Annotated in this window: 103 protein-coding genes, 1 tRNA gene and 6 pseudogenes; 32 read left to right on the top strand and 78 right to left on the bottom strand. The window is 62.0% G+C overall.

What is annotated here, in order from left to right:
- The first annotated feature begins 220 nt into the window (after positions 1–220).
- A complete protein-coding gene (locus NKH50_RS18100) occupies positions 221–595 on the top strand; it encodes a hypothetical protein (RefSeq protein ID WP_352701522.1) in 375 nt (124 codons plus the stop codon).
- A 357-nt stretch (positions 596–952) separates the two neighbouring features.
- Here NKH50_RS18100 and NKH50_RS18105 read toward each other — a convergent pair whose 3' ends face one another.
- Complete coding sequence (locus tag NKH50_RS18105) at positions 953–1,333, bottom strand: hypothetical protein (protein ID WP_352701523.1); 381 nt, start codon at positions 1,331–1,333, stop codon at positions 953–955.
- Between the two features lie 421 nt (positions 1,334–1,754).
- On the opposite strand from NKH50_RS18105, the gene NKH50_RS18110 reads away from it, so the two are divergent.
- The 4 genes from NKH50_RS18110 (at position 1,755) to NKH50_RS18125 (ending at position 7,561) form a co-directional block, all read left to right on the top strand.
- On the top strand, positions 1,755–2,942 hold the full coding sequence (locus NKH50_RS18110) for a magnesium transporter (protein ID WP_352701524.1): 1,188 nt from the start codon (positions 1,755–1,757) through the stop codon (positions 2,940–2,942).
- A gap of 384 nt (positions 2,943–3,326) precedes the next feature.
- Positions 3,327–4,697, top strand: coding sequence for a tetratricopeptide repeat protein (locus NKH50_RS18115; RefSeq protein ID WP_352880241.1), 1,371 nt, complete (start codon positions 3,327–3,329; stop codon positions 4,695–4,697).
- 11 nt (positions 4,698–4,708) lie between these two features.
- Positions 4,709–5,521, top strand: coding sequence for a FecR family protein (locus tag NKH50_RS18120; RefSeq protein ID WP_352880243.1), 813 nt, complete (start codon positions 4,709–4,711; stop codon positions 5,519–5,521).
- Between the two features lie 90 nt (positions 5,522–5,611).
- Positions 5,612–7,561, top strand: coding sequence for a CHASE2 domain-containing protein (locus NKH50_RS18125; protein ID WP_352880245.1), 1,950 nt, complete (start codon positions 5,612–5,614; stop codon positions 7,559–7,561).
- A 91-nt stretch (positions 7,562–7,652) separates the two neighbouring features.
- On the opposite strand, the gene NKH50_RS18130 is transcribed toward NKH50_RS18125, so the two are convergent.
- The 3 genes from NKH50_RS18130 to NKH50_RS18140 are packed head-to-tail and all read right to left on the bottom strand — an operon-like array spanning position 7,653 to position 10,123.
- Positions 7,653–8,444, bottom strand: a complete 792-nt coding sequence (locus tag NKH50_RS18130) for a sugar isomerase domain-containing protein (protein ID WP_352880247.1) — start codon at positions 8,442–8,444, stop codon at positions 7,653–7,655.
- Positions 8,445–8,480: 36 nt separating this feature from the next.
- A complete protein-coding gene (locus NKH50_RS18135; protein ID WP_254820103.1) occupies positions 8,481–9,251 on the bottom strand; it encodes a GntR family transcriptional regulator in 771 nt (256 codons plus the stop codon).
- Positions 9,248–10,123 carry an ROK family protein gene (locus NKH50_RS18140; protein ID WP_352880249.1) on the bottom strand — a complete coding sequence of 292 codons (876 nt, stop codon included), beginning with the start codon at positions 10,121–10,123 and terminating at the stop codon, positions 9,248–9,250. The genes NKH50_RS18135 and NKH50_RS18140 overlap by 4 nt, the downstream gene beginning before the upstream one ends.
- A gap of 445 nt (positions 10,124–10,568) precedes the next feature.
- Between NKH50_RS18140 and NKH50_RS18145 the strand changes: the two genes are divergently transcribed.
- Genes NKH50_RS18145 through NKH50_RS18155 form a run of 3 tightly spaced genes read left to right on the top strand, consistent with a single transcriptional unit; the run spans position 10,569 to position 13,664 of the window.
- Positions 10,569–11,861, top strand: a complete 1,293-nt coding sequence (locus NKH50_RS18145; protein ID WP_352880251.1) for an ABC transporter substrate-binding protein — start codon at positions 10,569–10,571, stop codon at positions 11,859–11,861.
- A gap of 43 nt (positions 11,862–11,904) precedes the next feature.
- A complete protein-coding gene (locus NKH50_RS18150; RefSeq protein ID WP_352701530.1) occupies positions 11,905–12,795 on the top strand; it encodes a carbohydrate ABC transporter permease in 891 nt (296 codons plus the stop codon).
- Positions 12,792–13,664, top strand: coding sequence for a carbohydrate ABC transporter permease (locus tag NKH50_RS18155; RefSeq protein WP_352701531.1), 873 nt, complete (start codon positions 12,792–12,794; stop codon positions 13,662–13,664). The genes NKH50_RS18150 and NKH50_RS18155 overlap by 4 nt, the downstream gene beginning before the upstream one ends.
- Positions 13,665–14,271: 607 nt before the next feature.
- Here NKH50_RS18155 and NKH50_RS18160 read toward each other — a convergent pair.
- The 9 genes and pseudogenes from NKH50_RS18160 to fdnG all read right to left on the bottom strand — a co-directional run bounded on the left by NKH50_RS18160 (position 14,272) and on the right by fdnG (position 24,766).
- Entirely contained in the window at positions 14,272–14,502 is a 231-nt protein-coding gene (locus NKH50_RS18160) for a hypothetical protein (RefSeq protein WP_352880254.1), read from the bottom strand.
- 239 nt (positions 14,503–14,741) lie between these two features.
- A tRNA-Sec gene (locus NKH50_RS18165) sits at positions 14,742–14,837 on the bottom strand.
- Positions 14,838–14,960: 123 nt separating this feature from the next.
- A pseudogene (gene selB, locus NKH50_RS18170) lies at positions 14,961–16,796 on the bottom strand (selenocysteine-specific translation elongation factor); the annotation flags it as partial.
- The gene (locus NKH50_RS18175; protein WP_352880256.1) at positions 16,793–17,584 is read right to left on the bottom strand and encodes a tetratricopeptide repeat protein; all 792 of its coding nucleotides are present in this window, start codon (positions 17,582–17,584) and stop codon (positions 16,793–16,795) included. The gene NKH50_RS18175 and the pseudogene selB, both read right to left, overlap by 4 nt.
- The gene (selA, locus tag NKH50_RS18180; RefSeq protein ID WP_352701534.1) at positions 17,571–18,992 is read right to left on the bottom strand and encodes an L-seryl-tRNA(Sec) selenium transferase; all 1,422 of its coding nucleotides are present in this window, start codon (positions 18,990–18,992) and stop codon (positions 17,571–17,573) included. The genes NKH50_RS18175 and selA overlap by 14 nt, the downstream gene beginning before the upstream one ends.
- Positions 18,993–18,999: 7 nt before the next feature.
- A complete protein-coding gene (fdhE, locus tag NKH50_RS18185) occupies positions 19,000–19,920 on the bottom strand; it encodes a formate dehydrogenase accessory protein FdhE (RefSeq protein WP_352880258.1) in 921 nt (306 codons plus the stop codon).
- A 111-nt stretch (positions 19,921–20,031) separates the two neighbouring features.
- Positions 20,032–20,730: a formate dehydrogenase subunit gamma gene (locus NKH50_RS18190; protein WP_352507612.1), complete on the bottom strand. Its 699-nt coding sequence runs from the start codon at positions 20,728–20,730 to the stop codon at positions 20,032–20,034.
- The gene (fdxH, locus tag NKH50_RS18195) at positions 20,717–21,667 is read right to left on the bottom strand and encodes a formate dehydrogenase subunit beta (RefSeq protein ID WP_352880261.1); all 951 of its coding nucleotides are present in this window, start codon (positions 21,665–21,667) and stop codon (positions 20,717–20,719) included. The genes NKH50_RS18190 and fdxH overlap by 14 nt, the downstream gene beginning before the upstream one ends.
- Positions 21,668–21,679: 12 nt before the next feature.
- Positions 21,680–24,766 (bottom strand): formate dehydrogenase-N subunit alpha, encoded by a 3,087-nt coding sequence (gene fdnG, locus NKH50_RS18200; RefSeq protein ID WP_352880262.1) that lies wholly within the window; start codon positions 24,764–24,766, stop codon positions 21,680–21,682.
- A gap of 473 nt (positions 24,767–25,239) precedes the next feature.
- Between fdnG and selD the strand changes: the two genes are divergently transcribed.
- From selD to NKH50_RS18215, 3 genes and pseudogenes are all read left to right on the top strand, one after another.
- Positions 25,240–26,316 carry a selenide, water dikinase SelD gene (selD, locus tag NKH50_RS18205; protein WP_352880264.1) on the top strand — a complete coding sequence of 359 codons (1,077 nt, stop codon included), beginning with the start codon at positions 25,240–25,242 and terminating at the stop codon, positions 26,314–26,316.
- A gap of 373 nt (positions 26,317–26,689) precedes the next feature.
- A pseudogene (locus tag NKH50_RS18210) lies at positions 26,690–26,893 on the top strand (adenylate/guanylate cyclase domain-containing protein); the annotation flags it as partial.
- A gap of 46 nt (positions 26,894–26,939) precedes the next feature.
- Positions 26,940–27,211, top strand: a pseudogene (locus NKH50_RS18215) (hypothetical protein); the annotation flags it as partial.
- Positions 27,212–27,250: 39 nt separating this feature from the next.
- Here NKH50_RS18215 and NKH50_RS18220 read toward each other — a convergent pair.
- The 3 genes from NKH50_RS18220 to NKH50_RS18230 all read right to left on the bottom strand — a co-directional run bounded on the left by NKH50_RS18220 (position 27,251) and on the right by NKH50_RS18230 (position 29,447).
- A complete protein-coding gene (locus tag NKH50_RS18220; RefSeq protein ID WP_352880266.1) occupies positions 27,251–28,045 on the bottom strand; it encodes an SDR family NAD(P)-dependent oxidoreductase in 795 nt (264 codons plus the stop codon).
- Between the two features lie 43 nt (positions 28,046–28,088).
- Positions 28,089–28,586: an SRPBCC domain-containing protein gene (locus NKH50_RS18225; protein WP_352646080.1), complete on the bottom strand. Its 498-nt coding sequence runs from the start codon at positions 28,584–28,586 to the stop codon at positions 28,089–28,091.
- Between the two features lie 111 nt (positions 28,587–28,697).
- Entirely contained in the window at positions 28,698–29,447 is a 750-nt protein-coding gene (locus NKH50_RS18230) for an SDR family oxidoreductase (RefSeq protein WP_352880268.1), read from the bottom strand.
- Positions 29,448–29,746: 299 nt separating this feature from the next.
- Between NKH50_RS18230 and NKH50_RS18235 the strand changes: the two are divergent.
- The 3 genes and pseudogenes from NKH50_RS18235 to NKH50_RS18245 all read left to right on the top strand — a co-directional run.
- Positions 29,747–29,953, top strand: a pseudogene (locus NKH50_RS18235) (LysR family transcriptional regulator); the annotation flags it as partial.
- Between the two features lie 169 nt (positions 29,954–30,122).
- Positions 30,123–30,722: an NADPH-dependent F420 reductase gene (locus NKH50_RS18240; RefSeq protein WP_352880270.1), complete on the top strand. Its 600-nt coding sequence runs from the start codon at positions 30,123–30,125 to the stop codon at positions 30,720–30,722.
- Between the two features lie 3 nt (positions 30,723–30,725).
- On the top strand, positions 30,726–31,229 hold the full coding sequence (locus tag NKH50_RS18245) for an SRPBCC domain-containing protein (RefSeq protein ID WP_352880272.1): 504 nt from the start codon (positions 30,726–30,728) through the stop codon (positions 31,227–31,229).
- A 150-nt stretch (positions 31,230–31,379) separates the two neighbouring features.
- Here the strand turns inward: NKH50_RS18245 and NKH50_RS18250 are convergent, their stop codons facing one another.
- The 3 genes from NKH50_RS18250 to NKH50_RS18260 form a co-directional block, all read right to left on the bottom strand.
- The gene (locus NKH50_RS18250; RefSeq protein ID WP_352880274.1) at positions 31,380–32,069 is read right to left on the bottom strand and encodes a DUF899 family protein; all 690 of its coding nucleotides are present in this window, start codon (positions 32,067–32,069) and stop codon (positions 31,380–31,382) included.
- 10 nt (positions 32,070–32,079) lie between these two features.
- A complete protein-coding gene (locus NKH50_RS18255) occupies positions 32,080–32,352 on the bottom strand; it encodes a hypothetical protein (RefSeq protein ID WP_352880276.1) in 273 nt (90 codons plus the stop codon).
- Positions 32,353–32,570: 218 nt separating this feature from the next.
- The gene (locus tag NKH50_RS18260; RefSeq protein WP_352880278.1) at positions 32,571–33,488 is read right to left on the bottom strand and encodes an NADP-dependent oxidoreductase; all 918 of its coding nucleotides are present in this window, start codon (positions 33,486–33,488) and stop codon (positions 32,571–32,573) included.
- A 252-nt stretch (positions 33,489–33,740) separates the two neighbouring features.
- Between NKH50_RS18260 and NKH50_RS18265 the strand changes: the two genes are divergently transcribed.
- Positions 33,741–33,974, top strand: coding sequence for a hypothetical protein (locus NKH50_RS18265; RefSeq protein ID WP_352507602.1), 234 nt, complete (start codon positions 33,741–33,743; stop codon positions 33,972–33,974).
- Between the two features lie 363 nt (positions 33,975–34,337).
- Positions 34,338–34,625 (top strand): hypothetical protein, encoded by a 288-nt coding sequence (locus NKH50_RS18270; protein WP_254818635.1) that lies wholly within the window; start codon positions 34,338–34,340, stop codon positions 34,623–34,625.
- Between the two features lie 178 nt (positions 34,626–34,803).
- On the opposite strand, the gene NKH50_RS18275 is transcribed toward NKH50_RS18270, so the two are convergent.
- The 10 genes from NKH50_RS18275 to NKH50_RS18320 all read right to left on the bottom strand — a co-directional run bounded on the left by NKH50_RS18275 (position 34,804) and on the right by NKH50_RS18320 (position 46,840).
- Complete coding sequence (locus NKH50_RS18275; protein ID WP_352880280.1) at positions 34,804–35,853, bottom strand: L-idonate 5-dehydrogenase; 1,050 nt, start codon at positions 35,851–35,853, stop codon at positions 34,804–34,806.
- Positions 35,850–37,256 carry a TRAP transporter large permease gene (locus tag NKH50_RS18280; RefSeq protein WP_352880282.1) on the bottom strand — a complete coding sequence of 469 codons (1,407 nt, stop codon included), beginning with the start codon at positions 37,254–37,256 and terminating at the stop codon, positions 35,850–35,852. The genes NKH50_RS18275 and NKH50_RS18280 overlap by 4 nt, the downstream gene beginning before the upstream one ends.
- A 3-nt stretch (positions 37,257–37,259) precedes the next feature.
- Positions 37,260–37,832, bottom strand: a complete 573-nt coding sequence (locus NKH50_RS18285) for a TRAP transporter small permease (protein WP_254818543.1) — start codon at positions 37,830–37,832, stop codon at positions 37,260–37,262.
- Positions 37,833–37,974: 142 nt separating this feature from the next.
- Positions 37,975–38,949 carry a sialic acid TRAP transporter substrate-binding protein SiaP gene (locus NKH50_RS18290; RefSeq protein ID WP_502894239.1) on the bottom strand — a complete coding sequence of 325 codons (975 nt, stop codon included), beginning with the start codon at positions 38,947–38,949 and terminating at the stop codon, positions 37,975–37,977.
- A 51-nt stretch (positions 38,950–39,000) separates the two neighbouring features.
- Positions 39,001–39,720: a FadR/GntR family transcriptional regulator gene (locus NKH50_RS18295; RefSeq protein ID WP_352880284.1), complete on the bottom strand. Its 720-nt coding sequence runs from the start codon at positions 39,718–39,720 to the stop codon at positions 39,001–39,003.
- Positions 39,721–39,909: 189 nt separating this feature from the next.
- Positions 39,910–40,815 (bottom strand): DMT family transporter, encoded by a 906-nt coding sequence (locus NKH50_RS18300; RefSeq protein WP_352880286.1) that lies wholly within the window; start codon positions 40,813–40,815, stop codon positions 39,910–39,912.
- An 87-nt stretch (positions 40,816–40,902) separates the two neighbouring features.
- On the bottom strand, positions 40,903–43,503 hold the full coding sequence (locus NKH50_RS18305) for a TRAP transporter permease (protein ID WP_352880288.1): 2,601 nt from the start codon (positions 43,501–43,503) through the stop codon (positions 40,903–40,905).
- A 56-nt stretch (positions 43,504–43,559) separates the two neighbouring features.
- Entirely contained in the window at positions 43,560–44,513 is a 954-nt protein-coding gene (locus NKH50_RS18310; RefSeq protein ID WP_352880528.1) for a TAXI family TRAP transporter solute-binding subunit, read from the bottom strand.
- Between the two features lie 93 nt (positions 44,514–44,606).
- Positions 44,607–45,938: an aspartate aminotransferase family protein gene (locus NKH50_RS18315; protein ID WP_352880290.1), complete on the bottom strand. Its 1,332-nt coding sequence runs from the start codon at positions 45,936–45,938 to the stop codon at positions 44,607–44,609.
- Positions 45,935–46,840 carry a MurR/RpiR family transcriptional regulator gene (locus tag NKH50_RS18320; protein ID WP_352508688.1) on the bottom strand — a complete coding sequence of 302 codons (906 nt, stop codon included), beginning with the start codon at positions 46,838–46,840 and terminating at the stop codon, positions 45,935–45,937. The genes NKH50_RS18315 and NKH50_RS18320 overlap by 4 nt, the downstream gene beginning before the upstream one ends.
- 96 nt (positions 46,841–46,936) lie before the next feature.
- On the opposite strand from NKH50_RS18320, the gene NKH50_RS18325 reads away from it, so the two are divergent.
- Positions 46,937–47,785 carry a beta-keto acid cleavage family enzyme gene (locus NKH50_RS18325; RefSeq protein ID WP_352508687.1) on the top strand — a complete coding sequence of 283 codons (849 nt, stop codon included), beginning with the start codon at positions 46,937–46,939 and terminating at the stop codon, positions 47,783–47,785.
- A gap of 165 nt (positions 47,786–47,950) precedes the next feature.
- On the top strand, positions 47,951–48,343 hold the full coding sequence (locus NKH50_RS18330; RefSeq protein ID WP_352508686.1) for a GFA family protein: 393 nt from the start codon (positions 47,951–47,953) through the stop codon (positions 48,341–48,343).
- Positions 48,344–48,374: 31 nt separating this feature from the next.
- On the opposite strand, the gene NKH50_RS18335 is transcribed toward NKH50_RS18330, so the two are convergent.
- Positions 48,375–49,883, bottom strand: a complete 1,509-nt coding sequence (locus NKH50_RS18335) for a winged helix-turn-helix domain-containing tetratricopeptide repeat protein (protein ID WP_352777431.1) — start codon at positions 49,881–49,883, stop codon at positions 48,375–48,377.
- Positions 49,884–50,038: 155 nt separating this feature from the next.
- Between NKH50_RS18335 and NKH50_RS18340 the strand changes: the two genes are divergently transcribed.
- Entirely contained in the window at positions 50,039–50,281 is a 243-nt protein-coding gene (locus tag NKH50_RS18340) for a DUF1127 domain-containing protein (protein ID WP_352476747.1), read from the top strand.
- Between the two features lie 414 nt (positions 50,282–50,695).
- Here NKH50_RS18340 and NKH50_RS18345 read toward each other — a convergent pair whose 3' ends face one another.
- Positions 50,696–51,058, bottom strand: coding sequence for a VOC family protein (locus NKH50_RS18345; RefSeq protein WP_352508685.1), 363 nt, complete (start codon positions 51,056–51,058; stop codon positions 50,696–50,698).
- Positions 51,059–51,330: 272 nt separating this feature from the next.
- Between NKH50_RS18345 and NKH50_RS18350 the strand changes: the two genes are divergently transcribed.
- On the top strand, positions 51,331–52,101 hold the full coding sequence (locus NKH50_RS18350) for a helix-turn-helix domain-containing protein (RefSeq protein ID WP_352701550.1): 771 nt from the start codon (positions 51,331–51,333) through the stop codon (positions 52,099–52,101).
- Positions 52,102–52,208: 107 nt separating this feature from the next.
- On the opposite strand, the gene NKH50_RS18355 is transcribed toward NKH50_RS18350, so the two are convergent.
- The 5 genes from NKH50_RS18355 to ehuB are packed head-to-tail and all read right to left on the bottom strand — an operon-like array spanning position 52,209 to position 56,019.
- Complete coding sequence (locus tag NKH50_RS18355; protein ID WP_352880295.1) at positions 52,209–52,937, bottom strand: GntR family transcriptional regulator; 729 nt, start codon at positions 52,935–52,937, stop codon at positions 52,209–52,211.
- The gene (ehuA, locus tag NKH50_RS18360; protein ID WP_352880297.1) at positions 52,934–53,713 is read right to left on the bottom strand and encodes an ectoine/hydroxyectoine ABC transporter ATP-binding protein EhuA; all 780 of its coding nucleotides are present in this window, start codon (positions 53,711–53,713) and stop codon (positions 52,934–52,936) included. The genes NKH50_RS18355 and ehuA overlap by 4 nt, the downstream gene beginning before the upstream one ends.
- Positions 53,710–54,369 (bottom strand): ectoine/hydroxyectoine ABC transporter permease subunit EhuD, encoded by a 660-nt coding sequence (gene ehuD, locus NKH50_RS18365; RefSeq protein ID WP_254818530.1) that lies wholly within the window; start codon positions 54,367–54,369, stop codon positions 53,710–53,712. Before ehuD ends, ehuA begins: the two co-directional genes overlap by 4 nt.
- Entirely contained in the window at positions 54,366–55,094 is a 729-nt protein-coding gene (ehuC, locus tag NKH50_RS18370) for an ectoine/hydroxyectoine ABC transporter permease subunit EhuC (protein ID WP_352880299.1), read from the bottom strand. The genes ehuD and ehuC overlap by 4 nt, the downstream gene beginning before the upstream one ends.
- A 55-nt stretch (positions 55,095–55,149) precedes the next feature.
- Positions 55,150–56,019, bottom strand: a complete 870-nt coding sequence (gene ehuB / locus NKH50_RS18375; protein WP_352880301.1) for an ectoine/hydroxyectoine ABC transporter substrate-binding protein EhuB — start codon at positions 56,017–56,019, stop codon at positions 55,150–55,152.
- Positions 56,020–56,215: 196 nt separating this feature from the next.
- Here ehuB and NKH50_RS18380 point away from each other — a divergent pair, with 196 nt between their 5' ends.
- The 6 genes from NKH50_RS18380 to NKH50_RS18405 all read left to right on the top strand — a co-directional run bounded on the left by NKH50_RS18380 (position 56,216) and on the right by NKH50_RS18405 (position 63,699).
- Positions 56,216–57,451, top strand: coding sequence for a M24 family metallopeptidase (locus NKH50_RS18380; protein WP_352880303.1), 1,236 nt, complete (start codon positions 56,216–56,218; stop codon positions 57,449–57,451).
- A 75-nt stretch (positions 57,452–57,526) separates the two neighbouring features.
- The gene (locus tag NKH50_RS18385) at positions 57,527–58,675 is read left to right on the top strand and encodes a M24 family metallopeptidase (RefSeq protein ID WP_352508680.1); all 1,149 of its coding nucleotides are present in this window, start codon (positions 57,527–57,529) and stop codon (positions 58,673–58,675) included.
- Between the two features lie 10 nt (positions 58,676–58,685).
- Positions 58,686–59,942 (top strand): sarcosine oxidase subunit beta family protein, encoded by a 1,257-nt coding sequence (locus NKH50_RS18390; RefSeq protein WP_352646038.1) that lies wholly within the window; start codon positions 58,686–58,688, stop codon positions 59,940–59,942.
- 13 nt (positions 59,943–59,955) lie between these two features.
- Positions 59,956–60,252: a sarcosine oxidase subunit delta gene (locus NKH50_RS18395; RefSeq protein WP_502900920.1), complete on the top strand. Its 297-nt coding sequence runs from the start codon at positions 59,956–59,958 to the stop codon at positions 60,250–60,252.
- Positions 60,249–63,203, top strand: a complete 2,955-nt coding sequence (locus tag NKH50_RS18400) for a sarcosine oxidase subunit alpha family protein (RefSeq protein WP_352880305.1) — start codon at positions 60,249–60,251, stop codon at positions 63,201–63,203. The genes NKH50_RS18395 and NKH50_RS18400 overlap by 4 nt, the downstream gene beginning before the upstream one ends.
- On the top strand, positions 63,196–63,699 hold the full coding sequence (locus NKH50_RS18405) for a sarcosine oxidase subunit gamma family protein (protein ID WP_352880306.1): 504 nt from the start codon (positions 63,196–63,198) through the stop codon (positions 63,697–63,699). The genes NKH50_RS18400 and NKH50_RS18405 overlap by 8 nt, the downstream gene beginning before the upstream one ends.
- Before the next feature lie 65 nt (positions 63,700–63,764).
- On the opposite strand, the gene NKH50_RS18410 is transcribed toward NKH50_RS18405, so the two are convergent.
- From NKH50_RS18410 to NKH50_RS18460, 11 genes and pseudogenes are all read right to left on the bottom strand, one after another.
- Complete coding sequence (locus NKH50_RS18410) at positions 63,765–64,229, bottom strand: cupin domain-containing protein (RefSeq protein ID WP_352880308.1); 465 nt, start codon at positions 64,227–64,229, stop codon at positions 63,765–63,767.
- 214 nt (positions 64,230–64,443) lie between these two features.
- Positions 64,444–65,316 carry an aldose 1-epimerase gene (locus NKH50_RS18415; RefSeq protein WP_352880310.1) on the bottom strand — a complete coding sequence of 291 codons (873 nt, stop codon included), beginning with the start codon at positions 65,314–65,316 and terminating at the stop codon, positions 64,444–64,446.
- A gap of 5 nt (positions 65,317–65,321) precedes the next feature.
- Positions 65,322–66,122 (bottom strand): FadR/GntR family transcriptional regulator, encoded by an 801-nt coding sequence (locus NKH50_RS18420; RefSeq protein WP_245278497.1) that lies wholly within the window; start codon positions 66,120–66,122, stop codon positions 65,322–65,324.
- 2 nt (positions 66,123–66,124) lie between these two features.
- On the bottom strand, positions 66,125–67,063 hold the full coding sequence (locus NKH50_RS18425) for an ABC transporter permease (protein WP_352814200.1): 939 nt from the start codon (positions 67,061–67,063) through the stop codon (positions 66,125–66,127).
- A 59-nt stretch (positions 67,064–67,122) separates the two neighbouring features.
- Positions 67,123–68,643: a sugar ABC transporter ATP-binding protein gene (locus tag NKH50_RS18430; RefSeq protein ID WP_352880312.1), complete on the bottom strand. Its 1,521-nt coding sequence runs from the start codon at positions 68,641–68,643 to the stop codon at positions 67,123–67,125.
- Between the two features lie 97 nt (positions 68,644–68,740).
- A complete protein-coding gene (locus NKH50_RS18435; RefSeq protein WP_352470579.1) occupies positions 68,741–69,724 on the bottom strand; it encodes a substrate-binding domain-containing protein in 984 nt (327 codons plus the stop codon).
- 30 nt (positions 69,725–69,754) lie between these two features.
- Entirely contained in the window at positions 69,755–70,531 is a 777-nt protein-coding gene (locus NKH50_RS18440; RefSeq protein ID WP_352880314.1) for an SDR family oxidoreductase, read from the bottom strand.
- A 5-nt stretch (positions 70,532–70,536) separates the two neighbouring features.
- On the bottom strand, positions 70,537–71,667 hold the full coding sequence (dgoD, locus tag NKH50_RS18445) for a galactonate dehydratase (protein ID WP_352880316.1): 1,131 nt from the start codon (positions 71,665–71,667) through the stop codon (positions 70,537–70,539).
- Positions 71,668–71,890: 223 nt separating this feature from the next.
- A pseudogene (locus tag NKH50_RS18450) lies at positions 71,891–72,952 on the bottom strand (alpha/beta fold hydrolase).
- 337 nt (positions 72,953–73,289) lie between these two features.
- Complete coding sequence (locus NKH50_RS18455; protein ID WP_352701561.1) at positions 73,290–73,619, bottom strand: glutathione binding-like protein; 330 nt, start codon at positions 73,617–73,619, stop codon at positions 73,290–73,292.
- Between the two features lie 27 nt (positions 73,620–73,646).
- A complete protein-coding gene (locus NKH50_RS18460) occupies positions 73,647–73,874 on the bottom strand; it encodes a thioredoxin domain-containing protein (RefSeq protein WP_352701562.1) in 228 nt (75 codons plus the stop codon).
- A 437-nt stretch (positions 73,875–74,311) separates the two neighbouring features.
- On the opposite strand from NKH50_RS18460, the gene petA reads away from it, so the two are divergent.
- The 3 genes from petA to NKH50_RS18475 are packed head-to-tail and all read left to right on the top strand — an operon-like array spanning position 74,312 to position 77,640.
- Entirely contained in the window at positions 74,312–74,788 is a 477-nt protein-coding gene (petA, locus tag NKH50_RS18465; RefSeq protein WP_352701563.1) for a ubiquinol-cytochrome c reductase iron-sulfur subunit, read from the top strand.
- A 15-nt stretch (positions 74,789–74,803) separates the two neighbouring features.
- Positions 74,804–76,099 (top strand): cytochrome b, encoded by a 1,296-nt coding sequence (locus tag NKH50_RS18470; RefSeq protein WP_352880319.1) that lies wholly within the window; start codon positions 74,804–74,806, stop codon positions 76,097–76,099.
- 23 nt (positions 76,100–76,122) lie between these two features.
- A complete protein-coding gene (locus NKH50_RS18475; protein WP_352701565.1) occupies positions 76,123–77,640 on the top strand; it encodes a mechanosensitive ion channel family protein in 1,518 nt (505 codons plus the stop codon).
- Positions 77,641–77,917: 277 nt separating this feature from the next.
- Here NKH50_RS18475 and NKH50_RS18480 read toward each other — a convergent pair whose 3' ends face one another.
- The 23 genes and pseudogenes from NKH50_RS18480 to bglB form a co-directional block, all read right to left on the bottom strand.
- Positions 77,918–78,349 (bottom strand): DUF1810 domain-containing protein, encoded by a 432-nt coding sequence (locus NKH50_RS18480; RefSeq protein WP_352804477.1) that lies wholly within the window; start codon positions 78,347–78,349, stop codon positions 77,918–77,920.
- Positions 78,350–78,391: 42 nt separating this feature from the next.
- Positions 78,392–78,673 (bottom strand): GNAT family N-acetyltransferase, encoded by a 282-nt coding sequence (locus tag NKH50_RS18485; protein ID WP_254818510.1) that lies wholly within the window; start codon positions 78,671–78,673, stop codon positions 78,392–78,394.
- A gap of 54 nt (positions 78,674–78,727) precedes the next feature.
- Complete coding sequence (locus NKH50_RS18490) at positions 78,728–79,462, bottom strand: sensor histidine kinase (protein ID WP_352701568.1); 735 nt, start codon at positions 79,460–79,462, stop codon at positions 78,728–78,730.
- 127 nt (positions 79,463–79,589) lie between these two features.
- Positions 79,590–80,027, bottom strand: a complete 438-nt coding sequence (locus NKH50_RS18495; RefSeq protein ID WP_352455793.1) for a CBS domain-containing protein — start codon at positions 80,025–80,027, stop codon at positions 79,590–79,592.
- A 137-nt stretch (positions 80,028–80,164) separates the two neighbouring features.
- The gene (locus NKH50_RS18500; protein ID WP_254818507.1) at positions 80,165–80,686 is read right to left on the bottom strand and encodes a carboxymuconolactone decarboxylase family protein; all 522 of its coding nucleotides are present in this window, start codon (positions 80,684–80,686) and stop codon (positions 80,165–80,167) included.
- Positions 80,687–80,953: 267 nt separating this feature from the next.
- Positions 80,954–81,400, bottom strand: coding sequence for a hypothetical protein (locus NKH50_RS18505; RefSeq protein ID WP_352880322.1), 447 nt, complete (start codon positions 81,398–81,400; stop codon positions 80,954–80,956).
- A 246-nt stretch (positions 81,401–81,646) separates the two neighbouring features.
- Positions 81,647–82,048: a cupin domain-containing protein gene (locus NKH50_RS18510; RefSeq protein ID WP_352476719.1), complete on the bottom strand. Its 402-nt coding sequence runs from the start codon at positions 82,046–82,048 to the stop codon at positions 81,647–81,649.
- Between the two features lie 42 nt (positions 82,049–82,090).
- Positions 82,091–82,849: an SDR family oxidoreductase gene (locus NKH50_RS18515; protein ID WP_352476718.1), complete on the bottom strand. Its 759-nt coding sequence runs from the start codon at positions 82,847–82,849 to the stop codon at positions 82,091–82,093.
- Between the two features lie 65 nt (positions 82,850–82,914).
- Positions 82,915–83,706 (bottom strand): alpha/beta fold hydrolase, encoded by a 792-nt coding sequence (locus tag NKH50_RS18520; RefSeq protein WP_352505172.1) that lies wholly within the window; start codon positions 83,704–83,706, stop codon positions 82,915–82,917.
- 459 nt (positions 83,707–84,165) lie between these two features.
- Positions 84,166–84,915: a glucose 1-dehydrogenase gene (locus NKH50_RS18525; RefSeq protein ID WP_352505173.1), complete on the bottom strand. Its 750-nt coding sequence runs from the start codon at positions 84,913–84,915 to the stop codon at positions 84,166–84,168.
- 515 nt (positions 84,916–85,430) lie between these two features.
- A pseudogene (locus NKH50_RS18530) lies at positions 85,431–86,412 on the bottom strand (alpha/beta fold hydrolase).
- Positions 86,413–86,982: 570 nt separating this feature from the next.
- Positions 86,983–87,666, bottom strand: coding sequence for a response regulator transcription factor (locus tag NKH50_RS18535; protein ID WP_254818664.1), 684 nt, complete (start codon positions 87,664–87,666; stop codon positions 86,983–86,985).
- Entirely contained in the window at positions 87,656–88,048 is a 393-nt protein-coding gene (locus NKH50_RS18540; RefSeq protein WP_352701574.1) for a response regulator, read from the bottom strand. Before NKH50_RS18540 ends, NKH50_RS18535 begins: the two co-directional genes overlap by 11 nt.
- Before the next feature lie 2 nt (positions 88,049–88,050).
- Entirely contained in the window at positions 88,051–88,692 is a 642-nt protein-coding gene (locus tag NKH50_RS18545) for a response regulator transcription factor (RefSeq protein WP_352505175.1), read from the bottom strand.
- Complete coding sequence (locus NKH50_RS18550; protein WP_502899796.1) at positions 88,689–91,553, bottom strand: sensor histidine kinase; 2,865 nt, start codon at positions 91,551–91,553, stop codon at positions 88,689–88,691. Before NKH50_RS18550 ends, NKH50_RS18545 begins: the two co-directional genes overlap by 4 nt.
- A gap of 366 nt (positions 91,554–91,919) precedes the next feature.
- Positions 91,920–95,048 (bottom strand): PAS domain-containing protein, encoded by a 3,129-nt coding sequence (locus NKH50_RS18555; protein ID WP_352737039.1) that lies wholly within the window; start codon positions 95,046–95,048, stop codon positions 91,920–91,922.
- Between the two features lie 191 nt (positions 95,049–95,239).
- Positions 95,240–96,328, bottom strand: a complete 1,089-nt coding sequence (locus tag NKH50_RS18560) for an ABC transporter ATP-binding protein (protein ID WP_352880328.1) — start codon at positions 96,326–96,328, stop codon at positions 95,240–95,242.
- Positions 96,329–96,335: 7 nt separating this feature from the next.
- A complete protein-coding gene (locus NKH50_RS18565) occupies positions 96,336–97,388 on the bottom strand; it encodes a carbohydrate ABC transporter permease (protein WP_352777248.1) in 1,053 nt (350 codons plus the stop codon).
- Positions 97,385–98,407, bottom strand: a complete 1,023-nt coding sequence (locus NKH50_RS18570; RefSeq protein WP_502896023.1) for a carbohydrate ABC transporter permease — start codon at positions 98,405–98,407, stop codon at positions 97,385–97,387. Before NKH50_RS18570 ends, NKH50_RS18565 begins: the two co-directional genes overlap by 4 nt.
- Positions 98,404–99,672 carry an ABC transporter substrate-binding protein gene (locus NKH50_RS18575; RefSeq protein WP_352476707.1) on the bottom strand — a complete coding sequence of 423 codons (1,269 nt, stop codon included), beginning with the start codon at positions 99,670–99,672 and terminating at the stop codon, positions 98,404–98,406. The genes NKH50_RS18570 and NKH50_RS18575 overlap by 4 nt, the downstream gene beginning before the upstream one ends.
- A gap of 87 nt (positions 99,673–99,759) precedes the next feature.
- Positions 99,760–102,279, bottom strand: coding sequence for a hypothetical protein (locus NKH50_RS18580; RefSeq protein WP_352880330.1), 2,520 nt, complete (start codon positions 102,277–102,279; stop codon positions 99,760–99,762).
- Positions 102,276–103,109 carry a 5-dehydro-4-deoxy-D-glucuronate isomerase gene (gene kduI, locus NKH50_RS18585; RefSeq protein WP_352880332.1) on the bottom strand — a complete coding sequence of 278 codons (834 nt, stop codon included), beginning with the start codon at positions 103,107–103,109 and terminating at the stop codon, positions 102,276–102,278. The genes NKH50_RS18580 and kduI overlap by 4 nt, the downstream gene beginning before the upstream one ends.
- The gene (gene bglB, locus NKH50_RS18590; protein ID WP_352880334.1) at positions 103,106–104,206 is read right to left on the bottom strand and encodes a beta-galactosidase BglB; all 1,101 of its coding nucleotides are present in this window, start codon (positions 104,204–104,206) and stop codon (positions 103,106–103,108) included. The genes kduI and bglB overlap by 4 nt, the downstream gene beginning before the upstream one ends.
- 99 nt (positions 104,207–104,305) lie before the next feature.
- On the opposite strand from bglB, the gene NKH50_RS18595 reads away from it, so the two are divergent.
- On the top strand, positions 104,306–105,385 hold the full coding sequence (locus NKH50_RS18595; protein WP_502906880.1) for a LacI family DNA-binding transcriptional regulator: 1,080 nt from the start codon (positions 104,306–104,308) through the stop codon (positions 105,383–105,385).
- On the opposite strand, the gene NKH50_RS18600 is transcribed toward NKH50_RS18595, so the two are convergent.
- Positions 105,370–105,840, bottom strand: a complete 471-nt coding sequence (locus tag NKH50_RS18600; protein WP_352880336.1) for a flavin reductase family protein — start codon at positions 105,838–105,840, stop codon at positions 105,370–105,372. The two genes, NKH50_RS18595 and NKH50_RS18600, sit on opposite strands and share 16 nt — an antisense overlap.
- A gap of 11 nt (positions 105,841–105,851) precedes the next feature.
- Positions 105,852–107,009, bottom strand: coding sequence for an LLM class flavin-dependent oxidoreductase (locus tag NKH50_RS18605; protein ID WP_352880338.1), 1,158 nt, complete (start codon positions 107,007–107,009; stop codon positions 105,852–105,854).
- A 189-nt stretch (positions 107,010–107,198) separates the two neighbouring features.
- Here NKH50_RS18605 and NKH50_RS18610 point away from each other — a divergent pair, with 189 nt between their 5' ends.
- On the top strand, positions 107,199–107,894 hold the full coding sequence (locus tag NKH50_RS18610; RefSeq protein ID WP_352505186.1) for a GntR family transcriptional regulator: 696 nt from the start codon (positions 107,199–107,201) through the stop codon (positions 107,892–107,894).
- Positions 107,895–107,954: 60 nt separating this feature from the next.
- Complete coding sequence (locus NKH50_RS18615) at positions 107,955–109,028, top strand: Gfo/Idh/MocA family protein (RefSeq protein WP_502906886.1); 1,074 nt, start codon at positions 107,955–107,957, stop codon at positions 109,026–109,028.
- Between the two features lie 29 nt (positions 109,029–109,057).
- On the opposite strand, the gene NKH50_RS18620 is transcribed toward NKH50_RS18615, so the two are convergent.
- The 6 genes from NKH50_RS18620 to NKH50_RS18645 all read right to left on the bottom strand — a co-directional run bounded on the left by NKH50_RS18620 (position 109,058) and on the right by NKH50_RS18645 (position 114,899).
- A complete protein-coding gene (locus NKH50_RS18620) occupies positions 109,058–110,116 on the bottom strand; it encodes an ABC transporter ATP-binding protein (protein WP_352777235.1) in 1,059 nt (352 codons plus the stop codon).
- A 39-nt stretch (positions 110,117–110,155) separates the two neighbouring features.
- Complete coding sequence (locus tag NKH50_RS18625; RefSeq protein ID WP_023674179.1) at positions 110,156–110,977, bottom strand: carbohydrate ABC transporter permease; 822 nt, start codon at positions 110,975–110,977, stop codon at positions 110,156–110,158.
- A complete protein-coding gene (locus NKH50_RS18630) occupies positions 110,978–111,880 on the bottom strand; it encodes a carbohydrate ABC transporter permease (protein ID WP_352476784.1) in 903 nt (300 codons plus the stop codon).
- A 35-nt stretch (positions 111,881–111,915) separates the two neighbouring features.
- A complete protein-coding gene (locus NKH50_RS18635; RefSeq protein WP_352777233.1) occupies positions 111,916–113,253 on the bottom strand; it encodes an extracellular solute-binding protein in 1,338 nt (445 codons plus the stop codon).
- Positions 113,254–113,315: 62 nt separating this feature from the next.
- Positions 113,316–113,975, bottom strand: a complete 660-nt coding sequence (locus NKH50_RS18640) for a GntR family transcriptional regulator (protein ID WP_023674176.1) — start codon at positions 113,973–113,975, stop codon at positions 113,316–113,318.
- Between the two features lie 39 nt (positions 113,976–114,014).
- Entirely contained in the window at positions 114,015–114,899 is an 885-nt protein-coding gene (locus NKH50_RS18645; RefSeq protein WP_352880343.1) for a dihydrodipicolinate synthase family protein, read from the bottom strand.
- Positions 114,900–115,099: the final 200 nt, after the last annotated feature.

Below are 115,099 nucleotides of genomic sequence, written 5' to 3' on the forward strand. Positions count from 1 at the left end.
CACGGCATCAACACCTCCCGGCAAAAACCGAAAAGTGTTACCTATGTGTCCGGTACAAATCGTCACCTATGTCTCGGGCCGCTCAGGGGTCCGATCCGCAGACATCGAGCAAAATGGCGTTTGCGCCCGCTGGCGTCGGTTGGCGAGCTTTTGAGGCTCAGGCTAAGCTATGATAAGGGGTGATTAGTAGGGCGAGTTGACTGCAAGAAGAGGGGAACGTTTGAGCCGCATTTTGGTAACGGTCATCGCAGCAATCTGCTTCACAATATCGACTGCTTCAGCCGGGCAGGGAGAGCAGCAAAACATCAATTACTTGGCACGTATGTCAGGTAGCAAATTGCATCGGGCTGCAGCAATTTCAGGTAACATCTATGGCGTATTGAAAAGGTGCCCGGCGCTGAGACCAAGCGAAAGTGGAAAAGCCATGATGGCTGTCTCCATCCTTTTGTACGACGGGCTAGATAAACACTTGGTGCCTAATCCGGCTAAATTCGAGAGGGCTATCCGCGTGTTTGAAGGCGCTTGCCGTAAGGCTGCTCTGAGTAAGGTTGCTTGCCAGGCCGCGAAGGCCAAGGACCCAGATAGTTACCGGTAAATGTCTGCCTTGGGGCCAAGAAAGGGCCAGGAGCGCCTAACCTACGCTTGGATTTACCGTGTGCAGGCGCGCAGGAAATACGGTGAATTACGTGAATTAGGTGACAGTGCACTCTTACCAAGACCCAGTTCCTCGTCGAGCATTGCCGTGTCACCGACGTCCTGACTTTCGATGCCTCCTGGCTGAAGGCTTCGCCGACAGATCGGCAAAGCCCGTCAAACCACAAATGAGGTAGGCGGCGAAGAACTAATGCGCTGTCACCGTAATTTCCCCGTGCCGTCGGGAGACGCAGAATCAAGCGTGCAGATAAGCAACCAAGGCCGAGTTCGATGAGGCTGGAGTTATATGGTAAAGCCGTCAGCGGTCGGTCCACCAACCGCTGGCGCGGGCGGCATCGAAGCACACTTTCCTAGGCTGGGGGCTTTTGAGCGCGGCTTTCAGAGCGGCAACGCCACGATTGTACTCTTTCGTTTTGTCATACTTCCCATCCTCAACAAGAAAGTCGCCAAAACGTCTGTCGTTATAGATCGATTGAGAGCAAAACAAATAAGCCGCCATCTGATATCCATGATCGAAGGCAACCGAGTTGGCGCGGGCGGCGGTTGGAACGAACGAGTTTGCGCAAATCACCATTGCCGCGACCGGCATCATGCGTACGCAAGACAATTTCATTGTTGTTGCCCTCTCCCAAGACGCAACGAACCTGCCGAAGTTTTTGCCTTGGTGCAAGACCGTCATGAAATCGTCCTCGAAGGAACTCGTGCTCCACATCCTTCTGTGCAAGCAGTCGCAGATCTCAACCGGCCGTGGCGTCAATAGCTGGTGAACCTGGCAAGATGCGCCGGATGAGGCAATCAGGTTCGAACGCCCGCGATCCTGCCTCTGCAGAATTTCCGGGTTTAAGTCTTATTGCTGCGGCGTGATCGCAAAGCCCGGAAGACCGGTGAAGTTCGCAACACGTCAAATTCTCGGCGACACTCTGACGTTACAGCCCGCCTGTATGCACCCCGCAATGGCTCAGATCTGTCTCGGTTCGGTCCACTCGGCGCCCAAAGAGGCGAAGTTTCCGGATCGAGGCGCATGGGCCACTGCGCCAGGACAGAGCGATCCGATCCGTGTCATACCGTCAGAGGCAAGACACTCGCAATTGGGGGAACAGATGAAGGAAGAGAACGACGTTGAGAGGCTGGTACGCACGCTGCGTGCTCGAGCACCTGATGACGCGGCGGTATTGCTGGCCCGAGAGTCTCCCGAGTTCATCCGGGACACACTAAAGTTGTTGCCAGACCGGCACGCCCGCAAGGTGGCGGAGCATTTGCCGCCGCATATGCGGCCCGTCAAGCCTCATGGCGATGGCAAGGACGTCGCGGTCCCCGAGTCGCTCATCGAACTGACGGACCCGATTCCCGCCAGCGTTCCCGTCGGCACGACAGTAGCCGCCGCAGTGCAGGCCGTCAGACGCACCCCGGTGCCGACCGAGCTCACTTATCTCTACATCACCGACCAGGGCGATAAACTGGTTGGCCTCGTGGTCCTGCGCGATCTGATGCTGAGCGAAGCGGACGCCACGGTGGATCAGATCATGCTGCCGAAGCCGTTCGCCCTCCCCGCCGATCTCTCTTTGAGCGACGCATGCAAGGCGGCGGTACGCCGTCACTACCCTGTCTATCCCGTGGTGGACGCGGAGAACCGGCTGCTCGGGCAGGTCCGCGGCTGGCGGCTGTTCGAGCAGCAAATCATCGAGATTTCCGCCCAGTCGGGCCAGATGGTGGGTGTCCAGAAGGAGGAGCGTTCTTTTACGCCCCTGTTTTCAGCCTTCTTGAAGCGGCATCCGTGGCTGCAGCTCAACCTACTGACGGCCTTCATGGCCGCTTTCGTGGTCAGCTCGTTCACAGGCACGATCGAGAAGATCGTCGCCCTGGCGGCATTCCTCCCGGTCTTGGCCGGGCAGAGCGGAAACACCGGCTGCCAGGCACTGGCTATGACGCTGCGTGGCCTTGCCCTTGGCGATGTGGACAAACGATCGAAGCTGCACCTGGTGATGAGGGAGGGCGCGCTCGGGATCGCCAACGGTGTGCTCGTCGGTCTTGTGGCGGCTGCGGCGATGTGGTTCTACGCCTCGCGGCAACCGGAGTCGGCGGCCCAGGCGCCCATGCTGGCACTCGTGATCCTGCTCGCCATGTCCGGATCGTGCCTCATGTCCGGAATCTCCGGCGTGCTGATCCCGCTGGGCCTGCGCCGGGTCGGCGCCGATCCGGCGGTCGCTTCGGCGATCTTTCTCACCACCGTGACCGACATTGTAGGCATGGGCCTGATGCTGGGGCTGGCCACTATGCTCGTGCTGTAGCAAGGCGCGTCCGGTGACGCGTCCCTGGTAGATGGGGTTCCTAGGCTGACCTCGTCGGCGGTCAACGAAATTTCGAAGGCCAGGCGTAATCGCGCAGGCCGTTGCGAGAAGCATCGCCCTGCGGCTTTCCGACCGCTTGCGTAACGCCACGGAAGACCTTTTGGATGAGCTATACGTGTCAGGCGGCGGCCAGATACGCGCAGAATCGTGCAAACAATATTAATCTTGTCGACTGTGCGATCCATCATTGATGATAATTTGAGTTAGTTGCCACCGGTGCCGAATACTTCAATCCTTTACAGCAACGCTTAGAGTATATTTGGTCAGCCGTCGCAGCAGGGGCACGAATGAACCCGATAGTTTGTTGCGCGGCTGCAACAGCTGTTGAAAACTCGGACGATTTCGTCAAAGTTCAGTCGCCTTTTTTCTTGTGGTCGTGCTAAGTCCTTCGCACTGGTCGGGTTTGGGGTGGTTCTCGGCATGCAATCTTCGTTTCGAACAATCGTCGGCTGCGCCGCGGCGCTGCTTTGTGGCGGCGCATTGCCGGCCGGCGCGCAGGGTCTTTTTTCGGCCTATGACGATGCTTTTTCAGCCCGCATCGGCAGTCCGTCGGACAACGGAACGCTCGCCCAATTCGTCACGGTTGCCGTCAACGCGGGACAATATGATCAGGCGATCTCCTCGATCGAGCAGTATCTGATCAAATATCCCCGCGACGCGCGCGCCCGGCTGGCGGCCAGCCGTTTGTACTATCATGTCGGCTCCTATGAATTGGCCCGGCGGCAGGTGCAGTACGGCATCGAGGTCGGGGGGCTGTCCGCGGCTGAGCAGCAGGAAGCTGTTCGCCTGCTCGCCCGCATCGAGCGCGCGTTGCGTGGCGTCACCTGGGAACTCGCCCTGACTGGCGGCGTGTTCAGCGCATTTACCGATTTTGAGCCCGGCGGGGCGCAGGACGACGACAGCTTCGTCTCGCCCTATGGGCGGGCGGAAGGCTTTGTCCGGTGGGACCTCGGCACGCCAAGCGCCGACGCCCTCGTTCTTTCAGGGTCGCTGACGGCGACACAGCGCTTTTTCACGGAAGACTTGTCGGTTCCGGGTAGCAAGGAGACTTTCGTCCACGGCAACGCCGCTATCACCTGGGACAAGGGGCTGCCCAATAGTGGGATCGATTCGCTGCGCCTGTTACTTTCGGCGTTTACCGTTACAGATCGTTTCGACAGCGACATCCAAGAAACCGGCATCGGCCTCAGTGGACGCTTTCTTGTGCGCCCGACCGTCGAGACGACGCTTTTTGCAGGCGGCGGCTACATCGATCTAAGCGCCTCGCAAGGCATTTTCGCCGATAGCAGGGTTTTCTATGAGGCAGGCGGCAGCTACCGCTTCCGCAATGGCCAGGCGCTCGGACTGCGCTTTGTCGGGTCGAATGACTTCGCCTCCGGATCTGGCGAAATCGGACACAGCTACACGGGCGAGATCCGCTATGGCGGCCTGTTGATGACCGTACCGGATCTCTTCGCATGGTCACACCAGGTCGCGTTCTCGGCCGGCCACAGCAACACTCCCGATCTGTCCGTTGGCATCGGCACAAATATCAAGAGCGACTTCTGGCGCATTGCCTCGGAAAGCGATTTTCAGCTGACGGAGGCGCAGAAGATCAGCGTCGATCTCGCCTATCGCGAAACCAACTTCGACATCGCCAACCGCGACCGAAAATCGTTCGAAATGCTCATGAGCTACACGTTGACGCTCAATTGAAAGAGGCCGCGATGAGGACCCCGTACCGTCAGATCGCCATTTTTGTCGCCTGCCTTGCCTTCGCGGCACCATCCGCCGCTGAAACGATCGGGTCGATGACGGCCTACCAGACCAACATCGTCCGCAACAACGGCGGGACGATGAATGTCGGTGCCGGCGTCGAACTAGGGGATCAGCTGCGCAGCGATCCCACTGGTCTTGGAATGCTGGTGTTCCGGGACGAATCGAGCGCCAAGATTGGTCCGAACACCAGCCTGACGATCGATGAATTCGTCTACAATCCGGGCTCCGGATCGGGAAAAATCGACATCGGGATGAGCAGCGGCCTGGCCCGTTTTTATGGCGGCCAGGTTTCGAAAGGCGGCGTCATGCAGGTTGCGACGCCGCATATGGTGCTCGGGGCAAGAGGCGGCATCATCGAAGTGCTGGTGGCAGCCGGCCAGACCGTCGGCATACTGCGCGCCGGCCGCATGACCTGCACGATCAATGGCAAACGGCTGGTCATCACAAACCCGGGCTACGCCTGCACATCGGACGATGGCAAGCTGCTGACCGGCTACGGCGGCATCGACACCTTCCCGATATTGGACAGCATCGACCGGATAGCCGGCACCGGCCTGCCAGGCGCGCCGGGTCCTGGATTGGATGTAAGCGCGATCTGTGCATCGGCACTCGGCGGCTCGCTCAAAGCCTGCGACTCCACCGACGGCGCATTGCCGGGAGTGGTCATGGAGTTCCCCGACAGCCTAACGCCACCCGTGGGCGGCGGGGTGGAGGATGATGGCGAGTGTGAGGGTGAAGGTTGCTGCTACTACTGCAATTAGGCCTGGCCGCACGACATGAGCCTCTTGGTCGGTTGGCGCTGGGCTGATTGGCGGCAAGCTGGAAGGCGCAAAATATCCGGTCTTGCGGTCGTGCTCCTGCTGCTCGCTTGCCATTTGGCTTTCGACGGGCCGCTGTCGCGCCTGCGTGAGCGTACCTACGACTTCTACCAGTTTCTCGCCCCGCGCCAGGCGACCAGCAATCCTGTCGTGATCGTCTCGATAGACGACGCCAGCCTCAAGGCACATGGGCGATGGCCCTGGAACCGTGGCCTCTTGGCCGATCTGGTCGATGGCATCACCGCATCCGGCGCCTCGGTGATCGGGCTTGCGCTGGTGCTGCCCGAGGCCGACACCTCGCCTGAGGGCATCGCCGGAGACAAGCGCCTGGCAGCGGCGCTGGCCAAAAACCAAACGGCGCTTGCCGTCAGCCTGGGCAACGAGGCGACAGTTTCAGAAGCAGAGCCGAAGGCCGGCTGGTCGATCGTCGGGCAAGTACCCGACACACTTCCCGGCTTCACCGGCCTGACCGGTTCGCTTGTCCAATTCTCGAACGCCGCCGCGGGCCTCGGCGTCATTCGCACCTTGCCCGATCCCGACGGCGTACTGCGCCATGTGCCGCTGCTGTGGCTTCGCAATACCGCTCAAGGCGTGCAGCTGTGGCCGTCCTTTGCGCTCGAGCTCCTGCGCCTTTATGCCGGGCAGGACGGCTACATAGCCCGCCTGAATGCCGCCGGGTTTGATGCACTCAGGATGGCCGGCGCCATCGTGCCGCTCGAGCCGGAGGGGAGCATCCGCCTCTGGGAAACCAGCACCGATACGCCGCGTATATCTGCCAGCACTATCCTTTCGGGCGACAGTGATCAGCGGCTGCGGGATGCCATTGTCATTGTCGATCTGTCGGCCGTGGGACTGACGCAGTACCTGCCCACCCCGACACGTCCAGCGCGACCAGGCGCGGACATCCACGCCGATGCAATCGGCCAGTTGCTTGCCGGGCGCTACCTGGCAGAGCCGATGCACGCGCGCACGGTGGAGCGGCTCTGGTTTGTCCTCACTGCCCTCATGTTCATCGGGCTTTCCGGAGTGCTCGCCGAGCGTGTCGTGCTTGGTGCCCTGGCTCTCGCGCTGCTGGCCGTCACGCCCTTCGTGTTCGGCGCTCTCGAATACAGCATGCAGGGTACACTCTATGACCCGCTGCAGCCGGCGCTTGCGACGATCCTGGTAGCCGGCTTCGAAGGCTATGTCCTCTACAGGCGCAGCGAGCAGCGCCGGTCCACCCTGGCACGGCAGTTCTCCCAGTATCTTTCGCCTTCCGTGGTGCAGCGCCTCGCAAGCTCGGACACCGAAGCCATCCTGTCCGGCGAGAAGCGCGAGATCACAATCCTGCTCAGCGACATACGCGGCTTCACGACGATGAGCGAACAACTCGATACCCAGGAAATTGCAAAGGTGGTCAACCACTTCCTCGGCATTGCGACCGATGAGATCCTCAAGCGCGACGGCACCATCGACAAGTTCATGGGAGATGCGGTGCTCGCCTTCTGGAATGCGCCGCTTGATCAACCGGACCATCGCGAGCGCGCGCTCGACGCGGGGCTAGCCCTGATAGAACGGGTAAAGCGTGAAGACGCCGCTTTCACCGCCGGCGGCCACCCCTCTATCGCAATCGGGGTCGCCATCGAGACCGGCATCTGCTCGGTTGGCAATTTCGGCTCCGAACGGCGCTTCGACTACACCGCGATCGGCTCGCCGGTGAACCGCACCGCACGGCTCGAATCGACGACCAAGAAGCTGCGCATCCCCCTGGTGCTTGGCCCCGGCTTTGCGAAGGGAGCATCGATGCCAGTTGTCCAGGCGGGCGCCTTTGAGCTCCAGGGTTTCAAGGGCGAGGTCCCGGTTTTCACCGTTCCGGAGATGCGCAAAGGCATGAGCCGCGAACAAGCGATTCAGAATGGCGAGCAATCTGGCGGCCCAGCCCTGGTGGACGGTTCACCGCTGTCCCCAAAAACAGCTCCTCCTGATCCTGCACCGGGAAACTGATCGGCTCCAGCGGATCGCGGGGTGCCGCCCGCTCATGACCTGACTACCCGCTTCGGGAGGCCTCGCAAATTTGCGTGGCCTCCCCGGTTCGTCATTCGCCGCGCATGGTTGCCTGGAAGGCCGATAGGTGCTTCTTCTGCGCCTCGAGCATTCTCTCGCGATAGACGCCATAAATGACGTCGGTGTCGTGCAGTGTGACGCCGGCAATCGTCGGCGAGGCAAAAACCGGCAGCTCGATGCCGCGCTTCGAAAGCGCCTCGGCGGTGCGGGCGATCAACTCATGCGCCAGGATCATGGCAAGCACGGTCGACGAACCAGAGACCGGCCGGCTCCAGCCCTCGACCGGCACGATGGCATCCTCGATCGGCGAGCAGGTGTCGATGACAAGGTCGGCGGCATCGGCAAGCCGCTTGCCGGAAGAGTGCGTCGCCGGCTTGTCGAGATTGTTCTTGCTGGTCACCGCAACGACAAAGATGCCGCGTTTTTTCGCGTAAAGCGCGGTGTCGATGCCGGACGAATTGCGGCCGCTGTGGCCGAAGATGATGATCGAATCGCCTTTGTTGAGCGGCTGGTGATCTAGGAATTTCTCGGCGTATTTCTCGGTCCGCTCCAGCCACAGAAGTTCGCGCACGCCGCCGGCGCCGAGCACACTATGCCACATGACACGTGGGTCGGTCAGCGGATTGAAGCCGACATAGCTGCCGTAGCGCGGAAACACTTCCTGAACTGGCAACACCGAGTGGCCCGACCCGTAGAGATGAACCAAGCCACCGCTCTCGAGCGTGTCGGCAAAGCGGCTGGCCGCCTCACCAAAGGCTTCGGCATTGGCTTTCGAGGCCTGTTCGATGAGGGCGGCAAGGCGAGGTATGTAAAGATCGGACACGTCGGTACTCCTGTTATGGGTCGGCTTGGGTATGGCTCAGCTTCTTGCGGTTGGCGCGGCGCGACCGGCACGCAGCGTCGAGCGGATTTCGTAGCGGTCGCCACGCATGACCGAGACGGTGAATTCGAATGGGCCGCGCTCGTCGGTGGTGATGCGCTCGACCACGAAAGCGGGACTCCCCGCGGGCAGATCGAGCAACTCGGCATCCGCCGCCCCGACCGCACCGACACGGTAGTTTTCGCGTGCCGCGACCGGCACGATGCCGTAATGGCGCTCCAGCGCTTCGTAGAGCGAGCCCTGCAGCAGGCCGGCATCGAGAAAGCCGGGCACGCGCGCGGCCGAGAGCTGCGCCGTCTGGATACCGATCGGCTCGTTGTTGCCGAGCCTGAGCCGGCGGACGCGCACAACCGGGTCGCCTTCCTCGATCTCCAGCGCTCCGGCCGCGGCGGCATTGGCGGTGGTCAGGCTGCAGTCGAGCAAGCGCGAGCCCGCGACCACGCCCATATTGCCCATTTCCTGGGTGAAGCTCGTCAGTTCGCGGGTGCCGGCGACCAGCGTGGTGGAGCGCACGAAGGTGCCACGGCCATGTTCGCGCCTGAGCAGCCCGTGCTCCTCCAGATTGCGCAGCGCGTGACGGAGCGTGATGCGGCTCACTCCGAACAGGGCGCACAGTCTGTCTTCGGCCGGAATCTGGTCGCCGGTTGCCCATTCGCCGCTCTTGACGATGGCGCGAATGGCCTCTTCCACCTGATACCAGAGCGGCTCGGGCCTTTTGCGGTCGGGTTGCTGAAAGCTCGGCTCGCTCATCTTATCTGCCTCCACTGTGCACCGGCGAGACCGGCCAGAGAGGCGCCGACGAGACCGGCGCGGGAACCGAATTCGCCGGACCGCAGAACGACGCCGCGCAGATGCGGCGGCAGCTGACGCCGCAATGCCGCGAGCAGCGGCGGTCCGACCACGTCCAGCGCATCGGCAAGGCCCCCGGAAATCAGGACTGCCTGGGGATCGAGCAGCGCGACCGCACCCGCAAGGGCGGTGCCCAGCCGGCGCGCCGGCAACTCCAATGCGTCAAGGGCGGCCGTCTTGCCGGCCCGGGCGGCCTCGACCAGCCTGCCGCCATTAGCCAGCCCGATCTGGCGCGCCGCGGCGTCGAACGCCCGCCCGGAAGCGAAGCGCTCCAGCCAGCCGCTGCGGTCCTCGCCTTCATCCTCGATGTCGGCGCAGGCCCAGCCGAATGAGCAGGCGCCGCCACGTGCGCCGGCGACGATGCGATTATTGGCCAGAACGGCGGAGCCGATGCCGGTGCCGATCGCCAGCAGGATGGCATCGGACAACCCTTTTGCTGCACCTTCGACCGCTTCGGCCAGCATGGCGATGTGTGCGTCATTGCCAACGGACAAGCGCAGACGAGGAAACAACGCCGCGACATCAATACCGTCGAGATAGGGCAGGTTTGGAATCCAGCGGCAGACCGAGCCCTCAACAAGTCCCGGCACTGCAAGTCCGAGTGCCTCGACGGGGCCTGCCTCCGCGAGCAACGCACCGATACGGGCGACAAAGGCATCAAGGCTTGCCGGCGCAGGCTCGCGGCTGAGCATCTCCAGCCAGCGAACATCGCCGGTATGGATTGCGGCGCGCAAATTGGTGCCGCCAAGATCGATGGCCAGAACGTGTGTCATCGAGAGCGGCTCCGATTGGCAGCCGCCCGGTCCTCGGCGCGCCAGTTCCTCACGGTGTCGTCGGCTCTGGTCGGCAGTGCGATACAGACCCCGGTGCACGCGGCGGCGAAGCCGCCGATCAGGCTGGGCGCAGCGCGTCGATGAACCATGATCAGTCTCTCATTCGACATCGGCTTCCTTTGCGGCGGGGTAAGTGTCATTATAACGACATGACTTTGTTCGCAAGAGCTTTTGCGGCACGTTTGGGCATTTCCGGCAGTGATAAACAACCCTAGCTATCGCATATAATTATCTGTTTTCAATGACATATCTCTCTCTCACAGGCCAGATAAGAAATCGCCCACGGCGCCGGCCAGGAACTCTCCGCGAAGATAGCCCTTGCATCGTTGCTTCAAGTTGTCATAACGTCGTTCATATCGCTGTGCGCCTACGCGGAGGATCCCGGATGTGTTTGGCTTGGATTTCGAAACTGGCATTGGCTGCAGGGCTACTAGCCTCGCCCACCGCTGGATGGGCGCAATCGGTCAGCATCTCCTATCTGACCCACTGGTCGCCCGAAACGGTCGCTTTGCTGGACGCCGCGGCCAAGGACTACGCCAAGAGCAATCCGGATGTGACCGTCACCATCCGCGCCGTCCCCTTCGGCGACCTCCTGACGACACTGCGTTCCCAGGGCGGCAGTTCCGATGGGCCGACGATCGGCGGCATCTACGATTTGTGGCTGCCCGAACTGGCGCGAGACAAGCTGGTCGCGCCGGCCCCCGATACGGTTGCCGGCGAGGTCAAGAGTGCGTGGCCGGCCGGTGTCGTCAGTGCGGCCTCTGTCGGCGGCACGCTCTACGGCATTCCAAACGAGATCGACGTCTATGCGTTGAACTACAACAAGGAGCTGTTTAAGCAGGCCGGCATTACGGCCGCACCGAAGACCTGGTCCGAATTGAAGGATGCCGCCCAGAAGCTGACCCGGAAAGACGCCGGCCAGCAAGGTTTCGGCATGATCAACTCCTGGGCGGCTGGCGTCGTCCACCCGTTCGCCTCGCTGCTGGTCTCCAATGGCGGCGAGCTGGTCAAGGACGGCAAACCGATGCTCAACAGTCCTCAAGCCGGCGAGACTTTCCAGCTCTACGAGGATCTGATCAAGTCGGGCGCCAGCGATCCGGCGATGGCCACCGCCGACGCCAACACCACCGGCCCCTTCCTAGACAATTTCGTCTCCGGCAAGACCGGCATGATCATCATGGCCAACTGGTGGGAAAGCGCATTGAAGAGCGGCATGGGCGACAAGTTCTCCAATATCGCCACCGCACCCATCCCGGTCGGCCCGAGCGGCGACAAACCGCACTCGATCTCTTATTCGTGGATGACCGTCGTCAACGCCAATGCCGGTCAGGCCGAGCAAAAAGCGGCATGGGATTTCCTGGCATGGCTGAACAGTCCGAAGTCCGGCAAGAACGGCGCCTCGGCAATGTCGGATATTCTGATGTCGATGGGCATCCTGCCGACGCGGACCTCCGACATCGAAGCCCACAAGGACAAGCTCGGTTCCGAGTTCCTGTCCGGCTATGTCAGCGTGCTTGCCGACGCCAAGCCCTTCCCTGTCGTCCCGGGAGGGCAGGAGTTCAGCGAATCGCTCCAGCAGACGCTCGAGGCGTTGCAGTATGGGCAGCTCTCGGCCAAGGATGCGCAGGCGAACGCGCAGGCCGATGCCGTCTCGATCCTGGAGCGTGCCGCCAAATAGCGAAGGCGCCGTTTCGTGAGCCCGACGCTTTGGAAGCAGAGCGATGATCAAGACCTATCGTGCCTCGGCGGGCATCATGCTGGCGCCCGCCGTGACATTGATCGGCGTTTTCATCCTGCTGCCGATGCTGCTCACCATCTGGCTGTCATTCCAGGACTGGTCGACGCAAACACCTTTTTCCAGTGCGAGCTTCATCGGCTTCGACAATTTTCGCGCAATATTCGGACCGACCTCGGTCGGGCGGGATTTCAAGCGAGCACTGCTCAACACGGCGATCTACACGGCATTGTCGATGATGCTCATCCTGCCCCTTTCGGTAGTGTTCGGCTTGTTGGTCCACCAGAGCGATGTCGCAGGCGGCGCGGCGCTGCGGACCGTGTTGTTTTCCACCTACATGGTGCCGATGATCGCCGTGACGCTGGTCTGGTCGAAGCTTTATTCGCCGAGCGAAGGGCCCCTCAACCAGATACTCGGCCTGGCCGGTATCGGCCCGCAACCGTGGCTGTCCTCGCCAAGATCGGCGTTGATCTCGATCGTCGTGCTCAATGTTTGGCAGCAGATCGGCTATTTTACGGTGCTGGCGGTTGCCGGGCTGACCCAGATCCCGGGCAGTCTTTATGAGGCGGCGACTCTGGACGGCGCCAACCGGCGCGAACAGTTCCGCTTCATCACCTTGCCACTACTGCGGCGCACGCTTCTGTTCAGCGCCGTCATCGCCATCATCAACGCCGTGCAGGTATTCGAGCCGGTCGCGCTGATCACCCAAGGCGGGCCGGTCGGCTCGACCAACGTGCTGACCTATCACATCCGCCGTGTCGGCATCGAGCGCGCGCAAGGCGGATTGGGCTCGGCCATGGCGGTGATGCTGATGTTGGCGCTGATCGTCGTTGTGTGCGCGCTGTTTGCATTTGCCAACCGGAAGGATGACCAATGAGCGCGCGGGGCCGCTCAGGATCGAGCCTGTGGGCGCGCAAACGCCTGGCGGGCCGCAGAGCCCTGCTCGCCACGCTGATGCTGCTGGTTGCCGTGGCCTCCGCCTTCCCGCTCTTGTGGATGGTACTCTCCAGCCTGAAGACGCCGGCCGAAACCATGCAGGTGCCGCCGGTGTGGATACCGCGCACGCCGAGCCTCGAAGCCTATGAGAAAGTCTCCGGCGTCATCAATGTCGGCCGCTCGATGTGGAATTCGCTGGTGATCGCCTCGATCACCACCGCAGGCATTCTGGTCACCAGCATGATGGCTGGCTACGCCTTCGCCAAGCACCACTTTCCCGGTCGCTCGCTGCTGTTTTCCGTGCTGATCGCCACCATGTTTCTGCCGCCGATCGTCACGCTGATCCCGTTGTACCGGCTCGTCGGATCGATCGGCCTGAATGCCAGCCTTGCCGGCATCATCGTGCCCAATCTCGCCAATGCCTTCGGCATCTTTCTGATGCGCCAGTTCATCGCCGGCGTGCCGGACGATTTGATCGACGCGGCACGGATGGATGGGGCGTCGGAACTTGTGATCCTGTTCAAGATCGTCGCGCCGAGCGTGGCGCCCGCGATCGCAGCATTGGCGCTGTTTGCCTTCGTCTATCATTGGAACAGCTATCTCTGGCCGCTGACGGTTCTACAGGGTAATGCACACGACTATCCGATCGTCATCAGCCTCAGCCGCCTGCTCAGCTACAACAGAGGCGCCCTCAATACTGGACTGGTGATGGCCGGCGCCACACTTGCTGTGCTGCCTCCATTGGTGCTGTTCGTTTTCCTGCAGCGCTTCTTCGTGGATTCGATCGTCGGTTCGGCGATCAAGGGATAGCGTCGGCGGCACTGCCGGCATCCGCCCGGCTGTCATTGGGACGCGCTGGTGCGCATAACGGAGCTACGCTGATAGCCGCGTTCTGAAGCTATCTGTTTATCGGCGAATCCGACGCGAATTCCCCCGCTGCCTACCTTTATCCAGCGCAGCCCCCTCAAGGGGTTCTGTGATGATATTGGTTATGCTTCTATATATGTAACTGTGCTCATCACCCAAGGAGCGGGATATTGCCACTTGCTACAACCACTTCGTTAGGTGGCGTCGGGCTGGTGTCTGGGGCCGTATCATAGACGCGCTTGCCGCTGGGCGGTCCGGCGGCGGCGGTATCGCTCGCCCTGGCTTCGGGTAGAGGCTTCGATCTGACCATGCAGTACGCCGCTCTCATGCTGATATAGCTGGAAGCGGCCGATGTCCTTCGCCACCGGCATGGCCGTTTGGCCACGCGACCGCACTACGCCGCGTCTGTCATGGGAGTGAACGCCTTCCGGCATCCGCGCCCAAAGCAGTTGCTTACGGCGGTGGCCGAGGCGCCAGTTACCGTATCTTGTCGGTAAAGCGACGTTGCGCTCTCTGCTTCCACATCCGGGTATGCCGAAAAGTCCGTCGGTCAAAAGTCGACCAGCGGCGTGTCAACGATCTGGTGCTCGAACAGCGCCCAGAACGGCGATCCCTGGGATTCGGAGTACCAATGCTCAAAAATCGCAAGGGCCTCGCCGATATTGGTGGCGGGTTCGACGTCGGGCAACTTCGCGGCCTGGAACAACGCAAGCGCAACCGGGCCAAAATGCGTGATCGCTTCCGTGCGCGCCTCGCTGTCCGCATTCCAGCCGAGCCGCAAGCGAAGACGGCCAAAGCGCTGGCCACAGCGATCTCCTCACTTTCGGCCGAGGCCACGGCGTCGGAGATATCCTGCATGAGGTTGAGCCGCCTGAAGGCGAAAGCGCGCTCCTGTTCCAGAACCGCGATCTGATTGGCCGCTTGTCGCCTGAAGCTTGCCTCGGTTGTCCTGGCGGTCTCAGCCGTCGTTTTCAGGTCATTCAGAAAGGAAGCCGTCGGGTTCATCTTGGCTCACTAGGATGGCGGAAGAGAGTGGGAGTCGAACCCACCAGAGACCGACTCGCGGCCCCTCCCGGATTTGAAGTCCGGACGCCCCACCGGGGACGATGCTCCTCCAGAAATTTGCGCCATCGGCGGCTCACCCTCGCCTGTCAGGCGGAACAGGTCCAGCCTGCGCCTGTTCAGACGGCGCAAGTCTCCCCGCCGCAGCGTCACGCCGTGCCGATCGAGAAATTCGAGGATATGGATGGCGACCTTGCGTCCGCTGCCCACGCGATCGCGAAATTGAGCAGCGGTGAACTGCCCTGTGGGCATCGACGCAGCGAGGTCGCGCGCGATCTCGACGATTTGCGCCAATGCCTCGCGCTGGAAGAAGTCGTCATGAGCGACCTCGTGGACCTTCCCCATGCGGCCGGCAAGCTTCAGAAGCCGGCGGATTTCGGTGTCCGGCGAGCCCAGCACCTCGGCAATATCCCACACCCTCGGCGGATGGAATCGTTCGGGTCCGCCAATGAGAGGCTGGATCTGTAGCCAGAGATTTTCATCCTTTGCCGTCAAGTGCGCCTCATGACCGGGTAGTCGCACCCAGGCGCCGTCCAAGGCAACTTCTCCAGCGTGCGAAAGGCTCCGCAGAACTGCTATGAAAGAGGAGGCCGGCAGACGTGGATCAAGCCCAATACGCAGTCTCTCCATTCCTACGCCGGGCAAATCCGGATTGTCGGCATGGAAGGTCCCCAGGGTCGCGGCCAAGTCGCGCTTAAATCGCAACCAGCGCTCCGGCGACAGCACGAGAAGCATTTCTCCGACCTTAAAACGGATAAGCCCGAGTTCATCGATCAGGCCTTCCATCTCGCAGTCACTAAGCGCCCTGTCGCGCGCAAAAGCCTTCAGGTCGAAATAGTGGGGGGGCGCATCAAGGAGTGCGGCGGCGGCCAGTTCGGGCGCCAATAGCGCATGGGCATCGAGTTGGATCAGCCGTTCCGGCGCGCGGCGTTTGCGGCTGGGCGCCCGCAGATCGAGAAAATGTCCGCCGCCGATGGTTCGCTGCGCGGAGGTGTCGCGCACCACGTAAACGTCGCCGGCAGCAGCCGCGATCGGACTGTCCAGCACCAATTGAACATTGGCCGTGCCGCCAGGCCCGATCGGTTCGTCTCCGAGGAGTACGATGCGTGCCCCGACCTCCGTCGCGGCATGGTGGAGCCGCACCGGAAACCATTGGCCGATCGGCTTGCGTTCCCCCGGCAGAACGCGAAGGCTTGCATCGATCCGGTCCGACGGCGCGTGAAGCTCCGGATCGACAATCACGTCGCCGCGCCGGATCGCCTCCTTGAAAACCCTTTCGCCGGTCAGATTGAGCGCGCAGCGGTCTCCTACCCGACCGCGTTCGGCCGGCCGGTTCTGGGCGTGGATCGATCGAGCCCGCGCAAGCAATCCTGACGGGCTTACGACCACGTTGTCGCCAACACCGAGAGAACCCGAAAGCACGGTGCCCGTCACGACGGTGCCCACGCCGCGCAGCGTGAACGAGCGGTCCACCGCTAATCGAAAACGGCCCGAAACTGCACGCCGGGCAAGATGCGACGCCTCCTCGAACAAGAGATACCTGAGTTCATCGATACCTTCGCCTGTAACGACCGAGACGGGAATCAGGTGGGCCTCGGCAAGCATCGTCCCGGCAAGCACCGAGCGGATATCGTTCGTCACCGCAGTACGGCGCTCGGGACCGGCCAGATCGCATTTCGTGAGCAGGACGGCGCCGCGCTTGACACCGAGCAGATCGACGATGGCGAGATGCTCCCGGGTTTGCGGCATCACGCCGTCGTCGGCGGCCACCACCAGCAACACGAAGTCGATGCCGCTGGCGCCGGCCAGCATCGTGTGTACGAAGCGCTCGTGCCCGGGAACATCGACGAAACCGATGCTGTCCCCACCCGGCACCGGCAAATAGGCGAAGCCGAGATCGATCGTCATGCCGCGTGTCTTTTCCTCCTGCAAACGATCGGTGTCTATACCGGTCAGCGCATGCACCAGCGCAGTTTTGCCATGGTCGACATGTCCCGCCGTGCCAACGATCATGATGATGCGGCCTCCGGCCACGGCGCGGCGGCGCGACGCTCGGCCTCGGCGGCATCGCCCGCGCTCAATTCGGCCCGCACCGCAGCCAGATAGCGGCCGGCAAGGGCGCTGCCGCCTGCCTGGGCACGCAGGAGCCAAACCAGCGCCTCGACCGCGTCAGCCGGCACGCCCGAGCCAAGATGGCAGGCGGCACCGAGCATTGCCTGCCCTTCGGCGTCTCCTCGCATGGCAGCACGGCGCCACCAGCGGACAGCCTCGTGGGGATCGCGCGGCACGCCGAGCGCATTGTGATAAAGCATGCCGATCCGGGTCATCGCGGATGCGATGCCTTGATCGGCCGCGGCAAGCGCCCAGCGTCGCGCCTCGCCGACATCGGGAAGCATCACTTCGCCCTCCAGCAGCATCCAGCTCAGCATATCCTGCGCCGGTCCGTCGCCAGTTTCCGCTGCGGCCCGATAGAGCTCGGCCGCCCGGCGAAGGTCCTGCTCGACGCCTTCGCCGCGGAAATAAAGCGACGCCAAATTCCTTTGCCCGACAGGATCCCCTGCCTCGGCGGCGAGCGCCAGCCAGCGAAAGGCCATTTCCGCATCACGCTTGACGCCGAGCCCTTCGGCGAAGCAGGCGCCGATATCGTTCTGAGCGCGGGCAACGCCCCGGTGAGCGAGCGGCTCCCATATGGAGAGAGCCACGGCATGGTCGCCTCCCCGCGCGGCTTCGAGGGCCTCGGTCATGCGTGCGGCCACAGGCGTCTCGGCTGGGCGGCGCGCAAGGCGATCAAGCCAGCGCATCGGTTCCTCCCGGATTTAAGCCGGCAAGATTGGCGATGAAGTTCGCCTCGTCTTCCAGACAGCGCAAATCGAGCACGAGCGCCTGGTTTTCGATGCGCCCGATCACGGGGACGCCCAGCCCACGCAGCGCAGCCGCAAGCGCTTCGAGCGCCCGGCCGCTCCCTGAGCGCGACTTGAGTGCAAGCCCGGCGCTTGGCACAGTTTCGAGCGGGAGCGCGCCGGATCCGACTTGGCTCCGGCACTCCACCGTGTCGACCGCAAAGGCTTCGCCCACGGCGTCAGCAACCAGGGGAGCAAGGCGCTTTGCCTGCGCTGCAATCTCCCTCACCGAGCGCGAGAGCAGCCTTAGCGTCGGCAGGCGCTCGGCCAGGCGGTCTGGGTCGCGGTAGAGCTTCAACGTCGCTTCGAGCGCGGCCAAACGAAGCTTGTCGACCCTGAGCGCCCGCTTCATCGGGTTGCGGCGGATCGCTGCGAGCAGGTCCCTGCAGCCGACGATGAAACCCGCCTGCGGACCGCCGAGCAGCTTGTCGCCGGAGAATGTGACGAGATCGGCGCCGTCGGCGACCGCCTCGCGCACGGTCGGCTCGCGCCCAAGGCCGTAGCGGGCTAGATCGACCAGCGTGCCCGAACCGAGATCATGGACCAGCGGCATCCCATGCGCCTTGGCGATTGCAGCGAGCTCGGGGGCCCGGATCTCTGCCGTGAATCCTTCGACCCGGTAGTTCGATGTGTGCACCTTGAGGATGAGCCCGGTCTCCGGGCCGATCGCCGTGACATAGTCTTTGCGATGGGTGCGGTTGGTGGTGCCGACCTCGACAAGCCTGGCGCCGGCGCGCGTCATGATCTCGGGCATTCGGAAAGAGCCGCCGATCTCGATCAACTCGCCCCGCGAAACGATCGCTTCGCGACCGAGCGCCAGCGTGTTGAGTACGAGAAGGACGGCGGCCGCGTTGTTGTTGACGACGGTTGCATCCTCGGCTCCGGTCAGCTCGCAAACGAGCGATCGAAGATGATCGTCCCGTTCGCCGCGCCCGCCGTTCTCGACATCGAATTCGAGAGCCACCGCTTCGCTCATTGCCAGCCGAACAGCATCGACCGCCTCCTTCGCAAGGAGGGCACGTCCCAGATTGGTATGCAGCACCGTTCCGGTCAGGTTGAAAACGGGGCGCAGGGAAGGTCGTTCGCCATCCCTGAGCTGCAAAAGTGCGTCGCCGGCAAGATCGTTTGCCTCCGGCACGATCGCTCCGGCATTGCGGGAGGCCATTCGCGCATCGGCGACGGCTCGGCGAATGGCCTCCGTCGCGGCCTGCCGTCCGAAGCGCTCGATTGCGGCCACCGCCAGCGGGGTCCTCAGCACTTGGTCGACCGACGGAAGATTGCGTAAAGGGTTTGCGGATGAAGCAGTCATCGTATTGTCAGTAGCCAACCAGGAACGGATTGAACGATCCGCGGCGATGGCCACCCTCGCGGACGAGCAGGTCGAGGCCGAGCGTCGCCACGTCGTCGGCGACCGGATCGAGAGCCGGATCCTTGTGCTGGGATAGGATCTTTACATAGCTGCCGCATGCATCGCAGGTCTCGGCTTTGACCGTGCCAGAGCCTCCCTCGATTTCCTGATAGCCTATCCCCTTGGTCGAGCCGCACAGCGTACATTTGATGCGGACGTGGTTCCACAATGTTCCACACAGCGCGCAGGCGCAGAACCGCGCCCCGTGTGCGCCGTGCCAACCGACGATGATCGAGGATACGGGCGGCCCACCGCAGGCCGGACAGGCGCCGTCGGCAACCGGAACCAGCTTCGAGCTGTCGAGACATGCCGCGAGGCGGGCGAAGTGAACCTGCAGCGCGGCCGCGACATAGACATGCTCGGCAAGCGCGTTCATTGGGATCGCATCGGTGAGCACATTGCGCACCATGGATTCGACCCCGAACGCATCGATATTCGCGAGCCTGTCCAAGGCGGCTGCGGCCGCCTCGGGTTTTTCGATCGTGGCTGCCACTTCGAACAGGCGGCCGAGCGTCATTGCAAGGGCGGCATCCGAAGTGAATTGGTTGCGATCGAGCGGCGGCATACTGAAGGTTCGTGCGCGCTCGCGCGCCTCCGCGGTCGGCAATTCGACATCCGGCAATCCGTCCTGGATGCGGTGCTGCGCATCCGCCAGTGCAGCGAGGAAGCGGAGATAGGGGCCGAGCTGGTGGTCATCCGCCAACACATTCAATCGCTCTGAGCGGCGAATGAACAAGGTCCGCGGATCAGGCAGGCGCGCAAAGGGTGGGGCCGAGACCTCGTCGATTACAGTCGGGTCAGGGCGTGACGGATCTTGTTGCTTTGGCATTTCAACCTCACGAACCTCACGGGCCACGTGGTCGGCTTGATACTGCTCCAGAGCAATTCCACGAAAAGTATAACGGCTTTCCGTCCGGAATTGCGTAAAAATAATGCCCGCTCATTCGGCGGGATTCGATCCCGAACGTCCGTCCGGTTTGCGTGCGATCAGTTCACGCAGCCATTTGCGATGATGCCGCCAAGCCCAGCCGCCGGTCACCCGTCCGCGCGTCATGGCTGGAATGGTGCCGCGTACCCAGATGGCCGAATAGAAATGGATAATCCACACGCCGATGATCGCCACGGCAGCGATCGAATGAACAAGCAGCGCCACCCGCTGCTGACTGATCGTGGTGTAAGCGGCGAAATATTGTTGCCAGATGACAATGCCGCTCGAAATCAGGATGATGATGAGGATCGACATTGACCAGAAGACGAGCTTCTGGCCGGCATTGTACTTGCCGACTTCGGGGACGTTGTCCTCGTGATTGGACAATACGTCACGGAAACGTGCGAGCCACGTTCCGTCCTCGGGCCTCCACAAATTGGCCTTCCAGAACCGAAGGAAAAGCCCAAGGAAGCTGAAGAAGAGCAAGACGCCGATCCACGGGTGAATGAAGCGCGTGAACTGGCCGCCGCCAAACAGTCCCGACAGGAAGAACAGGCTCGGGTGAAACATGGCAAGGCCGGACAAGGCGAGCAGGATCAGGCTGGCCGCCGTGATCCAATGGTTGATCCGCGCGCCAACCGTGTAGCGGTCCACGATCACTGGCTTGCCGGGATGTACCTGCTCGTTCGGCTTCACGTCATACGCGGCCATCGTAGTCGCCTTCCGTCAGCTCTTCGGCATGCTCCTCATCCGTCTCGGAGACCCTGTTCGGTCCCATGACCAGATGGTGAAGCAGGCCGACGCCGGCCGCCACGCCGAGAATGGTGAGGCCGGCATATTTGGTCACGCCCTTCCACGCCTCCACGAGCGGGCTGATCTTCGGCTCCTTCGGCAGACCAGAATAGAGTTCCGGCTGGTCGGCATGGTGCAGCACATACATCACATGCGTCCCTCCGACGCCGGGCGGATCGTAGAGGCCGGCATTCGAGTAGCCGCGCGATTTCAGGTCCTTGATGCGGCCGTCGGCGTGCTGTTTCATCTCGTCCTTCGTGCCGAACACGATCGCCTGGGTCGGGCAGGCCTTGGCGCAGGCTGGTCCCTGGCCGACAGCCACGCGGTCGGAGCAGAGCGTGCATTTGTAGGCCGTGTGATCGACTTTGGAGATGCGCGGAATGTTGAACGGGCAACCCTTGATGCAATAGCCGCAGCCGATGCAGTTCTCATGGACGAAATCGACGATGCCGTTCGAATACTGCACTATGGCGCCCGGCGCCGGACAAGCCTTGAGGCAGCCCGGGTCAGCGCAGTGCATACAGCCATCCTTGCGGATCAGCCATTCGAGTTCGTTCGTCTCGGGATTGTCCCATTCGCTGTAGCGCATCAGCGTGAACATGTCCGGCGTGAGATCGGCAGGATTCTCATAGACGCCGGCATTGGAGCCGATCTCCGGATGCGTGTCGTTCCACTCGATGCAGGCCGTCTGACACGCCTTGCAGCCGATGCATTTCGAAACATCGATGAGCTTGGCGACCTCCGTCAAGTGCTGCTCGGGTGCGGGAACCCTCGAGGCAGAGCGGCGGATGAGGTCCTTGTCGGAAAAACGCGGTGCGGTATCCGTCGTCGAAGGATTTGGAAGTGGAGGAAACATCGCTTACGCCTCCTACGCTACCGGCCCGGCGATGGGCTCGATGTTGACAAGGAACGCCTTGTATTCCGGCGTCTCGATGTTGGCGTCGCCGACAAAGGGGGTGAGCATGTTCGGGCCAAAGCCTTTCTTCGCCGCTCCCGTGAAGCCCCAGTGCAGCGGTATCCCGACGATGTGGACGGTCTTGCCATCGCAGGTCAGCGGCCTGATCCGCTTGGTCACCATGGCCTTCGCCACAACGGAACCGCGCTTCGACCAGACGCGCACCCAGCCGCCTTTGGTGATGCCCTTCTCGGCTGCAAGCTGCTCCGAGATTTCCACGAAAAACTCCGGCTGCATCACCGCATTGGTGATGACGTGCTTGGTCCAGAAGTGGAAATGCTCGGTCAGTCGGTAGGAGGTCGCCGCGTAGGGGAACTCCTGCGAAGCCGATTCGGCGAACTGGGCCATATCGCCTTCGAACACCCGCGCTGCGGGGTTGCCGCGGACTTTGGGAGCTATCGGGTTCGCGATGGGCGACTCGAATGGCTCGTAATGCGCCGGGAATGGTCCGTCGCGCATCATGCCCCGGGTAAAGAGGCGCGAGACGCCTTCCGGATTCATGATGAACGGGCCTACTTGATCGGGCTTTGCCGTTGGCAAGATGTCGGGAACATCGTAGCCCGACCATTTCGTGCCGTCCCATTCGATCACCTTGCGGCTTGGATCCCAAGGCTTTCCGGCGAGGTCAGCCGACGCCCTGTTGTAGAGAATGCGGCGGTTGGCGGGCCATGAGAACGCCCATTTGGAATAGGCGCCGGTTTCGTCAGGATCGGTGGTGTCCCGCCTGGCCATGTTGTTGCCGTTTTCGTTGAAGCAGCCGGAATAGATCCAGCAGCCGCAGGAGGTGGAGCCGTCGTCGCGCAGCGCGGCGAAGCCCGGCAAGAGCTTTCCGGCCTCGGCCAGCACCTTTGTCGGGTCGGCCGTATCGGTTACCCTGGCGAGCGCCCTGCCATTGATCTCCTGAGCGAGCTCCTCGGCCTTCGGATCGCCGGGATCGGCATAAGGCCAGTTTAGCTTGACGATCGGATCGGCGAAGGCACCACCTTCCTTGGTGTAGAGCTCCTTCAGGCGCAAATAGAGCTGCGCCATGATCCAGGTATCGCGTTTGGCCTCGCCGGGGGGCGTGCCGCCGGCCCAATGCCACTGCAGCCAGCGCCCCGAATTGACCAGCGACCCGTCATCCTCGGCGAAGCAGGTGGAGGGAAGCTGGTAGACTTCCGTCTGAATCTGCGACGGATCGACATCGTTGTACGGCCCGTGGTTCTCCCAGAACCGGCCCGTCTCCGTGTCCAACGGATCCATGATGACGAGGTATTTGAGCTTCGAAAGGGACTCGATCACCTTCTTCTTGTTCGGAGCTGCCTGTAGTGGGTTGAAGCCCTGGCAGAAATAGCCGTTCATCTTGCCCTGGTGCATAAGCTCGAAAGCCCGCAGCAGATCGTAGCCCGGCAGGTCGAGCTTCGGCAGGAAGTCATAGGCGAAATCGTTCTCCGGTGTTGCCGCGTTGCCCCACATCGACTTTTGGAAGCTTACGAAGAACTTCCTGTAGTTCTGCCAGTAGCTCATCTGGTTCGGCCGGAGCGGCTTGAAGCCCCGGGTCGACATGTAGGCTGCCAGATCGACCTCCTTCTCAGTCGGCAGCGTCAGATAGCCGGGCAGCAGGTTCGACATCAGCCCGAGGTCAGTCAGCCCCTGGATGTTGGAGTGACCGCGAAGCGCGTTCATGCCGCCGCCGCGTATACCGATGTTGCCGAGAACAAGCTGCAGCATCGCCATGGCACGGATGTTCTGCGAGCCCTTCGAGTGCTGGGTCCAGCCGAGCGCGTACATCGAGGTCATCGCCTTGGTCGGAGACGACGTCTCGGCGACCATCGCGGCCACCTTCATGAACCGGTCCTTCGGTGTGCCGCAGATGCGCTCGACCATCTCCGGCGTGTAGACCGCGACATGCTTCTTGAGCAGATTCCAGACGCAGCGGGGATTGGCCAATGTCGCGTCGACAACGGCAAAGCCGTCCGAGCCTATGTCATAGTCCCAACTGGACTTGTCATAGTCTCGCTTCGCCTCGTTATAGCCGGAGAAGAGGCCGTCCTGATAGGTGAAGCCCTCCTTGACAACATATGTCGCGTTGGTGAAGGCCTTCAGATAGTCCCATTGCACCTTGTCGTTCTGGATGCAGTAGTTGATCAGCCCGAGCAGGAAGGCGATGTCCGTTCCCTGGCGGATCGGCGCGTAAAGATCCGATACCGAAGCCGAGCGCGTGAATCGCGGGTCGATGACGATGAGCTTGGCGCCGCGGTTGGCCTTCGCCTCCGTGACCCATTTGAAGCCGCAAGGATGCGCTTCGGCGGCATTGCCGCCCATGATGACGACGAGATCCGTGTTCCTGATGTCGGTCCAGGAATTCGTCATTGCGCCGCGGCCGAATGTTGGGGCGAGACTCGCCACCGTCGGGCCGTGTCAGACACGTGCCTGGTTGTCGAACACCAGCATGCCCGCGCTGCGGACCACCTTGTAGGTCGCGAACGCGGTTTCATTGGTCGAAGCCGAGGCGGCGAGGAAGCCGGTGGTGATCCACCGGTTGACCGTCACGCCGTCATTGTTCGTGGCGACGAAATTCTTGTCGCGATCGTCCTTCATCAGGCGGGCGATGCGGCCGAGTGCGTCTTCCCAGCTTATCGGCTCGAACTTGTCCGAGCCCGGTTTGCGGATCATCGGATGTTGCAGACGGGTCGGCGACTTGACAAATCCGAGCAGGGCCGACCCTTTGGGGCACAAGGTGCCGCGATTGGTCGGATGATCAGTGTCACCCTCGATATGGGTGATCTCGGCTGGCTCGCCCTTTCTGAGATCACCCTTCGAATACAAGATTATGCCGCAAGCCACCGAGCAGTATGGACAGGTATTGCGTGTTTCGATGGTGTTCGCGAGCTTGAAGGACCGTATGGCCGCCGCGTGTGCGGCCTCGCTATCGCCGAAGCCGAGGGCTCCCAGCGTAGTACCGGCGAGACCCGCGCCTGCTGTTTGCAGGAACGCGCGTCGAGAAAGATCGATGTTCATGGTTTCCTCCCGAAGCCGATGCCCCACAAGGCAACTCGAACCAACGGTTCAATCCGGGTAACTAGTCTCGGACCAAATAAAATCAATGCCAAAGAACGAGGTGCGTACGGTGCAGCAAAAGTGCCCTCCGAACGGCCTTCCCGTAGCAGGTTTGTGCCCGCAAATCGGCACTGTGTATTATTGTCGAATTTCTTGTCTTGTTTTCGTGACCGCGACTGCGATTGACGAAAACGAACGTATTATAATAAAGTAAAGCGTGGCGATGAAACAGCTCCCGCGGGTCGGGGCGCCTTTCGATCTATACCCAATGACGGCGGTGCCTCGCACGCCGGGTACGGTCCTTGCCTTTCCTAACTCAACAAAATCCGCTGAGCGCAAGCGTGCTCCAAACGTGCCGTGCGTCGGGCGATCGTATTTTCCATTCCGGTTGACTTTGATCCCTACTTAAGCCTGCCAGCAGAGGAGGCTCGACCATGGCAATCGCCCTCTCGCCTGAAATCACGGAAGCGCCCGTTGTGCGCCTGACCAGCCTCGCCCATGGCGGCGGTTGCGGCTGCAAGCTGGCACCGTCAGTGCTGCAGCAGCTTCTCGCCGATCCGGCGGCTGCCAGTCCCTATCATCAGCTTCTCGTCGGCACGGAAACCGGCGACGATGCGGCAGTCTGGCAGCTCGACGGCGCGACTTGCGTCATTGCGACCACCGACTTCTTCATGCCGATGGTAGATAACCCCTACGATTTCGGCCGGATTGCCGCAACCAACGCCCTGTCCGATATCTATGCGATGGGTGGCCGGCCGATCATGGCGTTGGCTATACTCGGCATGCCTCTCGACAAGATCCCGACGCTCATGGTCCGCGAAATCCTGAAAGGTGGCGAAGCTGTCTGCGCCAACGCCGGAATCCCGGTTGCCGGCGGCCATTCAATCGACTCGCCGGAGCCGATTTACGGCCTTGCAGTCATCGGCACATGCCGACCCGAGGATATCCGACGCAATTCTGATACCAGGCCGGGCGACACCTTGATCCTGACGAAAGGGCTCGGTGTCGGCATCTATTCCGCCGCCATCAAGATGCAGGCGCTTTCCGAGAGCGGCTATCGCGAAATGATCGCCTCCACCACCCTTCTCAACCGGATCGGAGCGGAGCTGGCGCAGGACGCGAGCGTCCACGCGGTCACCGACGTGACCGGATTTGGCTTGCTCGGACATGCCCTCGAGATGGCACGCGGTTCCGGGTGCACGCTGATGATTTGCAGCCGCGACGTGCCGCTGTTTTCCGAAGCTGTCTCGCTCGCGGTCGACGGCCACGTTACCGGCGCATCCTGGCGCAACTGGGCGAGTTATGGCGACGCGGTAAGCTTACCTCCCGGCATGCCCGAGTGGCGACGCCACCTTCTCACGGACCCACAGACTTCGGGCGGGTTGCTGGTTGCTTGCGAGACCGACTGCGCAGCGGCGCTCGTCGAGAGGATCGTCGCGGACGGGTACCCTTCGGCTCGCATCATCGGCCATGCCAGGCCCGGCGCGCCGACAATAGTAGTAGAGGCCTGAACGAATCGGCGAAGCTCGTGGCGAACTATCTTATAAAGCATTGAAATAATGATAACGGTGGGCCCGGAGGACGTTTTGGCTTCGCGGCATTCACATGAATTCCAATGTTTTTCGATGTTTTGTCCTATCTACGGCGCCAGATTCCACCCGATCAAACGCCTCGCTCACCGTTAACGGAAAAGGGAGGGCCATGACGTGTTTCAGTCTCAAGTTGGAAGGTCGCATGGCGCATTGACGATACTTTGCGACGAGCAAGGAGGGTCTCGATTTGGAGCCGGAAGCGGATTGGCAGCTTCGAGGCTTGGATTATCAGAAGCGGGCCTTCAGTAATCACGTGTCTTCCTGTTATTATGGACACGAGGAGATGCCCCCTGTGAGCGAGAACCGCAAGTTAGCCGCGATCCTGGCCGCCGACGTGGTCGGGTACAGCCGGCTAGCGAGCGCGGATGAAGACCGTACTTTGGCCAGGTTGCGGGCACTGCGCAGCGACCTGATCGACCCGACCATCGCTGTCCACAACGGACGCCTGATCAAGCGCACAGGCAATGGCGCACTGGTCGAGTTCCGCTGTGTGGTAGTGGTGCGCTAACAGCCGCTACGGATGAGGACGGACAAGCAGTGCGCTGGAAGGCGTCAGGCCTCTGTTCACCTGCCAAGCACAGCTCGCACATTCCACGGTGGTTTCAGGCTTTGTCGATAGCCTTGACGAGCCGCGCACGCCTTATATCTCGCCGAAGCACCCGTCGCAGGCACTGGGTGTGAAGGTGGCCAACCTGGCCCAGTTGACGGTGTCCACCGCAACACGCTCCGTAACCCGTCATCGGAGCGCCTGCAGGGTCGGATGCGCGAGATGGTGAAAGTGATCTCGGCCGCGACGGAACTCACTGGCGACGTCGACTCGCGCTAGGGAAGCTGGTTTATAATCCGTACACTTTTAGACGATTGACCGAAGTACACCGCCGTCGACGCGCAGACCGGCGCCACTCGTCGCTGACGCTTGCTCCGAACAAACGTAAACAACCATGTTGGCAACTTCTTCGGTCGTCGCAAATCGATTGATCAGTGTTGTCGGGCGCATCGTCGTCAAGAACACTTGCTCCGCTTCCTCTTGGCTGATGCCTTGCGAGTGCGCCAGCTCATTCATCATATTCGACAGGATTTCGGACCTCGTTGGGCCGGGGAGGACCGCGTTAACTGTAACACCCGTTCCGGCGACCGCTTCGGCAAGCCCCCTCGAAATAGCGAGTTGCGCCGTCTTGGTCATGCCATAGTCGATCATCTCTTTCGGGACGTTGAGTGCGGATTCGCTGCTGATGAATACGACCCGTCCCCAACCCCGCGCAGTCATCTTCGGCACATAGTGGCGTGCGGCGCGAACGCCACTCATGACGTTGAGCTGGAAGAGGCTTAGCCAGTCGTCATCGGCGAGATCGAAGAAGGTCTTCGGGCGCGCTGTGCCCACATTGTTGACGAGGATATCCGCATCGGGCGCCTGTGCGAACAGAGCTTCGGCCCCTTCGGCTGTCTCCAGATCAGCCGCAACGCCCGTCAGATCAGCCTGTGGGAAAAGCTCGCGAATCTCGCGAATCGCTGTGGCGACGCGTTCCTCGCCGCGGCCGTTGATCACAACCGAAGCGCCCGCGCGCGCCAGTCCTTCGGCGATGGCGCAACCGATGCCCGCCGTGGAACCCGTTACGACGGCCTTGCGGCCCTTAAGATCGATATTCATGAGTCTATTCCTTCAATTTCGGACTGCGACAGCGACGGCTGTTTTACTTGATGTGTGAGGCAGTGCGTTCGGTTGCGACCTTGGCGAGATCCTCAAGGAGCTTCTCGTGCGTGCGCCAAAAAACATCGGGGGCTTTCTTGCCCAATTCGATCCAGAACGGGCCCTGCATCGTCTCCTCGGTCCAGAGGTGGCATCCATTCGCCGTGGGTGTGATAATCCATGCGTGATAGGCCTTCGAAGTCACCGCCGCCTTGGGGTAGCCGCCCCACGCGATGCGCGTCATGGGCTCGAACTCCTGCACTGACGCGAAGACGTCCTGGCCGGCCAGGTTGGTTTCGAACCGTGTGCCAAGGCGAAGCGATTCGTGCCCATCAAGCAACTGCACGTGTTCGACGCCCGGGTAGAAGCCAGGCCAAGCGGCGGGATCTACGAGCAACGACCAGATCGTTTCAGCAGAGGCCGCGACCTCAAGTTCGTTGGTGAAATGGATCGGGGATCGGCTGGGCGTCAGGTCTGCCGGCCATTTGATTGCCTCGAACATGTTTGTTCTCCGTGTTGGGACAAAAAGCGAGAAAAGTGCCGTACCTGCCTGCGCGAAGTGGTCGGCCGATGCCGAAATTAGCGGCGGCCCCTCAGCGCCAGCGGCCCGGGTTCACACCTGCGCAAAGCCCCCGTCGACGGTCAGCTCGATGCCGGTCACGAACGAACTGTCGTTGGACGCGAGGTAGAGCGCGGCCGCAGCGATATCGTTGGCTTGACCGTTCCTGTCCAGCGGCGTGTCGAGGGCAGTGTGCGCGAAAAAGGCATCGCTCTGCTCCTGGGACAGACCGGCATTTATGCCGACAGGCGTTTCGGTGTTGCCGGGGGCGAGCGCGTTTACGCGGATATGACGGGCTTTCAGATCCGAGGTGAGGGTCCGCGCGAGGGAGCGGACCGCAGCCTTGGTGGCCGAGTAGACGCTGAAAGCCGGAGCGCCCTTCGAGCCCGACACGGACGACGTGAGAATGATAGAGGCGCCGTCTCGGAGCACCGGCAACAGCGTTTGCACGGTGAAGAATGTGCCCTTCAAATTGGTCGTGACGGTTCGATCGAACGCTTCTTCGCTCACTTCGCCGACCGGCGCGAACGTAGCGACGCCGGCATTGGCAAACAGGACGTCGGCGAAGCCGTAGGTCTTGGCGGCGTGGTCGCGAAGAGCAGCGAGAGCTGCCATCTTCGTGATGTTGGCGAGGACCGGATCCAGGCCCCGCCCCAACGCCTGCGCGGCACGTCGAACCTTCTCGCCGTGCTGGTCCACCATCACGACTACTGCGCCCTCGGCCGCAAACCGCTTCGCGGTGGCAAGGCCGATGCCGCTTGCCGCACCTGTGACAACGGCTATCCGACCATCAAGTCTTCCCATGTCGGTTTCTCCTTTTCGTTCGTCCAGGGCCGACGATCATCTCGCCCCCTCGCAAGCAAATGGGATCGAACGCGCTCAGGCGGGATTGACGATTTCTCGACAGCGGCTGTGCGTTGGCGCACCGCCTGTTCCCAGGGGATGGTGTTCGCACTGGCTGCGAATGCCGCAGAATAGCCGATTGCCGAGGTATGGGAGCTGCAGCGAAACTAGAACTGTGGAGGTCGACGAAGAGGTTCGCACCATTCATGCTATTTAATACGTGTTTCAACACCGCACCTTGCGGTGCAAGGTTGCACCACATGATCGACTGGGACGACGTTCGCTACTTTCTTGTCATCTCGCGCGAAGGTTCGGTTCGGGCCGCCGCTGAGCGCCTCAAGGTAAACCACTCGACTGTGCTGCGACGCATTGCCCAACTGGAACAGCGCCTCGGCGCGTACCTGTTCGAGAAGCTACCCTCAGGCTATCGTCTCACGGATGCGGGTGAGGGAGTCCTCGAGTTCGCTGTCCCTGGCCACGGGTGTCGAGCTCCACTGGGACGCCGAAGCGCGACCAATCCGTGAATGGTGCGCCGATGCACAGCCGCTGTTGAGAAATCGTCAATCCCGGTTGAGGCTCCACGACCTTAGCTAAGCTCCAGAACGTACCGGCAATTCGCCGATCTGGAGATATGAAATGACTTACGCAATCATAGGCGCCGGGGCCGTCGGTCAGGCGCTCGCGAAAATGTTCGGCCGCAAGGGTATCGAAGTGGCCATAGCAAGCACACGTGCGCCCAAGGCGCTCGCGCCGCTCGCAACGGTCATCGGAACCACGGTCATCCCCAGTTCCCTGAACGAAGCGATCAAGGCCGATATTATCCTGCTGGCTCCGTTCTGGGCGCACGGGGAGGTTGCGAACACTGCCAAGGACTGGCGGGGCAAGATCATTATCGATGTGACGAACGCCTACGGCGTCTCACCAAGCGATTTGGGCAGCCTCCCGTCTTCGGCCGTGGTCGCCAAGGCGTTTGGCGCTGCCGCGCTTGTCAAGGCGTTCAACCACCTGCCTGCAGGCGTCCTTGCTCAGGAGCCCTCCATCGACGGCTGGCGGCGAGTGGTTTTTCTCTCCAGCGACAATGACAGCGCCCTTCCGGTGGTGTCCACGCTGGTCGAGCAACTCGGCTATGCACCGGTCAACCTTGGAAGGCTCGCAGAGGGTGGGCTGCTCATTCAGGCGCGAGGAAACACCTGGGCGCCTTTAATTTTCAAAGATCTCTTCAAGAAGCAGGCTTGAGCCATGTATGATCGTGTAATATGGCCTGACCATTTCGACCCGAAGATTTCGTCGATCTACGCACTCAATGACATTGACGTGAAAGCCCCGCCTGAAGTGGTGTGGGAGCTGCTGATCGACGCCGAGAACTGGTCGAGCTACTTTCCTCCTGAGGATCAGGTCAAGATCCTGACCGGTGAGCCTAAACTGGCGCTCGGAACCAGATTCAGTCGGGTGACGGTTGGATTTCCGATGAGCCTTGTCGTGACGGAGTGCGAGCCCGGCCACAGGCTCGCGTGGAAAACGGTGGTCGACGGCGACGAGACCGGCTCGACCGCCTATCACGGTTGGGTCATCACTCCCACGGACACGGGTTGCCATGTGCTGACGGAAGAGACGCAGCAGGGTTCTTGGTTCCTCGACGTGCTCGGACACAAGCACCCCGGTGGGCTCTACCGCTATCATCAGCAGTGGGTCGAAGACCTTGCTCGCGCTGCCGAGGCGGAAGCGGCGAGGACGGCGCGCTAATTCCGCATCTGCGTCTTCTTCGCTCGCGGCTGATTTTAGGGCGTCCGCCCTAGGAACATCCCCGCGATAAGAAGCGGTCACGTGCTTGCATGACACGCTCTCTATTGGCGAATGCCCGCTTCGCCAAGGCAGGCGCGCAAGTTGCGGATGTCACGGCTTTGGCACGAACTCGAGCAACGGCGCGTAGGGCGGCCCCACAAGTGGTGGATAGCGGCGGTAGGTGTTGTAGACCGCTCCGTCCTCCATCGCGAAGACGCTCCACCCTGCGCTCACCGACACGGCCGACTGGAGGTCCGGCGCACCGACGTCGTCGCGGTAGTCCTGCAGACATTGCGGGGCCTCGCGGAGCAGCTGCCCCATGTCGAACTCATCGCGGACGATTCCGAACATCTCCTCCCGGCGGAACGCGAAGCCGTAGTCGAACAGGAAGTCGTCGCCATAACCCGACACGTAGGGCATCGTCCACCCGCGCTGTGCCTTAGTCGCCACCAGCTTCTCCAGCGGCGCCCGCGACATCGCGATGAGCGTCACGTCGCGGTCGTTCACGTGCGTGACCATGCCGCCCAGCCCATCGCCAACCGAGGTGCAGCCCGGGCACGCCACCTTCCAGTCCTCCCCGAACATCAGGTGGTAGATGAGGAGCTGCGAGCGGCCATCGAACAGCTCCGGCAAGGACTTGGGCCCGTCGACAGTGGCGAAGGTGTAGTGCTTTTCGACCGGGACCCAGGGCAACTCCCGCCGCTGCTTGGTGACACGCTGTTCGTGCGCCGCCAGCTCCTGCTCGGCCGCCAATAGTTCCTTACGGGCGGCCTGCCACTCCTGCTCAGTCGCGACCTTCATCCGACCTCCCCTATATTCGACCCCGTCCTTGTTGAAACCGTGCGGGAGCAGAAACCTCATCGGCACCTCGAAAATCGACGGCCTCCGCCACCCGTCCGTCCTCGAGGCGCAGGACAGACAGGGCGAGCCAACGGTAGCCCGGCTCGCCCGGCGGGCACAAGAGCAGCACCGTCTGGTTGGTCCCGAAGCGGTCGTGCCTGGATGTGGTGCTCATGACCGTCGCGCCAACGGCGCCGGGCACCATCGCCATGCCGTACAGCATTAGCGCCGAGAATCCGAACATGCCGAACAGCCACCATCACCAGGAACCAATCGTGCAGGAGAGATTGCCGATGTCGCGCCAATCGTCCGCGATGAACGGGAACAGCGCCAATACACCGATCGCGACACGGAGAATCTAAGCGACGAAGACTGGCATGGCCGAGGCAATTATCTTGCTGATGGTATCTTGCTGATGGGAGTAGACGAGGAGAGAGGAACCGGCCCTCTCTCCCCGAGTTCTTACGGACGAACGCTGATGACTGTCTTTCCCGTGCGTCGCTCGGTTGAGTTGAAGGTGGCGACGGCATCATCCATGCTCGAGACCTTGCCGATGTTCGTCCGCAGTCGTCCATCCCGGATCCGCTGAACTATCTCCGAAAGCTGGGCTCGATCAGCCTCGACGACGAAGTCAACCGTCAGGCCATCTGCAGGTCGAATATCCGTTGGTCCGACGACTGTCACAAGCGTTCCTCCGGCCCGGACCAGCGTTGCGGACCGTTTCTGAATATCGCCGCCGATGACATCGAACACCAGATCGACACCGCCGACCTCTTCCAAGGTGTCATTCCCGAGATCGATGAATTCATTTGCACCGAAGTCGAGCGCCTTCTGGCGGTCGGCGGCGCGTCCGGTGCCAATGACATAAGCTCCGGCCTCCCTTGCAAGCTGCGCCACCATCGAACCGACGGCACCGGCCGCGCCATGCACCAGAACGCTCTGCCCCGCCCGAATGCGGCCATGCTGGAACAGTCCCTGCCACGCGGTCAGGCCGGAGATCGGCAGGCTCGCGCCCACCGTGAAGTCGACGTCGCCGGGGAGTGGCGCGAGATTGCGTGCCTCCATGGCGACATACTCGGCGAGCGTGCCGTCGCGATGCCAGTCGGCGAGGCCGAACACCCGCTGACCGATTGAAAGCCCCGTGGTGCCGTAGCCGAGGGCCGTGACCACACCGGCCAGCTCATGGCCGAGGATCGACGGCGTCCGGTCACGGAAGGCTCGATCGGCCCAGGTTGAAGGCCACTCCAGTTCGGTGTTGACGAATCCCGCCGCATGAACTTGTACGACGACATCGTTTATTGCCGCCTGTGGTTCGGGCCGCTGCCCCAGCTTCATTCCGGCCGTTCCTGCAGCCTGGTCCGTCACTACGATCGCTTTCATGGGAATTGTCTCCTCAGTGATTTGTTGGTTCGGGGTAAATTGCTGGCGTGGAAGGTCTTTTCGATCTCTCACGCAGTTAGACTAGGTCCCCATAAAGGTATGTCATCACGCCGAGCCGCAGCACGCCCTCGTTGCCGGTCGAGTAATACCGCTACTTCAGCGTCGCCGACAGGATTCCAATGACGGTCTCATCGGTATCGGCGAGCCGCGAATCCATGCTAAGCCGCCGCCCTGTACGAAAGGACGACATCTGTGAGCGAACTGACCGTGGCCGAGGCGACCGAAAGTATCTATGCCTCGCTCCGGGCGGGCAATGCCGACATCGACGCAGGTATCGCGACGCTCAAGGCAGCGCTCACACGAGAGGGGATAAAACAGGCGGTGTTCGATCCGACCAAGTTGGCGCAGAACAATCGCTCGGGCCGCAAGTTGATGCAGGCTTATTTTCGGCAGCGCGGCGTGAGCGTGAGGTTTTCGGACCAATAAAACCGAGCGCGGGCGATCTCAGGCGCGCCGTTGGGAGTGATGGCCAATCCGGCGATTTGCCAACTGTAGTCGGGACTGCGCCGCTTACCAGCCATGAGACCGTGCGCCGCTGCACGCTCACAGATGGACCCTCGCAATCCTGAAGCCGGAGGGACCAGCAAGAGCGCCGAGCAGCAGAGGCGCTCGGCCGAAGCGTCTCTCCAGCTGTCGTGCATCAAACTATTGCAAGACGTTCAAATTTGACCTTCCGCATTCATGCTCTGTCGAGCGTATCTCTTAGAGGCGCTTAAACCTTCTGCGCCGTAGGTTTTTGTCGGGCTGAATCGCCGTCAGCGACGATGACGACGAAATAGGAGAACGCAAATGGCTCGCAATCACGTTGAACGTCTTAGAGAATTCAGGGAAATTCTGGTCGCGACTCGACGCGAAGGAGTCCGTAACGTGCACCATACTCGCGACGCAATGCGGGCAAGTGGCTTTCAAATTGGCGACAGCGACGGCTCCAGCTATGGAGTCGAGCTGAAGGTCCTCCAAGAGGAAATCGAGGCAGTCGATCGCGCCATCGAAGACGAGAAGCGGTTGGCCTTGACACTCGAGAGCGCGGCCCAATCCCGCCGGCCGATTAAGCCGAGGGTCGTGAAAGGAACATAGAATCAGGTACGAATCGCTCCTGCTCGTTCGAACCTGTCCAGCATCTTCGCGCGCGCCGGCATGGCCCACACGCCACGTTTGGAAGGCGCGAGGCCGCTCCGTCGCACATCCGCTGTTTGTTCCTGCACGGTGAAGCGCCAATGGGCTCGTAAAAAACAGGGACGTTGCGAATCCTCAATCAGTCTGCGGTCAGCACGACCTTGACACTTTGAGCGCGGTCGGCGCCAAGTCGGAAGGCATCGGGGGCGGAGGAAAGCGTGCGCTCCGCCGTCACCAGCCTCAGGACGTCCACCCCCCGCGACACAATGAGGTCGACTGCGCGACCGAACTCGCTGCCGAAGCGGAAGGTGCCTTTGAGTTCGATCTCTTTGGCCATCACCGCATTGGCGGGCAGCGGGATCTGGCCACCGGGAAGATTGCCGACCTGGACCACCGTGCCGCCGCGCCGGACGCTGGCGATTGCCGCGGCAAGGCCTGCGGCAGTGCCTGAAATCTCGAACGCCACATCAAGCGAACCGCCGGCCGCGAGCGACTGGATCTCGGCGTCCCCGCTGGCAAGGTCGATCGTCCTGTCGGCGCCCAACCTGCGGGCGAAGGCGAGCGGCGCGGCGGCGATATCGACGACGGTCAGTTCAGCGCAGCCGGCAAGCCTGGCCGCGAGCATGGTCAAGAGGCCAATGGGACCGGCACCGAACAGGACGACGTTGCGGCCCCTGATGTCGCCGGCCCGCGCGACGGCGTGCAGGCTGACCGCCAGCGGTTCGGCAAGTGCGGCCGCCTGGTAGGCCACATCAGATGGAACCTTGAAACATTGCGCGGGCGTGACGTCGAACAGACTGGCGAAGCCGCCCTGCATATGCGGCGTCTTCGATGCCGAGCCCATGAAGTAGATGTTTTCGCAGAGATTGGCGCGGCCTTCCAGGCATCGCGCGCAATGCCCGCACCAGCGTGACGGATTGACCGCGACGTGGTCGCCGACGCCCAGGCCGGGTGCCGCGCCGTTGATCTCGACGATTTCGCCGGAGATTTCATGGCCGAGGACAAGCGGCGAGGTCACAACGAAGTCGCCGGTGCGGGCATGGCGGAAATAATGCAGGTCGGAGCCGCAGATGCCCCCGGCCCCGAAGCGCACACGCACCATGCCTGGTGCCAGCGGTTCGAGCGGATGCTCCACGACGCGCAGGTCCTGCGGGCCGAACAGCGTCGCGGCAATCACCTGGCCACTCACCGGATCAAGCCCATCTCGGTCGGCAGCCAAAGCGTGATGGCGGGTATGAAGGTGATCAGAAGCAGCGCCACGATAAGCGGCACCAGCCACGGCAGGATCGCCATGGTGGTGCGCTCGACCGAGAGCTTGGCGACGCGTGACAGCACGAACAGCACCATGCCGAGCGGCGGGTGCAAAAGCCCGATCATCAGATTGAGCGTCATAATCAGCCCGAAATGCACCGGGTTGATGCCGTAGACGGCGGCGACCGGCAGCAGGATCGGCACCAGAATCGTGATCGCGGCGATCGTATCGAGGAAGCAGCCGACCACCAGCATCAGGATGTTGACCAGGATCAGGAAGACCCACTTGTTTTCGGTGAGCGCGAAAATGAAGTTCGAAAACAGCTGTGCCGCCTGGCTGACGGTAAGCAGCCAGGCGAAGATCGATGCGGCGGTAACGATGAACAGTACGGAGGCGGTCGTCTCGATCGTGTCAAAGCTGGCCTTTGCAAGCAAACGCAGCGTCATCGTGCGGTAGCGCACCAGCCCGAGGAAAAGCGACCAGATCACAGCCGCCATTGCCGCCTCGGTCGGCGTGAACCAGCCCATCGTCATGCCGCCGATCAGGATGACCGGCGTCATCAGCGCCATGACCGCGGAGAAATCGAAATACCAGTCCGCGGCGATCAGCAGCAGCAGCGCGATGCCGACCGCGACGTTGATCGACAGGCCAAGCTGCACAAGCACGTAACAGCCAATCGGAAAGGCAGCCACCACCAGCACCTCGCCCGCCGCTTCGGCGAGCCGCCGAAGCTCGAAAGGCGTGTCGGAGCCCCAGCCGCGATTGTAGGCAAAGATGGCAACCGTAATCATCATCAGCACGGTCATGACCACGCCGGGCAGGATGCCGGCCATGAACAGCGCACCGATCGAGACATTGGCCATCATGCCGTAGATGACGAAGGGCAGCGAGGGCGGAAAGATCGGCCCGAGCGTGGCGGAAGCGGCGGTGACGCCAACCGCGGCGTCGATCGGATAGCCGTGGTCCTTCATCGCCTTGATCTCGATGGTGCCGATACCGGCGGCGTCGGCGAGCGCGGTACCCGACATGCCGGAAAAGATCACCGATCCGATGATGTTGACCTGCGCCAGGCCGCCTTTCATCCAGCCGACCAGGGCAAGGGCGAAGGAATAGATGCGCCCGGTGACGCCGGCGATGTTCATGAGGTTGCCGGCCAGGATAAAGAAGGGCACGGCGAGCAGCGGGAAGCTCTCGACCCCGGCGATCATGCGCTGGGCCGCGATGATGTCGGGCGCGACGCCGTAGATGACGAGGTAAAGGATCGACGCGGCCGCCATCGAAACGGCGACCGGCACGCCGATGAGCATCAGGACAAGAAAGCCCCCGACCAGAAGCAGCATCGCTCAGACCCCCGCCGTCTCGAACGCACCAGGACGCTCGAGCACCGAATAGCCGCGCCGGTAATTGCCGATAAAGACCTGGATCGAGCGCAGAAGCATCAGCACGAAGCCGGCCAGTACGGCGTAGAAGAACCAGCGCCGCGGCAGGTTGACGGTGACCATGCGCTCATGCGCCACGATCGTGACGTAGCGCCACATCAGCCAGGATCCGTAGGCGAAGAATGCGATGCGGATGATATCGACGGCAAGCGCCAGCCAGCGGCCGACACGCTCCGGCAGATAGTGGTAAAGCACGTCGACGTGGATATGGCGCGAAAGGCGCACGCACATGGCGGCGCCGAGAAAGACAACGACGACGAGCGCGTTGATGGCGATCTCCTCGGTCCACGCAAAGCTGTTGTTCAGCGCATAACGGGTGAAGAACTGCAGGAAGACACAGACGACCATGCCCCAGAACACGGCAAGCGTGACCCAGTCCTCGATGCCGTGGTCCGACAGGTCGACGCGCATCGGCACCTCCTCGAAGGCGTGCGCAATCTCTTCGACGGTGATCTCGGTGTGGTGTTCCTCGGCCATTGGCGCGCACTCCCGAAGCTGGTGGATCGTCAAGGATTGGAAGGCCGTCCGGCGCAATTTGAGGCCGGACGGATAGGCAGGTTAAAGCGGCGAATCCGATTGCCGCTCTATCCTCTTGATTGAGCATCCAGTTTCCGATGCTCTACTTGATAGCGCGGATCGCTTCCCAATCGGCCTTGTTGTACCCGAACTCCTCGAAGGTGACCTTCTCCAACACATTCTTCTCGAAGTCGGCACGGTCGACATCCGTTACGGTGATGCCGCGGTCCTTGAATACCTGCACCAGTTCCTTTTCGCGGGCGACGATCTTTGCAGTGGCGCGGGCGGCAGCCTCCTGCATCACCTCGGTAAAGATCTTCTTGTCCTCGTCGGACAGCGAGGCCCAGCGCGACGCCGATATGATGGTGTTGAGATGATCGACGATGTGGCCAGTTAGCACGATGTTCTTCTGCACCTCGTAGAATTTCTTCGCCTCGATGGTGGTCAGCGGGTTCTCCTGGGCCTCGACCGTGCCGTTCTGCAGAGCCAGATAGACCTCGGCGAAGGCAATCGGCGCCGTGTTGGCCCCGCAGGCACGCGGCATGGCCAGATAGGCCGGCACGTCGGGAACGCGCATCTTCAAGCCCTGCATGTCGGAGCACTTGGCGATCGGCCGGTTCGAGGTGGTCTGCCGCGTCCCGTAATAAGTGGTGGCGACGATGTGATTGCCGGTCTTGTCCTCATAGCCCTTGGTCAGGGCCTTGTAGACGTCGCTCTTGGTGTATTTCAGCAGATGGTCGGCATCGCGGAAAGTGTACGGGAAATAGGTGACGCCGATCGGTGGATATTCGCGCGCCGCGAAGCTCGATCCGGAAATGATGATATCGACGGTGCCGAGCATCAGGCCCTGGTTGATGTCGGCTTCCTTGCCAAGCTGCGAGGCCGGATAGACGTCGATGGCGTAGCGGCCCTGGGTGCGCTTCTTGATTTCGTCGGCAGCCCACACGGATTCGGTGTGGAAGGGCTCCGTCGTCTCGTAGACATGTGCCCATTTCAGGACCGTTTCCGCCGAGGCCGACGCCATGGGTATGGCAATTGCGGCGATCGCACCGAGCAGAACTGCGTATTTTCTCAGCATCTAATTCCTCCCTGGTTGAACTTGACGGCCGGATCTCCCCCAGGCCAACTGCTATTCCGCAACCTCCTTGGCTGCGGCTCTCTCATCGAAATTGCGTGAGAATCTGATTTGCGACTGGCGCAGATGCTGCTGCATGGCGGCCTTGGCCCGCTCGGGGTCGCGCGCGGCAATTGCATCGCGCACGGCACGATGTTCCCTTGCCGCGACCTGCCAGGAATCGCTGGTCTCGAAATAGATCGACAGGCGTTCGAAGTACGGGTTCATGCGCTGGTCGAAAAGCTCGCCGATGAAGCGCACCAGCACCGCGTTCTCGAGAATGCCGGCGACAGCGGTATGGAATTCCCGGTCGAGCGCAATGGTCATCTTGTTGGGGTGACGCATGGCCTCCATCCGGCGCAGCACGTCGTCGAGCCGTTCGATATCTGCAGGCCGGACATGGAGGGCCGCTTCGGCGGCGATCGCGCCTTCGACGAATTCGCGCGCGCGCAACAGCTCGAACGGGCCTTCCTCGACTTCGGGTTCGGAGGAGGCGGCGCTCGGCGGATCGGTGACGTAGATACCCGAGCCGACGCGGATGCGTATGCGGCCTTCGACCTCCAACGCTATCAGTGCTTCACGGACCGTCGGGCGGGAAATTCCGAGCTGGTCGGCCAGATCCCGCTCGGTCGGCAGACGGTCGCCGACGGAAAACTCGCCGGCATCGATCAGCTGCCTGAGCTGATCGGCGACCTGTCGGTATAGCCGGCGAGGTTCAACAGCCTGGATCGGCATGCGCGTCTAATTCCCCTCCCCGGCCGCCCTGGTACATTGGTCTGACCCATTGACCACAGCCTAAACTGACGACCCAGAGAGTCAAGCTGGGTAAACAGACAGAAGAAGAAGAAGAAGAAGAAGAAGGCGCCCTGCCCCATCTATCCGCTGCACCTATGTGGCGGGGGCCGCGCAGCGGCATTGCATGCGTCAGCGTCGTCCTCCTCGAATGACCAGGACGTTTCCGGCGGCGACGAGGACGAGCCCGATGATCGCATACGCAGTCCAGGCATAGCCTTCCAGCGCCGTGGAGATCAAAAGCGCAAAGACGGGAAATATGACGGTCGCATAACCGGCGCGGGCGCCGCCAATGCGTCCGAGCAGCGTCAGGTAGGCGGCGAAAGCCACGACCGTCGATATGACGGCGAGGAAGACCAGCGAGCCGATATAAGAGGCGGTCGTCGCGAACACGAACGGCTCACCTAGCAGGAAGGCCAGGAACGCCGACCAGCAAGTGCCATAAAGCATGCCCCAGGCGCTCGTTGAAACGAGCGGCAGTCCGCGGCGCTGGTTTGCGACGGAGACGAGATTGCCGGCGCAGAAGCTCAGGGTGCCGCAGAGGCACAGAAGAAGGCCCACCAACGTGCCGCCGGAAAGCCCGTTGGCAGCGATTTCGGGGAAGAACATCAGCGCTATGCCGGCGAAGCCAATGACGCCGCCGGCGAGAATGCGCGGCGCCGGGCGCTCGCCGATGACCAAGGCACCGAGCAGCATGTTGATGACCGAGGCGAGCGAGAAGACGACCGAGAGCAAGCCGCTGACGAGATAGCCGGCGCCATAATAGAAAAACAGGAAGTTCGACGAGAAGATGAGGATGCCAAGCACAGCAAAGCGCAAATGATCGGTGATCGGAAAGCGGAGCCGCCGACCGGAAAAAGCCGCCCAGGCAAACATCAGCAGCGTGGCGATGGCGAAGCGCCAGACCAGATTGACCTCGTTCGACACGCCGCTGCCGACCTGAAGTTCGATCGCGAACCACGATGCGCTCCACGCAATGACCGTCAGCGCGTAAAGCCCGTAGTCGACGGGTTCGAAGGGGCGGTCGCGCGTCGTCATGCGCATTTCCACGTTAGCCGGTTCCGCGGCGCCGTTTGGTTCTCTTGTTACTGACATGCTGGCGAGCCTCTTCTGCTCACAAGACGCTTATGGGCCGACTGTCCGCCTTCGCCGCTTCTGAACCCAGAAGACGAGACCGAGCAACAGCAGGGCTGGAATCGCGAACCAGTAACGCGACGGCCGCTCCGCGGGCACTAGCACCTGGTTGATTTCGTCGCCGGGCTGCAGGCCGAATTTGGCCGCCTGGCTGCGCAGTCGCACGACGCCGACCGTCACGCTGTCGCCGAGCGCGCTGACGTCCAGCCCCACAGCCTTCAGGCGTTCGGCCGATGAATTTGCGGGCCCGAGTTGTAGCCGAACCAGCTTCGATATCTCATCGCCGTTGAGGTTCAGTGTCGTCAGGCGCAGGCGAACCGCTCCGCCTTCGGCTGTCTCGTCGACGATACGGCTGAGTTCGGAGGCAGGCACTGCCCGATAAGGTTCGCTCACCTGATCGAGCAACAATCCCGGTCTGAACAAGATGAAACAGGCCAGAAGCAACGCAATCGTCTCGTACCAGCGGTTGCGCACGAGCATCCAATTCTGCGTCGCTGCTACAAACGAAACCATGGCCAGTGTCGATGTCACGACCATCGCAACGAAGTCGAACGGACCTTCGAGATCTATCATCAGCAGTCCGGTGTTGAAGATGAAGATGAACGGCAAGAGGCCGGTACGGATCTCGTACTTGAAGCCCTGAATCCCGGTCTTCACCGGATCGGCGCCTGAAATTGCCGCAGCAGCATAAGCCGCCAGCCCCACCGGCGGCGTCACGTCCGCCATCAGCCCGAAATAGAAAACGAACATGTGGACGGCGACCAGCGGCACGGCAAGATCGTTCTGCGCCGCCAAATCGACGATGACCGGCGCCATCAAGGTGGCGACGACGACATAGCTCGCGGTGGTCGGCATGCCCATGCCGAGAATGATGCAGATCACCGCGGTGAACAAAAGCATGACGATGAAGCTGCCGCCCGAGATGAATTCGACGAGCTCGGTCATCACCAGCCCGATGCCGGTGAGCAGAACCGTGCCGACGATGATGCCGGCCGTCGCAGTGGCAATGCCGACCGTCGTCATGTTGCGCGCAGCGGCGGACAGGCCACCGACCAGATCGTCGAAACCGTGAAGCCAATGCCGTGCCAGCGCTCGGTCCTTGCGGAAAAAGGCGGTGAGCGGCCGTTGCGTGACGATCAGCGCCATCAGGGCGACAACGCCCCAGAATGCCGAGAGGCCCGGCGACAGCTCCTCCACCATCAGGCACCAGATCAGCAGGATCACCGGCAGCAGAAAATGCAATCCGGTGCGCGCCGTCTCGCCGAAGTGCGGAATCCTGACGATCTCGCCCTCCAGATCCTCGAGCGGCAGGTCGGGATAGCGCGCCCGGTAGGCGACAAGGCCGATGTAAACGGCGATCAGCGCGGTAGTGATCATCCAGGTCGCGGCCGCGCCGAAAACGGTCTTCGTCCAGCCAATGCCGTAATAGACAAGCCCTGCGAGGACGATGAAGCCGCATATGCCCATCAGCCCGCGCAGCGCACCCTGAAATGCGGAGTGCGTGCGGCGTGACGGCAGGCCCTTCATCCCTGTCTTCATCGCCTCGATATCGACGATGTAGAACAACGATCCATAGGTCAGCAGCGCCGGATAGAAGGCGTGCTTGACTACCTCGGCATAGGAGATGCCGACGTATTCCGCGATCAGGAACGCGGCGGCGCCCATCACAGGAGGCATCAGCTGACCATTGACGCCGGCCGCGCATTCGATGGCGCCCGCCTTCACCGCAGAATATCCGACCCGCCGCATCAGCGGGATGGTGAAGGTTCCGGTGGTCACGACATTGGCGATCGAAGAGCCGGAAATCATGCCGGTCAGGCCGGAAGCCACGACACCGGCCTTGGCCGGACCGCCGCGGTATTTGCCGAGCAGCGAGAAGGCAAGCTGGATGAAAAAGCCGCCGGCGCCGGCGCGCTCCAGCAATGTTCCGAACAGAACGAACATGAAGACGACATTGGTGGACACACCGAGGGCGACACCGAACACCCCCTCGGACGTCAGCCACATCTGCGAGGCTGCGCGCGATAACGTCGCGCCCTTGTGGCCGAGCAGGCCAGGAAGGTGAGGCCCGGCGAAAATATAGATCAGCATGATCGCCGCGATGACAGTGATGGCAGGCCCGACGGCGCGACGGGCGGCCTCGAGCAGGATGAGGACGCCGGCGATCGATACGACCAGGTCAGCTGTAGTGGGAAGACCCGGCCGGTGGGCGATATCGCTATAAAAGACCAGCAGATAGAGGGCGGACGCCGCCCCGGCGATGCCTAGCACCCAGTCGGGTAGCGGCACCCGGCTGCGCGATGAGGTCTTGAAGGCCGGAAACGTCAGCATCGCCAGAAACAGGGCGAAGGCCAGATGGATGGAGCGGGCGATGCCGTCGCTGACAACGCCGAAATTGAGCATGAACGGAAGGGGCGAGGCATACCAGAGCTGGAACAGCGACCATGCAAGCGATACGCCGAGGATCAGCTTCGCGGTGCGGCCGGTCGGCTTGCGCCCACCGGTGTCGGCTTCCGCGACGATCTCGCTGAGCTTGTCGATGTCGATAACGGGTTGGTCAGGCGCTGCCGCCCGCTGGCTTTGATCTGTCATCGTTCCCCACAATTATTTGCGATGCGAGGCGCCCTTGGCGCCTCGCATTGAAGGCCTCAGAGCCAGCCCCTTTCCTTGTAGTAGCGCTCCGCGCCCGGATGTAGTGGCGCCGACAGACCGGTCTTGATCATCTCCTTGGGATCGAGATTGGCGAAAGCCGGATGCAGCTTCTTGAAATCGTCGAAATTTTCGAAGACCGACTTCACCAGTTCGTAGACCACCTCATCGGGCGTACTGGCATTCGTCACCACGGTGGCGCGGACGCCGAATGTCTTCACGTCGTCCGGGTTGTTGGCGTACATGCCACCCTTGATGGTGGCGACTGAATAGTACGGATGAGCTGCCAACAGCGCGTCCACTGCCGGACCGGTCAGCGGGATGAGCTTGGCGCCGCAGGCCGTGGTCGGATCCTGGATCGCGGCGGAAGGATGACCAACGCCGTAGAAGAAACCGTCGATCTTGTTGTCGCACAGCGCGCTGCCCTGCTCGTCCGCCTTCAGCTCCGCGGCAAGCGAGAAATCGCCGAGCGTCCAGCCCATCTGCTTCAGCAACTCCTCCATCGACGAGCGGGTGCCTGACCCGGGATTGCCGACGTTGAAGCGTTTGCCTTTGAAGTCCTCGAATTTGGTGACGCCGGCATCGGGCCGCGCCAGCACGGTAAACGGCTCGGGATGGACGGAGAAGACGGCCCGCAGATCCTTGAACGGCTTGCCTTCGAAATTTCCGGTCCCCTCATAGGCCTGGTACTGGACGTCCGATTGGGTCAAGCCGAAATCGAGGTCGGCGGTCTGGATGGAGTTGACGTTGAAGACCGAACCGCCGGTCGACTCCGTCGAGCATCGGATGCCGGTTTTCTGCCGGTCCTTGTTCATCAGCCGGCAAATGGCGCCGCCGACGGCATAGTAGACGCCGGTGACCCCGCCGGTGCCGACCGTGACGAAGCGCTGCTCGGCTCCGACCGACGGCAGCGCCAGCAGCATGCAAGCCGCCGCGCCGATCAGGGTTTTCATCGAACTGTACATGGTTGCTACCTCTCTGGTGGGTGTCCCGGCCCATCGCCGATGACGCGTTGGAACTGATTGAGGCGGTCCGCGTCGTGCGGTTCAGGCCGCTGAAGCGATCGCAGCGTCGATCGCCTCACCGAGCCGTTCGACGATCCGATCGATATCCTGTCTGGAAATGATGAAAGGCGGCGCCACAAGCACATGAACGCCCCGCACACCGTCAATCGTCCCGGCCATCGGATAAATCATCAGGCCGCGGGCCATTGCTTCGCGCTTGATGCGAGCGTTGAGTTCAAATCTCTGGTCGAACGGTTCCTTGCTGGCGCGATCGACCACCAGCTCGATTCCCCTGAACAGACCTCGTCCGCGAATGTCGCCGACGTGATGGTGATTATCAAAGCGCTGGTGCAGGCGCTCGTCGAGCTGCGCGCCCATTGCACTGACGTTGTCAAGCAGGCGGTCGCGCCGGATGACCTCCTGCACGGCGAGGCCGGCCGCCGCCGCCATTGGATGCCCCATATAGGTATGTCCATGCTGGAAGAAGCCCGAGCCCTGGGCAAAGGCTTCGAAGATATGCCGGCCAAGCAGCACCGCGCCGATCGGCTGGTAGCCTCCGCCGAGCCCCTTGGCGATGGTCAGCAGGTCGGGAGCGATGCCGTCCTGCTCGCACGCATGCAGCGTGCCGGTACGGCCCATGCCGCACATCACTTCGTCGAGAATGAGCAGCACGCCGTAGCGGTCGCAGATCGCGCGAATGTGCTTGAAATAATCGGCGACCGAAGGCACGGCGCCGAGCGTGGCACCCACCACCGGCTCGGCGACAAAGGCGATGACCTCGTGGGGGCCGAGTTCAAGGATCTTGTCTTCGAGCTGCCGAGCGGCGCGCGCCGCATAGGCTTCGTCGCTTTCGCCATGCTTTTGATAGCGATAGGCGTAACAGGGGTCGATATGGTGGGTCTCGATCAGCAACGGCCTGAACTGGGCGCGCCGCCATTCGTTGCCGCCGGTGGCGAGAGCGCCGAGCGTATTGCCGTGATAGCTCTGCCGGCGGGCGATGAGATGGCGCCGTTGCGGCTCGCCTTTCTCGACAAAATATTGCCTGGCCATCTTGAGCGCGGCCTCGACCGCCTCCGAGCCGCCGCTGACCAGATAGACGTGGTCCAACCCTTTCGGCGCGTCCTCGACAAGCCGATCCGCCAAGCGCTCCGCCACCTCGGTGGTGAAGAAGCCGGTGTGTGCGTAGGCGATGCGGTCAAGCTGGGCGTGCAGCGCGGCGATCACGTCGGGATGACCGTGGCCGAGACAGGACACGGCGGCGCCGCCCGACGCGTCGATATAGGACTTGCCCTCGGCATCGAACAGTTCGATGCCTTGGCCGCGAGCGGCGACCGGCAGCGTCGAGTGGATGGTTCGATGAAGAATGTGTGTCATCGACGGTCCCTCATGGGCATTTTCTTCGGCGGACGCTGGTTCAGATGGGTCTTGAGGGCGGCGCCCTGCTCATCGAAACGTCGCAGCGACTCAACAGCGCCCTCGCCTGCCTGCCCTGCGACAAGAGCACCCAGGACCTCAGCAACGATGAAAGCTGGCGTCATGGTGTGGAAAAAGGACGGGCTGCCGGTCGGCACGACGACCAGGTGATCGGCAAGCAGCGCCAAGGGCGCTACCCCGCTGTCGGTGATCGCAATGACCGGTACGCCGCGGCCGGCAGCGTACTCGACAAGCTCGATGGTGAAGCGCGTGTAGGGCAGGACGCTGGCGGCGATCAGCACGTCGTCCCTGGTCGCATGGGCCAGAGCGTCGCCATCGGTTCCGCCGATGCCGTGCAGCAGCACCGATTTCTCGCCGATCAGCGACAGGATGTAATGCAGATGCCAGGCCACTGCGTGGCTCGAGCGCAGGCCGAGGCAATAGACGCGCCTTGCCGCACTCAGCGCCCTGGCCGTCTCGACCAGACGGTCGATCGACCTGCGCTCGGCGAGATGGGCAAGCTGGCTGGAAATCGAATCCAGAATATCGGCCGCCAGCGCGTGGTCGCCCTTGAGCTTTTGGCTGGCGACCTGAAGGCCCGCCTTGCCGGCGAAACCGATTTCGCCGTCCCGGATCGCGGCGGCGTAGATATCGCGTACCGCCTCGTAGCCATCAAGGCCGAGATGCTGGGCCAGCCGCGTCATCGTCGCCGGCTGCACTCCTGCGTGCCGGGCCTGCTCGCGCATGGACAACAGCGCGACATCATACGGCTTATCAAGGACATAGCGCGCAGCGGACCGAAGCTGCGCCGACATGCCGTCGAAGGCAGTGACGATCTGTCCAGCAAGCTCTTCCTGGTCCATGGATATTGCTAGCTCGCCAGACCAGCGATTGCAACGTCTGTTTCAGTGTGATCAAAGATTGATTCATATGAATCTTGTCGCTTACAGAACGTTCCCATGAAGCCGGCCCATGGTGTCGACCGCATCGCCATAGCCGTCGCCCCGAACGGGGGACGTCGCAGCAAGGCCGACCATCCGGCGATTCCGCTGACACCAGCCGAACTTGCGAGGACGGCCGCGGAATGCGCCGATGCCGGTGCGGCTATGATCCACGTTCATGTCCGCGACCGAAGCGGCAATCATCTGCTCGACGCCGACGCCTACCGCCAGGCGATCGCCGCCATCCGCGGTGCTGCCGGCGACCGCTTGGTAATCCAGATCACCTCCGAAGCACTCGGTATCTATTCGCCGGCCCAACAGATGGCCGTCGTACAAGATGTGAAGCCGCAAGCTGTCTCCCTGGCGCTTCGCGAAATCGTTCCTGATGCCGGATCGGAACTCGCCTTCGTGCGCTTCATGGCCTGGCTGCACACCGAGGGGGTTGCGCCACAGATCATCCTCTATTCGCCCGAGGAGGCCGTCAGGCTTTCGGACATGCAGCAGCGCGGACTGATCCCCTGGGCAAGCATACCGGTTCTCTACGTGCTGGGCCGCTACACGCCGGGACAGACGTCCGTTCCTGCCGATCTCTTGCCATTCCTCGCGGCGAACATGCCGCGCTTCGACCATTGGGGCGTCTGCGCCTTCGGCCGCAACGAAGCGGCGTGCGCGACCGCCGCCGCATTGCTTGGGGGCCATGTCCGGGTCGGCTTCGAAAACAACCTTTTCCTTCCGAACGGCAGCATAGCCTCGTCCAACGCCGAGGCGGTAGCGACGGTCGCACGCATACTCGCCGACTGCGGAGTCAGGCTCGCCTCGGCCGCCGAGTTGGCGGCTCAATGGAACGCGCCGTTTCGTTCCATATGACAAACCAAAGCCTGTTTTCGGCGGCAAGCTCGCATAAGGCATAGAGAGGCGGCTGCAATGTCATCGCCACGGAAGAACGACATGTCCCCGCCCGCGGCGGCGATTGCAACAACAGTGCCGGTCGTTGTAACCATTCCGGCCGCTTGATTTTGGAGGAGACGCAGCATGGACCGATTCACCGGCGGGTGCCTGTGCGGGAACGTCCGAATTGTCGCTTCGGGACGCCCATACCGGGTCGGCCTTTGTCACTGTCTCGACTGCCGCAAGCATCATGGAGCCCTTTTTCACGCTTCCGCGATATTTCCCGAAGATGCGGTGACGATCGACGGCGAAACACGCGACTATGCCGGGCGGTTTTTCTGTCCCCGCTGCGGCTCGACCGTTTTCGCCCGCACCGCCGACGAAGTCGAAGTGAACCTCGGATCCCTGGACGCGCCTGACCAACTGATGCCAACTTACGAAAGCTGGATCATCCGTCGCGAGTCCTGGTTGCCGCCGTTTCCGCTCACGAGACGATACGAGCGCGATCGTGACGCCACGGGTCGCTTTGAGGAATAGGTCGCACGAACCGTGCGACGGCGCCGGCGCGTCACTCCGGAAGGCCGGCCTTACGGAAGCCGTCAACGAAATGCTCAAGCGTCGCAGCGTCGCGGAATGGCTCCGTCGCCGCCCAGTGGCGGGTTGTGAAATGCGGGTTGCCGACGAGAAACAGTTCGACCTCTGCGCGCGCCTCGTCGAGCCGGCCGAGTTGGGCAAGGCTTGCCGCCAGGAAACGGCGAGAGCTTGTACGATAGGTCTCGTCCCTGCGCAGTGTCTTGATAGCGGATTCGTATTCGCCGGCTGCATATTGCGCTTGGCCGAGCGCGAGATAATACCAACTTGCCGGAAACGGATTCAGCCGGAACGCCTTGCGAATGTGCTCAAGACCCTCCTCGACCCGTCCGGCCAGGACCGCGATGTCGGACAATGCCGCCCAGGCATCGGCCTCGTTCGGGTCAAGCTCGATCGCCTTGGCGAATTCCGCATCCGCCTCGGCGAAGCTGCGCTCGTAGGCAAGCAGGTAAGCCAAAACCCAGCGGCAGCCGGCATCGTTGGGGTCGATCGCCACGGCTTTGCGCGCGAGTTCCAAAGCAGCGCTACGGGATGTTTCGGTTGGTCCGCCGGAATGCACCCATCCCATCCAGTGGTTCATGGCAAGCCAGCGATAGGCCTCGGCATATTCCGGATCGAGCGAAACCGCGCGGGTGAGCATCAGATGCGCTTCCTGCGCCGTCTGCGGCGAATCATCCATCAGCTTGCGCGCTCGCACGCAGAGATCGTAGGCCTCGAGATTTTGGGGCCGATTGCGCGGCGGCGGTGCACGCAGCCGGCCGAGTAACGCCTCGACGATCTTGCCGGTAACCTCGTCCTGAACGGCAAAAATATCTTCCAGGCTGCGATCGAAGCGTTCCGCCCATACATGATCGCCACTCACCGCGTCGACCAGTTGTGCGTTGATGCGCACGTGCCCTGCGGCGCGCCTTGCGCTACCCTCCAGCAGGTAGCGCACGCCAAGGTCCTCAGCGATCCCGCGCACGTCCATCGCCTTTCCTTTGTAGGCAAAGGCCGAGTTGCGTGCGATGACGAACAGGCCGGAGATCCTGGATAAGTCGGTGATCAGGTCTTCGGTCAACCCATCCGCGAAGGATTCCTGCTCGGGATCGTTGCTGACATTGACGAAGGGCAGCACGGCTATCGATGGTTTGTCGGGCAGCGGCAAAGGTTTTCGCTTCGCGACGCCGAGCTGTTCGACGGCTCCCGTGAAGCGGTAGCCGACGCGCGGAACCGTGGCGATCCATTCACCGCCGTCGGCGGCCGGGCCAAGCAGCTTCCGCAGCAGCGCGATCTGGACGGTTAGGTTGCCTTCCTCGACGGCTGTACCCGGCCACGCCGCGTCCATCAACTCAGCCTTTTCAAGGATTTCGCCGGACCGTCCGACGAGCGCCGCAAGCAGCTTTAGCCCGCGGTAGCTAACGGCAACGGGGACATCGTTCCGAATAAGCGTTCCCGCACCCGGATCAAGCACGAACGGACCAAAGGCAAAGCGCGATCCCTGCATACGGCGCATCTATAGCCCGTTTGCAAGTTTTGAGAACTATTTGGGAGAGCTTAATTACGGCGCGGTTCGTATCCTGCAGAATTCAGCCTCTTTCAGGTCGAGGGCCCCACACTCCCAAAATCGTATGGGCCCCCTCAAACCATATGGAGGTTGCCATGAACGATATTCCCACCTTTGCCTCGGCCCCGCTTGAGGCAACGCGGCCGGCGGAAGCATCGCCTCGGCGCTACAGCCTGGCGACGCTGCGAAGCATTATCGCGGCCTGGCGCGAGCCGACACGCTTTCGCTGGGATCTCAAGCGATTGGCGCAGACCAATCCCCATCTGATCGACGATATCGGTCTGACGAGGCGACAGGCCGAGGAAGAGATCGCCAAGCTGCCCTTCTGGCAGCGATAGGCGGATGCTGCAACAACACCGGATCACCAACGACCAGCGGCTGATTGCAGATGAAGACGAAGCCGCCGCCCCGAAATGATGATCACAGGCTAGTGGTCGCGGCGACAATCAACCCGCCCAAGACGGCAACATTGGTGAAGCCGGTACGAAGCGCTTCGCGTTCATCGCCGCTGTAGGCCAGAAGTTGAGCGCCATGAACGACGCCGTAATGGTGAATACGGCCAAGGCCGCGGCGGGAAAGGGTCCACCAAGGCCGTTGCGAGGCAAACGATCCGGCCGCGAGAAGAGGCTTGGGAGCAGGAAGCCCCGCCCGGCCAGGGACGCTGCAATCGCCCGGAATCTGAGGACATGCTCGGCGCCCTCCCAAATCAAGACGCCGCCGAGCAAAACCAACCCGAGGTGGGAGGAACGCGATCATTCATTGCTGCCATCTTCGGTGTAAACCGCTAGCTCGTAACCGTCCGGGTCCGCGAAATGAAAGCGCCGGCCATCGGGGAACCCATAAATCGGCCTGACGATCTTGCCTCCCGCTTCCTCGACACGCTTGACCGTTCCCGGCAGGTCATCGGCATAGAGAATGACGAGCGGGCCTCCTCCGGACCTCGCTGGGCCAGCAGCAAAGCCACCTGACAAGCGCCCGTCGTTGAACTCGCAATATTGCGGGCCGTAGTCGGTGAAGGTCCAGCCGAACGCCTTTCCGTAGAAGTCGCGTGACCGCTGAATGTCTTTCACGTTGAATTCGACGTAGTCGATCCGTTGGTCGTTTTTGTTGCTCATGACGCATACCTCTCATGTGATGTACGACGCCGAAAGATAAGCACGCATCTCGCTTGCCTTATTGAACAGAACGGCCATTGACGTATGAGCCGCACACGGCGCTGCCGATGGCGATGCACGTGGCATCGCCCTCCACCTGCCCTCTTCGTTCCGGCCGGAAGAAAACAACCGATTCTTGCAACCGTTCTCGATTGGAAGACGTTGTCTCGAGCGACGGCCGGGCGCAGCCGCTGCGCCGTAGGTTCACCGCCGCTAATCCGAAGGGGAGCGAGATGAGCGATCCCGTCCCAGCGCAGGCAACGGGTTCATTTCAGCAACGTCCAGCGTCGGCGCGGCTTCGCGGGAGCTTTGCTTCGGTGTGGGTGCATCGAATGGACCCGGCGGGCTCACCGCCAATCGTCATCATGCCCGACACGACGATCGATTTGCAATGGATCGGAGGCAGCTTCCGAATTGCCGGCCCTGACAAGGAACCGCAGACCGAGGTTCTAGCGGCGGACGAGGTCGTGATCGGCTTGCGCTTCCATCCTGCCGCGGCGGCGGCATGGCTCGGCGTGCCGCAAATCGAGCTGGTCGGCAAGAGGCTGTCGCTCGACGATTTGTGGGGGGCGCGAGCCCGCCGCCTCGCCAGCCGCGTGCGCCCCGGCGACAGTCTCGAGGATCTGGCCTGCTCTCTCCAACAGGTCGTCGCCGAGGAGGTGCCCGCGCCCGCGACCGACGTTCCCATGCAGGCGGCATATCGTTTGATCGAGCGCGGGCCGCCACCCGACGCGCCGCTCGTCCCTTGGTTGATGCGCGCGCTCGAGATGAGCGAAAGGACGTTGCGCCGGCGCTTCGACACGAGCTTCGGCTATGGCCCCAAGACGCTTGACCGTATCCTCCGCTACCAGCGCTTTCTGCGGCTTTCGAGCCGCTCCAGCAGCTCCACCGCCATGCTGGCGGCCGAAGCGGGCTATTCCGACCAGGCGCATCTTGTCCGCGAGAGCCGCCGCCTGACGGGAAACACCCCGCGACAGATTCATCATCTGCTGCACTGCCAGTGAATTCTCGGCGCGTTCTTCGACCAGAGGAGACTGCTATGAAACCGCACATTCGGTTTTGACTATCGCTGTCGCCGACCTTGGCGGCCAGCACAACCCCGAGGGGCTGACTATGTTGCTCCATCCAGATTGGCCTCGCCTGCATGACGCATCATGCGGCGAAAGCTCATTGAGATATGCGCCCGCCTTATGTGCCCTATGGACTCCCAGTCACCGATCTCGGCGGCGGCAAGGACCTCTTCCATTTCGCGGCGGAACGCGGTGAACTCCTCGACAAGGCCCAATTGCGGCATCATCTTCAGGACGACGCGCGCGACCTGAAAATACAGGCGCTCGCTGATCTCGCGCAGCGGCTGGTTGCCGGTCATCGCCGTGAGCTCGTAGAAAAAATCCATGTTGAGGCGCAGGAAAGCGCGCTGGTCGGGATTGAGTATATCGGCATCGCAACGCGCGATGAGCGCCCGTATCCGGTCGAGATCGTCCGCCGTGCGCGGGATCGGCGAAAGCTTGCCGACGAGGAGCGCCAGCTCCAGGCGCAAATGATAGACCTGCTGCAATTCCTCGATATCGACATCGGTGACGATCGTGCCGACGCCGTGGACGGATTGAACCAGACCCTCGGATTCGAGACGCGCCAGGACACGCCGGACCGGCGTGCGGCTGATCTGGAATTCCTGGGCAAGTTCTTCCTCGGACAGATGGCTTCCCGGCGCATAATCGAGCAGGCAGATGCGGTCGCGCAGTATCCGGTAAATGCGTTCAAATCGCTCCCGGGCCGAGAGCGGACGTGGCGGCGCGGCGGTCACGGCTGTGGGCGTGGCATCTGTCGCAAGCGTCATCCAGCCTCCAGGACAGCGTGCAGGAACTGCCGTGTCCGCTCGTTCTTGGGGGTGCCGAACAACTCGCCTGGCGGCCCTTGCTCGCAGATCTTGCCCGCGTGGAAAAAGCAGACGCGATCGGAGAATTCCTTGGCAAATCCCATCTGGTGGGTGACCATCAGCATGGTGAGGTCATGCTCCCTACCAAGTTTTCGGATGACTTCAAGCACTTCGCCAACGAGTTCGGGGTCCAGGGCCGAGGTCACCTCGTCGAACAGCATGATCTTGGGCCGCATGGCGCAAGCGCGTGCGATGGCGACACGCTGCTGCTGACCACCCGAGAGCTGCGAGGGATAGTGGTCCTTCTTATCCGATAAGCCGACCATGTCGAGCAGTTCGGCGGCACGCGCCTCCGCATCGGCCCGCTTCATGCCTAGCACGGTTATCGGTGCCTCGATGCAGTTCTGCATCGCCGTCATGTGCGGGAACAGGTTGAACGACTGGAACACCATGCCGATCTTGGCGCGGATCTTGCGGATGTGGGCGAGATCGGCGGGAACAAGTTTGCCGTTCCTCTCCATATGGGTCAGCGGCTCGCCTTCAACCCAGATGACACCGTCATTGATCGTCTCCAGCGTCATCAGCATGCGCAGCACCGTCGTCTTGCCGGAGCCGGACGGGCCGATGATGGAGACCTTTTCGCCGCGTGCTATTTCCAGCTTAAGCCCGTCGAGAACGGTTAACGTGCCGTAGCGTTTCGATACATTGTCGAAGCGAACCATCGGTTGTTCCGTCATCGCATGGTCCTCCGGTTGAGCAGGCCTTCGAGGGAGCGAATGAGCGCAGCAGAAACCAGGCTCATGGCAAGGAAGAACAGACCGACCAGCGTCATCGGCTCGGTGTAGCGGAAGGTTTCGGAGCCAATGATCTTGGCCGTCTGCATCAGCTCCAGCACGGCGATTGCGGACAGCAATGGCGTCTCCTTGAACAAGGCAACCAGATAGTTGCCGAGCGCCGGAACGATCGGCGGAATCGCCTGCGGAATGATGATGTCGCGGAACGTTGTCCAGGCCGAAAGATTAAGTGCGATCGAGGCTTCCCACTGGCCGCGAGGGATGTTGTCGAAACCGGCGCGATAGACCTCGGAGCAATAGGCGGCATAGTGGATGCCGATGGCCAGCACCCCGGCGGTGAAGGCGTCGAGCACGACACCGAATTTCGGAAAGACGAAATAGAGAAAGAATATCTGGATAAGCAGCGGGGTCGAACGGATCAGTTCGACCAGCACCGAAATTGTCCAGCCGGTCCACGGCACGGCGATACGGACGACGGCCAGCACCAGGCCAAGCGAGGCGGCAAGTGCAAAGCCGATCAGCGTCGCCTCGATGGAGACGATGGCCGCGCGGGCGAGCACCGGCAGGATTTCAAAAGCAAATGCCCAGTCCCAAATCATGCTGCCTTCCCTCGCGCCAGTCCGATCGATGCCCGCCTTTCGAGAAGCCGCATGCCGATGGTCAGAACCAGCGACATTGCCAGGTACATCAAAAGGACAAGTGTGAAGATCGGAATGGTCTTGAACGTATTCTGGTTCATTTGCTGCGCCTTGAAGGCGAGGTCGGAAAGCGTGATCAGCGACACAAGCGCTGTCGATTTCAGAAGCTCGATGAACAGGTTGCCCCAGGGCGGGATCATCGCCACAAAGGCCTGCGGCAGGATGATCCGGCGCAACATCTGTGGCCGGCTCATGTTCAATGCCGTACATGCCTCCCACTGGCCGCGAGCGACCGAAAGGATCGCACCACGCACGACCTCCGACCCGTAGGCACCGACGTTCAGGCCGAGTGCCAGGACTGCCACCACGAAAGCGTTGATCGTGACGCCGAATTGCGGCAGCACGAAAAACAGCCAGAACAATTGTACCAATGCCGACGTTCCGCGGAAGATCTCGACATAGACCGTGGCCAGCCATCTGAGCGGCGTCGGGCCATACATCCGTGCAAGTGCTGCAAGCACGCCCATGACGATTGCGAGCAGGCTGCCGAGGACGGCGATCTCGATTGTCAGGACCGCGCCTTGCAGCAGCCCCGGCATGAACACTCGATAGCTTTCCTGTGTTGCCAAGCCGCCGATCACGACGAGCGCGATGACCAGCATGGCAACGAGCGTACGGATACCCATGCGATTCCCCCGGAGAAAAAAGGGCGGCGCTTTCGCGCCGCCAGCAGTTGGGAACCTACTTGCCCGCGCAAAGCTCCGCGGTGGTCTTGTTGGGGAGGTAGTCCTTGCCGAAGCCGAGCGGCTCGACCAGCGCAATATGCTCCGGCGAACCGATGAACTTCTTCAGCTCGGCGTTGAACGCCTGCTGCAGGTCGGTGTCTTCCTTGCGGAAGCCGAAGCCGCCATGACCTTTCACCGATTTGCCGGCAACCTCGCCGAAGGGCTTGGTCGATTCGACGCCGTCGGCTTTCTTGGCCATATCGGCGATCGAAAGAGCGGTCAGCGCAGCAGCGTCGGCGCGGCCCGACTGGACGGCCGCGACCAGGCTGGACTGGTCGGGCAAGGAGACAATCTGCCCACTGGCAACGCCCGCTTCCTTGGCGAAGCCGCCTTCGACGGCGCCGGCCATCACGGCAAGCTTGAGATCCGGATTATCCTTGATGCTGGAAAAATCCTTGATGCCTTTCGGATTGCCTTTTGCCACCAGCATAGCCTCGCCGATGCCGTAGGACGGCTCGGAGTAGTTGATCTCGGCGCAGCGCTTCGGAGTGATGAACATGCCGGCGGCGATGATGTCGAAGCGGCCGGCCTTGAGACCTGGAATGAGCGAGCCGAATTCGGTCAAAACACCGTCGACCTGCGGTATGCCCATCTTGGCGAGCACCGCCTTGGCGACTTCCGGCGCCTCGCCGGTCAGCTTGCCGTCAGGCGTGGCGTAACCGAACGGCGCCTCGTTGGCGAAACCGACGCGGATGTAGCCGTCCTTCTTGGCCCGTTCGAGGGTGGTTTCCGCGTGAGCGGATAGCGATGTCAATGACGTCGCGGCGAGCGCCATGCAGGCAGCCGCTTTCACGACCATGCGGCGCGATATTGATGAATTGAGCATGCTTTTCTCCCATTGGACAACGGTGGATGGTTCCCAGGGCGCAGCCTTCTTCGAGGTCGACGCCTGCTTGATAAGACGTATACAACTGCCCTAGACATTTCGCAAGCAGAGATATAGAAACCATGAAAATTCGGCGATAATTCGTAGTTAGCCAACAAATTGACGTCGAGTTGTGCACAATTTGGCCTGTTTGCCCATGTTGATCAAAGGGCAAGCGGCGTACCTGGAAGGCAGGATTTCGGTGGCGACTGCGAACGGGTTCGGGAAATTCACGCAAGCGGAGTATGGGCAGCGCCTCGCTGGCGTGAAGACACGCATGCAAAAAGCCGGCTTCGATCTCATCGTCTGTCAGGATCCAGCCAACATGTGTTGGCTGACCGGCTATGACGGATGGTCGTTCTATGTTCCGCAGTGCGTCCTCGTCCATCTGGAGGAGGATCGGCCGATCTGGTTCGGCAGGGCGCAGGACGCCAAGAGCGCGCGCCTGACAACCGGCCTGCCGGAGACAAACATCGTGCCGTTCTCGGAGCGGCTAGTGCAGCAGCCCGTCGAACACCCATATGACGAACTCGCCCGACTGATCCGGTCGCGCGGCTGGGAAAAGGCCCGTATCGGCGTCGAGTTGGACGCGCATTATTACACTGCGCGCTGCCACGCCCACCTTGTCGAGGGACTGCCCGACGCGCACTTCGCCAACAACCACGATCTCGTCAACTGGGCGCGGCTGGTCAAATCCGAAGCCGAGCTGGTGCTGATCCGCGAGGCGGGTGCGATCTGCACGCATGCGATGAACCGCGCCATCGAGAAAATGCGGCCCGGCGTGCCGCAAAACCATGTCATTGCGGAAATCTATCACGCACAGATCATGGGCGTGCCCGGAGCGGGCGGCGACTATGCCGCGATCTGTCCGCTTATGCCCGTTGGCGAGGGCACCAGCACGCCGCATCTGACGTGGTCCGACGCGCCGCTGCCGGACAGCGGCCTCGCCATTCTGGAGATCGCCGGCGTGCGCCGCCGCTACCATGCGGCGCTGACCCGGACGGTACATTTCGGCAAGCCGCCGCAAGCCATCCTCGACATGGCCAAGGCGATCGTCGAGGGCGTCGACGCTGGCCTCGAGAAGGCGCGCCCCGGCAACACCGCCGAACAGGTGGAAGCCGCCTGGCAGGCAGACCTGCGACGGAACGGGCTGAAGAAAGACAGCCGCGTCGGCTATCCGGTCGGGCTCGCATACCCGCCCGATTGGGGTGAACGCACCGCAAGCCTTCGTCCGGGCGATACTACCGAGATGCAGCCTGGGATGTGCTTCCATTTCATGGCCGGCGTCTGGCTCGACGATTTCGGCATCGCCATCTCGGAATCGTTCGTCGTCACGGAACGCGGCGGCGAACGCCTCTGCGATGTGGCGCGCGAACTCATCGTCATCGACTGACATGGGGGCCGGGAAACCGCCTGCCGAAAAAGACCATGCCCGCCAGCAAGCCGGCAACAAGCACGAGGACGCCCGATGGACCGCAATCCTTTTTCCGAAGCCGAAATCGCAGGCCGGCTGGCAAAGGTCCGTACTGCACTGGTTGAGCGCGAGCTCGACGCGGCGGTGTTTGCCTCGCCGGAGAACGTCTTCTATCTCACCGGGCTTGATCACTGGGGGTATTTTGCCCCTCACCTGCTGATTGTCCCGCTCCGGGAAAAACCTGTTCTGGTCACCCGCTCGATGGAGAAGGTGACAATCGAGAAGCAGGTGAAGGCAGCGGAATTCCGTGGCCATTCCGACAGCGAAACGGCGGCCGACCTTGCCGCGCGGGTGCTGGCAGAGCTCGGCCTATCCGGCAAGCGGATCGGCCTCGAATACTGGACAGCCGGCCTTAGCCATGGACTTGCCGTGGCACTCCAGATGCAAGCCGATGCAAAGTGGAGCGATGTCTCCGGTCTGATCGACAAAATGCGGCGGGTGAAAAGCGCCGAAGAACAGGCGCTGATGCGGCGGGCGGCACAAGTGACGGACGCCGCCGCCGGTGCCGCGATCGCGGCGATCTCCGATGGCGCTTCCGAACAGGAGGTCGCCGCCCAATGTGTTGCGGCAATGATCCGCGCCGGCGGTCATGCGCCGGGCTTCGGACCGTTCATCCGCCCGGCCGCGCGCCTGGGTGAAGAGCACACAACCTGGGGCGACGGGATCTACCGCAAGGGCGAGCCCGTCTTTGTCGAACTGTCCGGGTGCATCTCGCGCTACCACGCCCCGCTCGGCCGGCTCGTTCGCATAGGCCACATCAGCGATGAAGACGCCACAATGGCGGAGGTGACCGCCAAGGCGTTCAACGCGGTCGTCGAGGCGCTACGGCCGGGCGCCAAGGCGCGCGATGTCTACGCCGCCTGGCAGGCCGTCGCCGACGAGGCCGGTCTTTCCCACTATCGCCGCCATCACTGCGGTTACCTGGTCGGCGCCGGCCAGCCGCCGTCATGGACCGGCGGCAATTCGGTGACCGGCTTGCGACACGATTCCGACCTCGAGATCCAAACCGGGATGAGCTTCCACATCCTGTCGTGGCTGATGGGCACTGGTCGCGGCAATGACTTCGTCTCCAACACGGTGCTGTTGACCGATGCGGGCGCCGAAGTGCTTACCCGCACGCCGGCCGGCCCGATCATTCGATAGGCCTGCACACATGGCGCGCTACTCGGCATTTTCGGTTTTCCGCAACGCGCTGTCAGGCCAGAAGAACTGGCAGCGCGCCTGGCGGGCAGCGGAGCCAAAATCGTCCTATGACGTGATCGTTATTGGCGGCGGCGGACACGGCCTCGCCACCGCCTTCTACCTCGCCGAGAACCACGGCATCCGTGACGTTGCGGTGCTCGAAAAGGGTTATGTCGGCGGCGGCAATGTCGGCCGCAACACCACCGTCATCCGCTCCAACTACCTGCTCGACGGCAACACCCAGTTCTACGAATTCTCGATGAAGCTTTGGGAGGACATGTCTCAAGCGCTGAATTTCAACGTGATGTTCTCCCAGCGCGGTCAACTCGTCACGGCGCATTCGGCCGATCAGCTCGACGGTTTCAGCCACCGCGCCAACGTCATGCGGCTGAACGGCATCGACGCCGACATCCTCGACCGCGAAGACGTGCGCCGGCTGGTGCCCTATCTGGATTTTTCCGACACCGCCCGCTTCCCGATCCATGGCGCCATCTTTCAGGGCCGCGCGGGCACGGCACGCCACGACGCCGTCGCCTGGGGCTATGCGCGTGCCGCCGACAGCCATGGCGTCGACATCATCCAGAACTGCGAGGTGACAGGCTTTGTCCGTGACGGCGACAGCATCGTCGGCGTCGAAACCACGAAAGGCCGGATCGGCGCCGGCAAGGTCGGCCTCGCGGTTGCTGGCCACACGTCCGTGCTCGGCGCCAAGGCCGGGCTTGAATTGCCGATCGAAAGCCATGTGCTGCAAGCTTTCGTCACCGAGCCGCTGAAGCCGCTGGTAGATCACGTCGTGGCCTATGGCGCCGACCATTTCTACGTCAGCCAGTCGGACAAGGGCGGGTTGGTCTTCGGCGGCAATCTCGACGGCTACAATTCATACGCCCAGCGCGGCAATCTCGGCGTCGTGCGCGAAGTGGCGGAGGCCGCGATTGCATTGATGCCGTGCATTTCGCGCGTCCGCCTGCTTCGACATTGGGGCGGCGTCATGGACATGACCCCCGATGCTAGCCCGATCATCTGCCCGACGCCGATCGAGGGTCTCTATCTCAACGGCGGCTGGTGCTATGGCGGCTTCAAGGCGACGCCGGCTTCCGGCTGGTGCTTCGCCCACACGATCGCCACCGGCAAACCGCATCCCTTGATCGCGGCCTACGGGCTCGATCGTTTCCGCACCGGCCACACGCTCGATGAGGCCGGCGCCGGCCCTTCCGCCTGGCTGCAATAGGAGGCAGGACAAAATGCTGCGCATCGAATGCCCCTGCTGCGGCCCGCGCGATCATGACGAGTTCCGCTATGGCGGCGATGCCTCGGTCAAGCGTCCGGCCCATGACGATCCCGATCCGGAGGCCTGGTACCGCTACGTCTATATCAGGACAAACCCGGCCGGCCCGCACCGTGAATTCTGGCAGCACGTGACCGGTTGCCGCCAATGGCTGGTGGTCGAACGCGACACCCGCAACCATGCCATCGCAGCCGTCGACTTCGCTAGAAAATTGCGGGCCAGGAAATCAACTCTCAGGAAGTCACCGGCATGAGTTCAAACCGCAAACGGCTGTCGGTGGGTGCCCGCATCATTCGCGAGCAGCCGGTCGAGTTTACCTTCGACGGCCGCAAGCTGGCTGGATATCGCGGCGACACACTTGCCTCCGCGCTGCTCGCCAATGGCGTCACGCTGGTCGGGCGCAGCTTCAAATATCATCGCCCGCGCGGCATTTTTTCCGCCGGACCCGAAGAGCCGAATGCGCTGGTTACGCTCGGGACCGCCGGGAGGCGCGAGCCGAACCTGCCGGCGACCACACTGGAACTCGCCGACGGTATGGTCGTGGAGAGTCAGAACCGCTGGCCATCGCTTGCCTTCGACATGCAAAGCGTCAACGGGCTGTTGGCACCGTTTCTGTCCGCCGGCTTCTACTACAAGACCTTCATGGGCCCGACGCGCCGCGCCTGGATGTTCTACGAGCACTTTATCTGCAAGGCTGCCGGTCTGGGCAGAGCCGGCACCGGCGTGGATCCCGACCACTACGAGGTTCGTCATGCCTTCGCCGATGTCGCCATCGTCGGCGGCGGCCCGGCGGGATTGTCGGCGGCGCGGGCGGCCGCCGCGGCCGGCGCGCGAGTCGCGCTGATCGAGCAGGATTTCCTGCTCGGCGGCCAGCTTCTGGCGGAACCGTCCGACAGCGCAGCGGCCGCATGGCTGAGGCAGGCCGAGGCCGAGTTGGAGGGCTTCGAAACCATCACGCTTATGAAGCGGACGACCGCTTTCGGCAGCTATGACGGCAATGTCCTTGGACTGGTCGAACAGCGCGATCCAACCAATCCGCAGCCGAATGGCGAGACACGGCAAACGGTCACTATGTTGCGCATCCGCTCGATCGTTTTCGCCACCGGCGCCATCGAGCGGCCGATGGTGTTCTCGAACAACGACCGGCCCGGCGTCATGCTTGCCTCGGCCGCCCGGACCTATCTCAACCGTTTCGCCGTCCTGCCGGGCAAGAAAATCGTCGTCGCTACCACCAATGACGGTGCCTGGCGCACCGCCTTCGACTATGCCGCAGCCGGCGCGAAGGTGACGATTGCCGATCTGCGCCCCGTCCCGCCCGCAGCACTTGCCGCAGAAGCCGCACGGCTCGGCGTGGTGGTGCGGACCGCAACGCGCATCGTCGACCTGCATGGCGGCCATGCCGTCAGGCGCGTAACGCTCAATGGTCCGGAGGGACAATCTTCGGCCGCCTGCGACTTGGTCTGCATCTCCGGCGGCTGGTCGCCAACCGTGCATCTCACCTCACACCTCGGTGTCAAACCTGTGTATCGCGACGACATTGACGGCTTCGTGCCGGGCGTCTTTTCAGCCAGCCAGTTCGGCGCCGGTGCAATGATAGGAGCCTATGCGACAGTCGCTGCCATCGAGGACGGCCATCGCGCCGGCATCGAAGCGGCAGCCTCCTGCGGCAAGTCGGCACCAGTGTCCGCTCCATCGAAACTCGATCTCGGTGAGACCGGCTCGAGCGTCCTTCGCGAAGCCCTGCCCGCTGGACGTGCAAAGGCCTTCGTCGATTTCCAGATGGACGTGACAACCGGGGATATCGAGCTCGCCCATCGCGAGGGCTATGAATCGGTCGAGCACCTGAAGCGCTACACTACGCTCGGTATGGGCACCGACCAAGGCAAGACCAGCAATTTTCCCGCACTTGCCGCGATGGCAGCGCTGCGCAACGCAACGATTCCTGAGACCGGCACCACGACCTTCCGCCCGCCCTATACGCCGGTTGCCATCGGCGCGCTTGCCGGGCGCGCCATCGGCCATCATTTCAAGCCGATCCGCCGCACGCCGATGCATGACTGGCACATGGCGAACGGCGCCAAGATGCTCGAGGTCGGGCTCTGGATGCGGCCCTATTTCTACCGGCAGTCGGGACGTGACGTGAACGACGCGTATGTCGCCGAAATGCGGAATGTGCGCCAGGCCGCGGGGCTGATGGACATCTCCACGCTCGGCAAGATTGATGTCCAGGGCCCGGATGCGGCAATCTTCCTCGACCGCGTCTACGCCAACGGCTTTGCCAAACTGGCGGTAGGCCGCGCCCGCTACGGCGTCATGCTGCGTGACGACGGCATCGTCTTCGACGACGGCACCACGACGCGGCTGGCGGAAAACCGGTTCTTCATGACCACTTCGACGGCCAAGGCCGCCGACGTGCTGTCGCGTCTCGAATTCCTGCTCGACACGGCCTGGCCGGATTTGCGTGTGGCAGTGACCTCGGTAAGTGACGAATGGGCAGCGATGTCGGTCGCTGGGCCGAAGAGCCGCGCAATCCTCGGTGCTGCTTTTCCTGCTCTTGACGTTTCCGATGAGGCGCTTCCGCATATGGGGCTACTCGAAAGCGAGTGGGAGGGCCGTGGGCTCCGCATCCTGCGTCTCAGTTATTCCGGCGAGCGTGCTTACGAAGTCTATGTCGGCGCCACTGCGGGTGAACAGCTCTGGAGCCGCTTGCTCGAAGCCGGCAGACCCTTCGACCTGAAGCCTTACGGCGTTGAGGCGCTTGGCGCGCTACGCGTCGAAAAGGGCCATGTCGCCGGACCGGAGATCGATGGGCGCACGACGCTCGACGATCTCGGCCTCGGCCGCATGGCCGGCAAGCGCAGCGGCTTCGTCGGCGACGTCCTGCGACGGCGCCCTGCCCTCCGGGCGCCCAACCGGCAGCGTCTCGTCGGACTGGAATGCATCGAGGACGGAAAACGCCTGCGCGGCGGCGCCATCCTGTTCCTGCCGGATGAGAAACCCTATGGCCATGGGCGCGGTCGCGTCACCTCCGTCACTTTCAGCCCCGAACGCGCCCATTATGTCGGCCTAGCCCTGCTTGCCGGGGATGTCGCGGCAGAAGGAAGCGAGGTCGTGGCGGTCTATCCGATGAAGGCCGAAACGGTTCGCGCGCGCATTGTCTCGCCGGTATTCATCGATCCGCAGGGAGAACGGCTGCATGGCTAGCTTGACCTCTTCTCGGGATTTCAGCCTATCCGTGGTCGATTGTCCGCTTATCCAGATCGAGGGCTGGGACGGGACACTGAGACAATTCGAAACGAGCGTCTCGGCGTCGCTCGGCACGAAACTTCCCGCCTCGATTGGAGAGACGGTTCGCCACAAGGCGCTTCTAATTATCCGCATTGCACCTCGCCGCCTCTGGCTGGCTCTCGACGAAGGCATGCAAGCGCCTGCCCTTGTCGTCGATCCCGATCTCGGCTGTTCCGTTCCCCTGGGGGAAGGTCGTGTTCGTTTGAAAATGGCCGGCCCTGATATCGCAAGGCTTCTGTCCGGCTGCATTGCCGTCGACTGGCACGCGCCGACCGCCGCTCCGGGCCGCGCTGTGCAAACATCGTTCCATCACGTGCCCGTGCTCTTCCTGCGCACCGGCGAGACCGCGTGCGAACTCATCGTGCCGCGAAGTTTTGCCCGCAGTCTCTCGGATTGGATTGCCGGCGGCTAGCCAATACCGGTTCCTCGGGCAAGGGCCGGCTTTAGCGGCGATCCAAACCGCCGTCACGAAGCCTTCTACTCTCTTGCCGGCCAGTCTTGCAGAAGCGTAATCCCAAACTTCGGCGCGGCTGTTTTGAGCCGCTCGATATCGGCAGGCGTCGGCGGCCCGACCACCTCTCCCTTGCCGAGTTCATGGCCACCTTCGGCGAGGAACTGCTCGAACACACTTGGCGTGTCTATCAGGATGTAGCGAACGGACTGGTTGCCGGGATTCACGAGCTGGTGCGGGATGCCGCGCTTCAAAAACATGCTCTCACCGGGCGAGAGCGTTCGGACCTCGCCGGCCACAATTGCGGTCAACTGCCCTTCGATGACGTAGACTGTCTCGTCGTCATTCGCGTGAACATGGATTGGTGTTTTCGTCTGCCCGTCGCTTCGGTTTTCGAAGAGACTCAACAAGCCTCCTGTCTGTTCGCCGGAGACCAGTCGCTTCATGACGATGCCTGCGAGCACGAATTCCTTTGGGTCAACATCTGTCATTGATCCAATCTGCCAGGTACATTCGGAGTAGGCCCGTACCGTGCCGTCAAGCAGACAAACTGCGCAGCGACATCCGGCAAACGTCGAACGGGCTCACGGGTTCCCGGTCGCCGGAGTTCCCTCTTCCCAAGCTCACTTTGGACGAAAAGCCGGCTAACCGGACATGCTGGCCGACACCGACATACGCCAACTCGAGGGCGCCGCAGAGGTCCGTCTAATTGACGGCGAAGCTGCAACGGGCTGCCAGACTCTCGCCAGGGCCAAGCACCGACAGTCCATTCCATTTGTCGATCCCACGATTGTGAGCATCGACCGCATGACTGACCGGTTCAAAACAGAAGAAGTCGCTCTCGTCCGATGGCGAATAGACCAGGTAGAAGTTCAAGGGCGACGAAGCTTCAATCCGCAGGCTGCAACTGTGCTCCGGCCACGATATGGTAGCGACGCCGTCCCAGCCGGCAAACAGATTGTTTATCCATCCGCTCGGCAATACGGCCGGGGCGCCGAAATCCCAATCGGGACGGGTTTTGACATCCACAAACCGTTCGGGGAGATGGCTGGGCAGTTCGAGACAAACCTGCGAGGCCGGCGCATGAAGCGCGGTCCGTGCCGTTCTCGGGAACCATGGATGGATACCAAGCCCGAACGGCAGCCTGACCGAGGCCCGATTGACGATGCGAAGCTTCAGCTCGAGCCCTTGTCTGGCTAGCGCGTAGCTCACATCGGCGCGATATCGGTATGGGCCGGGTCCTTTGCTGATGAGCGACAGCTTTGCGTTGTCTTGCGCTACGCTGTCGATGTCCCACTCGCTCGAAAATCCATTGCCGTGAATGGGAAATGGCTCGCCTGCAACATTGGCAGGCAGTTGGTGGAATTTGGAGTCGAATGTGAATCCGCCGCCCGAGATGCGATTCGACCACGGCAAAAGCAGGTTGCAGGCCAGATCGACGGGGTTGCTGCTCCCGCCATCCGGCCATGGCCTGAACAGCGGCACGCGCCCATGGTCCAGTCTCGCAAGACCTGCCCCAAGCGACGGGACGATTTCAGCGGACAGGTCTCCGCTTCCGATTTTGATCGTTCGGACCATCAGTTTCAGACGGTATCGGCCTTGGCAGCGGCGATCGGCTGTGGATGGCGGCCTTTGCGAGCCACTGCAAGGAGGTCGTTCGACGCGATCCCGATGAGCGCCTTCATCTGATCGTGAGCGTCGTCGGCCCTGCGCATCCGGATTGCCTCAAGCACGTCGCCATGCGCGCTCAGCGTCTGCTGGTAATTAGCGGTGGCCGATGTGGTCAATCGGAAGGAGAAGCTGAGGGCGGCAGCAAGCATATTGCCGAGATTGGCGAACACCGGGTTGCGGCTGGCACGAAGGATGGCGGTATGAAACCTGACGTCGGCATCGAGACACGCAGCAAGGTCGTCCTGCGGAGCAATGCGCATGGCCTCATAGGCGGCTTCGATGACTGCGAGATCGCCTGACGTCGCCATCTTGGCCGCAAGGTGGGCGGCCGCGGGTTCAATGATCAGCCGCGCCTCGATCAATCCGCGGACGAAATCGAGATCGGGCTCGATATCGCGCATCCATTCCAGAACCTGTGCATCCAGCCTGTTCCATTCGCTCGACACGCGCACACGCGTCCCGGCCCGCTTGCGTGCCTCGATCAATCCTTTCGCCGAAAGCGTCAGAAGAGCATCGCGAAGCGCTGTGCGGCTCGCCCCGTAGATAACGCAAAGTTCAGCTTCCGTCGGCAAGACGGAGTGCTGCGCGTAGGAGCCGGCGAGGATTCGCTGTCCGAGATCGCGTGCGATGCGATCCTTGAGCGATGACGTGGCGCCATCTGCGGCAGGAATGTCCTGCTTGCCTTGGCCAGTCGAAGCGATCGCCGTGTCCATCGTCATGTCCTGTTCAAGTGGTACTCGGCAATTACCACAGCAAGTATCAGCAGCGAGCCCTTGGCAAGCAACTGATAGAAGGTTGGCACGGAGGTCAGTATCATTCCGTTGTTGAGGACACCAATGATGGCGACGCCCAGTAGTGCGCCGACGATCGTGCCCTTACCGCCCTGCAAGGCGCAGCCACCCAGAACGGCCGCTGTGATGGCCTCGAGTTCCAGGCCTTGGGATCCGGATACGGGCTGCCCCGAGCCGGTACGGGCAGCCAACAGAATCCCGGCCAATCCGGCCGCCACTCCACTCATGATGTAGATGCCGACACGGTAGCGGTTGATGTTGATGCCGGAGAAGCGTGCAACAACGGGATTGCCGCCCAGGGCATAGATGTTGCGGCCAACGATCGAGCGGGCAAGGAAGAGATGGAACACGATCGCGGTCAGCAAAAGAATCCAGATCAGCAGAGGCAGGCCGAGGATTCGTCCGATCCCAATGAAGCGGAAAGTGTCGCTGAAAATCGCGATCGATTGCCCATCGGACATGATGAACGCGATGCCGCGGAAGATCGCCATCGTACCGAGAGTCGCGATGACAGCGTTGACCCGCCCATAGGTGATGATGATGCCGTTCACGAGGCCGGCAAGGCCGCCCAGGACAAGGCCGGCAAGAATGCCCGCCGCCGGCGATCCGGTCGCCTGGATGGCCATTGCCGTCGATACTGTGGTCAGACCGACGATTGCGCCGACGGCAATATCAAGCCCGCCGGCGACGATGACCACGGTCTGGCTCATCGCCAGGACGCCCAGGATGGTAATGCCCAGACCGATGTTCAGCAGGTTTCGGCTCGAGAAGAACACGTCGCCTCTCAGAGTGCCGAAAATGAGCACGAGAATGGCGAGAGCAACCAGGAGGCTTATGTTGTGAATGCCGATGCGCTCTGCCATGCGCAAGGAAGGGCGTCTTTTGCCGGTTTGTGTTGTTGCTGTCCTGAGCTCAAGGCTGTTCACTGAATTTGTCCTCCGAGCGATGCTACAGATTGCGGCATGGCGTGCTTCAGGATCGTGGCCTCATCGATGTCTGGGCGGGAAAGTTCGGCCGTGATTCGGCCTCCAGCCATGACAAGCACCCTGTCGGCGAGCCCGATCAGTTCGGGCATTTCCGAGGAAATCAGGATCATGCCGATGCCGCTTGCGGCGAGTTCATCGATCAGGCGATAGATTTCCGCCTTGGCGCCGATGTCGATGCCGCGGGTCGGCTCGTCGAGGATGAGAAGCATCGGCTGCCGGGCAAGCCAGCGCGCGAGAACGACCTTTTGTTGATTGCCACCCGACAATTTCGAAACCTGTTCGTCGAGGTTGGGCGCCTTGATCGACATCTTTGCTGCAAGCGGTGAGACGATCTCCAGTGCCTTGCGCCGGTTGAAGAAGCCGAAGGTCGACGTCTTGTCGGGCACGCAAAGCGAGGCGTTGTCAAGAATGCTTCGGAACAGCAGCAGGGCCTCGTGCTTGCGGTCTTCGGGGGCGAAGCCGATGCCTGCCACGATCGCTGCATGCGGACTGTTGGGGCCAACGGGCACGCCGCTCATCGTTATGGTTCCGTCGAGGCGCCGATCATAGCCGACAATCGCCTTTGCCAGCTCGGATCGACCCGCACCCATAAGGCCGGCAATGCCGAGCACCTCGCCGCGGCGGACCTTGAGGCTCACATCGGTGACGTGGTCGGTGGTCAAGCCCGCCACCTCCAGCAACGGTAGCCCCGATTGCCACTTCTCGCGCGTAAACAGATCGGCGATGTCACGGCCGACCATGAGTTTGGCTATGGTCTGCTCGCTGGCACCGTCCGCGCGGGAATCGTCGACCAGCCGGCCGTCCCGCAAAACGACAATGCGATCCGCAAGGTCGATGACCTCGTTCAGCCTGTGAGAGATGTAGACGATCGAAGTGCCCTCTTCGCGCAGCCGCCGAATTACTGAAAACAGACGGCGCGCTTCGTCGTCGGTCAGCGACGAGGTCGGCTCATCGAATGCGATCAGCCGGCCGCCGGCCCGTATGGCGCGCATGATTTCGATCATCTGACGCTGCGCCGGACCGAGCGTGCTGCAGAGTTGACGCGGCCGCATATCCTGCTGCATGCCGAAGGTCGCAAGCACCTTGTCGGTCTGCTCCTCGAGCCTATGCCAGTCGAGCAGGACGCCTGCCAGCCGCGGCAGTTCGCCGACGAAAATATTCTCGGCCACCGTCAGGTTCGGAACGATCTCCGGCTCCTGATGGATGACGCGTATTCCGGCTCTGTGGCTGTCGCGGGGTTCGCCGAAAACGATCGGCGTGGAGCCGTGCAGCACGGTGCCGGTGTCCGGTGCGAACACGCCTTCGAGAATTCGCATCATTGTCGATTTGCCGGCGCCATTCTCGCCAACCAGGGCGAGCACCTCTCCTGGCCGAAAGGCAATCGAGACATTGTCGAGCGCCTGCACGACGCCGAAGCGCTTCGAAATCCTATCGAGCGAGAAGAAATCCGATTGCATCAAAAGCTCACTCCCGAGGATCGATCCCGTGTGCCTGCCGACGAACTGCCGGCCCAAAGAGCGTCATGCGCCCTGCGGCGCATGACGCATATCTGGTTCAGTGGCAGAGCTTGGCTTTGTAGTCCGACGCAAAATTGTCGGCGGTGATGTATTCCGGGTCGGTGAAGGACTGAACGGGAAGCTTCGTTCCGTCCTTAATGGAGGCCAAGAGAATCTTCACCGCCAGCGCGCCATGATTTTCCGAATTGAGCCACATCGTACCACGGAACGCCGAGGGCTTTCCGGATCCGAAGGCGTCGCAGGCGCGGCTCCCGTCGATGCCGATCCCCATGCCCTGGTCTGCGGAATAGCCGGCATTCTCCAGTGCTCGCGCACCACCCAGCACGCCATCATCGTTGCATGAATAGAATATCCAGTTCGTGACGCTGGGATTGGCCGTCAATGTGGTGGTCATCACATCGATGGCGTTGACCATCGTATTGTCGTAGGGGACGCGAACGATGTTGCCCGGCTTGAAATCGGGCACCGCCTTCAGGAACGCTTCTTCCGCGCCCTTGTTGCGCTGCATGCAGGTATCGGCCTTGCGGTCCTCGATCGAGGCGATGCGCACCTCTTTGCCGGCCCAGCCTTCAGCCTTGTAGAGCTTGGCAAGCTCTTCGCCCACCCGCGCACCGATGTTGTAGGCATTCATGCCGACATAGGGGACCTGGGTGCCATCCTGGTAGTAGATATCGTCGTCCACCGCCACCAGGGGAATTTTTGCGGCCTTTGCTTTCTCCGCGATGACCGGTCCCAGCGCCTTGTCGGGGACAACGATGGCGATGCCTTTCACGCCATCGCCGACCATCGTATCGAAGGTCGTGATCGTCAAATTGGCGTCAAACTGAACGTCCTGCGACACGAATGCAGCCCCGGCCGCCTCAGCCGCTTTCTTGGCGCCGCCGACTTCGGCGACGAACCATGGGTGGTCTCCCATCTTGTTGATGTAACCAATCTTGATGTCGTCTGCGCTTGCTGCGCCACTCATCAGTCCGGCAGCCAGTACCGCAAATGTCGCCAAAGCCTTTGTTGTGGTTTTCATGAAGATCCTCCCTGAGCTCAATGGTGGTTGCTAGTCGTGGTAGAGAACCGAGCGCCCACCATCGATGGTGATCGTCTCGGCATTTATGAACGGCGCTTCGTCGGAAGCGAGGAAAACCGCCGTCATTGCAACCTCGTCCGGCCGGCCAATACGCTTGGGCGGATGGAGGTCGTAGGCTCGCCGCTTCTCCTCGGCGGGGTTCGGGAATGTGTTCCAGTAGGCTTCCGCGATCGGCGTCTCGATATAGCCGGGTGCGATCGCGTTCACCCGGATACCGCGTGCGGCATATTCGATGGCAAGCGAACGGGTCAGGCCCAAAAGTGCATGCTTGGCGACCGGATACGGGAACGTATGGGGAATGATCTGGAACGCGTGACAGCTCGCTATGTTGACGATGGACCCCGAGCCCCTCGCCAGCATCGTCGGCAAAACCGCCTTGGCGCAGAACCACGCGGCCTGGAGATCGAGCTTGAGGCAGCGCTCCCATTCATCATCCGGCATCGCCAGTGGTTCGTAGAAGACGTTGGCACCGGCATTGTTGACCAGAATGTCGACGCCACCATAGGCCGCGATCGTCCGGGAGACCATGTTCGCGACTGCGGATGCGCCGGTGACGTCCGTCTCGATGAACAGGGCGTCCGCGCCCTGGGCACGCAATTCGTCGGCGATCGCTTTTCCGCTTGCCGCATTCAGTTCGGCAATGACGGTCTTTGCCCCCTGCATCGCAAAGGCGCGGGCGATGGCGGCACCAATGCCTTGGCCGGCGCCCGTGACGATTGCGATCTTTCCTTGCAGCCGGCCTGCCATCGCATTCACCAGTCGACCACGGTGCCGTCCGGCATGACGGCATTACGGGCATGCAGCACTTCCTGCTTGAAGGGGTGGCGCGCGATCACGTCCTCATTGACGGTAACGCCAAGGCCCGGCAGTTCGGGCAGATCCCAGCGACCTGGTTTACGCTGAATTGGCCAGGTGACGACGTCGTCGTACCAGGCGACGGCACCGGACATCTCCTCCTGAATGACAACGTTCGGCGTCGATATGCCGAAATGAAGAGCAGCCACACCGGCGATCGGACCAAGCGGGTTGTGCGGCGCAAGGCCGATGCCCGCGGTTTCCGCCATGGCCGCGATCTTCTTCGTCTCGAGCAGACCGCCAGTGTGGCAAATATCAGGCTGGGCAATGTTGAAGGCGCGGGCTGCGATCGAGTGCGTAAATTCGCGGCGCCCGATCAGCCGCTCGCCGGAAGCGATCGGCACGGCCGATCGCGCCGTGATATGCGCCAGTCCGGCAACATCTTCGGGTGGAACGGGTTCTTCCGCGAACATGATGCGGGCCGGCTCGATTGCCTTGAGGTAGTCCATCGCCGCGTTAACCGATGCAGGGCGTCCGTGGAAATCGACCATGATGTCGATATCCGGGCCTACCGCCTCGCGAAGTGAGCCAACCATGTTGGCAACGGAATCGACTGCCTTGGCGGGCGATACGTAGTGGGTGTAGGGAACGCAGACGACCTTGACCGCATCGTAGCCTGCTTGCGTCACGATGCGTCCGCGTTCCACGATGGCATCCGCGGATCCGGTCTCATAGACCGCCTTCATGTCCCCGAGGCCGAGATGCGTGTAGGTGCGCAGATAATCGCGGACCTGACCGCCCAGAAGGCGCCAGACGGGGACGCCCAATGACTTGCCCAAGATGTCCCAGAGCGCGATCTCGATGCCGCTGACGGCAGACATTCCCTCGACGCCAAGACGCCAAAAGCCGTGGCGCGTAAGTATCTGGTAGCACTGCTCCACGTTGCGCGGATCTTGCCCGACGAGCAGGGCCTCAAGATCCTGAAGCGCCCCAACGACGGCTCTGGTCTTCCATTCCAGTGTCGCCTCACCCCAGCCAAATAGCCCGGGCTCGTCGGTTTCGACGCGAACGAAGACCCAGTTGCGCATTTCCGCATTGCAGACGCGCGCCTTGATGGCCGTGATTTTCATCGGTCCTCCCAGACCTGCCGTCTTTTTTGAGGGCAATATGTATGATTTATTATAGATAATATGGACGAGTCAAGCGCAACGTCGCTGTGGACCAAGGCCACGCCTCGATGTTCAGCTCGCAACCATTATGTCCTCGCCGCCCATCCAACGCAGGCATCAGCAGCTCACTCAGCTTGCCTGATCAGTATTCGCCAACGTCGATGACAGCCTGGGCAAAGGCTTGCGGGGCTTCTTGAGGCAAGTTGTGGCCGATACCGCCGGTGATGATCCGGTGCGTGTATCTGTCCGAGAATTTCTTGGCGTAGGAACTGCTGTCCGAATGGGGTGCGCCATTGGCATCGCCCTCAGGGTAATGGTCGGCACTGTGATCACGGGAGCTTCGGCCAGCCGGTTTTCCAGAACGTCATACTCCGGCTCGCCATGTACCAGGCCGAGCCTCCAGCGGTAATTGTGTATGACGATGCTGACGTGATCCGGGTTATCCAGGGCTGCGGCGCTACGCTCGAAGATGTCATCGTCGAAATTCCACTGCGGCGAAGCGAGTTGCCAGATGGGTTTGGCGAAATCGCGCGTGTATTTCTCGTAGCCGGCGCGGCCGCGATCCGTGGCGAAGTAATGAAGTAATACTGATACTACCATTGGCGCTTTGTCTCCGGTGGCAGCGGCACCCTGCCGACCTGTTGATTTCCTATGAGATAGCCGCTCACCGAGACGGTCGCCTTGCAACGCTCAGGCCAGAGCGCGGCAACGACACTGGCCGTTCGAGCGCCCCAGTTGCAGCCGGCGATCGTGGCCTTTTCGATCCCCAGTGCATCCATCAGGGCGATCGCAGCCGCGGCGAGCGCCGACTGCTGGCCGTTGCGTATCGTGTCGTCCGACAGGAAGCGCGTAGTGCCGTAGCCGCGCAGGTAGGGCACAATCACGCGGTAACCCGTTGCGGCAAGCTGGGGAGCGACGTCGGTGTAGGTGTGAATGTCATAAGGCCAGCCATGAAGCAGGATCACCGGAGCACCTTCGGCAGGCCCCAGCTCCGCATATCCGACGCTCAGTTTTCCGGCATTGACCTGTCTGAGCGAGCCGAATGATTCCGGCCTGGCTTGCGTCGCGGACGCCCTCGCCTCAACCACCAAGTGGCTGCCGGCGCGCTCAAGCCGAGTTCGGTGGCGGCGAACGTCATTGCTGTCGCACCGACAATGCGCCGGCGGCGATGATCAACCGTGTCGGGGGCCTTACTCGCATTCATGATGAAGCCTCTATGACGACCAACGAGCGGGAACGACCAGACTCGCCCGCCTCATCGGCCGACAAGAAATATTGCGCTTATTTCGATGGTGACTGCCGCGAATCCAGTATTGCAACCACTCGGCCAGGGGGCAGTGCGGCGAGCTCTGACGGAATGTCCGTAAGGTCCAGCGTTTCCTCGATTTCCCTTCGGAGAAATTCGAGATGTAGGCCGTCCCCGCGCTTGGAAGCGGCAGGATGTAGCATCCGCAGAAACGGCAGCATGAGAATGACTCCTGATCTTCTGTTGGGGCGAGAGAATATGTTGCGTCTGATCTTATGCTCGGGCCACCCCGGCTTCAGACAAGGCCCTCACGATCCATTGCGACGCGCACAGCCGGTCGGGCAGCCATTCGGGCGCGGAGCGCTTGCAAAGGCACGGGAACAGGGACGTGGAAGCGGGCCGCCCAAAGCAGCATCACGAAAAGATAAAAATCCGCGACGCTGGGTTTGTCGCCGAACAGATAGTCGGTCTTGAGCCCGTCTGCGAAGAACTCGAGTTGGCTCGTAATCGTCGCGCTCGCCTTGGCCTTTTCAGCATCGCTGCTTTGGTGCCACATCGGCTTGAAGCTTCGATGTATTTCAGTCGAGACATAGGTCAGCGCTTCGAGAACGCGCGTACGGCCCAACGGCCCTTCCACTCCCAGTGCCGGATATCACGACGCGAGCCAATCGAGGACGGCGATGTTTTCCGTCAGCGTTTCGCCGCTATCCAGCACGAGGGCTGGAACATACCCCTTGCGCGTCACGGTGGTGAAATCATCCCCCGAGGCCGTCCGCTTGGTTTTGAGATTGACGGTTTCGCGCTCGAAGGATGCACCAGCCTCCTCCAGCGCGATGTGGTCCGCAAGGCTGCACGCGAGAGGGCTGTAGTAGAGTTTCACCGCTTTTCCCTTTTCTGAACCCGATTGAATCGCGCTAGTCGTCGTCGGGCGGAAAACCTGCCACGCGAGACAACCGCTCCAAGAACTCGCACTTGGCGGGGACGACGACTACGACACCGACAGCTAGACATGCCTATGCCGAGGTATGGTCGGGCTGAAGTTTGGGATCGCCGTGCGCAATGCCGGGGCATATCGGTTATCTGGAGGAATCCAGAACCTTCCATGATGGCATCATCGCCAGCCCGGCCAGTCCTTCGCTCAGGAAATCCTAAACGAAAGTATTGGACGCGCGTGCCGTTGGCACGATGGCTCACACCCGGCCACGGCCGGCATATTCGGCGCGGCATGAGCAGACTGGAAAGGCGAAAGCCGTGGCCTGCTTTTGCTCGATTGCCACCAACGCGATGACGCAGCTTCCAACAACAGGAGTCGCCATCATGGCCGACCTTTCCGAAACCTCCACAGCCGAGCACACATTGCGCGTCGAAGCGCCCGCCGCGATCGAGGTCGACGTCTCGTCGTTGACGCCAGGAATGTCGCTCGTCGTGAAGTGGCGCGGCAAGCCGGTGGTCGTGCGCAACCGCACCGAAAAAGAGATGAAGGACGCCGAGGCGGTCAATCTCGCCGAACTCAAGGATCCAATCGCCCGCAACGCCAACCTGCCGGCCGATGCGCCGGCAACCGACGCCAACCGAACTGTGCCGGGCAAGGAAGCCTGGATGGTGATGATCCAGGTCTGCACCCATCTCGGCTGCATCCCGCTCGGCCAGGAAGGCGATTTCGGCGGCTGGTTCTGCCCATGCCACGGTTCCGCATACGACACCGCCGGCCGCATCCGGAAGGGGCCGGCACCCGAGAACATGGCGGTACCGGTGTTCCAATTCGTTTCCGACACCAAGATCCGTATCGGCTGAGGCAGGGGCATTTCGATGAGCGGCGACAAATACTCGACCTATACGCCCAAAACGAGAATCGAACGTTGGCTCGACGCCCGCCTGCCGCTGCCGCGGCTGGTCTATGACAGCTTCATCGTCTATCCCGTCCCGCGCAACTTGAACTACGCCTATACGTTCGGCGGCATCCTCACGATGATGCTGGTTTCACAGATCCTGACCGGTATCGTGCTGGCGATGCATTACGCTCCTGATACGGGGCTGGCCTTCAATTCGGTCGAGAAGATCATGCGCGACGTGAATTCGGGCTGGCTGCTGCGCTATCTCCATTCCAACGGCGCGTCGTTCTTCTTCATTGCCGTCTACATCCATATCTGCCGCGGGCTCTACTATGGTTCGTACAAGGCGCCGCGTGAACTGCTGTGGGTGCTCGGTTGCACCAACCTCCTGCTGATGATGGCGACGGCCTTCATGGGCTACGTGCTGCCTTGGGGACAGATGTCGTTCTGGGGCGCTACTGTCATCACCAACTTCTTCACGGCCATTCCGCTGGTTGGCGACTGGCTCCAGCAGCTTTTGCTCGGCGGCTTCGCGGTCGACAATCCGACGCTGAACCGCTTCTTTGCGCTGCATTACCTGCTGCCATTTGTGCTTGCGGGCGTGGTGACCTTGCATATCTGGGCGCTTCACGTCGTCGGCCAGAACAATCCGACCGGCATCGAGGTCAAATCGAAAACCGATGTCGTGGACTTCACGCCCTATGCGACCGTCAAAGATGCCTTCGGCATCCTCGTGTTCCTGTTCTTCTTCGCCTACTTCGTCTTCTACTTGCCGAACTATCTCGGCCATCCAGACAACAACAGCATCGCCAATCCGCTGAAGACGCCGGCCCACATCGTGCCGGAATGGTACTTCCTGCCGTTCTACGCGATCCTGCGGGCCATCACGTTCAATATCGGGCCGATCGATTCCAAGCTCGGCGGCGTGCTCGCGATGTTCGGCTCGATCGCGGTGCTGTTCCTTGTGCCGTGGCTCGACACCTCGAAAGTGCGCTCGGCGGTCTATCGCCCCTGGTACAGGGTGCTCTTCTGGCTATTCGTTGCCAATGCCCTCTTTCTCGGCTGGCTCGGCTCCCGGCCGGCGGAAGGCGCATACGTCGTCATGTCCCAACTGGCGACGCTTTACTATTTCGCGTTCTTCATCATCGCCATGCCGGTGCTCGGGCTGATCGAAAAGCCGCGACGGCTGCCGAATTCGATCACCGAAGCAGTGCTCGAAAAAGACAAGGCCAGCGGCAGAGGCCCGATCGCCGGGCCGGAGACCAAACATTGAACTGGGCATTGCGGTGATCGTTCATGAACTGGTGGAACTCTCCTCTGGTCTACATCGTGTTGCTCGGCCTCGCCGGGATCGTCGTTTGGTCTCTCATCCCCAGACGCTTCGCCAATGCGAAGCTGGTCGTCCAACTTGGCTTTTTCCTCGCGATGTCGGCCATGGTTCTCCACCTGCGCGTCGTGCCGTACGAGGCCGCAGGGAACAACGAAACAACCGGGGGAGCGATCCTCATCGGCTCGGTCAAGCTGCTCTGGTGGGTTCACCTTGCCTGGGCGCTGATCGGATTTGTCCGCATCTATCTCGTCTTTGAGCGAAAGCCGCGCGAGGCACGTCTCCTGCAGGACGTCGTGGTCGGAATCGTCTATGCTGGAATGTTCCTGTCGATCCTGGCGTTCGTCTTTGCAGTGCCGGTCGGAACGCTCATTGCCACGTCGGGCGTGTTTGCCGTCATGCTGGGACTGGCGCTCCAGAATACGCTTGGTGACGTATTTTCTGGGATCGCGCTTAACCTCGGCCGCCCTTACGTGCTTGGAAACTGGATCATTCTGGGCGACGGAACCGAAGGCCGCGTTGTCGAGACCAACTGGCGGTCGACTCAACTCCTTACCCCGACCCACAATGTCGTCGCGCTGCCAAACAGCCTTCTCGCCAAGATCGGGGTAACAAATTTAAGCGGTCCGGACGAGAGCCATGGACTTGCCGTCACCGTCAAGGTGGCGCCAACGAAGACGCCGGCGATCATCGTAGATCTCATGCGCACTGTCTTGCTGAGCTGCAATTCAATCCTCCAGGACCCTTCGCCTTCGGTTACCATCAGAAGCCTGGATGCTGCAGCTATCGAGATCGAGTTGTCGTTTCGCGTCGCAAGTATTGACCAGCGAAGTGCCGCTCGGAACGACATCTTCGATCTCATTTATCGCCATTCAAAGTCGACCGGCCTGCTGCTGGCGCAGCCACTTTCGGGCTCGATTGCCATAACCGACCGGCCGAGCGACGAGACGGCAGCCTCGCAAGGCTTCACCCCGATCGAGCTTATCAATTCCATACCGGTATTCTCGGCACTGACGGGTACCGAGCAGGAGTCGCTCGCCAAAGCGGCCTCGGTTCACACCTACCATAAGGGCGAGATCATCGCACGACAGGGAGAGATGCTGCCGTCGCTCATGATCGTACGGACGGGCGTCATCGTCCGGCAAATTGGCGAGGACGACGATCAACTGCAGGAGATCGGCCGGCTTGCACCTGGCGATTTCTTCGGCGAGACCGGCCTGCTCGCCGGCATTGGCGAGATGTCGAGTTTGCGGGCAATGACCCCTGTCACGGTTTACGAGATAGACCAGGAAAGCTTTGCACCGCTGCTGCACGACCGGCCCGAAATGGCCGAAGATCTTGCCGCGGTCCTGTCGATGAGGGTGTCGGCTTCTAATGAAAGCGGCATCGCGGGAGAGCATCACACGAGCTCCAAATTCGCCCTCCTCAAAGCCATTCAGACGGTCTTTCGAGCCGCTCCGTTCAAGCGCGTTCGAGCACCTGGCTGACAAAGCATGCAGAAGGACAGAGATCCATGACCATCCGCCAAAGCGATATCACAGGCATCGATCCAGCCGGCTATCCTTGATTTTGCGGACGGACTGAAGGTAGGGCGCGTATTGCCCTCCTCGAATCGCCTCATGATCGGGCCCTTCGTCCTGTTCGACCATTTCGGCCCCGCTATATTCGACGCAGGTCACGGTTTCGAAATGGCACCGCATGATAAGGCAGCGGATGGTGACCTCTGCGCCGCGACGGCTTTACGCCGCTGGCACGAGCAGACCACTACGACATCAAGTAGAGATCGTTCATCGTTTCCTCATCGAGCAAACCGTCGAACCAGACGTCGAAGATTGTCTCGAGCAGGAACTCCTCGTTGCTTGCTTCGGAAAACAGCGTGAGGGACGCGTGCAACTTCTTCGCATCAACGTCACCGAAGACAGCGCGAGCGCTCAGGCCCGAGAGCCGTTGCAGGGTACCAACGCATTCCCGATAACGGCCTCCGAGGATCGGAAATGAGAGATAGGCGCTGGCTTCGTCGAGCGATGTGATTGCATATGGCTCAGGCGCTGCACCAGTTCGCCTTATGGCCAACCTTGGGAAGATGAACTCCATGTAGGGAGTGCACATCATCCCTCGACGTAGAATGGCCAGCGCGTCGTCGTAGACCGGATCCTGTGCGCTGACGAACCTCTGCAGATCATACTCGTCAGGCATTTGGATAGATCCTTGGGAAACCCTCAACATTCGTCCCCATGACTAGCCGCAGACGACATCTGCATAGTCCGGGTGCTTGGCGAAAAAGCGGCTCATGAAGGGACATTTCAAGATCGCTTTACGGCCGGTTTTGCGGAGCAGTTCGAAGGTCCCTTGGGCCAATTGCGACGCGATCCCCTGTCCGGAAAATTCCGACGGGACTTCGGTGTGTATCAGCGCAACCTTCCCGCCCTCGAGCCGATAATAGGCCGCCGCAAACATATCGCCGGCGATCGGCAGCTCGAAACGGTGCTGTTGGACGTTTTCGACGACTTGTGCATCCATCCTTATCTCTCGACTGTATGTCACGTTTATCACCAGAGGCAGATTGGCGGGCCGCTATCGCATCGCAGGCAACCGCAGAGTGACGGTCGTGCCTACCCCAAGTGTGCTCTGAATATCGATGCTTCCGCCTGATTGCTCGGCAAAGTGCTTCACCATCGGCAATCCGACGCCGCCGAGGCCTTCGCGTTTGGTGGTGAAGAACGGATCGAAGGCGCAGACCATCGTCTCGCTGGTCATCCCGATACCGTTGTCCGCGACACGGATATCTACCTGACTGGCGGCGGAGTTTTCAGAGGCCAAGCCGGCATCGATCGAGATGAAACCGCCGTCAGGCATTGCATCGCGCGCGTTGAACAGAAGATTCAGAACCGCATTTTGCAATCCAAAGCGATCGCATCGCACCAAAGGCAGGTCGGACCCGACCCGAAGCTCAAGACCGAAATTGGCGTCCAAGGCGCTCCGTACGAGGGTCTCGATCTCAGCCAGGCAAGCACCTACGTTTGTGTATTCGATTTCCGCGTGGCTCTCTCGGGCGAGGCTGATGGTTTGCCGGACAAGGCCCCCGGCCCGTTCCAAAGCCGTTTTGGCGCCGGCTATTACAGGCCCGAGCGCCGGAGCCGCTTGGATGCTCGGATCGCGGGCCAGGTGGTTCAACGCCGACGAGGCGACCTGAATGAGATTGCCCAGGTCATGGACGATGCCGGTCGTCGACATTTGCACGGACATACCACTTCCAGGGCCATCGGGCGGGCCGTCGAAGACATCTTCTTTTATGTCCGGACGAAACATTTCATTCCCCGCTGGCTAAGTCGTCACCTATTTGCTTCAATACGCTATAAATTGCGACATTTATTTTCTACTATATCTAAGAAGACGCCGATGCATACTTCCGTATATTCAATCGCGAGACCATGCTCTATTGGTAGCCGATCCCGCTGATGTAGTTGGCAAGCAGCCGTTCCTGCAGTTCCTCTTGTTTAAAGAGCGCCTTCATCGCATCACGGATATCTAGGACGCCTAGCGGTTTCGAGTCAGCCCCGAGCACCGGCACATTCTGCAGGCCTTGCGCGGCCATGGTCTGCCAGACTGAATGAAGATCATCATCGGGACCACAGGACACGATGGACCGGCTCATCAATGCCGCAATCGGCGCTTCTGTTGGCCCTGAATTGGCCAGATGGCGGACAAGGTCGGACTTGCTCAGCACGCCTGCCGCCTCCCCACTGCCGTGGCACACCACGACCAGGCCTATTGCGGGCCTGGAAAGTGAGAGTGCCGCACTGCGGAGTGGAGCGTCGACATCGACCACCATAAGACGGGCCGATATTACTGGATGCAGACTGTCAATGCGCATGACGCCCTCCTGAGAGCGCCTCGCGGCCGCGACCGGGAGGCTGAGATCGGTTCCAGTGTTGGTCGCCGAGCTCGGCGACTTTGCCCGGCGGCTCAGAATGGCGCACAAACAAGCGCCATTCTGACCCATTCCAAAGATTAGCTCAGCGCTGCTTTGCTCAGGCCAAACTTCGCATCGCCCGAGCCCGGGACGGGTTTGAAGCCGATGTTCAGACGGTTCCAAGAGTTGACCGCCATGACAACGAAGGTCAGATCGGAGATTTCCTTCTCGGAAAGCTGCGACCTGACCCGATCGTAGATCTCGTCCGGGACACCCTGCTCGGGCAACTTCGTCAAGACTTCCGTCCATGCCAAGGCTGCACGCTCGCGAGGAACGAACAAGGTCGAATCCCGCCAGGCTGCCAGATGGTAAAGGCGCAGTTCGCGCTCGCCATGAATCTTCGCCTGTTTGACGTGCATATCGAGGCAGAAGGTGCACCCGTTCAGCTGCGCGGCCCGGACGGCAACAAGGTCGCGGATTGGCTCTTCGATCGACCCCTCTCGCGTCGCTCCAAGAAATTCGATAAATTTCTTCAGAAGTTCGGGCGACTGCTCGGCATAACTCGCGCGTTGGGCGGCGGCTTTTCCCTTCGGAGCGACCGGTGACGCTGCAATATTCATTACTTTATCTCCTTGAGGTGTTTGCAATCCATTGCCGCGTAAGGATGACCGGCGAGCCAAATTGTTGCTATCGCGCCCGATGATATGTACTGCCATTCATTAGGTCGGGGCGCCTAAACCGAAGTATAGGAGGTGGAAATTGGCACCTGACCGCGCCCCTCGGCAATTCGCTTTGGCGCAGGCATGCGACAGGCGCACAGCGTTTGGGTCACTTGAAGGGCGAGGCTGAACCGACCGGTGTCGATTGAACCTGGATCGAAACTGCGTTCACTCTTCGAAGGGAGCGTTCATCACAAGATCAACTGCCGAAGTCGCCTTGTAGCCTGAAACAAAGCGCTCGCCGAAGTCCCGGGCAAAGTTGTCGTAGGTGGTTTCCGGCCTGATCTCGGCGATATGACAAAAGCATCGCGTCATCCGCCGCTTCATCCCGAGGCGCGGAAATTCGCCAACGATCTTTGCAATCTCGGCTGACGAAACGAGGCTGTATTGCAAGCCGACGACATCGAGACAGATGCCGACTGTGCAAAGCGCCACCTCAGCCTCCTTGTAGAGGCCGATCGACGGCGTCGAGTTGAGGGCGACGCTGTCCCAAATCAATTGGGCGCGCCGCTCGTCGAAGCCGCCGTCCCGAACGAAGGTGCGGGCAAGATCGGCGCCTTCCACTTCGAAACGGCGCGGCCCGGCGAAGTCCTCATTGAGCGTGATGTCATGCAACAGGGTTGCAACGGCGACAACCTCCGCGTCGTGCTGGATATTCTGAATCTGTCCGATCCGGGCCGCGAAAAGCCAGGATCGGACAACGTGGTTGAACAAGTAGGGTTCACATCGCTGGCGGGCATGTTCGATCGCTCGGCCAACAAGCGGTGTATCGGGGACCGAAATCCCCGCAAGTGTGCGGCTGGCGATCGAATTCATGTCACTGACCGTCCTTTCGCATACGATGGTCCGGGGGCCACGATTTCATTTCGCGTTCGTCGTCAGTTCCGTCTCGCTGGTGTCGACGACGAAAATAGCAAGCAGACGAGCGCCTTCCGTCTTGCTGGCGTTTTCGCTGACGGCATGACGGTCGCCCGGGAATTCGGAGAAACTCTCGCCGGCGCGATAAGTCTTCACCGGCCCATCGTTGACCTGGCTTCGGATCGCCCCCTCCAGAACCGTGGCATAGATGAACGCGGATTTGGGATGGGTATGGGCCGGCGACGTACCCCCCGGCGCGTACTCGACGAGCACGGCCTTCATGCTCTTGCCGGGCACGTTTGGAAGGGCCTGGTCGTAGACAAGCTTCACGCTGGCGGCGTCATTGGCCATTGCTGCGGTGACGGAAGTGGCGGTGAGCGCGGCACAGAGAAGTGTTTTGATCATGTCTGGTCTCCTTGTTGTGAGAATGGCCTATCCGATGATTGCTTATTTCGGTGGCGTGTATCGGCTGAGCCAATCATCGAAACGCACGGCGCCGATGCGCGCATTCTCGCCGGGCACCAGCGTTCGGTCGTCGATTGCCACTTGGCCGTAGTAGAGCGCGCCGGGATCCGGGACGACTTTGCGCGGGTCGTTGGTCGCCTTCAGGAAGCGCTCGACAAGTTCGCTCATGCGAACACGCTCCGGGCCGGCAATTTCGATCATGCCGTTCAACGGCGCGGCAAGCGCGACGTCCGCCATCGCATCGGCAACATTATCAGCCGCCATGGGTTGGAAGTAGGCCGGCGACATATGAATGGTATCCCCGACGGCGCCCGTGTTTGCGATGGCGGCGGTGAATTCGAAGAACTGAGTGGCGTGAACAATGGTGTAAGGAATTCCGGATTCCCTGATCAGCTTTTCCTGAAGCAACTTGCCGCGGAAATAGCCCATGCCCTGTAGCCGGTCGGTACCGACGACCGACAGCGCCACGTGATGACGGACGCCGGCGGCCGTTTCGGCGGCAAAAAGATTACGCCCGGATGCCCCGAAGAACTCCAGGGCAGCCTTTTCCTCGAACGACGGCGAGTTCGCCAGGTCGACGACGACCTGCGCACCGGCAAGCGCGGACGCCAGACCCTCTCCCGTAACGGTGTTGACGCCCGAATTCGGCGACGCCGCCAGCACGTCGTGTCCTTTGTTTCGCAGCCTCTCCACGGTCTTTGAACCGATCAGCCCGGTTCCGCCGATGACGACGATCTTCATGTCTGGTCTCCTGGTGTTGCGTGTCTATTTTCGTTGCTCGATCGGATGCAGGCGCTTCCAGCCTGCTATTGACTGACCGATGCAGCAGCATCCTCGATGAGTGACGTGACCTCGTCGGGGTGCGAAACCATGAGCGCGTGGGACGCACCCTCGATGACGACGGTCTTTACCGCGTGCGCACGCTTGGCCATGAAGCTCATGACGGCTGCCGGGATGTTGCGGTCATCCGAGCCGTAGATCATGTAGGACGGCAGCGTCTTCCATGAGGCGACGCCCGAGGTTTCAGTCAGAGCCGCCTGAGCAACAGGACGTTGAGTGGCAGCCATCAGCAAAGTCTGCTCTTGCGGAACGTCGGCGGCGAACTGGGCGCGGAACTTGGCCGGCTCGATGAAGAGGTCTTGCCCGCCGTCCGGCAACGCTACCGGAGCAAGCGCGCTCCCCAAGGTGCTGCCGGGAAACATGCTGGACAACGTAAGGCTCGATTCGCCGGTATCCGGCGCGAAGCCCGCCACGTAGACCAACGCCTTTACATTGGGATTGCCATTGGCGGCCTCGGTGATGACAGGCCCGCCGTAGGAATGCCCCACCAGCACGACCGGCCCGGAAACCGACCGGACGATGGCTGAGACTGCTTTCGCATCGCTGGCAACGCCGCGGAGCGGATTAGCTGCGGCTATCGCTACATAACCGTCTTTGCTGAGCTTGGTGATGACTGCGTCCCAGCTCGACGATTCCGCGAAGGCGCCGTGCACCAGTACGATCGTCGGCTTGGGCTGAGAATTGGCGGCCTGCGCCATCCCGCCGCCCGACGCGGCCAGCGCTGCGGTGAGCGCCAGGGCTCGAGTTATGTTTCGCATTTGCTTTCTCCCGTGTGGCCTGTGGTGACCAATGCTCAAGAGAATGCGCCGACGCTGCCCGCCAACCTATTGTGCGGAAGGGTCTGTCATACAATGCCAAGGTGCAGGGTAGGTCACCGGGGAGATCAGGTGCCCTGCAGCATAATTGAGGTATCTATGCCGGGTGTGCATTGTCGGCGGACGCCGGAACAGACACTGAGGGCGCGCGGCCGGAGAGCTGTGTTTGCAAGACGCCGCTGCCGCCGTGGCGAGACCTGGCGATCCGACTTCTCTTGCGCGTCGATCCCTGCAATGCGACTTGCTATTTACGTGGCTCAATTTGCGCCACGTCGACAAAACGTGTCGCCTCCGACCTATTTGGCGCGACTCGTGCGGCAGCTTCCCAAAAAATTTTCGTGAGGAAGACCGATTGCTCAGCCGATAACCGGCAGTCTATTGGCGCGATCTCGCAGTCATGGCTCAGAGCACTGCCATCCCGCCATCCACCCGCAGATTGATGCCCGTGACGAAACTGCTCGCGTCCGAGGCAAGGAACAGAGCAGCTTTTGCCAGCTCTTCCGGCTGCCCCATCCGGCCCAGGGGTATTGCCTCCGCCATCGCCTTTTCAAACAGCCCGCGCTGCTCAAACGGTATGCCTAGCTTATCGAGAATAGCCGTATCCACCGGACCTGGGCTGAGCACGTTGACCCGGATGCCGCGAGACTTCAGTTCGATCGCCCAAGCGCGCGCAAAGGCATTTATGGCCGCCTTCGAGCCCGCGTATACAGCATGACCGTCCAGGACCTTCTCGCTGGCGAGCGAGCCTGTGAGGATGATTGCGCCGCCGTTCCGCATGATCGGAATCAGCTTCTGGACGCCGAAGAAGACGCCTCGCGTGTTAACGGCAAATTGCGCATCATATTCTGCCTCGGAGACATCGGCCGAGTGCGTGATGGTGTTTATGCCGGCGTTCGCCATATAGATGTCGAGCGCCCCGAACCTCTGGCGGATCTGCTGCGCTACCTCGTCATGGTGCGACACGTCGGCCACATTTCCCTGAATGCCCAGCGCGCCTGCCCCGATCTGTGCGACCGCTTCCTCGACCGCCTGCCGCCGGCGGCCGGTAATGACGACTTGCGCGCCCTCGGCCGCAAAGATTTTTGCAGCCGATAGTCCGATCCCGCTGTTTCCGCCGGTGACCACCGCGATCTTGCCTGAGAGTGCGCCCATGTCGTTCCTGCCTTCGAAAAATTGTGCCGGTGCTGCTGCGATGGTCGCAACTGCTGGCCAAGAAAATTTCACGCCGAATTGAGACCGCCAAAATGAGCGGCAATCGCAAACGGCTACCGATTGATAAACTCCCGGCGATTAGCCAGTTTGACGACCTCGAGAGCGCTTTGGCCTTCAAGGCGCGGCGGCGACCCCCGACAGTGCGACGTAGTGTCAAACCCCGGCGATCGCCTCCGCGCTGCACAGGCGCAGTTGCCCGAAATGGCAGCCCTGTCGCAGCATATGTTTGCCGCCTTTGCCAGCGCTCCAACTCGATGGCGCAGTGGTTCGGTTCCACAATCCGGGACATGAGCCGACAGACCGGCATTCAGGCCACCGCTCGGCTATGCGAGCGCACAAGGTTTGACCTAGCGCGCCACCTGAAATGCTGTTCAGGGCGCGCGAAATATTGCCAAAGGTGGTCATCGGCGGCTCCAAGGAAGTGCGGACAACATGCGGTCGTGTCTGAGGGCGTACTATCCTTTGATGAAGGCGAGCAGGTCAGCATTGACCTGATCCTGGTGCGTGGCCGTGATCCCGTGGGGCGCGCCGGGGTAGTAGATATCCTTTGCGCCTTTGATCAGTCGGGCCGACTTGACTGCCGAGTCCTTGACGGGGACGATCTGGTCGTCCTCGCCATGCAGGACCAGGGTTGGTACGTCGAACTTTTTGAGGTCCTCGGTAAAATCGGTCTCGGAGAACGCCTTGACGCTTTCGTACGCGTTGACGAGACCCGCCTGCATGCTCGAGAGCCAGAACTGATCCAGAGTCCCCTGGGAAACCTTAGCGCCCGGCCTGTTCGCGCCATAAAACAACGGTGCGAGGTCCCGGTAGTACTGCGAACGATCCTTGACGAGGCCAGCCCTTATGCCGTCGAATACCTCGATCGGCAGGCCTTCCGGATTGGCCGGCGTCTTCACCATGATCGGCGGAACAGCGGCGATAAGAACAGCCTTGGCCACCCGCTTCGTCCCGTGCCGTCCGATATAGCGAGCAACCTCGCCTCCTCCGGTGGAATGGCCGACCAGCGTGGCGTCCCGGAGATCCAGCGCCTCGATCACGGCTGCAAGATCGTCCGCATAGCCGTTCATGTCGTTGCCGGAAGTCGCCTGGCTCGATCGGCCATGGCCGCGCCGGTCATGCGCAACGACGCGAAAGCCGTTATGGGCAAGAAAGAGCATCTGGCCGTCCCAGGCGTCGGAATTCAGCGGCCAGCCGTGCGAAAATGTGACGACAGGACCCTTGCCCCAATCCTTGTAGTAGATTTCGGTGCCGTCCTTGGTCGTGATGGTGCTCATCGTCTTGGTTCCTTTGATTGAGGGGGGAAGAGGAAAGCTTTTGTTTTCGGCTCGTTGCCGAAGCAGCGCGGGGCAGTCCGGCGGCTACCGTAGAGATCAGGCCTGCCAACAAGACATCGCGGCGAGATCCGCCGACGGAGAAAAGTCCGTCTTTGTTCATCATGTCCATCCATGTGCTTTGAACATCATGCTCACCATCACGACCGTCGAGTCGGCCTGTGCGGTCGCGTTCGGGGAGGAGCGAGCGAGGAGCGGTAGAAACGCGACGGTCGTGATGGCTTGCGAGGAACAGGATGCACCGATCCGGGCCGCGAACCTATTCTACGGAAGCATCTGTCATACGATGCCAAGGTGCAGGGCAGGCACGCCGAGGATAGGGGCGGGCTAAGGCAAGCTCTTATAGACAGACGTCAATTTAGGCTTGGGTAGCGGCGCGGGGACCGACGCGGCATGGCCGGCGTCAGTTGTTGTTGCATGGAATGTTGCGAGTTTGTCGGTCAGGCTGGGGCCGCCAGGGAGCGCCGCTCAATGGTAACCGATGTTGGCGCGGGCCTTGCCGCGAAACACCCAACAGGACCACCGATATACATCAGGATCACCCGCATCAGCACGAGCGTACCGACAGCAGGAAGGCCTGGGCGCGCAGAGGAAGCAATTTCCCGCAGCCTGAAGCAGCCGGGCGCGCCGGGCGATCCTATTGGATGGGGCATGGATCGGCTTGTGCCAAATTCTAGGCCTGGCGCATCGGCGCGGGCAGCGTTTCCCATGTCCTGATCAGCTCACCGATGGAAGCGGCCTCCATCTTGCGCATGACATTGCCGCGATGCAGCTTGACCGTCACTTCACTGATCCCGAGGTCGAAGGCGATCTGCTTGTTGAGGCGTCCGCGCGCCACTTCTCGCAGAACCTCGCGCTCGCGCGGCGTCAGCGTCTCGACCCGCTCTACATTGCGCTTGACGATCACCGCATCCGCCCGCCGCTTGGCGTCCACCGCAATGCCCGTGATCACGGCGTCAAGCAGCGTTTGATCCCGCACCGGCTTGGTGAGAAAGTCCACGGCGCCGGCCTTCATCGCTTGGACAGTCATCGGGATATCGCCATGCCCGGTCAGGAAGATGATGGGTTTGGGGTTGCCGTTTTTCGCAAGATGGTGCTGCAGATCGAGACCGCTCGTCCCTGGCATGCGCACGTCGAGGATCAAGCAGCCGGGACTTTCCAACACATCGGCGTCAAGCAATTCGCGGGTCGAGGTAAAGCTGACCGGCAGGAAACCCGCCGACAGGATCAATTCCGACAGCGCCTCCCGAACAGAGGCATCATCATCAACAATAATGACCAGCGGCTGCTCGGCTTCAGCCCTCCGCTGCTGTGATGACGGCGTCGATCTCCGTAATGGCAATTGGTCAACTGTCATGTTTAGGCTCCGTTTTTGGGTTGCGTAAAGCATCGCCGATCGCCGCAAGCAGGGCCTGGCCATCGAAGGGCTTGCAGAAAAGCCCGCCCCCAATGCCCTTGGCGCGGTGCTGATCCACTATCTCGTGGCGACCGGTGATCAGGAACACAGGCAGGTCCGGACGCGCCTTCTTGACCAGGTCACGAAGTTCAAAGCCGTCCATGCCGGGCATCCCGATGTCGGTGATGAGCATGTCCAATCCAGACAGGCCGCTGACCAGCAATGCCCCCGGCGACGAGAAGCTGCGGGCCACATAGCCGGCGGACTCCAAGAGGTCCTCCAGCGACTCGAGCAGTCTTGGGTCATCGTCGACAATCGCAACGACAGGCCTCCGCTTGCTCACCCTCAGCTCCCCCCTGCCCGGCGCGAGTGCGTGATCGGTATTCCCAATCGCTCGGCGATGCGCACTAGGTCGGCGAGCGACGCCGCGATCATCTTCTGCATGACGTTCCTTCTATGAATTTCCAGCGTAACTTCGCTGATCCCTAGTTCAGCGGCGGCCTGCTTGTTGAGCAGGCCGCTGACCACCAGCGGCAGCACCTCACGTTCGCGCGGCGTCAGCTCAAGATAACGTTGCTTCAACACGCCCAGCTCGGCGCGCTCCGATCGCTGTACCCGATCCTGGGCAATCGCCGCATGGATTGCGGCCATGAGGTCTGCATCGCTGAAGGGCTTGGTCAGGAAATCCACGGCGCCGTGCTTGATCGCACGCACCGAGGACGGGATATCGCCATGTCCTGTCAGGAAAACGATCGGCGGATGATCGCCCTCGGCAATCTGTCGCTGCAGATCGAGGCCGTTAATATCCGGCAACTCGATATCGAGGATGAGGCAGGCAGGGACGTCCGGCTTGTCAGCGCGGATATAATCGCCCGCCGATCCGAACGCTGTGGCACGCAGGCCATGTGCGGCCAGCAGTTCACTAAGCGCCTCCCGGATGCGTTCATCGTCATCTACGATAAAGACAATTTGGCCGTCCGTCGTCATGACGCCGCTTCCATTTCAACCGGCAACGTGAAGATAAACGTCGCTCCACGTGGTTCGTTCTTCTCGACCCATAGACGCCCGCTGTGCGACTCGATGATCGAACGGCAGATCGCCAGTCCCATGCCCATCCCTTGCTCTTTCGTGGTAAAGAACGGTTCGAATATCCGGTCGGGAAACTCGACGCCCCGGCCGCGATCTCTGACTTCGGCCTGGACAACATCCCCGATATGGCGCACGCGGATGCTGATAACTCCGTCATCCGCACCAGAGTCCATCGCCTCGATGCCGTTGCGAATGAGATTGACCAGAACCTGCTGGATCTGGACGCGATCGAGCGCGACTAGCGGAACGTCGCTTTCGACATCAACGCTGATGCGAACGCCCCGCCGCATCGCTTCCTCGGTCACGAGGTCGCGTGCCTCTGCGATGACACTGCTGAGCGCGGCATTGGTCCTCGTCTCGGTGGATTGCTTGAACAGCGCGCGGATGCGGCCGACGACGTCCGCCGCCGAATTGGCGTCCCGGATAATGCGCTCGGCCGTAATCTTCGCGCGTTCGACGTTCGGCGGGACGGCGCCCAGCCAACGGTGGCATGCATGGGAATTGGCGACGATCGCGGCCAGCGGCTGATTCACCTCGTGCGCGATCGAAGCGGAAAGCTCGGCGAGACTTGCAGCCTGAGTGGCTTGCGCGAGTTTGTCGGAGGCTTGTCGCAGCGCTTCCCGCGCGCGCACCTCTTCGTCGATGTCGAGGGAAACCCCGTACCATTGCACAACCGCCCCGTCTTCATCACGCCGCGGCTCGACCCTGCACTCCGCCCAGCGATAGCCGTCTGTTTCGCGCCAACGAAACCGCATCGCGGAACCGCCGCCTGTTTCGAAACAAGTCAGCAACGTGCGCAGCACCTCGGGAGCATCTTCGGGATGAACCAGTTCTTGCAGCAATTCCTCGATGCGCGGCTCTCCGAGTGTTTCGACATTGGCGATGACGGCGCGGAAATGGTCTTGGTATCGCTTGTTGAAGTAGACCGGCCCGCCGGTCGGCACCGCGCTCCAAATGCGGACCGGCACAGCGTCGATCATCTGCTGAAGCTGCAATTCGCTCCGCCGCAGCGCCTCTTCGGCTTGCATCTGATCGTCTATGTCGTGACAGAGGCCGTACCACTGCACGATCAGGCCAGCGTGATCGCGCATCGGCTCTGCCCGGCTCGACATCCAGTGATAGACGCCATCGGCGCGGCGCAGGCGATACCTCATGGAGAAGCGCTCGCCGGTAGCAAGGCAGTGACTGAGCGTGTCGCCGAATGCTGCTGCGTCGTCCGGATGGACGGTGGCCGCTATCATCGCCGCCAGCCGGCCGATGCCCTGTTTGTCCAAATCCGTTACGTCAAGGCCGAGAAAGTCGACCATTCGCTTGTTGAAAAAGGTCGGCTCGCCGTCCGGCGTCAGGCGCCAAACGTGGCTCGGAACCATGTCGACAAGCTGCGAGAGCTCCCGCTCCCGGTCGCGCAATGCCTCCTGCGCGCGCACCTCATCGTCGATGTCGATGCTGGCCGTGTACCATTGGACGATCGCTCCACTCTGGTTCCGCAGCGGCTCGGCGCGGCCCTCCCTCCAGCGGTAGACACCGTCAGCGCGACGCAGGCGATACCGTATGGGATAGGGTTCGCCGGTGGCGAGTGAGCGGCTGAGCCATTCTCTCATCCTGGGTCCATCGTCGGGATGGACGGCTGCCGCGACTACGGTCGCCAGGCGGCTCGTGCCCGGCTTGTCCCAGCCCGCGATGTCGTTGAGGCCGATATAGTCTGTCGTGCGCTTGCTGAAGAAGGTTGGTTCGCCGTTGGGCGCCATGCGGGCAATGTGAGCGGGGATCATTTCGACCAGCAACGAGAGTTCTCGCTCCCGCTCCCGCAAGGTCTCCACACTTTGGCGCAAAGTGAGCACCGCCGCCTGATGCTGCCTGGAAATGGCGGCCACGACGAGCGCCGAAAATGCAGAGATGCCCAGAAAAAGCTGCAGCATGATCTGGTTGTGCTTCTGGGACTCGGGATCGCCGGCAAATTGGCTGGCGCCGGATATCGTGAATACTGCCGTGATCAGAGCGAGAACGGTCAATGCTACGGCGGCGCCTCGGAACTCAAAGCGCACCGCGGCCCAAAGAAGAGGCGGCATGATGATGTAGGCGAACGGCAGATAGCCGCTCAAGGAAAGGGCGGCGATCCCAAGAAAGATCAGCCCTAGGACGCAAGCTTCCATCCACCGCGCTGCCGAGAGCTGCGCCTTGCCGCGCCAGTTCTGGAACACGACCAGCGCCAGTGGCGCTACGATCAGGACTCCTGTCGCGTCTCCGATCCACCACAGCGGCCAAGCCGTCGCAAAGCTTTGCGATTGTATGCCAAACCACGCAAGCGCCGCACTTCCGACCGTGGCGCTTGCAACCGGCGCAACTCCAGCGGCCAGTACGACGAATGCGAGGACGTCCCGCAACGTTTCCAGCCGAACTGGGCGCTTGCAGGTCTGGTTCACAAGCCATGCGCCGGTCACCGCTTCAAGAGCGTTGCCGGCAAAGATCAGGAAGGCCGCGGGCAGCGGAGTGTGGAACCACAAGAAGTTGCTGAACAGTTCTGCCACACAGGCCCCCAGCACCCACCACGGCCAGCTATACCTGGAGGCGAAGACAAGCGTAGCGATGAAAAGCCCGCTCGGAGGCCAAATGGAAATCCCTGTTCCAGGTATGATTGCGAGCGACTGGGCGAAGCCGCAGCCCAGGACATAGGCCGTAATAAAAAGCCCCAGATGCAAGAATTGAGGACGGTGCGACCAGACGCGCGACAACCTGCCTCTTTCAAGATCGCTGATCATGTTGCCGCGAATCAGGCCCGGTTCATTCGTCGCGAAAGGTCGGCCACTTCCCGGTCCGGATCGGTCCAACTCATGCGTTAACGCGAGCGTTGCGTTGGAATCGGTCTCGCCAAGTGAGTTGGGCGCTATCGTCATCGGGTGCCCCTGACGGACAAACAAAATCTGGAGATTGTCGGCGCTTCGTGTAGCACTTGTTCTTGATAGCTGGACTGGGCTGACGGACTCACGTCGCCACCCTAATCCCGCCACGCCCCAACCGCACCTCATGGAAATCCATGCATTGCACGGGGCGGCGGCGCCCCTTCACCGAGAGCCGAAAAACCAAGCGCTTACTGAGCGCCGCCGGTGGCCGAGGTGTCGCCCGACTTATTGCGCAGCTTTCGCTTCAACCGGGAGAGTGAAGATGAATGTCGCCCCACGCGGCACGCTATTTTCCACCCAAAGGCGTCCGCCGTGAGACTCAATGATCGAACGGGAGATCGCGAGCCCCATGCCCATCCCGTTCCCTTTCGTTGTAAAGAACGGCTCGAATATCTTGTTAGGACGTTCGATACCCGGGCCTCGGTCGCTGACCTCGGTCTGGATCGTGTCCTCTATCCGGTGCACGCGCATCCCAAGAACCTTGTCGCCCGCGGTGGTGTCCATCGCCTCCATGCCGTTGCGAATGAGGTTGACCAGGACCTGCTGGATCTGGACGCGATCGAACGCAACCAGCGGAAGGTTGCTTTCGACGTCGATGTCCATGCGAACGCGACGCCGCATGGCTTCCTCGGCCATAAGGTCACGGGCTTCCGCAACGACGCTGGGGATCGGCGTACTGGTTCTCATTTCAAGCGAAGGTCTGAACAAGGCACGGATGCGGCTGACGACATCCGCCGCCGAATTGGCGTCGCGGATGATGCGCTCGGCCGTGATCTTCGCGCGCTCGACGTTCGGGGGCTCGGCGGACAGCCAACGGTGGCATGCGTTCGAGTTGGCGACGATGGCGGCCAGCGGCTGGTTCACCTCATGAGCGATGGATGCGGAGAGTTCGGCAAGGCTCGCCGCCTGACTCGCACGCGCAAGTCTCTCTTGTGCCAGTCGAAGCTCCTCTTGTGTCCGCACCTCATTTTCGATGTCGAGGCAGATAACGTTCCATTGCACTATGGCGCCTTCGGCATTGCGCATCGGCGCGGCACGCGTCTCGACCCAGCGATATTCACCATCGAAGCGCCGCAGACGGTGCCGTCGCGCATACGGCTCGCCTGTGGACAGACAATGGGCATATCTTTCTTTGACGCCTGTCAGGTCGTCGGGATGAACACCGGCGTCGAGTGTGCCAGCCAGCCGCGACTTTCCCGCTTCGTCCAATTCCTCAAGATTGTATCCGAGGAATTCGCGGAGCTGCTGGCTGCGGTATATCGGTTCGCCATCTGGCGCGGCGCAATCGATCATTGCCGGCAGCGTTTCAACGAGCTGCCAGAGAGCGCGTTCCCTCTCGCGCAGCGCCGCTTCGACGCGCAGCTGATCGTCGATGTCGTGCGTAAGACCGTACCACTGGACAATGCGTCCGCCGTGATCCCGCAGCGGCTCGGCGCGGCCCTCCATCCAACGATAAACGCCATCGGCACGGCGTAGGCGATACCTCATGAAGAAGCGCTCGCCGGTGGCAAAGCAGCTGTCGAGTGCTTCCTTCAGGCTGGCTGCATCGTCGGGATGGACGACGGTGGCAATGAAGGCCGCCAGCAGGCTCATGTCCGGTTTTTCCGCGTCCGCTATGTCCAGGCCGAGAAAATCTATCAGGCGCTTGTTGAAGAAGGTCGGCTCACCGTTGGGAGACAGCCGCCAGAGGTAGCTCGGAACCATGTTGACGAGTTGCGAGAGCTCTCGTTCCCGGTCGTGCAACGCCGCTTGCGTGGTCACCAGGTCATGGATGTCGACGCTCACACCGTACCATTGGAGAATGCTGCCATCTTCGTCGCGCAGCGGCTCGGCGCGAGTCTCGGTCCAGCGATAGCCGCCGTCGGCCCGCCGTTGGCGATATCTCTGAACGTAAGGCACGCCCGTTGCGAATGAATGGCGGATCGCCTGCCGTGCGGTGTCGATATCGTCTGGGTGGATGACGCTCAGCGACGGCGAGCCGTCCGGGGCCGTGATGTCATGGAGCGTGGCCCCGGTTACATCGGTGAACCGCTTGTTGACGTAGGATGGCGTCCCTTCCGGTGTCGTACTCCAGATCAAAGCGGGCACGGTGTCGATAAGCTGCTGAAGGCGCCGCTCACTTTTGCGCAACGCCGCCTGCGCGCGCACCTCATCGTCGATGTCGAGAGAAACCCCGTACCACTGCACGACCGTTCCGTCGTCATCGCGCCGCGGCTCGACCCTGCACTCAGCCCAGCGATAGGTGCCGTCTTTTTCGCGCCAGCGAAACCGCATCGCGGAGCCGCCGCCAGTTTCGAAACAACTCAGCAACGTGCGCTGCACCTCGGGAGCATCTTCGGGATGAATCACCTCGTACAGCAACGTTTCGATTCCCGGCTCGCCGAGCGCGTCAAAGTTGGCGATAACGGAGCGGAAATGGTCCTGGTATCGCTTGTTGAAGTAGACCGGCCCGCCGGTCGGCATCACGCTCCAGATACGGACCGGCACGGCGTCGATCATGTGCCGAAGTTGTTGCTCGCTCTGCCGCAACGCCGCTTCGGCGTGCATCTGATCGTCTATATCGTGACAGAGGCCATACCACTGGACGATGCGGCCGGCGTCATCGCGCATCGGCTCCGCCCGGCTCGACATCCAGCGATAGACGCCATCGGCACGGCGCAGGCGATAGCGCATGGCGAAGCTCGCACCGGTAGCGAAGCAACCGCGGAGTGCATCGCCGAATGCTGCCGCGTCGTCCGGATGAACGGCGGCCTGTATCATCGCCGCCAGCCGGCTCATGCCCGGTCGGTCCAGATCCGCTACGTCGAGGCCAAGAAAGTCAACCATGCGCCCATTGAAGAAGATCGGCTCGCCGTCGGGATCGAGCCGCCAGATGTGACTCGGGACCATATCCACGAGCTGCGAGAGTTCCCCCTCCCGGTCGCGCAATGCTGACTCGGCCCGCTTCTGATCCTCAATGTCTATTGTCGTGCCGTACCATTGAATGATGCGCCCCTGGCTATCGCGAAAAGGTCGTCCTGAGCTTCGAAACCAGCGATAGACGCCATCGGCGCGCCGCAGACGATGCTCGGTATCATAGGGATCGCCGGTTTCGAGGCAATGCCGCCATCTGGCGGCTACAGGATCATAATCGTCGGGATGGACAGCTCGACGCCAGCCGAACTCATCGTCGTCTTCGGAAGTGTTGAGATCCTCATGCGTGTTGCCGAGGAACGCCAGGGTGTTTGGGCTGACATAGGTGAATCTTCCGGCGGCATCGGCTGCCCACGCGTGGCCGGGCATGCTCTCGATGATTTGCAGCGCAAGCGTTGCTTCGGGGTCGATTTCGCCAAGTGAGTTGGACGCTGGTGTCATTGGCTTCTCCTGTCGGACAAAAAAGCCTGGGGACCGTCAGCGCTTGATATAGCACTTGTTTTCAATATCTGGACAGGCGAACTCACCGCCTAAATCTAGTTCCGCCATGCCTCGGCTGCATCTCATGGAAATCCATGTATTGCGCGGAGATATCGCCACTACGAGGCCCCTAACGATGGCCTCGCGTGAGGCTAACGCTGTGGAACGCGCAGCCCGGCGGCATCGAAGAGATGCATGCGCTCCGGCGGCAGAGCGAGGTTGATCGGCGGCCCTTGCGTTTCAACGCCCTGCTGCTTGAGAACGGCGATCAGTTTGCTGTCGCCGGCAATGGTGGCGTGGACAACGGTTTCCGGTCCCAACGCCTCGGCCAGCATTACACGCGCTTCCACCGATCCCTTGCTGCCATTCGAAAGTTGGATGTCGTGTGGCCGGATGCCAAGCGTCGCGTCGTCTCCCGGTTTCAGCGCGACCCCATCGGCCGCGATCGAGGCTGAGAGCCCGCCTGGACCTTCGACACGCACCTCGGCGCCGCTTGCCGAACGCACCTTCACCGGCAGCAGGTTCATCCGCGGCGCGCCGATGAAGCCGGCGACGAACAGGTTGGCCGGCGCGTTGTAGAGATCGAGCGGCCGGCCAACCTGTTCGATCCGCCCCGAGCGCATGACCACGATGCGGTCCGCCAGCGTCATCGCCTCGATCTGGTCATGGGTGACGTAGATCATCGTGGTTGCCAGCCGCCGGTGTAGGCTCGCCAGTTCAGCGCGCATGGTGATACGCAGTTCGGCATCGAGGTTGGACAGCGGTTCATCGAGTAGAAAGGCGGTCGGATTGCGCACCACCGCACGGCCGATTGCCACGCGCTGCTTCTGGCCGCCCGACAGTTGACCGGGCCGGCGGTCTAGATAGGGAGCAATTTCCAGCATGCGCGTCGCTTCCGTGATCCGCGCGTCGATCTCGGCTTTGGGCATACGGATGTTTTCGAGGCCAAAGGCGAGGTTCTGGCGCACGCTCATGTGCGGGTAGAGCGCGTAAGACTGAAACACCATTGCCAGACCGCGCTGCGCGGCCGAAACGTTGGTGACGTCGACCCCGTCGATCTCGATCTTGCCGTCGGTCGGTCGATCGAGCCCGGCAATCAGCCGCAGCAGCGTGGACTTGCCGCAACCCGACGGGCCGACGAGGACCAGCATCTCGCCGTCACCGACGTCGAGGTTGATGCCGTGCAAGATCTTCATCTTGCCGTAAGCGCGATCGATGTTGGTCAGCGTTATCCGTCCCATGACATCCTCACTTCAGCCCGGTGCCGGCAATGCCGGAAGTGATGTAACGCTGCAGGAAGACGAAGACGAGGACGACGGGGATCATCGTCACCACGGTCATCGCCAGGATGTAGTGCCACTGCACGTTTAGCTGGCCGGCATAGGTATTGAGGCCGACCTGGAGTGTGTAGAGTTCCTTGCGCGACAGCACCACCAGCGGCCACAGAAAGTCGTTCCAGCGCCAGACGACCGAGAAGATCGCCAGCACGGCGAGCGCCGGTGCTGCAAGCGGCAATACGATGCGCCAGTAAATCTGCCATTCGGAAGCATTGTCCATGCGAGCCGCATCGAGCAGCTCGTCGGGGATGGTCAGCATGTATTGGCGCAGCAGGAAGACGCCGGTTGGCGTCGCCACGGTCGGCAAGATCACGCCCCACAGCGAATCGAGCAGCCCAACGGCGCCCACCACCGAATAGAGCGGCACCAGGATGACCGACAGCGGCACCATCAGCGTACCGACGATAACAAGCATCGTCAGATCGCGACCGCGGAACTTGTATTTCGACAAGGCGAATGCGGCCATCGAATTGGTGAGCAGCGTGATCAGCGTCGCCATTGCCGTCACAAAAATCGAATTGCGCAGATAGCGCAGGAAGTCGAAATGGACGAAGGGCTCGGTGTAGTTCTCCGTCGCGAAGCCGATTTCGCGCACCGGCTGCCGGTCGGCGATGTTGATCTTGACGACATCCTTCGGCGCCTGCGGGTCCACCATCTGCGCCATGATGCCGATGCGCCGCACCTCGGCCAGCACCTTGCTCGAACCATCCGGCAGCTTCACCCTGTAGAGGGCCAGCGGCTTGTCGTAGCCTTCGACCGTCGCCTGTTGGCTGACATAAGGCATTATGGTCGGGGGGAACTCGGCGAGCTGTGCCGGCGTCTTGAATGACGAACCCACCAGCCAGACGGCCGGGCCGAACATGATGACAACACCGCCGAGCAGCCACAGCCAGCTCACGATATCCGTCCAGTGCCAGCCGCGACCGCCGCGCCGGCGGGTCAGGAATGTCACGACCCGGCTCATTCGCGGGCTCCTTTCCGCTCACCCCGGCGTCCGACCTGCAGCTGAACCAAGGTGAGCACGACCAGCACCAACCCCATCAGGATCGAAGCCGCCGAAGCCAGCCCCGGATTGCGCAACAGGGAGGCGAAGCCGATCTCATAGATGTACTGCGTGATATAGAGGGTCGAGGTTCCCGGCCCTCCACCCGTCAGCACATAGACTTCGTCGAAGATCTGCACGGCGCGGATCAGCGTCAGTACGATGACGACAAGCAGATTCGGCATCAGCAGCGGCAGCGTGATGCGCCAGAACACCCGCGCCGGCTTCGTGCCGTCCATCTCGGCCGCTTCGTAAAGGTCGCGCGGGATCGCCTGCAATCCGGCAAGCAGGATGAGCGTGTAAAAGCCCATATGTGCCCAGACCGAAACGCTGACGGCGGCGGTGAAGGCCCAGAAACGGTCCGTCAGCCAGTTGTGCGGCTCGCCGCCCAGATCATGGACGATCAGGTTGAGCAGGCCCTGGCGCTGCAGGATCCAACGCCAGATCAGGCCGGTGACGACGGGCGACAGCAGCACCGGAAAGAAGAACACCGCGCGCCAGAAGCTGCGCCCGACGATCTCGCGGTTGAGGATCAACGCTGTCGCCATCGACACGGCCGTCATCAGCGCCACCTGCACGACGACGAACAGGCCCGTATTGTGCACGGCCTTCCAGAAGAGATCCTCGTGGCAAGTGGCAGTGTCCAGGTAGTTGCCGCAATCGAGCAGGCGGCGGTATTGCTCGAGCCCCACATAGGTTCGGTCCTGCAGGAAGTAGGCCGTTCCCGACGTGGCCGAATAGAAGAAGTTGATGATCATCGGCACCAGGACGAAAATGCCGAAGATCGCCATGTTTGGCGCGAGGAAGAACGCGGCCATGCCACCGGTGCCCGTCGCGCGCTGCCAGAACTTCAGCGGCACGTTGACGATCGATGCCAGCCAGACGACCGGCGCCGCGAGCGCGGCGCCAGTCCATGCCTTCAGTGTCGCGGCGGCGGTCACTTCGCCTCGGCAACCTTGTCGGCGATATCCTGGTCGATTCTGCCCCAGGCATCGTCGAGGCTGAGTTCGCCGGCCATCACTTGGCTGACGCGCGTCACCAGCGCGGCGAAGTAAGCGTTGGCCCACTTCCACGGCGGCAGCGCATCGGCCGCCGGCAGGGTTTCACCCGCCGCCTTGACGAACTTGTCGAGCGCCGGACCGACGTTCTTGTCGGCCGAGACCCATTTCAGCCCGCCCTTGTCTACGACGCCCTTGTGCGCGGGCAGAAACAGCGTGCGCTCGCTGAATTCTTTCACCACGTCTTCACGGGCCAGATAATCCATGACCTTGGCGACGTCCTTGGGATTCTTGGTGTATTTGATGGCGACCAGCGCCGCGCCGCCCTTCACGCCCGAACATCCTGCGGTACCGCAGGGCGAGCCGGTTGCCACCCAGTCGAAACTATCGCCGATCTTGGTCGACAGATTGGCGACCTGCCAGCTGCCCGAATAGTAGAATGGGATCTGGGCGTTGATGAAGTCGTCGGCGGCCGCGCGATAGGTCGAGCCTGCCGCCGACACCCAGGTATCCTTCAGCATCAGGCCCTTGGCGGTCCAGTCGACGAGCTTGCCGACGAACGCCTTGGTGCCGTCGTCCACTTTCGCCGGCATGCCATCGGGGCCAATATAGTTCGCTCCGAAGGAGACATTCGGACCCGAAATGCGGTGACCGGAACGGTCGATGGCGAAGGCAGCCGGAAGTTGCTGGCTCTTCGCCACCTCGGCGGCGGCGGCGATCCAGTCGTCCCAGGTCGCCTTGTCACCGGGCAGCGGCACGCCGGCCTGTTCGAACAGCGTCTTGTTGGCGAAGCCGCCGGTGAGCGTGAGCTGGGTCATGAAACCCGGGATGGCGTTGGAGCCATCGGGGCGCATCCAGTCCAGCGTGTCAGCGAAATTGGCCTCCCAATATTTCGGATCGGCCACCAGTGGCCTGAGATCGAGCCAGTGCTGGGCAAGCTCCTTGATGTTCGTGACGCGGGCGATGTCCGGCCCCTGGCCGGCTTCGAGCTGGATGGGCAGCTGCTCCTGGATCACCTTGTAGGCGACGTTGTCGAGCGTGACGTGGATGTCGGGATTGTCCTTCATGAAGCGGTTCAGAATGTCCTGGATGACATCGCCTTCGACACCGTCCGAATACCACATGATGCGCACGTCGCCGGCAAACGCGCTGGTCGATGCGAGCAGACTGACCGATAGCGCGGCCAGCAAAGTGCGGGTCTTATTCATGCTTCGTCTCCTCCTTTACCAGGGCGGCGCCCCGATGGTTCAAGCCGCCACGCCCTCTCCTCTTGAGCGTCGCAGCCGATTTCCTCCCTACTCTCTGTGCTTCATGCGCATCGCCTCGCCGCGCACGGTCCAGTTGGTCGGATCGAGTGTACGTCCCTCAGCCACAATCCTTGCGTCGGCGAGGAAATGCACCGTGCCGTACTCCGGGTCGTCGACGATCAATTCGCCGTCGGGACCCGACCGCACCGACAGGCCGGCAAAGGCGCCCGCCCAGGCGTCGAGCGCCGGCAGATTGGCATTCCGATCACCGAGGCGGACGATCCATGTCGTGCTGCGTCCCGCCGCCCGCAACTCGTTGTCGGCGGTCGGGCCGGCCACGACCTGCGTGAGCGCAACATCCGTCTTCAGCATAACGAAGGCGTCGCCAGATTGCGCGAACGCCCGATCGCCACCCACTTGCACGGCATCGAAGGCACTTGCCGGGAACCACGCGTGTGTAAAGTCGGGCTGTTCATCCGAGCAGGAGAAGCTGACTATGGCCAGGTCGCGGTATTGGTGAAGCCTGGGCAAAGTGCCTGAGCCGCCCCAATATGATGGTCTGCCATATCCCGACTGCAGCACTTCGCCGGGGTGGTTGATCCAGATCTGCGCATCCGGATTCTTGCCCAGCCGGGCGTGAATGACGGTTTCCTGATAGCCCCATTGGTTCCAGCGGTAGCCAGCGGCGCTGCCCATCGCGTGGTTGCGCGTCTTGTAGTGGTAGAGCCGCGCGAAGCGGTCTTGTCCCTGCGCGAAAGTCCATTCCCACGCCGTATCGTCGGTGAGGGAAGCAATTGCAGCCAACCCATCCGGAACGCTCAAATCGTGATCCCGCAGACAGAGTGCCAGCTGCGGCAGCGCGTGAAAGCGCATGCCGTAATTGCCCTTGCCCCAAAGCATGCGGCAGATGCCGGACAATTCCAGGGAACGCGCGGCGCGCAGCGTGTGCTCATAGGAGCGGCCCTGCGCCCCGGTGAGGATGCCGCGGTGCGCCGAGCGCGCGACGATTTCAAGCAGGCGTATGATTGCCTTGCCGGCACGTTCGGCGATGTCCTTGTCCGGGGCCAGCGCGTAGAGCGCGCACAGGCCCTTGAGGTCGATCGGGAAATAAGGCGCCGAGTTGAACTCGGCCATCTCCCATGCCTCGAAATGGTCGAGCCAGGCGCGTACACGCGCGGCTCCAGCCGCGGACTGTTCGCGGCCAAGGCGGCCCGACCGCACGAACCGCACATCAGGCAACAGGCCCCCAGCAATATAGGCGGCGGTGTGGAAGAGCAGCGCGTGGTTCTCGGAGAAGTACCACTGTACATCATTGCCGGGCTCGTCCATCCAGTAGCGATAGCCGAGGATGGCGTTGTCGACGCGCGCACGCAGGCTCGCTTCCAGCCGATCGCCATAGGCCATGCGGCACCACAGCAGCGGCACCAGGATGAAGTCGGCGCAATCGTGACAATCCTCGATCGCCGGCAGCGTGCCGGCGATCATGGCGTCGGTCTCGGCGCCCTGCTGTCCGATCGCCAGGCGCGCCAGCGCGCGCACGGTGTCGGCCTCGGCGTGACCTGCGACCTCGCGCAGGGCTTCATCTATACGCGCGGTAAGCGTTTCCGGCGCATCGCCCTGACGGCGCGCGTGGCATATCTCGACGCCGAAAACACGCGATACGGCATGGTCGGCGACCTTCAGCGTCACCTTGAAATGACGAAAGTCGGCCGGCAGCTGCTCGGTATCGGCGATCGGCAGCCGCGCCTTGCCCGCCGGCAGATCGAAGGCGAAGCGCACCGGCGCCTCGATCGACATGAAATCGCCCTCGATCTCGACCTCGACTTGCGCGTCGCGCGGCAGGGCCACGCCGGTGACCAGAGCCACCTCGCCGCCGTCATAGGCGGGACGCTCGAAATGCATGTCGTCGAGGGCTGCTTCCATCGCATCGGCAACGCCGCTCTCGACTTCGATCGGCAGTGCCACCGAAGCAGCGGGACCGGATAGATAGTCGAGCTGGAAATAGTAGCGGGCGTCGCGCTCGGCGAGATCGTCGAACCACACGCGAATGTCGTTACGGCCGGCCTTCAGCGCGATCTTGAAATGCTCGGCAATTTCAAGATTGCGGCCGTAGGGCGCCATCCAGCCGGCTTCCCCACCGTTGGCAAAGAGTATGGCGCCGCCGCATGTGCGCAGCCGCACCAGCGCCTCGCCAGTCGAGGCCGCCTCGATAGTGGTCTCGGCCCAGGTTCCAAGCACCGTCGGCCGAAACCAGAAGCCCGACAGGTCGATGCGCGGTGAGGCGAAGGGCAGCCAGGTGCGCTCGGCGCCGAATTCGGCGCTGACCTGTGGTCGCTTGCCGCGTCGTTCCGCTGCGAACTGCGTGCGGCACGGATATTCATGCGGAATAAAATTCTTGTGCTTGGTCAGAAAGAAGAAGGGATCCATCTCGCCTTGCATGGGCTGGTCGGCCACGTCGTAGCGCTGCTCGGCGATGGACCCGAGCCGCCAATAGACGATAGGCTGCCCGGCCGTGAGCGGCCGGCGCAGCGTAAAGTCCGTCCGAACGCCTTGCGCGGCCTCGCTCATCGCAAATCCTTCACGGCAACTGGATCGACATCGGTATAGGCCTGGTTCTCGCCGGTCATGCCCCAGACGAAAGCATAGGGGCCGGTGCCGGCACCCATATGGATAGACCAGGCGGGCGACAGGACGACGTCGCCCTCAGCGACCATCAGGTGGCGCGTCTCGTCAGGCCGGCCCATCAGATGGACCACACGGTCGGTCTCGGCGAGGTCGAAGTAGCAATAAGCTTCCATGCGCCTCTCATGCAGATGCGGCGGCATGGTGTTCCACACACTGCCCGGCGCGAGGTCGGTGATCCCCATCAGCAAGAGGCAGGACGGGGCCACTTCGGGATGGATGTACATACGCAACGTACGCCTGTTCGCACGGGCCTCATCGCCGAGCACAAGCGGCTTGGCTTCGCTGCTGACGATAAGCCGATGCGCAATATCGACGCCGGCTGGCACCGAGTTCATGTAGAAGCGTGCCGGCCTCTCCGGATCGTCGCTCTCCAGCGTCACCTCACGCGCTCCGCGTCCGACATAGACGATGTCGCGGCTAGCCACGTGAAAGCGCCGGCCGTCCACCGCGACCGCGCCATCGCCGCCGAGATTGGCGATGCCCATCTCGCGCGCGTCAAAGAAGAGCGGGGTGCCGACTTCGGCCCCGTTGCCGAATGCCAGCGGGTTGGCCAGCGGCACCGCGCCACCGACGATCATGCGGTCGACATGGGTGTAGACGAATTCGATCGCGCCGGGCCGGAACAAGCCGTCGACGAGGAACTCGGCCCTCAGCCGGTCCGTGTCCATGCCGGCAATATCGGCCGGCGACGCGCCATAGAGCGTCCGCATCATGCCGCCTCCACCTTCGACTGCAGATGCCGCGCCCCTTCGGTCAGGCACAGAATGGCCAGCGCCTGCCCGTAGCCCGTCGGATGGATGGGTATATCGCGATAGAACTGCAGGTCGGCGCCCATGCGTGTGCCATAGGACACGTTCGCAACCACACCTTTGTCATCGATGTTCGCCACCACGGCTTCCAAGGCACGGAGCCCGGCGGCACGGCACTCTGTCGAGCCGATTCCAAGCCGCGCGGCTTTCATCAAGCCGTAGCCGAAGCCGGCCGTGGCAGAAATCTCCTCGTAAGACGTCGGGTCGTCGAGCAGAGTGTGCCAGGCGCCCGAACTCGCCTGCACCTCGAGCAGGGCGTTGATCTGCGTCTCCAGCACGCCGAGCAGATAGGCCCGAACCGAAGGCGCAACTTCGGCGAACTCCACCAGTTCCAGGATACCGACGGTAATCCAGGCATTGCCTCTCGCCCAAAGCGCGCGGGCGAAATTGTGCCGGCCCGCGAACGTCCAGCCGTGGAACCACAGCCCTGATGCCGGATCGGCAAGATAACGGGCGTGAACCAGGAATTGCCGTTCCGCTTCCTCGACGAAGCGGCGCTGGCCGGCAGCCTGGCCGTAGGATGCGAGGAACAGCGCCACCATGAACAGCGTGTCGTCCCACAATTCGTCGTCGTTGACCCGGTCCGAAACATCATGCTGGAAACCGCCTTCGGGCGTCCGCGGCAAGGCGATGACTACCTGCTCGGCCCATTCGCGCAGCACCGGCTCGAAGCGCGGCTGGCGCCGGCGTCGCCACAATTCGCTTAGCGCCAGCAGAGGCGCGGTGGTGTTGACGTTCATCGCCGGGAGACCGGCAGCGATGCGTCGATCGTACCACGCCTCGACCGTCTGCAGCAGCCGATCGTCGCCGGTCTGCGCCCACAGCCGAACCAGCCCGTAGAGCCCGACGCCTTGCGGCCATTCCCAGCTGTCGAAGCTGACATAGTCGCCCGGCGTGCCGTCGAGATTCGGCTCATGGAAGCGCCCGTCATGACGCAAGCCGGTCATGCCCGCCACGAGGCTGGCAAGCGCGGAATTCAGGCGTTCGGCCGATAGCGGCATCACTCCTCCCGTTTCTCCCGCTTCATCAGAACTGTTTCACAGCCATTTTTCTTGCGCAATCTGAAAATTTTTTGCATTAATCGGATGACTTTGCTGGAGATGACGGAGCGGATGAACATCCAGGGCAAGCGCGGCCGCCCCAGCCGCCGCATTCGACTTGAGGAGATCGCGGCGCGTTGCGGCGTGTCGGTCAGCACCGCCTCCCGTGCGCTGAGCGGCGTCGGCGGCGTGAGGGATGAGCTTCGCACCAGGATCATCGAAATAGCGAAGTCGATGAACTACGCCATTCCCGCCTCGGTTGCCGGCCGCAAGGTCATCCTGGCCGCAAGCAGCGTGGCAATGGTGGACAGTGCCCGCAATCAGTTCACCTATCATGTCCTTGACGGGCTCAACGAGCGCGCCCGGTTGCTGGGCGTCGAACTGGTGACCCGGCCGGTTTCGGCGCCCGAGGACGAAATCGCGCTGCTGCGTGAATCCGAGCGCGACGACAGTGTCGCCGGTTGCCTGTTTCTGACGCTGGACGATGACGATGTGCTGACGCTGACAGCCGGCTTCGCCAAGCCGATCGTGCTCGTCAACGGCGACGATCCCTCGATGCGCCATTCGAGCGTGACGCCCTGCAATCGCTCTGCCGCCATGCTTGCCGCGCAGCATCTGATCGGCCTTGGCCACCGCCGCATCCTGTTCCTGATGCGGCGTGGCCGGCGCACAATCGAGCGACGCTATGAAGGTTGGCGCGACGCGCTGATCACGGCCGGCATTGCCGGCTTCGAGGACTTCGTGGTCGAGGTGCAGGACTGGCTGCCGGAACTTGCGAGCAGAGCCGTGACCGAGCGCATCGCGGCCCGCGGCCTCGATTTCACCGCCGTGCTGACGGCCGGCGACAGCCTGGCGTTTGGTGCCATCGCCGGCGTCCAGGAGGCCGGATATTCGGTGCCTGGCGATGTGTCCGTGGTCGGTATGGACGACTTGCCGCTCGCTGCCTTCTGCAACCCGCCGCTGACGGCGATGCACATTCCCATGCGCGAGATCGGATCGGCAGCACTTAGCCTGCTGCTCGACGATATGGCCCATTCGGGGTCGCCGCCGCGCCGCGTCGAGCTTGCCTGCAATCTCGTGGTGCGCCAGTCGACGGCACCAGCCCGGAGCGGCGCCGGCGGTCATCAACTGGTCTCTTGAGCGCGCGACTTGCCGCCAGCAAAGAGCAGCGGCAAACCCTCTTGCGTCTCCAGTTCAAGGACACGTCCAAGCAGGATCATATGGTCGCCAGCCGGGAAACGGTCGGCGACGCTGCATTCGAACCGCGCCAGCGCGCGCGGCAGCAATGGCACGCCGTGCTCGCTCCACGACAGGTCAAGATCGGCAAAGTCCGTCCCCGACTTCGAAAAACGCCAGCACAGATCGATTTGATCTTCCGCCAGCACGTGAATGGCGTAGTGCGCGGAATTGGCGAAGGCTTCGAACCGGCGCGAGTGGCGGCCGATTGACCAGAGCACCAGCGGCGGGTCGAGCGACACGGATGAGAAGCTGTTGGCAGTGATTGCGACCGGGCCGTCGGCCGTGCCGGTGGTGACGACCGTGACGCCGGTGGCGAAACGCCCGAAGGCATTGCGCAAAAGGCGTCGATCGCACACGACATGCTCCATCAGCGGCGCTCCCCCGTTCCCAGTGGTGTCGCAGGGATCCGTTCCGGCACCCGGCCATAGGCGTGCGGGAGCGAGCATGTCTTGAGCTGGGGCAGCACCTTGGTGCCGAAATGGCGCGCCTCGTCGAGATGCGGGTAGCCGGAAAAGATGAAGGCGCGGATCCCCATCTTCATATACGCCTCGATTTCCGACAGAACCTGATCGGTCGAGCCCACCAGCGCCGAGCCGCAACCAGAGCGCGCCCGCCCGACGCCCGTCCACAGATGCGGCTCGACATAGCCCTCGGCATCGGCGATCTGGCGGTTCCTGGCCTGGTGCGATACGCCGAGCGATCGGGCGTCGAGCGCGCGCTCGCGGATCGCCCTGCCCTGCTCGTCATCCAGCTTCGAAACCAGCTCCCGGGCATATTCCTTTGCCTCGGCCTCGGTGTCGCGCACGATCATGTGGACGCGCAGGCCGTAGTCGAGCGTCCGCCCATGGTGCTCGGCGCGTTCGTGGACGGCTTTCATGCGGCCGGCAAGTTCCACCCTGGTTTCCGGCCACATCAGGTAGACGTCGCACTGTTCGGCGCAAAGCTCGAGCGCGTCGGGCGAATAACCGCCGAAATAGAGCAGCGGACCGCCATTTTGCTGATAGGGCTTCGCCGGTGCCGTCGAGAGCCCCTTGAAACGATAGACCTCGCCCTCGAAATCGATGTTATCTCTGGTCCAGGCCTGGCGCAGTATCTGCACCACCTCGCGCGAACGCTGATAGCGGTAGGCGCTGTCGGCTGTCTCGCCCGGAAAGTCCGACGAAATGATGTTTACCGTCAGCCGGCCTTCCAGCATGTGATCCAGCGTCGCAATCGTGCGCGCCAGCATGATTGGCTGCATCTCGCCGCAACGTACAGCGGCAAGCAGATTGATCTTCGAGGTGATCGGCGCACAGCCGGCAACGAAGCTCAGCGTGTCCTGCCCGACCTGATAGGACGACGGACACAAGATGTTGCGGAAACCGAGTTCCTCGGACGTCTTCACGATCTCGGAGCAATGCGCCCAGCTTGAGCGCAGCGCGCCGTCCGGAACGCCGAGATATCGATAGTCGTCCGAGCAGAGTGCGGCGAACCACGAGACTTCGGCAGCTTCGAGATCCGGCGAGGTGATTGGGACGATGCTCATTGCTACTCTTCAGAAAAGACGTCCGGGCCACTCTTCAATGACCTCAGGAGCTGCGAATGGGGCTTGCGTAGCATTCGTTTTTGTGTAGATCAATACTGTATCAATTTTGGAGCCAAACCCGAAACCGGGATGCGATTGGAACACCGGATGCATTTGACAAGGGCGGACCCCGGCCACCGATCCAACCAGATGCGCGGCCCCCTGCCTGTGCACTTGCAGACCAGCGAAATGCTGATCCGCGAAATCGCGGCCGGACGGCTGGCCGACGGGGCGCGGCTGCCGCCCGAGCGCGCGATGGCCGCGAGCCTCGGGATTGCCGTCGGCACGCTCAGGCGGGCGCTGGCAGATTTGACCGAAAAGGGCCTTCTCGACCGCATCCAGGGCTCGGGTAACTATGTGCGGGCGCGCGGCGACTTGCTCGGGATCTATGCTTTCTTTCGCCTGGAGCGTATCGGTGGCGGCGGCCTGCCGAGCGCCGACGTGCTATCCGTCGAGCGACTGCCCAAGCCAGCCGACCTGCCGCAATTCGGCAGCGCCGGCGAAGCCCATCGTATACGCCGGCTGCGGCGGCTCGACGGAGAGCCTGCCGCGGTCGAGGAGATCTGGCTGGACGTCAGCCGCGCCGAGCGGCTCAAGCGCGAGGACCTGTCTGAATCCCTCTATCTCCACTACCGGCTCGCGCTCGGCTTTTCGATCGTTCGCGCCGAAGACCATGTCGCCGTCGCGCCTGTGCCGGACTGGGCCCCGCTCGAGTTCAGGCCACCGCCGGGGACGGTCGTGGGTTTCATAGAACGTATCGCCTGGGCTGGCGATGGCGCCAGCGCGGAATATTCCCGCAGCTGGTTCGATCCGGGCGCGGCGCGGTACGTCACACGTTTCAGATAGGCCGGAGCAAGACGCAGCGTGACCAGATCATCGATCGGCTACGGCATCATCGGCTGCGGCATGATGGGCCGCGAGCATATCCGCAACATCGCTCTGTTGCCCGACGCGCATGTGGCCGCGATCTTCGAGCCGGACCCCGGCATGTTGGCGGCGTCGCTGACGACGGCGTCGGGCGCGCGATCGGCGGCATCGATCGCCGAGCTGCTGGCGATGGACGAGGTGGACTGCATCTTGATTGCCAGCCCCAACCACCATCACCTCAGTCAGATGGAGGAGATCGCCGCACTTCGACCACTGCCGGTGCTGGTGGAAAAGCCGCTCTTCACCGCGGCCGCCGACGAGGGGCGAATCGCGGTGTTGAAAGCACGGCTTCCGCTTGTCTGGGTGGCCATGGAATACCGCTATATGCCGCCCGTCGCCGCATTCATCGAGCAGGCGCGCCACGCCACCGGCGGCATCCGCATGCTGACGGTCCGCGAGCACCGCTTCCCGTTTCTGGCCAAAGTCGGCGACTGGAACCGCTTCAACCGCAACACCGGCGGCACGTTCGTCGAGAAGTGCTGCCACTTCTTCGACCTGATGCGGCTGATCCTTGAATCGGATCCCGTCCGTGTGATGGCGAGCGCTGGACAGGCCGTAAACCATCTCGACGAACGCTATGGCGGTGAGAGGCCGGATATCCTTGACCATGGCTATGTGCTGGTTGATTTCGCGAGCGGCGCGCGCGCCATGCTGGAACTGTGCATGTTTGCCGAGGGCAGCCGCTACCAGGAGGAACTCTGCGCTGTCGGCGGCGACGGAAAGATCGAATGTCTGGTGCCCGGACCAGGCCGTTTCTGGCCGACCCACCTTGGCCCTGCGCCAGTGCCCCAGTTGATCGTCAGCCCGCGCGATCCGCCTGGACCACGACTGCTGGAGATTCCCGTCGACCCCCGGCTGCTCGAGGCAGGCGACCATAACGGTTCGACCTTTTTCGAGCACGCTCGCTTCACCGCTGCGGTGCGCGGACAAGGCAAAGTGGAAGTGACCTTGCGAGACGGCTGGTGGGCTGTCGTCATGGGTCTTGCCGCCGAGAGATCGGCCCGCGAAGGCCGCGCCATCGAACTCGCCGGTGAATTCGCATTGCCGACCTAAGGCCAACCACGCATTCACCAACCACCGAGTCAGATGCGCCGACCGGTTGCTGCGTTGAACAGATGCGCACATGCGCGATCGATTTCGATCCGCACCCCTTCGCCTTGCTTGAGCGCAAGCCTTTCTCGGAAGAGGCAGGAGATTTCTTCACCGGAGCAATCGACCCTGGCGAAGATTTCCGAGCCGGTCGCCTCGAGAAGCGTGATCGTGCCCGGCACGCCCTGCCCGGTTGCCCGGATATGTTCCGGTCGAATGCCGTAGACGAGTTCGCGTCCCGCGGCATCCTTCGGCCGGGCGCCTTCCGGCAACGGCAGGATCAACCCGCCGGCGCTGCGGAACACGCCCTCCTCGATGCGGCCGGCAATGAAGTTCATGGCGGGCGAGCCTATGAAACCGGCAACGAAGAGGTTGGCCGGACGGTCGTAGAGGTCCAGCGGCGCGCCGATCTGCTCGACTAGGCCGTCATGCAGCACGACGATCTTGTCGGCCATGGTCATGGCCTCGATCTGGTCGTGCGTGACATAGATCGTCGTAGTACCCAGCCGCTGGTGCAGGGCCTTGATCTCGCCGCGCATCTGGACGCGCAATTTGGCATCGAGGTTGGAGAGCGGCTCGTCGAACAGGAAGACCTGTGGGTCGCGTACGATCGCGCGGCCCATGGCAACGCGCTGACGCTGGCCGCCAGAAAGCTGGCGCGGATAGCGGTCAAGCAACTTTTCCAGGCCAAGAATGCCGGCTGCCTTCCGGACCCGGCCAGCGGTGTCGGCCGGATCGGCTTTCTTGATCTTGAGGGCAAAGCCCATATTGTCGGCAACAGTCATATGCGGATAGAGCGCATAATTCTGAAACACCATGGCGATGTTCCGGTCCCGCGCGCGCAGATTGTTGACCATGCGTTCGCCGATGGCGATCTTTCCGCCGGAGATCGTTTCAAGGCCTGCGATCATGCGCAGCAGCGTCGATTTTCCGCATCCCGACGGACCGACCAGGATGACGAATTCGCCGTCGGCGATGTCGACGCTGACGTCGTGAATGATCTTGGTGGCCCCGAAGGCCTTCTGCACGTTGTTGATTGTTACCGATGCCATTGGATCTTTCCTGGAAAAGGGTGATGTCAGGCCGCGTCCTCAGCCGCCCTTGACGGCGCCGGCGGTCAGCCCCGCGACGATCTGCCTTTGCGCGAACATGGTCAGGATCAGCACCGGCAGCGTCACCACCAGCGCCGCCGCGGCGAGCGGCCCCCAGCTGACCTGCTCGTAGGACAGCATGTTGTAGACGGCGACCGGGAGTGTGCGCGTCTCACGGCTGGCGAGCACCACGCCGAAAACGAAATTGTTCCACGAGAAGATCACGGACAGGATGAAGGCGACGACGATGCCCGGCTTGGCGATGGGCAGGGCAACCAGCCGGAAAACCTGCCAGGAGCTGGCGCCGTCGATGTTGGCCGCCTCCTCCAGTTCCATCGGCGTGGTCTCGAAATAGCCGATCATCACCCAGACCACGATCGGCACCGTCACCACCAGGTGGATGATGATCTGCGGCCAGAGCGTGCCGAGGATCCCGATCCATTGAAACAGCAGAAACAGCGGGATGAGATAGGATAGTCCGGGCGTCATGCGGGCGATCATGATGACGACCGCCGATCGTTCAGCCTTGAGCCGTGCGATGCCATAACCGGCCGGTACGCCGATCAACAGCGCCAGCAAGGTCGCCGTGCCGGTGACCAGAACCGAATTCCAGAGATACAGCAGGAAATTGTTCTCCTCGAACACTTTCACATAGTTCGACCAGGCGAAACGTTCGGGGATAAGGATCGGCGGATAGGCACCGTTATCGATTTCGAATTTCAGCGACAACGAGATCATCCAGAGGAAGAACAGGATCGCCGGCGAGACGAAAACCAGGGCAGCGAAAAACAGACCGATCTGGTTGAGCAGCCGTGAACTCATCTATTTGCCCTCCGTATCGATCCACTGCGAGCGTTGGCGCAGCATCAGCAGGACAAAAGACAGGGCCACGATGACGACGAAGAACACCACGGCCATGGCCGAACCGTAGCCAATATCGTAGTAGGAGAAGGCGGTGTTGTAGAGATAGATGTTGATGGTCTCCGACGCCGTGCCCGGGCCGCCCTGGGTCATCGCGTAGATGATGTCGAAGCTCTTCAACGCATCGATGGTCCGGATGATGACCGCGATCATCAGGAACGGCGCGATCATCGGCAGAGTGAGATAGCGGAATTGCTGCCAGGCATTGGCGCCGTCGATCTCGGCGCTTTCGAAGGGCTCGCGCGGCACCGAGGCGAGCCCGCCGAGCACGATCAGCATGACCAGCGGCGTCCACTGCCAGGTCTCGACCGCAACCAGCGACGGGATGACCGTGTTGGCGTTGAATATCCATTCCTGAGCCGGGATGCCGACCAGCGACAGCAGGTAGTTGAGCACGCCAAGCTGAGGATGGAACATCATGGTCCAAACCAGTGCCACGGCAACGGGTGTCGCCATCATCGGCATGACGAAGACGCCGCGCAGCAAGCCTCGCAGCGGAAACCTGGCGTCGAAAATCAGGGCGGCCAGAGTGCCCAGCAGCATCGGCGCTGCAACCGAGAGGAAGGTGTAGGTCAACGTATGAACAAGGGATTCCCAGAAACGTGGGTCGCTGGCCAGGCGGAGATAGTTTTCCATCCCGGCAAAGCTCCGCGACTGGCCGAGCGTCCAGCGGTTGACGCTCATCCACAGGGTGAAAGCCCAGGGGAAGACGATGACGGCGCCGACGACGACGAGTGCGGGGACAACGAAAGGCCAGTAGTTGGGAGCCAGCCGGATGGTCTGGCTCCCGTCGATAACCGGCATCGTCACCCCGGTCTGTTCTGGGGTGGTGGCCGACATCAGCCCTGCTCGCTCCTGTCGAGAACCGGCTGGAACTGCTCGGTGGCCTTCTTCAGCTCCGCGGCGGGATCGGCGCCGGCAATCATGTTGGTCAGCGCCACGCCATAGATGTCGCGGAATTCGGTGACGGGGATGATGACCGGCAGCGCCAGCCGGCTGATATTGCCCGAGCCGACCACGGCATCGAGCCAGCTTGCCGGCATGGTGACGCCTTCGCGCACCTTGGGATCCTCCAGCACTGATTTGCGGAACGGAACACCGGCGCCGGCCTGCAACAGCCGTGCACCCATGGCTGGCGATACCGCCCACTGGCAGAACAGATAGGCAGCCTCCTTTTTCTCGCTGGCGGCGGTAACGCCAATCCCGTCGCCGAAGGTGCCCGAGGCATGCGCCTTGGGACCCTTGGGCATGACGCCGTAACCGACTTTGCCGACCACCCGCGACTTTTCCGGGTTTTCCATCGGCGGCGCAAAACCCACACCGTCGAACCACATGCCGATCTTGCCCTGCAGGAAGGCAGACTGTGCTTCGGCCCAATTGAACCCCGTGACGCCCGGAGGGGCGGACTTGGTCATCAATCTTTGATAGAGCGCGGCAGCCTCGACCGCCTCGGGAGCCTCGGTGCGCAGCTTGCCCTTGTCATCGAGCGGCGTCATGTCGTAGCCGAGCATCAGCGACGTCCACACCGGCGTGTTTGCGTTCTTGAGCCCGCGGGCGACGAAGCCGTATGTATTGGTCGAGGGGTCGGTCAGCGCTTCGGCGGCGGCCACCAGTTGCTCGAAGGCCTCGGGGTATTTGAGGCCCTTGGCCTCGAACAGCTCCTTGTTCCAGTAGAGGATCCAGTAGTCCACCGAGAAGGGTAGCGAGCGCAGCACGCCCTGGCCGTCCTTGGCAAACAGCATGCCGGCTTCGGCGAAGTCGCTTTCGACCAGCGCCGGATCGGTGAGCGACGGGTCGGCGAGATAGCCGGCGATGTCGGCCAGCCAGCCGCCCTTCTCGAACTGGCGCTTCTGCACGTGGTAGCTCAGATGCACGACATCGAAGCTCGGCTTGCCCGAGCTCAACTCGATCACCGTCTTCTGGCGCTGCTGCTGCTCGGGCGTCGCCTCGGCATTGACCTTGATGCCGGTCAGTTCCTCGAACTCGGCAAGATATTTCAGGATAGTGTCGCTGCGCGGGCTTTTCACCAGATTGACGTCAAGCGTCGTCCCGGCAAAGCGTTTCCAGTCGACGCCTGCGGCAAAGCCGGGGCGAAGCCCCACAAGGCCGGCAGCGGTTAGCGCTGCGGTTCCGGCAAGGAGTTGCCTCCTGGTTGGGTTGAACAGATTGGACGACATTTCTTCCTCCCGGTTGCTGTCGTTGTGGATGCGCCGCGAACCCGCGGCGCGGCTATATTTCCTCAGATCTGGAGCGCCAGCCGGCGCGCATTGTCGATATGCAGACTGATCGCTTCAACCGCCTTTTGCGGATTGCGGCTCTCCATAGCTTCGATGACAGCCAAATGTTCGCGCATCACCGGCACCACACGTCCGTCGATGCGGAAACGCTCCTGGTGGATCAGCCGGATTTTCACCGAGTTGACCAGGTAGGCCTTGGCGATAATCTCGTTGCCGAGCGCATTGATGAAGGTGTCGTGCATGGCCCAGTCGATGTTCTGGGCCTTGGCCTCCATTTCCGGCGTCGGCGCCTGTCCCAGAGCTTGAGCCAACATCTCCTCATGTTCGCGCCGCATGCGGGCAAGTTCGGCATCAGAAGCGCTGGTCGTGAATAGCGCCACTGCCTCGCGTTCCATGAACAACCGAAACTGAAACGCCTCGCGGATCAGATTGATGTCGATATGCGCGATCTGCATGCCGCGCTGCGGGATGGTGGTCAGCAGTCCCTCAGCCTCGAGACGCGGAACGATCTCGCGAATGGCACCCAGCGGCAGTCCGGTGAAAGCGACCAGTTCGCGCTGTGACACGAATTGCCCCGGCCGCAGATCACGGGCCAGCAAATGCCGCGTGAAGCTGGCATAGGCTTTCTCCCGGAGAGTGATCGGTTCGCTGCCGTCTTCCACTTCAGCTCGCTTCCTTGTCGGTCAGCCCGGCCTTGTCGGTCAGGCCGCCTCTGTCGCAAACAGCCTGTCGTATGCAGCAGCAAGCTGCCGCTGTCCTTGCGGGCCGATCGCCTCCAGGGGCGGGCGAACCGCCAGCCAGCGCTCGTCGCCGATCTTGCGCGCGACCATGACCTTCACCGCCGGCGTGACCGGGTATTTGAGCAATTCGAGCACGAAGTCCTCGACGCGTGAGTCGTCGCGGCCCTCTTCGACCATTGCGCGGATTTCGCCGGTAACAAAATTAGCCATGCCGGAAATCGCACCCTGTCCGCCGCGGCGCACGCTTCTCGCCAGATGCCGTTCGTCGCCGATGAGGATCACCAGATCGCCGTGCGCTTCAAGCAGCGCCTCACTGTAGCTCCAGTCCCCACCGGAATCCTTCACCCCGGCCACCGCGGCGGGAAAAGCGGTGCGCAGCCGGCCGATCAGCCCAAGCGGGAGCGGCACCATGGTGACTGAGGGGATGTTATAGAGGAGCACGTCGCGCGCCAGCGGACCGAGTGCGGCGAAGACGGCGGAAAACCATCCGAATAGCCCGTCCTCGCCGACATTCTTGAAGTAGCTCGGCGGGGCGAGCAGAATGTTGCGAACGCCGCGCTGCAAAGCGTGCCGGGCCTGATCGGCGGCATCTTCAGCGGCATCGACCAGCACTCCGGCAACGAGCTGATGTGCCGGAATACCGGCCGCCAGCATGGCTTCGGTGACGATCCGCCGCTCGTCGGTCCCGACCGAGGCTCCTTCGCCGGTGGTACCGAACAGCGTCACACTGCTGCAGCCGGCGCCAAGGCAGGCTCGGGCAAGCGCGATCATCGGCGCGAGCGCTATCTTCCCCGACGGGTCGAAGGGTGTGGTCAGGGCAACCGAAAGACCAAAGCGGGAAGCCAATGCGATCTCCGTTGAAATCAATGTGCACTTAGCGATAGCATGCTAACATGTCAGATGTAAACTCGTGATCTTGCCAACTCGGCATCGCCGAACGGCGCTGCCGCGGCAGCGCTAGCGCCGATCGTTTTCCGCCGCTCGAACATCACATATGCAGCTGTCCCCGAGCCTCTGCGGGATTGGCTGGACGAGGCAGCCTAAGT

This window comes from Mesorhizobium sp. M1027, assembly GCF_040318745.1.
Lineage (GTDB): Bacteria > Pseudomonadota > Alphaproteobacteria > Rhizobiales > Rhizobiaceae > Mesorhizobium.

Bases quoted from the DNA above. Each gene is read 5' to 3' on its own strand.
- NKH50_RS18105 (WP_352701523.1), bottom strand. From the start codon at position 1,333: ATGACGGTCTTGCACCAAGGCAAAAACTTCGGCAGGTTCGTTGCGTCT.
- NKH50_RS18110 (WP_352701524.1), top strand. From the start codon at position 1,755: ATGAAGGAAGAGAACGACGTTGAGAGGCTGGTACGCACGCTGCGTGCT.
- NKH50_RS18120 (WP_352880243.1), top strand. From the start codon at position 4,709: ATGAGGACCCCGTACCGTCAGATCGCCATTTTTGTCGCCTGCCTTGCC.
- NKH50_RS18135 (WP_254820103.1), bottom strand. From the start codon at position 9,251: ATGAGCGAGCCGAGCTTTCAGCAACCCGACCGCAAAAGGCCCGAGCCG.
- NKH50_RS18140 (WP_352880249.1), bottom strand. From the start codon at position 10,123: ATGACACACGTTCTGGCCATCGATCTTGGCGGCACCAATTTGCGCGCC.
- NKH50_RS18145 (WP_352880251.1), top strand. From the start codon at position 10,569: ATGTGTTTGGCTTGGATTTCGAAACTGGCATTGGCTGCAGGGCTACTA.
- NKH50_RS18150 (WP_352701530.1), top strand. From the start codon at position 11,905: ATGATCAAGACCTATCGTGCCTCGGCGGGCATCATGCTGGCGCCCGCC.
- NKH50_RS18155 (WP_352701531.1), top strand. From the start codon at position 12,792: ATGAGCGCGCGGGGCCGCTCAGGATCGAGCCTGTGGGCGCGCAAACGC.
- NKH50_RS18175 (WP_352880256.1), bottom strand. From the start codon at position 17,584: ATGCGCTGGCTTGATCGCCTTGCGCGCCGCCCAGCCGAGACGCCTGTG.
- selA (WP_352701534.1), bottom strand. From the start codon at position 18,992: ATGACTGCTTCATCCGCAAACCCTTTACGCAATCTTCCGTCGGTCGAC.
- fdhE (WP_352880258.1), bottom strand. From the start codon at position 19,920: ATGCCAAAGCAACAAGATCCGTCACGCCCTGACCCGACTGTAATCGAC.
- NKH50_RS18190 (WP_352507612.1), bottom strand. From the start codon at position 20,730: ATGGCCGCGTATGACGTGAAGCCGAACGAGCAGGTACATCCCGGCAAG.
- fdxH (WP_352880261.1), bottom strand. From the start codon at position 21,667: ATGTTTCCTCCACTTCCAAATCCTTCGACGACGGATACCGCACCGCGT.
- selD (WP_352880264.1), top strand. From the start codon at position 25,240: ATGGCAATCGCCCTCTCGCCTGAAATCACGGAAGCGCCCGTTGTGCGC.
- NKH50_RS18220 (WP_352880266.1), bottom strand. From the start codon at position 28,045: ATGAATATCGATCTTAAGGGCCGCAAGGCCGTCGTAACGGGTTCCACG.
- NKH50_RS18225 (WP_352646080.1), bottom strand. From the start codon at position 28,586: ATGTTCGAGGCAATCAAATGGCCGGCAGACCTGACGCCCAGCCGATCC.
- NKH50_RS18230 (WP_352880268.1), bottom strand. From the start codon at position 29,447: ATGGGAAGACTTGATGGTCGGATAGCCGTTGTCACAGGTGCGGCAAGC.
- NKH50_RS18240 (WP_352880270.1), top strand. From the start codon at position 30,123: ATGACTTACGCAATCATAGGCGCCGGGGCCGTCGGTCAGGCGCTCGCG.
- NKH50_RS18245 (WP_352880272.1), top strand. From the start codon at position 30,726: ATGTATGATCGTGTAATATGGCCTGACCATTTCGACCCGAAGATTTCG.
- NKH50_RS18250 (WP_352880274.1), bottom strand. From the start codon at position 32,069: ATGAAGGTCGCGACTGAGCAGGAGTGGCAGGCCGCCCGTAAGGAACTA.
- NKH50_RS18255 (WP_352880276.1), bottom strand. From the start codon at position 32,352: ATGTTCGGATTCTCGGCGCTAATGCTGTACGGCATGGCGATGGTGCCC.
- NKH50_RS18260 (WP_352880278.1), bottom strand. From the start codon at position 33,488: ATGAAAGCGATCGTAGTGACGGACCAGGCTGCAGGAACGGCCGGAATG.
- NKH50_RS18270 (WP_254818635.1), top strand. From the start codon at position 34,338: ATGGCTCGCAATCACGTTGAACGTCTTAGAGAATTCAGGGAAATTCTG.
- NKH50_RS18280 (WP_352880282.1), bottom strand. From the start codon at position 37,256: ATGCTGCTTCTGGTCGGGGGCTTTCTTGTCCTGATGCTCATCGGCGTG.
- NKH50_RS18285 (WP_254818543.1), bottom strand. From the start codon at position 37,832: ATGGCCGAGGAACACCACACCGAGATCACCGTCGAAGAGATTGCGCAC.
- NKH50_RS18290 (WP_502894239.1), bottom strand. From the start codon at position 38,949: ATGCTGAGAAAATACGCAGTTCTGCTCGGTGCGATCGCCGCAATTGCC.
- NKH50_RS18295 (WP_352880284.1), bottom strand. From the start codon at position 39,720: ATGCCGATCCAGGCTGTTGAACCTCGCCGGCTATACCGACAGGTCGCC.
- NKH50_RS18300 (WP_352880286.1), bottom strand. From the start codon at position 40,815: ATGACGACGCGCGACCGCCCCTTCGAACCCGTCGACTACGGGCTTTAC.
- NKH50_RS18305 (WP_352880288.1), bottom strand. From the start codon at position 43,503: ATGACAGATCAAAGCCAGCGGGCGGCAGCGCCTGACCAACCCGTTATC.
- NKH50_RS18310 (WP_352880528.1), bottom strand. From the start codon at position 44,513: ATGAAAACCCTGATCGGCGCGGCGGCTTGCATGCTGCTGGCGCTGCCG.
- NKH50_RS18315 (WP_352880290.1), bottom strand. From the start codon at position 45,938: ATGACACACATTCTTCATCGAACCATCCACTCGACGCTGCCGGTCGCC.
- NKH50_RS18320 (WP_352508688.1), bottom strand. From the start codon at position 46,840: ATGGACCAGGAAGAGCTTGCTGGACAGATCGTCACTGCCTTCGACGGC.
- NKH50_RS18325 (WP_352508687.1), top strand. From the start codon at position 46,937: ATGAAGCCGGCCCATGGTGTCGACCGCATCGCCATAGCCGTCGCCCCG.
- NKH50_RS18330 (WP_352508686.1), top strand. From the start codon at position 47,951: ATGGACCGATTCACCGGCGGGTGCCTGTGCGGGAACGTCCGAATTGTC.
- NKH50_RS18335 (WP_352777431.1), bottom strand. From the start codon at position 49,883: ATGCAGGGATCGCGCTTTGCCTTTGGTCCGTTCGTGCTTGATCCGGGT.
- NKH50_RS18340 (WP_352476747.1), top strand. From the start codon at position 50,039: ATGAACGATATTCCCACCTTTGCCTCGGCCCCGCTTGAGGCAACGCGG.
- NKH50_RS18345 (WP_352508685.1), bottom strand. From the start codon at position 51,058: ATGAGCAACAAAAACGACCAACGGATCGACTACGTCGAATTCAACGTG.
- NKH50_RS18350 (WP_352701550.1), top strand. From the start codon at position 51,331: ATGAGCGATCCCGTCCCAGCGCAGGCAACGGGTTCATTTCAGCAACGT.
- NKH50_RS18355 (WP_352880295.1), bottom strand. From the start codon at position 52,937: ATGACGCTTGCGACAGATGCCACGCCCACAGCCGTGACCGCCGCGCCG.
- ehuA (WP_352880297.1), bottom strand. From the start codon at position 53,713: ATGACGGAACAACCGATGGTTCGCTTCGACAATGTATCGAAACGCTAC.
- ehuD (WP_254818530.1), bottom strand. From the start codon at position 54,369: ATGATTTGGGACTGGGCATTTGCTTTTGAAATCCTGCCGGTGCTCGCC.
- ehuC (WP_352880299.1), bottom strand. From the start codon at position 55,094: ATGGGTATCCGTACGCTCGTTGCCATGCTGGTCATCGCGCTCGTCGTG.
- ehuB (WP_352880301.1), bottom strand. From the start codon at position 56,019: ATGCTCAATTCATCAATATCGCGCCGCATGGTCGTGAAAGCGGCTGCC.
- NKH50_RS18380 (WP_352880303.1), top strand. From the start codon at position 56,216: ATGTTGATCAAAGGGCAAGCGGCGTACCTGGAAGGCAGGATTTCGGTG.
- NKH50_RS18385 (WP_352508680.1), top strand. From the start codon at position 57,527: ATGGACCGCAATCCTTTTTCCGAAGCCGAAATCGCAGGCCGGCTGGCA.
- NKH50_RS18390 (WP_352646038.1), top strand. From the start codon at position 58,686: ATGGCGCGCTACTCGGCATTTTCGGTTTTCCGCAACGCGCTGTCAGGC.
- NKH50_RS18395 (WP_502900920.1), top strand. From the start codon at position 59,956: ATGCTGCGCATCGAATGCCCCTGCTGCGGCCCGCGCGATCATGACGAG.
- NKH50_RS18400 (WP_352880305.1), top strand. From the start codon at position 60,249: ATGAGTTCAAACCGCAAACGGCTGTCGGTGGGTGCCCGCATCATTCGC.
- NKH50_RS18405 (WP_352880306.1), top strand. From the start codon at position 63,196: ATGGCTAGCTTGACCTCTTCTCGGGATTTCAGCCTATCCGTGGTCGAT.
- NKH50_RS18410 (WP_352880308.1), bottom strand. From the start codon at position 64,229: ATGACAGATGTTGACCCAAAGGAATTCGTGCTCGCAGGCATCGTCATG.
- NKH50_RS18415 (WP_352880310.1), bottom strand. From the start codon at position 65,316: ATGGTCCGAACGATCAAAATCGGAAGCGGAGACCTGTCCGCTGAAATC.
- NKH50_RS18420 (WP_245278497.1), bottom strand. From the start codon at position 66,122: ATGGACACGGCGATCGCTTCGACTGGCCAAGGCAAGCAGGACATTCCT.
- NKH50_RS18425 (WP_352814200.1), bottom strand. From the start codon at position 67,063: ATGGCAGAGCGCATCGGCATTCACAACATAAGCCTCCTGGTTGCTCTC.
- NKH50_RS18430 (WP_352880312.1), bottom strand. From the start codon at position 68,643: ATGCAATCGGATTTCTTCTCGCTCGATAGGATTTCGAAGCGCTTCGGC.
- NKH50_RS18435 (WP_352470579.1), bottom strand. From the start codon at position 69,724: ATGAAAACCACAACAAAGGCTTTGGCGACATTTGCGGTACTGGCTGCC.
- NKH50_RS18440 (WP_352880314.1), bottom strand. From the start codon at position 70,531: ATGGCAGGCCGGCTGCAAGGAAAGATCGCAATCGTCACGGGCGCCGGC.
- dgoD (WP_352880316.1), bottom strand. From the start codon at position 71,667: ATGCGCAACTGGGTCTTCGTTCGCGTCGAAACCGACGAGCCCGGGCTA.
- petA (WP_352701563.1), top strand. From the start codon at position 74,312: ATGGCCGACCTTTCCGAAACCTCCACAGCCGAGCACACATTGCGCGTC.
- NKH50_RS18470 (WP_352880319.1), top strand. From the start codon at position 74,804: ATGAGCGGCGACAAATACTCGACCTATACGCCCAAAACGAGAATCGAA.
- NKH50_RS18475 (WP_352701565.1), top strand. From the start codon at position 76,123: ATGAACTGGTGGAACTCTCCTCTGGTCTACATCGTGTTGCTCGGCCTC.
- NKH50_RS18480 (WP_352804477.1), bottom strand. From the start codon at position 78,349: ATGCCTGACGAGTATGATCTGCAGAGGTTCGTCAGCGCACAGGATCCG.
- NKH50_RS18485 (WP_254818510.1), bottom strand. From the start codon at position 78,673: ATGGATGCACAAGTCGTCGAAAACGTCCAACAGCACCGTTTCGAGCTG.
- NKH50_RS18490 (WP_352701568.1), bottom strand. From the start codon at position 79,462: ATGTTTCGTCCGGACATAAAAGAAGATGTCTTCGACGGCCCGCCCGAT.
- NKH50_RS18495 (WP_352455793.1), bottom strand. From the start codon at position 80,027: ATGCGCATTGACAGTCTGCATCCAGTAATATCGGCCCGTCTTATGGTG.
- NKH50_RS18500 (WP_254818507.1), bottom strand. From the start codon at position 80,686: ATGAATATTGCAGCGTCACCGGTCGCTCCGAAGGGAAAAGCCGCCGCC.
- NKH50_RS18510 (WP_352476719.1), bottom strand. From the start codon at position 82,048: ATGATCAAAACACTTCTCTGTGCCGCGCTCACCGCCACTTCCGTCACC.
- NKH50_RS18515 (WP_352476718.1), bottom strand. From the start codon at position 82,849: ATGAAGATCGTCGTCATCGGCGGAACCGGGCTGATCGGTTCAAAGACC.
- NKH50_RS18520 (WP_352505172.1), bottom strand. From the start codon at position 83,706: ATGCGAAACATAACTCGAGCCCTGGCGCTCACCGCAGCGCTGGCCGCG.
- NKH50_RS18525 (WP_352505173.1), bottom strand. From the start codon at position 84,915: ATGGGCGCACTCTCAGGCAAGATCGCGGTGGTCACCGGCGGAAACAGC.
- NKH50_RS18535 (WP_254818664.1), bottom strand. From the start codon at position 87,666: ATGACAGTTGACCAATTGCCATTACGGAGATCGACGCCGTCATCACAG.
- NKH50_RS18545 (WP_352505175.1), bottom strand. From the start codon at position 88,692: ATGACGACGGACGGCCAAATTGTCTTTATCGTAGATGACGATGAACGC.
- NKH50_RS18550 (WP_502899796.1), bottom strand. From the start codon at position 91,553: ATGATCAGCGATCTTGAAAGAGGCAGGTTGTCGCGCGTCTGGTCGCAC.
- NKH50_RS18555 (WP_352737039.1), bottom strand. From the start codon at position 95,048: ATGACACCAGCGTCCAACTCACTTGGCGAAATCGACCCCGAAGCAACG.
- NKH50_RS18560 (WP_352880328.1), bottom strand. From the start codon at position 96,328: ATGGGACGGATAACGCTGACCAACATCGATCGCGCTTACGGCAAGATG.
- NKH50_RS18565 (WP_352777248.1), bottom strand. From the start codon at position 97,388: ATGAGCCGGGTCGTGACATTCCTGACCCGCCGGCGCGGCGGTCGCGGC.
- NKH50_RS18575 (WP_352476707.1), bottom strand. From the start codon at position 99,672: ATGAATAAGACCCGCACTTTGCTGGCCGCGCTATCGGTCAGTCTGCTC.
- NKH50_RS18580 (WP_352880330.1), bottom strand. From the start codon at position 102,279: ATGAGCGAGGCCGCGCAAGGCGTTCGGACGGACTTTACGCTGCGCCGG.
- kduI (WP_352880332.1), bottom strand. From the start codon at position 103,109: ATGATGCGGACGCTCTATGGCGCGTCGCCGGCCGATATTGCCGGCATG.
- bglB (WP_352880334.1), bottom strand. From the start codon at position 104,206: ATGCCGCTATCGGCCGAACGCCTGAATTCCGCGCTTGCCAGCCTCGTG.
- NKH50_RS18595 (WP_502906880.1), top strand. From the start codon at position 104,306: ATGACGGAGCGGATGAACATCCAGGGCAAGCGCGGCCGCCCCAGCCGC.
- NKH50_RS18605 (WP_352880338.1), bottom strand. From the start codon at position 107,009: ATGAGCATCGTCCCAATCACCTCGCCGGATCTCGAAGCTGCCGAAGTC.
- NKH50_RS18610 (WP_352505186.1), top strand. From the start codon at position 107,199: ATGCGCGGCCCCCTGCCTGTGCACTTGCAGACCAGCGAAATGCTGATC.
- NKH50_RS18615 (WP_502906886.1), top strand. From the start codon at position 107,955: ATGATGGGCCGCGAGCATATCCGCAACATCGCTCTGTTGCCCGACGCG.
- NKH50_RS18620 (WP_352777235.1), bottom strand. From the start codon at position 110,116: ATGGCATCGGTAACAATCAACAACGTGCAGAAGGCCTTCGGGGCCACC.
- NKH50_RS18625 (WP_023674179.1), bottom strand. From the start codon at position 110,977: ATGAGTTCACGGCTGCTCAACCAGATCGGTCTGTTTTTCGCTGCCCTG.
- NKH50_RS18630 (WP_352476784.1), bottom strand. From the start codon at position 111,880: ATGCCGGTTATCGACGGGAGCCAGACCATCCGGCTGGCTCCCAACTAC.
- NKH50_RS18635 (WP_352777233.1), bottom strand. From the start codon at position 113,253: ATGTCGTCCAATCTGTTCAACCCAACCAGGAGGCAACTCCTTGCCGGA.